This is a genomic window from Pseudoclavibacter caeni (assembly GCF_008831125.1).
In the GTDB taxonomy this organism is placed as follows: Bacteria; Actinomycetota; Actinomycetes; order Actinomycetales; family Microbacteriaceae; genus Pseudoclavibacter_A; species Pseudoclavibacter_A caeni.
The window spans coordinates 1-111658 of record NZ_WBKA01000001.1 but is presented as its reverse complement, the minus strand read 5'-3'; the positions used below and the strand labels follow the sequence as shown (position 1 = coordinate 111658).

Here is a 111658-nt window from a genome sequence, read left to right as displayed (position 1 = left end):
ACGTCTGCCACGGTCCAGCATGTCCGCCACGGGCACAGACGCGGAACGCCCCGGCGCTCGCGGAGATCCGCGGACGCCGGGGCGTTCTCTGTGTCAAGGGCTGGGTGCCGGGCCTGGGTGTCAGGTCTGACCCGCCGGGGCTGTGCAGAGACCCGGCGGGTGTCTCACCCCTCTGGCGACCTGGCGGTCGGCCCGGGAGGCCTTGCTGTCGGGGTAGCGGGATTTGAACCCACGACCTCTTCGTCCCGAACGAAGCGCGCTACCAAACTGCGCTATACCCCGATGTCACCGAGCCCCGACCTCGCGGCCGTGGCGGCAACTGCTCCAGTGTAGCCCCTCTCGCGGAGGCGCGGCAACCTCGCCGTCCCGGGGGCGCCGGGGCGACCCCACGGTGTCGGCACCCGTTCGACCGGCCTCGCCTCGCCCCGGCGATCCGTCCGCCCGGCGGGCCCCGGGTGGATGCGGCTCAGCGTGCCGCGTCCTGCCGCGGCACCAGCGTGAGCAGTGTCACCTCCGGGCGGCAGGCGAAGCGGATCGGCGCGTAGATCGAGGTGCCCACGCCGGCGCTCACGTTGAGTGGCATCCGCCGGTCGCGCCAGCGCCACACGTGCAGCCCACGGGCGAGCGCGGGTGGCAGGTCGCAGTTCGCGGTGAGCGCGCCGACGCCGGGCACGCGCACCTGACCGCCGTGCGTGTGCCCGGCCAGCACGAGGTTGGCGCCCATCGACGCGAAGCCGTCGAGCACGCGACGGTACGGGGCGTGGGTGACACCGAGCACGAGGTCGACGTCGGCGGGCAGCGAGGTGAGGTTGCGGCGCAGCGTGCGCGGGGCGTCCTCGCGCAGATGCGCGTCGCCGGTGCCGACCAGGCCGATGCGCAGCCCGTGGACGGTGACCACCGCCGACCGGTTGTCGAGGCGGTGCCAGCCTGCCTCCACGAGCCGGTAGGTGAGCGCCGCCGTGTCGATGTCCGGCCGCTCCCGCTCGACCCGGCTGGTGTGCAGCAGATACGCCAGCGGGTTCTTCGGCAGCGGGGTGAAGTAGTCGTTCGAGCCGTACACGAAGCCGCCGGGCAGCGCGAGCAGCGGGCCGAGCGCCTCGAGGATCGCCGGCAGCGCGTCGACGTGGCCGAAGTTGTCGCCGGTGTCGATCACGAGATCCGGGTGCAGCCGGGCGAGCCCGCGCACCCAGGCGACCCGGTCGTGCTGCCAGGGCGCCAGGTGCAGATCCGACAGGTGCAGCACGCGCAGGGATGCGGCTCCCGCGGGAAGCACGGGCACCGTCACCTCGCGCACGGTGTACGCACGGCGTTCGACGAGCGAGCCGTACGCGAGCAGCGCGCCGCCGGCGGCCGCGGCACCGGCGAGAACGCGTCCGGCGGCGCGTGCCGGGGAGGCGGACGAGAGCATCAGCGTCCCGTCGTGGAGGTCTTGGTCTTCGACGAGGATGAGCCAGACGAGCGGCGCTGGGAGTTCGCCGAGGCCGACGGAGAGGCCGAACTCGTCGAGGGCGTCGGTGACGGGGTCGCGGTCGGCGTCTGCCCGTTGCTGAGGTACACGGTGATCAGCGCGTTCGCGCCGGCCATCGTGTTCGCGGGCGGATCGGTCTCGGCGACCGTGCCGGCCGCGGCGGTCGAGGCGCGCTGCTCCGGCGAGATCGCGACCTGGAAGCCGGCCTGCTCGAGCGTGCCGCGCGCGGCTTCGGGGTCCTGGCCGGTCACGTCCGGCACGGGCAGCGTGCGCGCCGTGGCCGAGGTGTCGTTCGGGTCGGGGAAGCTCGCCGCGCCGGGATAGGAGGTGTGGATGTCGGTCTGGATGTCCTTGAACAGCGCGTAGCGGACGTTCCACCCGGCGGTGCCCTTGATGGAGTAGTAGCGCAGGTCGGACTTCGCCAGCCCCGTGCCGTTGCCGACCCAGGTGGCCTGGGCCGTCGACGTCGTGTAGCCCACCAGCCAGGTCTGATGGTAGTTGTCGGTGGAGCCGGTCTTGCCGGCGATGGCCGAGCCGTCGCCGGTGGCGGCCTTCGCGGCGGTGCCGTCTCTGCCGAACACCCCGGTCAGGGCGCTCGTCGCGGTCCGGGCGACCTGGGCTGTCGTCGCCTGCGAGCACTGCGAGGCGGTCACCGGGCGCTCGCTGCCGTTGCTGCCGTCGACGACGCGCAGGATCGCCTGGGGCGTGCAGTACGTGCCGTCGTTGGCGATGCCTGCGTACGCGGAGGCCATCTGGATCGGCGAGACGTTGTTCGTGCCGATCACGCTCGCGGGCTGGTGATCGAGTTCCTCACCGTTGGCCTGGGTGGTGATGCCGAACGACACCGCGGTGTCACGGATGTCGCACAGGTCGAGCTGCTCGGCCATCGCCGCGAAGCCCGAGTTGATCGAGTGCTTGGTCGCGTAGCGCACGTCGAAGGAGGAGGGGAAGCTCTCGGCGTTCTCGAGCGACCAGGTGCCTGCCCAGCCGCCGGACTTGCAGCGGTCCGGGAAGTTCTTCTGGTAGTACGTGCCGGCCGGGGCGTAGACGCGCTCGTCGAGCGTGTGCCCCTGCTTCAGCCAGTCGATGAGGGTGAAGGCCTTGTAGGTCGAGCCGCCGGGGAAGCCGGAGGAGCCGCCCTCGTCGTAGTTCGTGTTGTAGTTCACCGCCGTGCGGCTCAGATCCGTCCCATCGCCGTTCGTCTGCGAGTAGGTGCGGTTCTGCGCCATGGCGAGGACGCGGCCGGTGCCCACCTGGACCACGGTCGACGCCGCGCCGATCTTGTCCGATCGGTTGATGTGCTTGTCGATGTCGGCCTGCACCTCGTCCTGCAGGCTGAGGTCGATGCTCGTGTAGATCTGCAGGCCGCCGCGACGCAGCAGGGCGGTGCGGTCGTCGGCGGTGTCGCCGAACGTGCTGTCGTTGCGGATGAGGTTGACGACGTAGTCGCAGAAGTACGCCGCGTTGTGCTCGGCGACCTCGCAGCCGCGCGGCTGCTGGGTGATGTGCGGGGTGATCGGCGTGGCGATCGCCTCGTCTGCCGCAGCCTGGTCGATGTAGCCGCGGTCGACCATGCGCTGCAGCACCAGGTCCCGTCGGGCCTTCGCACGGTCGAGGTTGTCGGCCACGTCGACGCGGTAGCTGTTCGGCGACGGGAACACGCTGACCAGCTGGGCCGCCTCCGGCAGGGTCAGGTCCTTCGCATCCTTGCCGTAGTAGTACTGCGCGGCGGCGCCGATGCCGTAGACATTGCCGCCGAAGGAGGCGTAGTTGAGGTAGCTGGTGAGGATCTGCTCCTTCGTGTAGTTGTGCTCGAGCCCGATGGCGTAGCGCATCTCGAGCAGCTTGCGCGAGGCGGTCTCCTCGCGGGCGCTGTCGATGGCGTCCTCGTCGTCCTTCCACTCGGCACTCTCGATGCGCAGGTTGCGCACGAGCTGCATGGTGATCGTCGAGGCGCCCGACTGCGTCGAGCCGCTGCTCTGGTTCTGCAGCACCGCGCGCATCACCGCGGCGAAGTCGACGCCGCCGTGCTCGTAGAAGCGAGGGTCCTCGATCGAGACCACGGCGTTCTTGACCACATCGGGGATCTCCTCGGCGGTGAGCGGCACCCGGTTCTTCTCGTAGAAGGTGGCGAAGGCCACGTCCTTTCCGTCAAGTTTGCCGTACAGTGTCGAGGGGCTCTGCATCTCCACGTTGGCCAGCGAGGCGGGCAGCGTCTTGGCGATGTTGACCATGTCCGCGCCATAGACGCTGATGATGGCGGCGACCGGGGTCAGCAGCCCCACGGTGGCGAGTCCGAGTGCGGTCGAGGCGGCGATGAAGCGCAGGATGGAGCGCCCCAGATGCCGTCCGGGTGCGGTCAGATGAGAGGACATAGGGTAGATGCTACGCGATGTGGCTGTGAGGCAGCCCCGCGCGTTCACGATCGGAGGAGAGATGACCCGCTGGCAGTACCTGACCGCACCGCTCATCATCCACAACACCCAGCAGATCCTCGACAACTTCGGCGCTGACGGCTGGGAGCTCGTGCAGGTCGTGCCGGGCCCCACCGGCGGGCTCGTCGCCTACTTCAAGCGCCCCGTCGAGGGGTGAGCCGGCGGACACCCGGTCGCGTCCGCATCCATACAGCCAGGAGGTTCTCATGACCGTCACCACCCGTCTCCAACAGCTCGGCGTCACCCTGCCACCCGTCGCGGCCCCCGTCGCCGCGTACGTACCCGCACGCCGCAGCGGCGACCTCGTGCACACCTCAGGGCAGCTGCCGTTCGTCGACGGCGCCCTGCCCGCCACGGGCAAGGTCGGCGAGGGCGCGGGGCTGGTCTCGCCGGAGGAGGCGAAGCGCCTCGCCCGCATCGCGGGCCTCAACGCCCTGGCCGCGGCCGCGGACGCCGCCGGCGGCGTCGACCGGATCGTCCGCGTGGTCAAGGTGGTCGGCTTCGTCGCCTCGGATCCCTCGTTCACCGGTCAGCCCGGCGTCGTCAACGGGGTGAGCGAGCTGCTCGGCAAGGTGTTCGGCGACGACGGAGCGCACGCGCGCAGCGCGGTCGGCGTGGCCGTCCTGCCGCTCGACGCCCCGGTCGAGGTGGAGATCACCGTCGAGGTCGCCGCCTGAGCGAACCGATCCCCTGAGCATCCGGTCGTCCAGGGGTCTCGGCCACCGCGCCGGTGACGTCCCGCCGCCTCGTGCGCGACGTCACCGTGCACAGGGCGGCGCGAGCACCCGCGCCGTCCACAGCCTCCGCACCGACCGGGCGTCGTGACGCGCCGTCCGCTGCACTGGAGGGCATGAGCGACGCGGAGAGACGGCACGGCACGGCGGGGGCCGGGGGCGTCCTGGGGCTGCTGGGGCCGCTGCGCACCCTCGTCGAGCTGCCCGACGTGACGGATGTGCTCGTCACCGGGCCCGGCCGGGTGTGGATCGATCGCGGCCGCGGCATGGAGCGGGTGCCGCTGGGGCTGGGCGGCCCGGATCGCCTGCGGGCGCTCGCCACGGCGCTCATCGCGGCCGGCGGCCGGCATCTGGACGACGCCACTCCCTTCGCCGACGTGCGGCTGGGGTCGCTGCGCGTGCACGCGGTGCTGCCGCCGATCGCGGTGGGCGACGTGCAGCTGTCCATCCGCGTGCCCCGGGCCGGGCTCCACGGCCTCGACGCGCTCGCCGCCGCCGGCATGATCGATCCCACCCAGCGGGCGCTGCTCGAACGGCTCGTCGCCGACTCCGCCAGCCTGCTCATCAGCGGCGGCACCGCCGCGGGCAAGACCACCCTGTTGCGCGCGCTGCTCGAGCGCGTCCCCGCCGACGAGCGCATCGTCTGCGTCGAGGACGTCGCCGAGCTGGCGGTGCGTCATCCGCACGTCGTGCAGCTGGAGGCGCGTCAAGCGAATGCCGACGGCCGCGGCGAGGTCGGCCTCGAGGCGCTGCTGCGCCAGTCGCTGCGGATGCGCCCGGACCGCATCGTCGTCGGGGAGTGCCGCGGACCGGAGCTGATGCTCCTGCTGGCCGCGCTGAACACCGGGCACCGCGGCGGCGCCGGCACGCTCCACGCGAACTCGATCGAGGACGTCCCCGCCCGGCTCGAGGCGATGGCGCTGCTGGCCGGCGTGGGGGAGCGCGCGCTCGCCCGCCAGGCGGCGAGCGCCTTCGATGCGCTGCTGCACGTCACCCGGCACGGCGGACGCCGCCGACTCGAGGCGGTCGGCCGGCTGGAGGTCGGCGTCGACGGGCGGCTGCACGCGCGGCGACTGGGGGCGGGGAGCCGGCCGTGAACGACGAGCCCGCCCGCCTGCGTGAGGCGGCCGGTCTGCTGGTCGCGTTGTCGGGGCTGCTGGGGGCCGGGGTCCCGGTGCCCAGGGCGATCGAGCTGCTGGTCGACGAGGGCGAGGACGCGGGGCGGCGTCTGCTCGCACCGGTCCGCGACGCGGCGCACCGACAGGGGGTCGCGGCGGCGCTGACCGATGAGCTCGCCCGGCTGGAGCGGGAGCCGCGCCGGTTCGGCGCGGAGCGCGCCGCGGGGTTCGGCGCGCTGGTCGCGGCCTGGCGGCGGGTCGCCGCGATCTGGGGTGTGGCTGAGGCGAGCGGCGCCCCACTCGTGGACGCGCTGCGCCGGCTGGCCGCCGGGCTCGAGGGGATGGCGCGGGCGGTGGAGGAGGAGCACGGCGTCGCCGCGGGCCCCCGCTCGACCGCTCGGCTGCTGCAGTGGCTGCCGGTTGCCGGTGTCGCGCTCGGCGCGCTCGTGGGCGCCGACGTGCTCGGCGTGCTGTTCACGACGCCGTTCGGCTGGGGGTGCCTCGTCGCGGGCGGGGCGCTCGCCGCCGCCGGGGCGCGGTGGCAGCGGCGGATGCTGCGGGCGCTGCGTCCGCCCGATGCCTCCGACGGTCTGCTGCTGCTCGCCGTCGAGCTGGGGGTGCGGGCCGGGCGGGACGCCGACGGCGCGGTGGCCCTCGCCGTGCGGATGCTGCATCGGGCGGGGCTGCGCGAGGATCGTGCGGTCGAACGGGCCAGGCTCGACCGGCTGCTGCGGCTGTGGCGGCGCAGCGGCGTCCCGCTGGTCGGTCTACTCGACGGCGAGCGGCGTCGGCTGGAACGGGAGCGATCGACGCGGCTGCGGCAGATCGCGGCGAGCCTCGAGACCAGGCTGCTGCTGCCGCTCGGGGTGTGCGCGCTGCCCGCCTTCATCATCCTGAGCGTGTTGCCCATGATCGCCGCCGTCCTGGGCGACACCCTCGCGGTGCTCGGCTGATCCGCCCCGGGCTCATGGGGCTCGAGCCGGCGAGCGCCGGGTGGACCGCCGTGCACCCCCCGAGACCTCTCGTACGGTGCGCCGACATCGCCCGAGCCTCGGCACGCCGCCCGAGCCCGGGGCGCCGGCCATGGGCGCCGGGGCGGACTCTGCACAGGCGGCGGGGACGACCGACGCCCTGCACAGCGGTCCATGCGGGATGGAGCGGGCCATCCTCCGTCTCACACGATGGAGGCGTGACCGGCCCGGACCGCCGGGCCGGAGAGTGCCGCATCGCGGCGGAGAGGAGCGACGATCATGAGGGCGAGAGAACAGAAGCCGGTGATCGAGGCAGGGAGCACCAGGAGCGCGGGGGTCACCCGTGCTCGATGGCGATCGGGGGCGCTGCGGCTGACGGCGTGGACGGCGGGCCGCCTGCGCGCGGCGGGTCTGGAGCGCGGAGCGGCGACGGCGGAGTACGCGATCGCGATGCTCGGCGCGGTCGGCTTCGCCGGCGTGCTCGTGCTGATCCTGCGCGGGGATGAGGTGCGGCAGATCCTCACGGATCTGGTCCGCGGCGCGCTCACCTCGGCGCCATGAGCCGGGCGGTCGCCGGGCATGCTCGGCAGGCGGGCTCCGTGACCGCGGAGCTGGCGGTCGTGCTGCCGGTGCTCGTGCTCGTGCTCGCCGTGGTGGTGGGCACGGGCGCGATCGCCGCCTCGGTGCCGGTGGTGGCCGAGGCGGCGGCCGCCGCCGCGCGCAGTCTCGGCCGTGGCGAGGGCGAGACGCGGGCGGGGGCCATCGCCCGGCAGGTGCTGCCCGGCGCGGAGATCGGCTTCGAGCGATCCGGCGATCTGCGGTGTGCCCGGGTGTCGGCGCCCGCACGACTGCTGGGGGTGCCGGTGGCCCGGATCGACGAGCGGGTGTGCGTGCCGGGAGACGGACGATGACCGCGCGGCGACCGGGGCGCCCGCCCGGGGAGACGACCATGTCCGCCGGTGTGTCGGCTTCCGGTCGGGCGTCGGGCGCCGGGCAGCGGGGCAGCGTCCCCGTCGCCGTGGCCTTGCTGGTCGCCGCCGCGCTGCTCGCCGTCACCATCGCGGCGGTGGTGCCGCTGCAACGACGGCACGGCCTGGCTCGGGCGGTGGCGGGCGTGGCCGCGCTGCAGGCCTCGCACGCCCAGCGCGGGCTGGTGGCCGACGATCCCTGCGGCCGGGCGCAGCAGGTGGCCGCCGCGCATGGTGCCACGGTCATGGCGTGCGACGAGACGGATCGCGGCATGCTGGTGACGGTCCGGATCGACACCCCGTTCGGCGGGGCGGAGTCGACCGCGCACGCCGGGCGACCCGATACCGGCGGCGAGCGATCCGCGGCGGGGGATCCGCCGGGCGACCTGATGGCGACGTCCGGGGCGTGCGGCAGGCGCTGGCGGGCGAGCGGCGGGGCGGACTGACGTGTGGCGGGCGTGCAACCGGAGCCCCTGCGGCCGAGCGGCGGACGAACCGGGCCGCTTTGGCCGTCCTCCGGGCGCTCCCCTATATTGGGGAGGCGACAGGCACCGTCCGGGCCGGTCGCCGGGATGCGTCCGCCGGGCACCGATCGTCGTCGCTCCGACTCGTGGCGGCGGCGCGCGAGCCGACCGTCGGAATGCGACACCGCGCACGGCGCGGACTCAAGGGAGTGCAAGTGGCACACACGAAGAGACTGGTCATCGTCGAGTCCCCGGCGAAGGCGAAGACCATCGGCCGATACCTGGGCGACGGATACACGGTGCTCGCCTCGGTGGGGCACATCCGCGACCTCATCGAGCCGAAGAACTTGCCGCCGGAGCTCAAGAAGGGGTCGCTCGGGAAGTTCTCGGTCGACGTCGACAACGGGTTCGAACCGTACTACGAGGTGAGCGCCTCGAAGCGCAAGACCGTGGCCGAGTTGAAGCGGGCGCTCAAGGACGCCGACGAGCTGTACCTCGCCACTGATGAGGATCGCGAGGGAGAGGCGATCGCCTGGCACCTGCTGCAGGTGCTCAAGCCGAAGGTCCCGGTGCACCGCATGGTGTTCCACGAGATCACCAAGGAGGCCATCGACCGGGCGAAGGAGAACACCCGCGAGCTCGACACGGCCCTGGTCGACGCGCAGGAGACCCGGCGCATCCTCGACCGGCTCTACGGCTACGAGATCTCCCCGGTGCTGTGGCGCAAGGTCGGCCCCGGCCTGTCCGCCGGCCGCGTCCAGTCCGCGGCGACGCGGCTCGTGGTCGAGCGTGAGCGCGAGCGGATGGCCTTCCATCCCGCCGAGTACTGGGACGTCACCGTGCAGGCGGCCACGGACGACGCCGAGTCGTTCGAGGCGCGTCTGGTCTCGTACGGCGGCGTGCGCACCGCCACCGGGCGCGACTTCGACGACCAGGGGCAGCTGAAGTCCGCCGCCCACGTGCTCACCGAGGCGGAGGCGACCGGGCTCGCCGACGCGCTCGAGAACGCGCGACTCGAGGTCGCGTCCGTCGAGGCGAAGCCCTACCGGCGGCGTCCGGCGGCGCCGTTCACCACCTCGACGCTGCAGCAGGAGGCCGCGCGCAAGCTGCGCTTCTCCGCCCGCCAGACGATGAGTCTCGCCCAGGGGCTGTACGAGAACGGCTACATCACCTACATGCGAACCGACTCCCCGGTGCTCTCCCACCAGGCGGTCGAGGCGGCGCGCACGCAGGCCCGCGCCCTGTACGGCGAGCAGTCGGTGCCGGAGCGGCCCAGGGTGTACACCGGCAAGGCCAAGAACGCGCAGGAGGCGCACGAGGCGATCCGCCCTGCGGGCGATCACTTCCGGCTGCCCAGGGAGCTCGCCGGCACCCTGCGCGGCGATGAGCTGCGCCTGTACGAGCTGATCTGGAAGCGCACCGTCGCCTCGCAGATGGCCGACGCCACCGGCTCCACCGCGACCGCGCAGCTGCGCTACGACGGCCGGGGGCTCCAGGCGGGCTTCACCGCGTCCGGCACGGTCATCACGTTCCGCGGGTTCCTCGACGCATACGAGGAGGGGCAGGACGCCTCCCGTCACGCCGACGGGGAGCGCGGCCGCGAGCGGCGCCTGCCCGCACTCGTCGCGGGGCAGTGGACGGGGGTGACCGAGGCGTCCCCGAAACGGCACGAGACGCTGCCGCCGCCGCGCTACACCGAGGCGAGCCTGGTGAAGACCCTCGAGGAGCTGGGGATCGGCCGCCCCTCGACGTACGCCGCGATCATCTCCACGATCGTCGACCGGGGGTACGTCACCCGCAAGGGCCAGACCCTCGTGCCCACCTGGGTGGCGTTCTCCGTGATCCGCCTGCTCGAGCAGCACTTCGGGTCGCTGGTCGACTATGACTTCACCGCCGAGATGGAGAGCGACCTCGACCGCATCGCCGCCGGCGAGGAGGACCGTCGGCACTGGCTGCACCAGTTCTACTTCGGTGAGGGCGACCATCCGGGGCTGCGGTCGGTGATCGACGACCTCGGCGAGATCGACGCGCGAGCCATCAACACGACGCCCATCACCGATGACATCGCCCTGCGCATGGGGCGGTTCGGGCCGTATCTCGAGCAGACGGTCGAGGGCGCCGACCAGCCGCGCCGGGTCAGCCTGCCCGAGGGCATGGAGCCCGACGAGCTGACGCCCCAGACGGCCCGCGAGATCCTCGACCGACCCAGCGGCGATCGCGAGCTCGGGGTGAACCCGGTCACCGGGCACGCGGTCGTGGTCCGCTCCGGGCGGTTCGGCCCCTACGTGACCGAGACCCTGCCGGAGGGAGAGGAGTGGCCGAAGGGCGAGAAGGCCCCGACCGCCTCGCTGTTCCGCAGCATGGATCCCGCGACGGTGGGACTGCCCGACGCGCTGCGGCTGCTCGCGTTGCCCCGCACGATCGGCGAGCTCGACGGCGAGCCCGTCCAGGCGCTCAACGGCCGCTATGGACCGTACCTGAAGCACGGCAAGGAGACCCGGTCGCTGCCTGACGAGGAGGCGATCTTCACCACAACGCTTGACCAGGCGAAGGAGATCCTCGCCCAGCCGAAGTACGGCGGCCGTCGCACGGCGAAGCCGCCGCTGGTGGCCTTCGACCGCCCGGATCCGGTCAGCGGCGGCGCGGTGGTGGTCAAGGACGGGCGCTTCGGCCCCTACGTGACCGACGGCGAGGTCAACGCGACCGTGCCGAAGGCCGAGGATGCGGAGCACCTCACCTTCGAGCGCGCCGTCGAGCTGCTCGCGATCAAACGAGAGAAGGGCCCGGCGAAGCGGCGCACCGCGAAGAAGGCCACGGCCAAGAAGACGACGGCCAAGAAGGCCACGGCCAAGAAGGCGACGGCCAAGAAGGCGACGGCCAAGAAGGCCACGGCCAAGAAGGCCACGGCGGGGTCGACCGCGAGGAAGACCGCGGGGTCGGCCGCGAAGAAGGCGCCGGCGAAGCAGTCCGCTGCGGGGTCGACCGGGGCCGGCGAGGACGCGTGAGCGGGCTCTTCGTCACTGTCGAGGGCATTGACGGGACTGGCAAGTCGACCCAGGTGCGTCGGCTCGCCGCGGCACTCCGCGCCGAGGGACGGGAGGTCGTCGAGACACTCGAGCCCGGGGGCACGGCGCTCGGCCGCGCGCTGCGCGAGCTGCTGCTGCATACGGACGGCCCCGTCGACGCGCGCGCCGAGGCGCTGCTGTACGCGGCCGATCGTGCCCAGCACGTCGCCCGGGTCATCGACCCGGCGCTCGCCGCGGGGGCGGTGGTGCTCTGCGACCGTTACCTCGACTCGTCCATCGCCTATCAGGGCGCCGGGCGCAGCCTCTCCGCCGACGAGATCCGCGGGCTGTCGCTGTGGGCCACCGGGGGACGGCTGCCTGACCTGACCGTGCTGCTCGACCTGCCCGTCGCCGAGGCAGGCGTGCGGCGCGCACGCAAGGGCGAGGCCCCGGACCGGCTCGAGCGGGAGGACGGCGCGTTCCACGAGCGCGTGCGGCGGGCGTTCCTCGATCTCGCCGACGCCGAGCCGGAGCGATTCCTCGTGGTCGACGCGCGCCAGAGCGCCGATCGCATCGCGGCACGGGCCCTCGACCGCGTCCACGCTCTCCACCCCGCGTCAGACGCGGCGCACGGCGTCAGCGGCGGCCGCTAGGCTGCTGCCATGACGACCGATCTCCACGCCGCCGCGCCTGCCGCGTCCCACGCGGCCGAGCCCGAGCTGCCGTCGACCAGCCGGCTGCGCGCCTTGGTCGGCCAGCCGGAGGTCGTGGCCGGGCTCGCGCGCACCATCGCCCACGCCGACGACCCACGCGTCATGACGCACGCCTGGCTGTTCACGGGCCCGGCCGGCTCGGGGCGCTCCGTCGCCGCCCGGGCGTTCGCCGCGGAGCTGCAGGCCGCGGGCGCGGCCGACCCCGACCGGCAGCGCGCGCTCGTCGACGCTGACACGCATCCCGACGTCCAGGTGCTCGCGACCGAGGCGATGACTCTCGCGGTGGCCGACGTGCGCCGCATGGTGCGCGAGGCACAGCTGTCGCCCTCGGTCGGCCGCTGGCGCATCCAGATCATCGAGGACGCCGACCGGATGACCGAGTACACCTCGAACGCCCTGCTGAAGTCGCTGGAGGAGCCGCCCGAGCGCACGGTCTGGATGCTCTGCGCACCGGCCGCCTCCGACCTGCTGCCGACGATCCGCTCCCGGGTGCGCGTCGTCCGCCTCGGCACCCCCGCGCCGGAGGCGATCGCCGAGCTGCTGCAGCGGGAGAGCGGGGTGGACGCGGCGCTCGCCTTCCAGTGCGCCCGGGCGGCACAGTGCCACATCGGCATGGCCCGCCGGCTGGCCACGAACGCCGAGGCCAGGCAGCGACGGCACGACTCGCTCACCGCGCTGCTGGGCGTGCGCTCGCTGGCCGGCGCGATGGGGGTCTCCCGTGACCTGCTCGCGATCGCCCGCGCCGACGCCGACGCCCTCGTCGGCGACGAGGAACGACAGGAGCGCACCCGGCTGCTGCGTCAGATGGGCCTCGGCCCGGACGACACGGTGCCGCCCCGCCTGCGCTCCCAGCTGCGGGAGGCCGAGGACCGGTGGAAGCGGCGGGCGAAGCGCGCTCTCGTCGACGGCGTCGACCGGGTGCTCACCGACGCCCAGAGTCTGCTGCGCGACGCGCTCGTTACCGTGCTCGACCCCGGTCGCGACCTCGTCAACGCGGATCTCGCCGCCGATCTCGCGGCCTTCCGTGCCCGGTACACGAGCGTGCAGCTGCTGCGGATGATCGACGCCGCCGACGAGGCGCGCGCGCAGCTCGCCCGCAACGTGTCGCCCGCGCTCGTGCTTGACGCCTTCCTCGCCGCGCTCGTGCCGGGGGTGCTGGCGTGACCGCCGGGAGGCGGATCGCCCGGGTGCTCGCGATCCTCTCCGCGGCCGTGCTCGTGCTGACCGGCTGTGCGACGACGGACGACGGGCCGCTCGTCGACGACGCCGTCGCCGAGGAGCTGCGCCCGTTCTACGAGCAGACGCTCGATTGGGCGGCCTGCGGCGACGACGCGCAGTGCGCCGATCTCACCGTGCCGCTCGACTGGGACGACCCGCAGGGCGAGACGATCACGGTGGCGGTCACCCGACACCGCGCCGCGCACGGCACCGGCCGGGCGCTCGTGATGAACCCGGGCGGCCCCGGCGCCCCCGCGCTAGACTACGTGCGAGACGCGCAGTACCGCGACTACTTCTTCGGCGACGCGCTGCAGGACGCGTTTGACCTGGTGAGCATCGACCCCCGCGGGGTGCACGGCGAGTCCTCGGCCGTGCGCTGCTACGACGCGCAGCAGATGGACCACTACCTGTACGATCTGCCCCAGCACGCCCGCGGCACCGCCGAGTACCGGGCCGAGGCCGACGCCGACGCGAAGGCCTTCGGCGCGGCGTGCCAGTCGAACACGGGCGCGCTGTTGGAGCACGTCGACACTGTCAGCGTGGCGCGTGACCTCGACGCCCTGCGCGCCGTGCTCGGCCAGTCGACGCTCGACTACCTCGGGTATTCGTACGGCACCCGCATCGGGGCCGTCTTCGCCGACCTGTTCCCGCAGCGGGTCGGCTCGTTCGTCCTCGACGGCGCGGTCGATCCGTCGCTGTCAGCGGAGGACATGGCCGTGGAGCAGACCGAGGGATTCGCGCAGGCCGCGCGGTCGTACCTCGACTCCTGCGTCGCCCAGCGCGCCTGCCCGTTCACCGGCACGACCGACGAGGCCGAGCAGCAGCTCGCCGACCTCGTGGCCGGTCTCGACGCGCATCCGCTCACGGCGTCCGACGGACGCCGCCTCGGCTCCGCCACGATGCTCACGGCGATCTCGGCGGCGCTGTACGCGCGCACCCAGTGGTCCACGCTGTCCCAGGCGCTCACCGACGTGCGCGACGGGGATCCGACCGGCGCGATGGCGCTCGCCGACTCGTACTACGCACGGGATGCGGACGGCACGTACGAGGACAACAGCACGGAGGTGCTCACCGCCGTCAACTGCATCGATCTGCCGACCGACCAGACCGAGGTCGGGGTGCAGCGGCTCGATGAGCGGCTGCGCGAGGCCGGCGGGGTGTTCGGCGAGCTCTCCGCCGACGGCACGCCGATGTGCGACCAGTGGCCGGTGGCCGCGACGGGCAGTCCCCATCGCATCAGCGCGACGGGGTCCGGGCCGATCATGGTCATCGGCACGACGGGCGATCCAGCGACGCCGTACGCCTGGGCCCAGTCGCTGGCCGACCAGCTCGACGAGGGCTTCCTCGTCACGAACGTCGGCGAGGGACACACCGCCTACCGGGCGACGGCCTCGACCTGCGTCACGGACGCGGTGGAGCGCTTCCTCGTCGACGGGACGCGCCCCGAGGAGGGCCTGCGCTGCTCCTGACGCCGACCGGTGACGACGGGCCATGCCGTGCCGCGTGGATGTGCGTGGGGCGTCGGGGTCTGGTAGGATACTGGACTGTGCCGCAGACACTCGGCCACCTTAGCTCAGTCGGTAGAGCACTTCACTCGTAATGAAGGGGTCGCGAGTTCGATTCTCGCAGGTGGCTCTCCTGATCGCCCCCGCCGTTCTCGGCGGGGGCGATTCCCGTCTCCAGCCACTGCACCGGACAGCTGATCAATCAGTGCCACGGCCCCGCGCTCACGCCCACGAGGATGCCACAGAGGCGTGGCCGGAATCGATGAGCACCCCGAGACCGGCCATGCGGTCGGCGGGATCCCGGTCGATCCGTGTCCCGCTGCCGTCACCGGTCCGACCGGAGCACCGGCTGTACGACGAGCTGTGCGCCCGGCCGACGGAGAGGAGATGGGGAAAGGCCTGCGGACATGAGGAACCGGCCCGGCTCATGTCCCCCGAGATGAGCCGGGCCGGTGTGGGCGCGCTGGAGCCTCCCCCGAAGCCCTAGCGCGGTCTGTGGGTGCGCGTCAGGCCGGACTGGCCTCTTGAGCGGGCTCCGCGGCCGCGGCCTGAGCCCTGGCCTGCTGGGCCTCCTCCTTCTCGCGCAGGTAGGTGTGCACCGCGATCTGCACCTGGGTGAGCACCGCGGTGTCCTCGATCGTGGGCGGAACGATGAGTTTCTCGCCGTTGACCAGCTGGCGCAGGTTCTTGCGCAGGATCTTGCCGGAGCGGGTCTTGGGCAGGCCGTGCACGACCACGACGTCCTTGAACGACGCGACCGCGCCGAGCTCCCCGCGCACCTTCTGGATGAGTTCCTTGCGCAGCACTGGCTCCGGGGTGTCCACGCCGTGCTTGAGCACGACGAACCCGAACGGCTTCTCGCCCTTGAGGGCGTCGGCCGCGCCGATGACGGCGGCCTCGGCGACGGCCTGGTGAGCGGCCAGGATGCCTTCCATCTGTCCGGTGCTCAGCCGGTGGCCGGCGACGTTGATGACGTCGTCCGTGCGGCCCATTACATAGACGTAGCCCTCACGGTCGATGTAGCCCGAGTCGCCGGTGAGGTAGTAGCCGGGGAACGGCTTGAGATAGCAGCGGAAGTAGCGCTTGTGCTTCCGCCACAGTGTGGTGAGCGTGCCCGGCGGCATCGGCTGCTTGATGACGATGTTGCCCTCGCCGAGCGTCGGCACGGGGTTGCCCTCATCGTCGAGGATCTGCACGTTGAATCCCGGGGTGGGCAGGCCGCCCGAGCCGGCGCGCGACTCGACTGACTGCAGGCCGATGAAGTTGCCGGTGATCGCCCAGCCGGTCTCCGTCTGCCACCAGTGGTCGACGACCTTCGGGTGGACGTTGGCCACGGCCCAGTGGTACGTGTCCGGATCCGTGCGCTCGCCGGCCAGGAACAGCGCCTGCAGCGACGAGATGTCGAACTTCTTGATCAGCTCGCCCTGCGGGTCCTCCTTGCGGACGGCGCGGATGGCGGTCGGCGCGGTGAAGAACGAGCGCACCTTGTACTTCTCGATGATGCGCCAGAACTGGGCGGCGTCCGGGGTGCCCACGGGCTTGCCCTCGTAGACGAGGGTGGCGGCGCCGGCGATGAGCGGGCCGTAGATGATGTAGCTGTGGCCGACGACCCAGCCGACGTCGGAGGCCGTCCACATGACCTGGCCGGCCTCGATGTTGTACAGGTTCCTCATCGACCACGACAGCGCGACCGCATAGCCGCCGGTGTCGCGCACGACGCCCTTCGGAGCGCCGGTGGTGCCCGAGGTGTACAGGATGTACAGCGGATGCGTCGCGACGACGGGGACGGGATCGTGCGGCGCGGCCTGGGTCATCTCCTGATCCCAGTCGTACCAGTCGACGTCGACGATGTCGGCGACCCACTCAGTGCCGTCCTTCGCACCGCCGGGGATCTCGGGGCGGTCTTTGACGATGACGGCGTCGACGAACGCGTCGGAGAGGGCGAGCGCCTCGGCGACGATGGGCAGGTACTCGACGATGCGGTTGGGCTCGATGCCGCCGTCGGCGGTGACGATGACCTTCGGTTTCGCGTCGTTGATGCGTGACGCGAGCTCCTTGGCGGCGAACCCGCCGAACACCACGGAGTGCACGGCGCCGAGTCGGGCGCAGGCGAGGGATGCGATGAGTGCCTCGGGGATCATCGGCATGTAGATGACGACCCGGTCGCCCAGGCCGACGCCGTGGGAGGCGAGCACACCGGCGAAGCGGGCGACCTCGTCACGCAGCTCGTTGAACGTGTACACACGCGATTTGTTCGTCACCGCGGATTCATAGATGAGGGCCTGGCGGTCGCCCCGGCCGGCCTCGATGTGCCGGTCCAGCGCGTTGTACGACATGTTCAGTGTGCCGTTGGGGAACCACTGGTATTCGGGTGCGTTGGACGAGTCCAGGGCCTGGGTGGGCTCGGACACCCAGTCGATGCCCTTCGCTGCGTCGAGCCAGAAGGTCTCCGGATCCTCGATGCTCTGTCGGTACGCGCGGCCATAGGCGCCCTCGCGCACCTGCTCTCGCGTGATGTTCATCGTGTGCCTCCTCATTGAGTGCTGCACTGCGAGGATGACGACACGACGGCTCTGTCGCGCTGCGTCCTCGGAGCGTGGGACTCACTATACCGACGGTGTATACACAGCTGCAACCCTGACGGCGCGCGGGGTTCGCGGATCGACCGTCTCCAGTTCGCCTGTGGCGGGGGATCGGGGTCGTCGGGGGTGAGGAGAGGGCATCGAACCGTCAGCCACGGCGTGTCGGGGCGGTCCTCTCGGCGTGTCGCACCGGCTGGAGGACGCGTCGGGGCGTCGAGAGGCGCTTCTCCGACGAGTGTGTCGGTGATGTATACATCGGACGACGTTTGTGTATACACTGAAGGCGCAATCGATCACCGCCGACCGAGAGGGGAGCGCATGCGCGCCGGAGACCGGGCCTATGTGACCCTTCGGGAGGAGATCACCAACGGAGATCTGCCGGCGGGCACGGTGCTCGGCGAGGTCGAGCAGGCCACCCGTCTCGGGGTGTCCCGCACCCCGGTCAGAGAGGCCATCCGCCGGCTGATCGGCGAGGGGCTGGCCGTCCGCCGCGAGCGCGGCGTCGAGGTCACCGAGGTCTCGCTCGACAACATCCGCGAGCTGTACGACGTCCGCGTCGCGCTGGAGTGCCAGGCCGCCCGACTGGCCGCGCGCAACCGGGATCCCGAGGTGTTCGAGACCCTCGAGGCGGCGTTCGACGACGTCAGCGGGCTGCTCGACGACCGCGACGGACTCCGGCGGGACTACTACGCGCTCGTCGCCCGGTTCGACGACGCGATCGACGACGCCGTCGACAACCCCTACCTGGTGGCGGCGATGCGCACGGTGCGCACGCATCTGGCCCGAATCCGCCACATGGCCCGGTCGGATCGCTCGCGGCTGCTCGACGCCGCGCGCGAGCACGCGCTCATCGTGCACGCGATCATCGAGGGCAACGGCGAGCTCGCCGCGCACGCCACGCACGTGCACCTGTACAACAGTCTGTCCCATCGGCTGGCGAAGGCCGTCAGCCTCGAGGGTCACACCGCTGACGCCGTCAGCCCAGATGAAGGAGATGCTCGTGAAACAGCATGACGTCCGTGTGTACCGCAGCGAGGAGAACCTGCCTCGCACGCAGCAGCTGGCCTGGAAGATTGCCGAGGTCGCCGCAGACCCCGTCGAGGTGACCCCGGAGGTCACCGACCAGGTCATCAACCGGGTCATCGACAACGCCTCGGTCGCCGCCGCGTCGCTCATGCGCGGTCCGATCATCGCCGCGCGCTCGCAGGCGAAGGCGCATCCGATCACCGATGGCGGCGGCTCGACCGTCTTCGGCCTGCCCGTGCCGCAGCGCTTCTCGCCGGAGTGGGCCACCTGGGCCAACGGCGTGGCCGTGCGTGAGCTCGACTACCACGACACGTTCCTCGCCGCCGAGTACTCGCACCCCGGCGACAACATCCCGGCGATGATCGCCGTGGCGCAGCACATGTCGGGCCGCGGATCCCAGCCGGTCACCGGGCACGACGTCGTGCGCGGCATCGCCACCGGCTATGAGATTCAGGTCGACCTGACCAAGGCCATCGACCTGCACTCGCACAAGATCGACCACATCGCGCACCTCGGCCCGTCGATCGCGGCCGGGCTCGGCACGCTGCTGCACCTCGACCCGGAGGTCATCTTCCAGGCGATCGGTCAGGCGCTGCACACCACCACCCAGACGCGCCAGTCTCGCAAGGGGCAGATCTCGACCTGGAAGTCGCACGCCCCGGCGTTCGCCGGCAAGCAGGCGGTCGAGGCCGTCGACCGCGCGATGCGCGGCCAGACGAGCCCGGAGCCGATCTGGGAGGGCGAGGATGGCGTGATCGCGTGGCTGCTCGACGGCCCTGACGCGCACTACTCGGTGCCGCTGCCCGAGCCCGGCGAGGCGAAGCGGGGCATCCTCGACACCTACACCAAGGAGCACTCGGCAGAGTACCAGGCGCAGGCGTGGATCGATCTGGCGCGCCGGCTGCACAACGAGCACCCGGAGCTGGCCGATCCGAAGAACGTCAAGTCGATCGTGCTGCACACCTCGAACCACACGCACGTCGTGATCGGCTCGGGCGCGAACGACCCGCAGAAGTACGATCCGACGGCGACGCGCGAGACGCTGGACCACTCGGTGCCGTACATCTTCGCCGTCGCCCTGCAGGATGGTGGCTGGGATCACGTCGCTTCCTACACGCCGGAGCGCGCGGGCCGGCCCGACACCGTCGAGCTATGGCACAAGATCACCACCACGGAGGATCCCGAGTGGACCCGCCGCTACCATTCGCTCGACCCGAAGGAGAAGGCGTTCGGCGGTCGCGCCGAGATCGAGCTGACGGACGGCTCGCACATCTCCGCGGAGATCGCCGTCGCCGACGCTCACCCGCTGGGCGCCCGCCCGTTCGCCCGCGCGAACTACATCGCCAAGTTCAAGACGCTCGCCGAGCCGGTGCTCGAGGCCGAGGAGATTGAGCGGTTCCTCGACGTCGCCCAGCGTCTCGACACGCTGAAACCCGAGGAGCTCGGGCAGCTCACCATCGTGGCGAAGCCCGGCCTGCTCGAGAGTGTCGCCGATCCGAAGGGAATCTTCTGATGCTGTACTCCAAGACCACACCCGAGGCCAAACGCCGCGCCTTCCGCGAGGGGCTGACCAGCGGCCGGCTGCTGCGCTTCCCCGGCGCGTTCAACGCCCTGAGCGCGAAGCTCATCCAGAAGAAGGGCTTCGAAGGCGTCTACGCCTCCGGCGGCGTGCTCGCCAACGACCTGGGGCTGCCTGACATCGGACTGACCACGCTCACAGAGGTGGCCGGTCGCGTGCACACCTACGCGCGGGCCACCGACCTGCCCGTGCTCGTCGACGCCGACACCGGCTTCGGCGAGGCGATGAACGTCGCACGCACCGTGCAGGAGCTCGAGGACGCCGGCGTGGCCGGCATCCACATCGAGGATCAGGTCAACCCGAAGCGCTGCGGCCACCTCGACGGCAAGCAGGTCGTCGACCAGGCCACCGCGGTCAACCGCATCAAGGCGGCCGTCGACGCGCGCCGGGACGACAACCTCGTCATCCTCGCCCGCACCGACATCCGCGGCTCCGAGGGGCTGCAGGCGGCGATCGACCGGGCCAAGGCACTCATCGACGCCGGCGCCGACGGCATCTTCCCAGAGGCGCTGCGCGACCTGGGCGAGTTCGAGGCCTTCCGCAAGGCCGTCGACGCCCCGCTGCTGGCGAACATGACCGAGTTCGGCAAGAGCGAGCTGTTCACCAACCAGCAGCTGGAGGATCTCGGGTTCAACCTGGTGATCTACCCGGTGTCGCTGCAGCGGCTCGCTCTGGGCGCCGCCGAGCGCGGGCTCGACACGATCATCGCCGAGGGCAGCCTGCGCTCGCAGGTCGAGAGCATGCAGACCCGCGCGGATCTGTACGACCTCGTCGACTACGCCGCCTACAACGAGTTCGACACGTCGGTGTTCAACTTCGACGTCGAGCGCGACAACTACCACTGATTCCAGCATTCGAAGGAGAGACGCCAATGAGCGAGATCTACAAGGGCCTGGCCGGGGTGCCGGTCGACTACACCGCCATCTCGAAAGTGAACCCGGAGACCAACTCGCTGCTGTACCGGGGCTACCCGGTGCAGGAGCTCGCGGCGACGCAGCCGTTCGAGTCGGTCGCCTATCTGCTGTGGCACGGCGAGCTGCCCACCGAGGAGCAGCTCGGTGAGTTCGAGTCGACCGAGCGCTCGCTGCGCGGCCTCGACGCCAACGTCAAGGCCGTCATCGACTCGCTGCCGACCGACTGCCACCCGATGGACGTGGTGCGCACCGCCGTCAGCGTGATCGGCGCGAACGACCCGAAGACCGCGGACGAGTCGCCCGAGGCCGAGCTGGAGAAGGCGATCAACCTGTTCGCCAAGCTTCCGTCGATCGTCGCATACGACCAGCGCCGTCGCCGTGGCGAGGAGTTCGTGACCCCGGATCCGGAGCTCGACTATTCGGCGAACTTCCTGTGGCAGACCTTCGGTCGCAAGCCCGACGACTTCGAGGTCGACGCGTTCCGCGTGTCGCTCATCCTCTACGCGGAGCACTCGTTCAACGCGTCGACGTTCACCGCGCGGGTGATCACCTCGACGCTGAGCGACCTGTACTCGGCGGTCACCGGTGCGATCGGCGCTCTCAAGGGCCCGCTGCACGGTGGCGCGAACGAGGCGGTGCTGCACGAGTTCGAGGAGATCGGCTACGACGGCGACGTCGAGCAGAAGGCGTATGACTGGCTGCAGGCCGCGTTCGCCGAGAAGAAGAAGATCATGGGCTTCGGTCACCGCGTGTACAAGAAGGGCGACTCGCGCGTCCCGACGATGCAGAAGGCGACCTACGAGCTCATCGAGCGCTACGACCGTCCCGAGATCAAGCGTCTGTACGAGGCGCTCGCGAAGGAGATGGACGAGGCGAAGGGCATCAAGCCGAACCTGGACTACCCGGCTGGGCCGGCGTACTACCTGCTCGGCTTCGACATCCCGACGTTCACGCCCATCTTCGTCGCCGCTCGCGTGACGGGCTGGACGGCGCACATCATCGAGCAGCGCGCGAACAACGCGCTCATCCGGCCGCTGTCGCTGTACAACGGCGTCGACGAGCGCCACGTGCCCGGCTTCGAGGGCTGAGTCACTCGCGGACCGGCCGGCGGTATCGTGAGGCATCCGCAGGCCGGCTCGGCTGACGGAACGGGGCGGGACACACATCCATGCGGATGTGGTGTTCCGCCCCGTTCGCGTGCTCACCTCGTCGCGCCGTCAGCCGGTGGGCGAGACGAGACGGGTCAGCGGACGCCGCCGCGGGCTGGGCGGTCGAAGCGCACGCCGCCGGGCCTCGAGTCGAGCGCGAGCAGCACGATTACGATGATGCCGCCGACGATCGGGATGAGGGTGAGGAAGTAGAACCCGCCCGAGCGGTCGGTGTCGTGCAGCCGTCGCCAGACGAGCCCCAGCGAGGGCAGGAACGTGACCAGGGCATACAGCGCGAGCAGGGTGTAGCCGAGACCGGCGAGCGGCCCGGTCGTCTGCGTGGTGCTGTACGCGCTGTAGGCAGAGGCGCCGGTCGTCGTGGTGCCCAGATCGATGAGGAACTGCAGCACGACGCTGACGCCGACGTTCAGCAGCGCGACCCACCAGAACTCGCTGCGGCTCGCCCGGCCGGAGAAGTTCACGTAGTTGAGCAGCCAGCGGGTGATCGCCTGGGGGAAGGTCGCGCCGTACAGGGGCAGCGTCAGATCGTTCGGGTCGGTCGTGCCACGGGACGGCCCACCCTGCTGCCCGTACTGGGGCTGCCCGTACTGGGGCTGCCCGTCGGGCTGGCCCTGATGGCCGGGGTTCGGCGGCGGGGTGGTCATGGTGTCCTCCGGTTCGGGTTGACGCTCTGGTGGAGAGGGGACGACGTGGCTCCCCGCGGCTCGTCAGCGGTCGGCCGGGGCGGCGCGATGCGCGAGCACGGACGCGTTCCGATCTCGTCAGGCGTCCATCGGCTGCACGGCCCTGAGACGGCCGGTGACGGCGGCGATGCTGAGGCTCTGCCCGGGCGTGACCCCCGGGGAGAGAACCCCACGATCAGTGCCCCCCGTGGGTTTCGATCCCACTACCCGCGGATTAAAAGTCCGCTGCTCTTCCGATTGAGCTAGAGGGGCTCGGCGTGCTCGTCGCGCCGAGACCCATTCTGCCACACCATACTCGTGCCGTCGCCGATCTCCGGGGTGCGGCGGCGGCACATGAAAACATGTACGTGTCGTACCATTCCAGTGACGCCTCTTTCCGGCGTCGACGCGGCGCTGCGTCGACCAGCGCGACGATCCACCGTCCGGAGAGGCCTCATGACGACCGACACCCCCGCGTTCCGAACCCGTCTGGCGGCGCTGCTGCCCGGCCCGAAGGATCTTCGGGACGCCCGCCGCGCGCCACTGACCGATCTGCTGGCCGGGGTCACCGTCGCCGTCGTCGCGCTGCCGTTGGCCCTCGCCTTCGGCGTCGCCTCCGGGCTGGGGGCGGCGGCCGGGCTGACGACCGCGGTGATCGCCGGCATCGTCGCCGCGGTCTTCGGCGGCAGCAATCTGCAGGTCAGCGGGCCCACCGGCGCGATGACGGTCGTGCTGCTGCCCATCATCGCCCAGCATGGTGCGGGCGGTGTGCTCATGGTCGGGGTGATGGCCGGGTTGGTGCTGGTCGTGGTCGCCTTCACCGGAGCCGGCAGATACGTGCAGATGCTGCCGGCCTCGCTGCTCGAGGGCTTCACCGCCGGCATAGCGGTGGTGATCGCGCTGCAGCAGGTGCCCAGCCTGCTGGGGGTCGAGGTGCCCGTTCACGAGCAGGTGCTGGCCACCGCCTGGGATGCGCTGATGCGATGGATCGCAAGTCCCACCTGGATCGAGCCGGCGATGGCGCTGGGCACCGCGGTCGCCATCCTGACGCTGAACCGCCTGCGCCGCGGCCTGCCCTGGCCGCTGCTGCTGGTCGTCGTGCTCACCGCGCTCAGCTGGATGCTCGGGCTGCAGACGGCCCGCATCGGCGCGCTGCCCGCCGGGCTGCCCGCCCCGTCGGGCGACTTCCTCGACTGGGGCGTGCTGGGGTCGCTGGTGCCCAGCGCCGTCGCCGTGGCGGCGCTCGGCGCGCTGGAGAGCCTGCTCAGCGCCAGCGTGGCCGACGGCATGACCGTGGGCGAGCAGCATGACCCTGACCGGGAGCTGTTCGGCCAGGGGCTCGCCAACATCGTCGTGCCGTTCTTCGGCGGCGTGCCCGCGACCGCCGCCATCGCCCGCACCGCGGTCAACGTCCGCGCCGGTGCACGCTCGCGCACCGCCGCCGTCACGCATTCGCTCGTGCTACTGGTCGTGGTGCTGGTCGCTGGGGCGGTGGTCGGCGAGATCCCGCTGGCCGTGCTCGCGGGAGTGCTGCTGGCCACCTGCGTGGGCATGGTGTCGATGCCCACCGTGCGCGCCACGGTCCGCGCCACCCGCGGGGACGCCTGGGTCTTCCTCGCCACGTTCGTCACCACGGTCGCGATCGACGTCATCACCGCGGTGATAGTGGGGTTCGCCCTGGCCTCGCTGCTGACGCTCAAGGCCGTCTCGGACAGCGCGCAGGTGCGCCGCCAGCATCTCGATGACGACGGCGTGGCCCGTGAGCTCCCGACCGCCAGCGCGGCGGACTTCGAGCGCGAGCGCGAGCTGCAGCGGGAGCGTATCGTGCCCTATCGGCTGGAGGGCCCGCTCTTCTTCGGGGTCGCCCGGCGGTTCCTGGTCGATCTGACCGCGATCGACCAGACGCGGGTGGTCATCCTGCGCATGGGACATCTGAGCGCCGTGGACGCCACCGGTGCGCAGGCGATCGGCGAGGCCGTCGCCGAGCTGCGCGAGCGGGGCATCGTGGTGATGCTCTCGGCGGTGCGTCCGGGGCATGAGCGGGCGCTCCGCCAGGTGCCCGGCCTGCGGCGTCTCTGGGACGACGGACGGGTGTTCGACACCACGCCCGAGGCGATCGCGGCGGCGCAGCGGCTCGTGCGCGAGGAGGCTGAGCCCGGCGCCTGATCGAGGGCATGCCAGCGTCGGGGCGGGCCGATACCGACCTCGATTCCCTTAGCCTCGTTAATGACCTAGGATGAGGGCTCATGCCCCCCACCTCTCGTCATTCCGGCGGTCCCCGCCCATCCGCCGTGCTCCCCGCGGGGCCGGCGGCCAGCCCGACCGCGCCCCAGGACAGCCCGGCCGGAGCGCCGGGGGATGCATCCACCGACCTCGCAGACCGGCTGCGTCTCGCCGTGGCCAGACTGAACCGACGGCTGCGGCAGGAGGGAACGGACGCGGTGACCCCCGCGCAGCTGACCGCGCTGCTGCTGCTCGACCGCTGCGGCGAGCTGCCCCTCGCCGGGCTCGCCGAGCGGGCCATGGTGAGCTCGCCGTCCATGAACCGCACTCTCGCCCAGCTCGCCGAGCGGGGGCTGGTCGACCGGCACCCGTGTGTGGCGGATGGGCGAGTGGTGCTCACCACCGTCACCCCGGCGGGGCGGACGGAGGCGATGCGTGCCAGACGGCGGCGGGATGCGTGGCTCGCCGGGCGTCTCGCCGAGCTCGGTGCTGACCGGCGGGCGGAGGTGGAGCGCGCCGTCACCCTGCTGGAGGCGCTCGCCCCGACGCCGGGAGAGAGCGTCGGGCGAGGGAGCGAGGCCCGGGGATGAGCGCCGTCTTCCGCTCGCTCGCCGTCCGCAACTACCGGTACTGGTTCGCCGGCGCGCTGGTGTCGAACATCGGTGCGTGGATGCAGCGCACCGCCCAGGACTGGATCGTGCTCACCGAGCTGACCGACCATGACGCCGCGGCGGTGGGCGTCGTCACCGCGCTGCAGCTCGGCCCGCAGCTCGTGCTCACCCCGGTCGCCGGCATGGTCAACGACCGATTCGATCGGCGCCGTGTGCTCCTCGTCACCCAGGCGCTCATGGGGGTGCTCGCCTTCCTGCTCGGAGCGTTCGTGCTGCTCGGGCATCCGACGCTGTGGCATCTGTACGGGTTCGCGCTCGCGTTGGGCATCGTCAGCGCGTTCGACACCCCGGTGCGCCAGACGTTCGTGAGCGATCTTGTGCCGCGCGATCTGGTGGGCAACGCGGTGGCGCTCAACTCGACGTCGTTCAACCTCTCCCGACTGGCCGGCCCGGCCATCGCCGGCCTCCTGGTCGCCGCCGTGGGCTCGGGGTGGGTGTTCCTCATCAACGGGGTGACCTTCGTCGCGGTGATCGCCGCGGTGCTCGCGATCCGGCCGGACGAGCTGATCGGCTCCGGTGCGCCCAGGGCCCGCACGACCCGGAGGGTCGGCTTCCTCGACGGGCTGCGGTATCTGCGCGACCGCTCCGACCTGCGGCTGGTCATGGTCATGGTCTTCATCATCTCCACCCTCGGCTTGAACTTCCCGGTGGTGCTCTCGGCGATGGTCACGCTCACCTTCCACCAGCAGGCCGAGGTCTACGGGGTGATGTCATCGGTGATGGGTGTGGGATCCCTCACCGGCGCCCTGCTCAGCGCGGCGCGGTCGCGTCCCCGGCTGCGCACGATCGTCGGCGGGGCGCTGGGATTCGGCCTCGCGTCGATCGGGGCTGCGGTCGCTCCCGGGCTCGGCACGTTCGCCATCGCGCTCGTCGTGCAGGGCATGTTCGTCCTGACGATCCTCGCCAGCGCGAACGGCTTCGTGCAGCTCGGCTGCGCCCCGGCCGTGCGCGGCCGGGTGATGGCCGTCTACATGGCCGTGCTCATGGGCGGCACGCCGATCGGGGCGCCCTTCGCCGGTTGGGTGGCCAACACGTTCGGTCCCCGCTGGGCCATGGGCGTGTCGGCGATCGCCGGGCTCAGCGCCGTCGGCGTGGCGGCCTGGTGGCTGTTCCTCACCCGGGGCGGGCGTCTCCACCGGGATCCCGAGGGCGGACTGCGGCATCCGCTCGTGCTCGACCTGCCGGACGAGCCGGGCGCCACCCCGGAGCCGATCACCCAGCCCATCGCGACGATGACGACGGAGATCGCGGTCATCGACACTGATGCCCTGCGCGGGCGGCGCCGGGGCGACCCCAGGTGACGTCCCGCCGGAGGGATGCGGGGTGTGTGCCTGCCCAGACGGCCGCAGACGGCGCTCGCGGCCGCGCGCACGGTCATCCCTCTCCCAGCGTTCGCCGCGGGCGGAAGGTCGCGGCCGCAGGGATCGATACACTGATCCGGTGCGTGAACATCATCGGCCGGTCCTGTTCGGCGAGGGGCAGTTCGAGCGCCTCGTCGGCGCCCCGGACCCCGCCGTCACGCACCGCATCGCCCACGAGACGGCGCGCACGCTGCTCTCACGCGCCCGAGGCGAGGCGGATGAGAACGTCCTCAAGCGGCTCACGCACTACACCGACGAGCACGGGCTCGAGACGATCGCCGAGCTCTGGGCGGCGTCGGCTTCGGACACCCTGCCGGGCGTGCTGTGGCGGGTGTGGGTGCTGCGCGCGCTCGTCATGTCACGCACCATGGAGATGACGGCGCTGTACGACCTCGGCGTGCGCAGGCTACCCACAGCCGATCCGATCGTGACCGGGCTCGGCGTGCCGGCCGGGGTGCTCGAGGTGCAGGACTTCACCGAGCGGGTGCTGCGGGGTGTGTTCAGCGGCGACATGCACCTCGCGCTCATGCGAGCCGCGGCGTTCTGCATGGTGGTGGCGTCCGGGTGCCTCGAGCACGCGGACGCGGTCGATGCGACGTATCCCGAGGTCGCCCGTCGACTGGCCGAGCAGGCCGGCAGGCTGACGGACATGGCCAGGGTGCTCCGTCGCGGGGCTGCGCTGTGGCAGCGAGATGCGCTAGAGTGACAACGCTCTCCGCGTGAGGGCCGGCCAGGTCGTGTAACCCCGGGCTCCAACTTCTGCCGCTTCGAGCGGCCTTCCGCCGAGAGGCGTTCGCGGCCTGGCCGTTTCTTCTCCCCCTGCTCGACGTCTCGGCAGCCGATCAGCCGAAGCGGCCCGAGATGTAGTCCTCGGTCTCCTTCTTCGTCGGATTCGAGAACATCTTCCGGGTGTCGTCGTACTCGATGAGCCGGCCGGGCTTGCCGGTGCCGGCGATGTTGAAGAAGGCCGTCCTGTCGGAGACACGTGAGGCCTGCTGCATGTTGTGGGTGACGATCACGATCGTGTAGTCGCTCTTGAGCTCCTCGATGAGGTCCTCGATCGCGAGCGTCGAGATGGGGTCGAGCGCGGAGCAGGGCTCGTCCATGAGCAGCACGTCGGGGCGCACCGCGGTCGCACGGGCGATGCACAGGCGCTGCTGCTGGCCGCCGGAGAGCCCGGATCCCGGTGCGTCGAGGCGGTCCTTGACCTCGTTCCAGAGGTTCGCGCCGCGCAGATTCTGCTCGACGATGTCGTCGGCCTCCGACTTGGAGATCCGGCGGTTGTTGAGCCGGATGCCCGCCAGCACGTTCTCTCGGATCGACATGGTGGGGAAGGGGTTGGCGCGCTGGAAGACCATGCCGACCTGGCGACGCACGAGCACGGGGTCGACCTCGGGAGCGTACAGGTCGTCGCCGTCGAGCAGCACCTGCCCCTCGACGTGTGCGCCCGGGATCACCTCGTGCATGCGGTTGAGCGTGCGCAGCACGGTCGACTTGCCGCAGCCGGACGGCCCGATGAACGCGGTGACCGAGCGGGGCTCGATGTCGATGCTGACGTCGGCGACCGCGCGGAAGTCGCCGTAGAAGATGTTGAGATCCCGAGTCTCGATGCGCTTGGCCATGTGGTTCCCCTGTGTGTTCGTGCCGCTCGTGGGCGGTGTGGTGTGGACGGGTCGGTGCGGTGGGGCCGCGGTGGTGCGGGTCAGGCTGCTGTGCCGGGTGCCGCGGATGTGTCGCTCATCGCATCCCCTTCGGGCGCAGCGCGCGCGAGGCGATGCGGGCGATGAGGTTGAAAATGACGACGAGGATGACGAGCAGCAGAGCCGCACCCCAAGCGGCGGCGTTCGAGGCGGCGATGTCGGAGCTGGGGAACTTGTAGCCCGTGTACGCCATCACCGGCAGGGTCTGCATGGGCCCGTCGAACGGATTCGCGTTGAAGTTGTCGGTGAAGCTCGCGGCCATGAAGATCGGGGCGGTCTCGCCGATCACCCGGGCGATGGCGAGCATCACGCCGGTGATGATGCCGGCGATCGCGGTCGGCAGCACCACGCGGGTGATCGTCACGAACTTGCTCGTCCCGAGGGCGAGGGACGCCTCGCGCAGGTCGGCGGGGACGAGCCGCAGCATCTCCTCGCTCGATCGCACGACCGTGGGGATCATCAGCACGCACAGGGCGATGGCGGCGGAGAACCCGCTGAAGGCCTTCGGGCCGACGATGAGACTGAACAGCGAGAACGCGAACAGGCCGGCGACGATCGAGGGGATGCCCGTCATCACATCGACCAGGAAGGTCACGGTGCGGGCCATCCACTGGTTCGGGCGAGAGTACTCGACCAGATAGATCGCGGTGAGGATACCGATCGGCACCGAGATCACCGTCGCGATGCCGGTGATGATGAGCGTGCCCACCGTCGCCTGCAGCGACCCGGTGACCGTCTCGACCATGAAGGTCTTGGGATCGTACGCCGAGTGCGTCGCCTGGCTGATGAACGTCCAGTTCAGCTGGCCGATCCCGTTGACGATCACGGTCCACAGCGTCGAGATCAGCGGGATGATCGCCAGGGCGAAGGCGATGGTCACGAGCGTGCGCACGATGCGGTCCACCGCACGCCGGCGTCCCTCGACGACGCCGGAGGCGATGCCGATGGCGATCAGCTGGATGACGGTGGCGAACACGATCCAGCCGATGACGCTGAAGCCGGCGCCGGCGGCCGCGCCGAGTCCGAGGATGGCCGCGGAGACGGCCGCGCTGGCGAGCCAGAGCCACAGCTCGTTGCGGCGGGGCAGCTGTCCGGCGACGAGCGACCGGACGGTCGGGGCGGTGGTGGTCTGCGACATCAGGCGGTCTCCTCGACGGTGGTGCGGCGACGCCGCCGGGCGGCGATGCGGCGGGACAGCTCTCCGGTGGCGATGAGCCGGGCGATGATGTTCACCGCCAGAGACACCGCGAAGAGCAGCAGGCCCGTGCCGATGAGGGCCCGGCGCTGCAGGTCATCGGCGATCGGGAAGTTCAGGGCGATGTTCGCGGCGATCGTCTGCGAGTTCTCGCCGTCGGTGAGGATGCGCAGCGAGTAGACGAGGTTCGGGCTGATGATCATCGCCACGGCCATCGTCTCGCCGAGTGCGCGGCCGAGGCCGAGCAGGATCGCGCTGATCATGCCGCTGCGGGCGTGAGGAAAGACCGCCAGACGGATCATCTCCCATTTGGTCGCGCCCAGGGCGAGCGCCGCCTGCTCCTGCAGCGGCGGGGTCTGCAGGAAGATCTCGCGGGTGATCGAGGTGATGATCGGGATCACCATGACCGCCAGCACCACGGCGCCGGCCAGCATCGTCGAGCCCGTCGAGGTGACGGCGCCGGAGAAGAGCGGGAACCAGCCCATGTGCGCGTTGAGCCAGTCGGACATGGGGATGAGCAGTGGGCGGATGACGATGATGCCCCACAGGCCGAACACGATCGAGGGCACTGCGGCGAGCAGGTCGACGAGGTAGCCGAGCGAGCCGGCGAGCCGGCGGGGCGCGTAGTGCGAGATGAACAGCGCGATGCCGATCGAGATCGGGGTGGCGATGATCAGCGCCAGGAACGCTGACCACAGCGTGCCCCAGACGAGCGGGCCGACGTAGCTCCAGAAGCTGTCGTAGCCCTGGGTGACGCCCTGGGCGAGACTGGTGGCTTGCCAGTCGGCGGTGATCGCCGGGATGGCCTGGATGATGAGGAAGAGGGCGACGCCGGCGAGGATGACCATGATCATCCCCGCCGCGCCGGTGGAGAGCCCGAGGAAGACCCGGTCAGAGGTTCGGGCCCCTCCTGAGGTGAGCGTCGTGTCGTGGACCGTGGTGGCCCGTCGACGTGCGGCGCCGGTCTGCCGGCTGGCGGCCCCGTGCCGGTCGGGGCCGTTCGATGATGTGCTGGTGTTCACGAGAGCCTTCACGGATCACGAGCCGGGGTCGCCAGCTCGACAGAGGGACGGGGTTACTTGATGGCCGAGATCGCGTCGGCGAGCTTCGACTGGTACTCGTCGGGCAGCGGTGACGACTTCGCGTTGGCCGCAGCGGCCTGCTGGCCCTCGGAGCCGGTGATGAACGACAGGTACCCCTTGGTCAGCTCGGCTTTGGCGGAGTCCTTGAACACGCTGCAGGTGATCGCGTAGCTGAGCAGCGGGATCGGGTAGGTGTCCTGCGAGGTGAGCTTGGTGTAGTCGATCTTCACCGTCATGTCGTTCGCGACGCCGGAGCGGGGAGTCAGCTCCGCGCCGGTGCCGAACGCCTTGGTCACCGCGTCCTGCGAGAACGCCACGCTGCCGCCGTCGACGCTGATCGAGGCGGAGCTCAGGTCGCCGATGGCGCTGTGATCGGCATAACCGATCGTGCCGTCGCCGGCCTTGACCGTGTTCACCACGCCGGAGCCGCCCTGCTGGGCGCTCGCGTTCTCCGTGGAGATCTCCGTGGGCCACTTCGTGCCGGGCTTGTACGTCCAGACGGAGGGCGCCACCTGGCTGAGGTAGTTCGTGAAGTTGGCGGTGGTGCCCGAGCCATCCGACCGGTTGACCGTCGTGATCGCCTTCGAGGGCAGGGTCGCGTCGGGGTTCAGCGCCTTGATCGCGGGGTCGTCCCACTGGGTGATCTGCTTGGCGAAGATCTTCGCGATCGTCTCGCCGTCGAGCTTCAGATCGTCGACGCCGTCGAGCTTGTAGATGATCGAGACGCCGTCGAGATAGACCGGCAGGTTGATGGGATCGCCGCCGTCGCCGCAGGCGGCCTTCGCGGCCGTGTACTGCTCGTCGGTGAGCGCGGCGTCCGACCCCGCGAAGTCGTAGCTGCCGTTGGTGAAGTTCGTCACGCCGCCGCCCGAGCCCTGGGACTTGTCGTAGTTGATGGTGACGCCGGAGTTCGTCGCGGTGAACGCGGAGGTCCACGCGGCCTGGGCGTTCGCTTGGGCGCTCGAGCCGCCGGCGGTGATCGTGCCGCTCAGCGAGCTGGTCGAGGAATCGGAATCGGAGCCGGCCGAGGAGCACGCGCTCAGCGCGATGGCGGCGATGCCGAGCAGGCTGGCGGCCTGGATGAGGCGGGTCTTCTTCACTGGTGAACCCTTTCAGGTGTGGTGCGAGTCGTCGGCCGCAGTCGCTCCGCGGCCGGTCGATTCACAACGTAGGCAGCGAGGATGACCGGGAGCCCACGTGATGTTGAACACGAGGTGAACGGGGAGGGAGGTCGGCTCCCGGCGTGCGGGCGGACGCCGCCACCGTCTCCGTGCGGCCTGCTCCGGGGGCGACGCCTCCGGCGCCGGCGCGGCGAACCGCTCGACGCCGGCCGCGTCGTGGGTCGGCGTCGAGCCCGTGGGCGGGGTGCGGCGCTATGCGGCGTCCTCGTCGAACGGGGTGTAGGTCGCCGTGGTGACGAGCTCCAGAGGGCGCTCCGGGTCGTCCGTGCGGGCGATCTGCACGATGACGGTCTGCGCCGGGGCCAGCGTCGCCTGTGCGACGAGCCTGGCCCGGGCCTCCTCGTCGAGCACGCTGCCGATCGCGGAGAGCACCGCGGGCAGCACCGGCCGGTGGGAGCACACGAGCGTGCTGCGGCCCTCGCGGGCCAGACCGGCGATGAACCGCTCCGTCGCGGCCGGATCCGCCGCATACGCGCTCTCGGTGAGCGTCTCGGCGGTCACGGGGGCGAGGTCGTGGACGGACGCGTAGGGGGCGATGGTCTGCACGCAGCGGGCCCAGGGGCTCGTCACGACCCGGTCGAACGTGCCCCAGCAGGCCAGCAGCGGCGCCAGATGGGCCGCCTGCCGCCCGCCGTGCTCGGTCAGCGGCCGTGTGGTCTCACCCTTGCCCCAGTCGGCGCGGGAGACCGCCTTCGCGTGTCGCAGCACGGCGAGCGTGAACGTGGGCCGGTCGAGGGCGGGCAGCATCGCCTGCAGCCGGTCGAGCAGCTCGTGGTCGAACGCGTAGCTGAGCAGGCGGCGGGCCTCCGGGAACGGCAGCCACAGCAGCTCGTCGACCTCGTGGTTCGGCGCGAAGCGCTTCAGGCTGGCCTTCACCTGGCCGTCGTCGACGTGGGCTGTCCAGTAGTGAACGACCTTCGGCCGGCTGCCGACCTTGTAGTGCACCTCGCCGAGGTAGGGGCCCAGCGCGGTGCGCAGCCGGGTCTCCTCGCCCAGCTCGCGGATCGCGGTCTCGGGCACGGACTCACCGGGATCCAGCTTGCCCTTCGGGAACGAGTAGTCGTCATGCGCCGCGCGGTGGATCACGAGGATGTAGGGCTCCCCGGCGATCCGCCGCCAGCACAGCACCCCTGCGGCGACGATCATTTGCGCTTCGCCCGCGCCTGCTGCTTGCGCTGCTCGGCGATGTGCTGCAGCTCCTCCTGCACGTCGAGCAGCGGACGCCCCTCGGCGTCGCGATGGTGCCGGGTCCACACGCCGTCCTGACCCAGGTGCCAGGAGGAGGTCGTGTCGGCCAGGCCCATCTCGAGCAGCTCGGTCAGCTCGCTGATCTGAGCGGGGTCGGTGATGCGCACGAGCGCCTCGACCCTGCGGTCGAGGTTGCGGTGCATCATGTCGGCGCTGCCGATGTAGACGGTCGGGTCTCCGTCGTTGGCGAACCAGAATACACGCGAGTGCTCAAGGAACCGGCCCAGCACGCTGCGCACGGTGATGTGCTCGCTCAGCCCGGGCTCACCGGGGCGCAGGGCGCAGATGCCGCGCACCCACACCTCGACCTCGACGCCGGCGCGGCTCGCCCGGTACAGCGAGTCGATGACCTGCTCGTCGACCAAGGCGTTGACCTTGATGCGGATGCGTGCCGGCCGGCCCGCCTGCGCGTGGGCGATCTCGCGGTCGACGAGCTCGATCAGCCCGCTGCGGATCGTCTTCGGCGCGACGAGGAGCCGCTGGTACTCCGACTCGGCCGAGTAGCCGGAGAGGTGGTTGAACAGCCGGCCGAGGTCGTCGCCGACGTCGGTGCTCGCGGTGAGCAGGCCGAGATCCTCGTACAGGCGCGCGGTCTTGGGGTTGTAGTTGCCGGTGCCGACGTGGCAGTAGCGCACCAGCCGGCCCTCCTCCTCGCGCACGGCGAGCGAGAGCTTGCAGTGGGTCTTCAGCCCGACCAGGCCGTAGACCACGTGCACGCCCGCGCGCTCGAGCTTGCGGGCCCACGAGATGTTGTTCGCCTCGTCGAAGCGCGCCTTGATCTCGACGAGGGCGAGCACCTGCTTGCCGGCGTCGGCGGCGTCGATGAGCGCCTGCACGATCGGGCTGTCACCCGAGGTGCGGTACAGCGTCTGCTTGATGGCGAGCACCTGGGGGTCGGCGGCCGCGTGCTCTAGGAACGCCTGCACGCTCGTCGCGAACGACTCGTACGGGTGGTGCAGCAGGATGTCCTGCTTGCGGATCGCCCCGAAGAACTCGGCGTGCTGGTCGGGCTCAATGTCCTGCAGGTACCGGTTCGTCACGGGCACCGCGACCGGGTAGTGCAGCTCGGGACGCTTGATGCCGGCGATGGCGAACATCCCGGTGAGGTCGAGCGGCTCGGGCAGCTTGTAGACGTCCTCGTCCTGGACGCCGAGCTCGCTGATGAGCAGCTCCAGCACGGCCGGGTTGATGTCGCTGGCGACCTCGAGGCGCACCGGCGGGCCGAAGCGGCGGCGCAGCAGCTCCTTCTCGAGCGCCTGCAGCAGGTTCTCGGCCTCGTCCTCGTCGACCTCGAGATCCTCGTTGCGGGTGACGCGGAAGGTGTGCGACTCGACGACCTCCATGCCGGGGAACAGCTCGTCGAGGTGGGCGGCGATGAGCTCCTCGAGCGGGACGAAGTGCGTCTGCTCCTCGCCCGTGTCGCCCACGCGGATGAACCGGGGCAGCGACTGGGGCACCTTGACCCGGGCGAACTCGCGCTTGTCCGTGGCCGGGTTGCGCACGATCACGGCGAGGTTCAGCGACAGCCCCGAGATGTAGGGGAACGGGTGGGCCGAGTCGACCGCCAGCGGCGTGAGGATCGGGAAGACCTTCTCGTCGAAGTAGCGGCGCAGGCGCTCCCGCGTCGCGGCGTCGAGGTCGGCGAAGTGCGTGATGCCGATGCCCACGCGCTCGAGATCCGGCAGCACCTTGTCGTGCAGGATCGCCGCCTGGCGCTCCTGCAGGCGGTGCGCCTCCGCGGAGATGGCGCTGAGCAGTTCGAGCGGCGCGTACCCGCTGACCGCGGGCACGGCGATGCCGAGGGCCACCCGGCGCTTTAGGCCGGCGACGCGCACCATGAAGAACTCGTCGAGGTTGCTGGAGAAGATGCCCAGGAAGGAGGCTCGTTCCAGCAGGTACAGGTCGGGGTCGTCGGCGAGCTCCAGCACGCGCTCGTTGAAGCGCAGCCAGGACAGCTCGCGATCGAGGTATCGGTCCGCGGGGAGGATGGCGTCATCCTCCGGCGTGCTCGTGCTCGTCGTGCTCGGGCGCTCCTCGGCCTGTTCCTCGCCGTTCCCCTGGGGTCCCCTGCGCGATCTGCTCGTCCGTGTGTTCTGCTGTGACGATTCGCTCATTCTCTGATTATCTCACCTGCGTGTGAACGTCTCGTGAATCCGCGCCGGAGCGTCACCGGGAGCGCGCGGCGGCGTCCGCGGGATGCGCGCCGCGGGGCGGCCGGGCGTCGGGATCGTGCCGTGGCGTCCGTCGTCACCGCGTGGCGCGGGCGTCCACAAGAGACGTCCGGGCCGCCCGCGGGGTCACTCCGCGCCCGGCTCGACCGGGTTGAACCGGTAGCCGACGTTGCGCACGGTGCCGATCAGCGAGTCGAGGTCGCCGAGCTTCGCGCGCAGGCGCCGCACGTGCACGTCGACGGTGCGGGTGCCGCCGAAGTAGTCGTAGCCCCACACCTCGCTGAGCAGCTGCTCGCGGGTGAACACGCGGCCCGGGCGGCCGGCGAGGAAGCGCAGCAGCTCGAACTCCTTGTAGGTGAGGTCGAGCGGCTTGCCATTGATCTTGGCCGAGTAGCTCGCCTCATCGATGACGAGCCCCGCGGCACGGATCACCGAGGGACGCTCGTCGAGGGCCTCGTCGACGTGGCGGCGGCACAGCCGGATGCGCGCGTCGGTCTCGGCCGGCCCGGCGTCGGCGAGGATGAAGTCGGACATGCCCCAGTCGACGCTCAGCGCGGCGAGCCCGCCCTCGGTGACGACGAGCAGGATCGGCACGACCAGGTGCGAGGCGGCCGCCAGCGAGCAGAACTGCCGCGCCCCGGCGAGGTCGCCGCGGGCGTCGAACAGCACGACGTCAGCGTCAAGACAGGCCATGATGCTGTCCTGAGAGGGCTCGACCGTCGTGATCTGATGGCTGAGCAGTCCCAGCGCGGGCAGCACGCCGTCATCGGTGGTGGTGAGTACGACGAGCTTGGACACGCACGACCCTTCCCTCGCGAAAGTTAGCCCCATCATAGACGGGCGGGCGCCGCACACCGGTAGACTGTCGGCATGGACGGAATCGTTGCTCTCGAGATCTTCTTCGTCGGCCTGCTGACCCTCGCCACTGCGGCCATCGCCTTCGTCGGCGTCACCGTGCTCGTCAAGCTGTTCAAGGGACAGCGCTGACGTGTTCGACATCCCGGAGGGGCTTCCCGCCGAGGTGAACCCCCTGTGCTGGCTGCTGGGCGTCTGGGAGGGCACCGGCGTGGTCAGCTACGGCTCGGACGACGACCATGTCGAGTTCGAGTTCGGGCAGCGGGTGAGCTTCACCGATGAGGGGCTGCCGCACCTGCACTACAACGCGTACTACTGGCTTCTCGACGACGAGCGCACCCCGCTGACGACCGAGACGGGGTACTGGCGCCTCGCCGCCGAGCCACGGCCCGAGGACCACGGCCCGGCGCTGCTGCCGGGGAGCGCCCTCGCCGCCGCCGGCGGCGCCGCCGCCCCGCGCACGATCGAGGACGTCGACCGGCTGCGCGGCGAGCAGGGCTTCCCGCTCGAGGTGAGCATCGTGCACCCGGACGGCATCAGCGAGCTCTACCTCGGCGCCGTGAACGGCCCGCGCATCCAGCTCGGCACCGACGCCGTGCTGCGCCCCGCCGACGCCCGGCTGTACACCGCCGCCGAGCGCATGTACGGCCTCGTCGAGGGTCAGCTCATGTGGGCGTGGGACGTCGCCGCGCTGGGGCACCCCCTCGCCTCGATGGCCTCCGCGGTGCTCGTGCGCCGCGGGGCTGACGACCCGGTCGCCGGCGCGGAGTCCACGGGCCGATGACCCTCGAGCCACGCCAGCTCGGCGATCCGCTCGGTGAGCAGCGTCGGCTCGCGGCCGGGCGCGCCGTGCTCACGATCCCCACCCGCGACGTCGTGCGGGTGACCGGGCCGGATCGGCTGCGCTTCCTGGACGCCCTGCTCTCCCGGCGGGTGGAGACCGTCGGTGACGGCGGCGAGGCGCTGCTGCTCGACGCAGCCGGCCACATCGTCCTCGCCCTGGGCGTGCTCGTGCGCGAGGACGCGGTGCTGCTGCTGCCCGACCGCGGCCGTGCCGTGCAGGCGGTCGACTGGGTCGGCCGCATGCGCTTCATGCTGCGCGTCGAGGCGCGGGACGAGACGGACCAGTGGGACCAGATCGGCTGGTTCGCCCCCTGGTCGCAGGACGGCGCGGAGCCACCCGCCTGGGTCGCGGGGATCACCCGCCTGGCCGCGGCCGTCTGGGTCGATCCGTGGGCCGTCGCCCGGCCCGACGGCTGGCAGTACTCCGCGGCGACGGTGGGCGACCGCGCGGCGTGGACCTGGCGCATCGCCCTCACCCCGGTTGCCGAGCGCACCGCGGTGCGCGACGTGCTCCGCGAGGCGGGCGTGGGCCGCGCGGGCGGCGACGCCTGGCAGGCGCTGCGGATCGCCGCGGTCCGGCCGCGGCAGGCCGACGACGTCGACGAGCGGACGATCCCGCACGAGCTCGACTGGCTGCGCACCGCGGTGCAGCTGGACCGCGGCTGCTATCCCGGGCAGGAGACTGTCGCCAAGGTGCACAATCTCGGGCATCCGCCGCGCCGGCTCGTGCTGCTGCAGCTGGAGACCGCTGACGTGTGGGTCGAGCATGGCGACCCCGTCCTCCTCAACGGCGCCGAGGTCGGCCGGGTGACCGCCGGCGGCGTGCACTGGGAGATGGGCGGGGTCGCGCTCGCCGTTGTGCGCCGCACCGTCCCCGCTGGCGCATCCATCGAAGTGCGCCACGGCGACGAGACGCTGCAGGCGGCCCAGGAGATCGTCGTTCCCGCGGAGGCCGGCGGCCTCGCCGCCGACCGCGTGCGCGAGCTGCGCCGGGCCCGGCGCGCGGCCCGGTAGACTGGTGGCATGACTGAAGACACTCGCACCCTGGTGCTGCTGCGCCATGGCAACAGCGAATGGAACCGACGGAACCTGTTCTGCGGCTGGGTCGACGCCGACCTCTCCGAGCAGGGTGTCGCCGAGGGCCGGCACGCCGGCGAGTTGCTGGCCGAGGCCGGCGTGCTGCCGGATGTCGTGCACACCTCCGTGCTGCGGCGCGCGATCCGGACGGCGAATCTCGCCCTGGACGCGTGCGATCGGCACTGGATCGCCGTGCGCCGCTCCTGGCGGCTCAACGAGCGGCACTACGGCGCGCTGCAGGGCAAGAACAAGACCGAGATCCGCGAGAAGTACGGCGAGGAGCAGTTCATGACCTGGCGGCGCTCCTACGACGTGCCGCCGCCCGCGATCGCCGATGACGACGAGTGGTCGCAGGCCGCCGACCCGCGCTACGGGCTGCTCGAGTCCGTGCCGCGCACCGAGTGCCTCAAAGACGTGCTCGGCCGCCTGCTGCCGTACTGGCAGGATGCGATCGTGCCGGATCTCGCCGCCGGGCGCACCGTGCTCGTCACCGCGCACGGCAACTCGCTGCGCGCGCTGGTCAAGCACCTCGATCGCATCCCGGACGACGAGATCTCGAGCCTGAACATTCCGACGGGCATCCCGCTCGTCTACCGGCTCGACGCCGAGCTGCGCCCGGTCGTGCCGGGCGGGGAGTACCTGGATCCGGAGGCCGCCGCCGCGGGCGCCGCCGCGGTCGCCGCCCAGGGCCGTCAGGGCTGAGGCCGTCGCACACGACCGCGGGCCGCGGGTGATCGTCGATCACCCGGCCCGCGTCGTCAGTCCTCGGCGTCCTCGCCGGTCTCCCAGTCGCCCGTGGCCAGGTAGGTGACCGTCTTCGCGATGTTCACCGCGTGGTCCGCGAACCGCTCGTGGTAGCGGCTGGCGAGCGTGACGTCGACGGTGTCGAGGGCCTCGTTGTGCCAGTCGTCGGAGAGCACGGTGTCGAACACGTGCTTGTGCAGGGCGTCGACCTGGTCGTCGGTGGCGCGGATGTCCTCGGCGATCGCGAGATCCTGCGTGCGCAGCAGCTCGGTCACCCTCCGCGCCACCGCGACGTCGAGCGCGCCCATGCGGGCGAAGGTCTCGCGCAGGTCGCCGGGCACGACCCGGTCGGGGAAGCGATACCGGGCGAGCTGGGCGATGTGCGCGGCGAGGTCGCCCATCCGTTCCACCGACGAGCTGATCCGCAGCGTGCTCACGACCGTCCGCAGGTCGCGGGCGACGGGCTGCTGCTTGGCGAGGATCGTGATCGCGAGCTCGGTGAGGTCGCTGGCGAGCTCGTCGATGCGGTCGTCGCCGCCGATCACCTCCTCGGCGAGGTGGATGTCGGACTCGTTGAACGCGATGACCGCGCGGTCCACGGCCTCGGCGACGAGGGTCGAGATCTCGACCAGACGGTCCTGGACCTCTCTGAGCTCCTGCTGGAAGACGATGCGCACGGATCTCCTCTGGTTGCGGTGCTGGCAGTCAGCCCGATCCTTGCGGCGCCGGGTGAACAACGGGTGACCAGCGGCTGAACGCCGATGGGCGGGCAGTTTACCATGGGGCCAGTGCCCGGAGCGCACTGGTCGGCCACGCTACGCTGGAGGGCATGGGACTCTGGGCGGTGATCCTCGGCGTGCTCGTCGGCGTGGTGATCGGCGGGGTCGGCGGGTTCCTCCTCTTCCGCTCGTGGCGACGCGGCCAGACGAGCCGCACTCTGGTGGCGCAGACCCTGCCCGACGGCGTCGTGCAGTCGCTGGCGGCGCTGCCGTTCCCCGCGTTCGTGGTCAACGCGTCCAACGAGGTGCTGCTGACCACACCCACGCTCGACGCGCTGCGCCTGGTCGACGGTCGGCGGGTGCTGCTGCCGGAGATCACGGCCGACATCGACGAGGCCCGGAGCACGGCCAGCCCGCTCACCGAGCGGCTCGTGCTGCACCGGGGACGTGGCGAGCGCGCCGACCGGCACGTCACCGTGCACGTCTCCGTGCTCGGCAACCGCTACATCCTCGTCGTCGTGGAGGACCGCACCCGCGCGGTGCTCGCCGAGACGATGCGACGGGACTTCACCGCCAACGTCAGTCACGAGCTCAAGACCCCGATCTCGGCCGTGCTGCTGCTCGCCGAGGCGATCCACGACAGCGCGGACGATCCGGAGGCGGTGCGGCACTTCGCCGACCGGCTCGGCGAGGAGGCGGACCGGCTGCGCAGGATGGTCGGCGGCATCCTCGCGCTCAGCCGCATCGAGAGCGAGCTGGACGAGCCTGAGACGTTCGCGCCCGTGGACCTGCGAAGCATCGTCGACGGTGCGGTCTCGGCCACCGGGGTCGCCGCCGAGGGCCGGAACATCAGCGTGACCGTGCGCACACAGGGCGACCTCGTCGTCCGCGGCGACGCCGACGCGCTGGAGTCGGCGGTGACGAACCTGCTGTCGAACGCGATCGAGCACTCGCCGCACGGCGCCGACGTCGGGGTGCAGGCGACCGGCGACGCCGACGGGGTGACCGTCATCGTCTCGGACCAGGGAGAGGGCATCCCCAAGGCGAAGCAGGAGCGTGTGTTCGAGCGCTTCTACCGGGTGGACCCGGCCCGCTCGCGCGAGTCCGGCACGGGCGGCACCGGGCTCGGCCTCAGCATCGTCAAGCACGTGGCGTTGCGCCACGGCGGCAGCGTGAGCCTGTGGTCGAAGGTCGGGGTCGGCTCGAGCTTCACCCTGCGGCTGCCGCGCGAGCAGGCGGCCGACGTGCTGGCCAGCGAGCCGGATGCCGATCGATCGCGTGCCGTGGTGGTGCGCTGAACGGCATGCTCATGACGGAGGGCCCGGCGGGCGGAGACAGATCGAATGGAGGAGACGGCGTGACGCATCTGCTGCTGGTGGAGGACGCCGAGGCGATCAGCGAGCCTCTGGCGTTCCTGCTGCGACGCGAGGGGTACGAGGTGACGGTCGTCGAGGACGGGGTGAAGGCCCTGGCCTCCTTCGACGCCCGGCGGCCGGACCTGGTGCTGCTGGACCTCATGCTCCCCGGGCTGAGCGGCATGGAGGTCTGTCGGCAGCTGCGGTCCGGCTCGGACGTGCCCATCATCATGCTCACGGCGAAGGACACCGAGCTCGACACCGTGCTCGGGCTCGAGGCCGGCGCCGACGACTACGTGACCAAGCCCTACTCGTCGCAGGAGCTGCTCGCCCGCATCCGCGCGGTGCTGCGCCGGGTCGGCGGGGAGGGCGACGAGACCGCGGAGACGGTGCTGCACGCCGGCGGGGTGACGATCGACCTCGACTCGCACGTGGTGCGGGTCGACGGGCGGGAGACCTATCTGCCGCTGAAGGAGTTCGAGCTGCTGACGTACCTGGCCGAGAACGTCGGGCGGGTGCTCACCCGCGGGCAGCTGATCGACCAGGTGTGGGGGCCGGACTACTTCGGCGACACGAAGACCCTCGACGTGCACGTGAAGCGGATCCGCTCGAAGATCGAGGCCGATCCGCGGCACCCGGCCCGGCTGGTGACCGTGCGGGGGCTCGGCTACAAGCTCGAGGACGTCTGAGCCGAGGATGCGGCGGAGGTCCCGCAGGGGAGGGTCGTCTCGTCGGGGCGGGTCGCGTCGGTCGGGCTCGACCGACGGTCAGGCCGCGGGGGTCGCCGAGGTGCGCGCGAGGGTCGAGGCGTCGGGCTCGGCGGTCGCGCCGAACTCCTCGCTCTCGGCGCTGGCGCTGGCCGAGGCCGGGGCGCTCGGGACGAGCGTCGAGTACTCCGCCAGGTCGCCGCCGATGATGGGGATCGTCTTGTCGGACTCGGACTGCCCGGCGGCGGTGGCCGTCGCGGTCAGGGTCGCGCCGGGCTGCGCGCCGAGGTCGGCGAGCACGGTGTCGGTCTGCTCGAGATCGATCGGCGTGTGTGCGTCGACCGTCCAGTGCAGCGGATCCTGACCCTCGATGGTCAGGGTGACGTCGCGCGCGGTGTCGCTCGTGGTGGAGACCTGACCGATCAGCCGACCCCGCTCGCCCTGGTCGTCGGCGACGAGGGCGATGTTGTCGAGCTTGACGTCGCCGACGCTGATCACGATGCCGTCGGAGGCGTTGTAGCTGCGCTCCGTGGCCACCGGGGTGACGAAGGCGCAGCCTGATGTGCCGGCTGCGACGCTGGCGACGATGACGGCGGCCAGGGATGCTCTGCGAATGCTCACGTTTCCTCCGCGGTAATGCCACGCCGCTGCACGCGGCGGGAGTTCTGGACGTACCCGCACAGTCTATCGCGATTCTGTGCATCACTCGTCACGGTGGATGGGCTATGGTTGAATCGATCCCCTCTGTGCTATCCTTGCCCTCTACGGAGGGCGATTCACACATGCGTTTTGAAGTCGGCGAGGTCGTCGTGTACCCCCACCATGGTGCCGCGAAGATCACCGAGGTGAAGAACCGGACGGTTCGTGGCGAGGAGAAGCTCTACCTCACTCTCGAGGTGAAGCAGGGCGATCTGAAGATCCAGGTGCCCGCGGAGAACGTCGAGGAGGTCGGCGTCCGCGACGTGATCGACGAGAAGGGCCTCGAGAAGGTGTTCGCGGTGCTGCGCGAGCCGTTCACCGAGGAGCCCACGAACTGGTCCCGGCGGTACAAGGCGAACGTCGAGAAGCTCGCCTCGGGTGATGTCATCAAGGTCAGCGAGGTCGTGCGCGATCTGTGGCGCCGTGACCAGGATCGCGGCCTGTCCGCGGGCGAGAAGCGGATGCTCGTCAAGGCCCGCCAGATCCTCGTCTCCGAGCTCGCGCTTGCCGAGAAGACCGACGAGGAGCACGCCGGCCAGCGGCTCGACGAGGTGCTGGCCTCCTGAGCGCGCCGGCCGCACCCGCGTCACGCGCCGACTGGCCGGAGATCCGCACCGGCATCGCCGCTGACGTCCACGCGTTCGCCGTCGACGATCCGGGGCCGCTGCGCCTGGCCGATCTCGACTGGGCGGGCGCGCCCCGACTCTCGGGGCACAGCGACGGCGACGCCGCGCTGCACGCGATCTGCGACGCCCTGCTCTCCGCCGCCGGCCTCGGCGACATGGGGGAGCACTTCGGTGTCGACCGCCCCGAGCACGCCGGCCGCCGCAGCGCCGACTTCCTCGCCGCGACGCTGCGGATGGTGCGCGACGCCGGCTGGAGCGTGATGCACGTGGCCGTGCAGGTCGTCACCAGGCGTCCCCGCATCGCCCCGCGCCGTCGCGAGGCCGAGGCGCGCCTGACCGAGCTCGTCGGCGCGCCCGTGTCGTTCGCCGCGACCACCACCGACGGGCTGGGCGCGCTCGGCGAGGGGGACGGTCTGCTCGCGCAGGCCGTGGCCACGCTCGTCCGCCCCGGCGACCCGGCCCGGCCCGCGTAGACTGTCTCGCGTGACGATCCGGCTCCACGACACCAGAACCCAGACGCTGCAGGACCTGCGACCCGTGCATCCGGGGCGCGTCGGCCTGTACGTGTGCGGCCCGACGGTGCAGTCCGCCCCGCACATCGGGCACCTGCGCTCGGCGCTCGTGTACGACATCATGCGCCGCTGGCTCACCGCCTCCGGGTACCGGGTGACGCTCATCCGCAATGTCACCGACATCGACGACAAGATCCTCGCCGGCGCGGCCGGCACCGCGGAGCCGTGGTGGGCGCTCGCCTACCGTGTCGAGCGGGAGTTCGCCCACGCCTACGACCGGCTGGGGGTGCAGCCGCCGACCTACGAGCCGCGCGCGACGGCGAACATCCAGCGGATGATCGACCTGATCTCCCGGCTCGTCGAACGCGGCCACGCCTACCCGGCCGCCGACGGCAGCGGCGACGTCTACTTCGACACCGCGTCCTGGCCCGCCTACGGTGAGCTGACCCACCAGCGGCTGGAGGACATGGCCGACGCGGCCGACGCGGACCCGCGCGGCAAACGCGACCCCCGCGACTTCGCCCTGTGGAAGGGCCGCAAGCCCGACGAGCCCGAGGACGCCTCGTGGACGTCGCCCTGGGGGCGCGGGCGGCCCGGCTGGCACATCGAGTGCTCGGCCATGTCGACCGCCTACCTCGGCGAGACCTTCGACATCCACGGCGGCGGGCGCGACCTGCGCTTTCCGCACCACGAGAACGAGCTGGCCCAGTCCGCCGCGGCGGGCTACGGGTTCGCGCGCATCTGGGTGCACAACGGCCTGGTGTCGGTCGGCGACCAGAAGATGAGCAAGTCATTCGGCAACTCCGTGTTCGCCGCCGACCTGCTCGACCGCGCCCCCGCGCAGGCGGTGCGCTATCTGCTCGGCTCGGCGCAGTACCGGTCGACGCTCGAGTACTCCCCGGCCGGGCTCGACGAGGCCCGGCACACGGTGGAGCGCATCGACGCGTTCCTCGCCCGCGCCGCGTCCGAGGGCGCCGTGCCGACGCCCGCGACGGTCACCCGCGACGACGTCCCGGCGGAGTTCGCCCGGGCGATGGACGACGACCTCAACGTGCCGCGTGCGCTCGCCGTGGTGCACGAGCGGGTGCGGCAGGGCAACGCGGCGCTCGCAGCGGGCGATCGGGACGCCGCGGTCGCCGCGGCGGACGCGGTGGGCGCGATGCTGCGCGTGCTCGGCCTGCACCCGGACGCGTTCGCGCGGCAGGGGCGCGCGGACGACGCGGCGACGCAGGCGCTCGACCGGCTCGTCGCCGAGCGGCTGGACAGCCGGGCCCACGCCCGCGCGGCACGGGACTTCACCACCGCCGACCGCATCCGCGACGAGCTCGCGGCGGCCGGGGTGCGGATCGACGACACCCCGGACGGGGCGAGATGGAGCGTGGACGATGACTGAGGGACGTCGACCCGGCGCGGGGCGCCGGAAGCGGAAGGCACCGGCGGCGGGATCCGGCGGCCAGGGACGGCGCCGGCTGGAGGGGCGCGGGCCGACCCCGCGCGCCGAGGATCGGCCGCATCACCCCGCCGCGCGGGCGCGGGAGCGCGCCGAGCGGCAGGCGGCCGCGGCACCCCGGCCGCGACACCAGCAGACCGAGCCGGCCTCGCGCGGCGAGCGGCGCCCGACCGTGCACAAGCGGCGCGGCACCGAGGTGATCGGCGGCCGCAACGCGGTCGTCGAGGCGCTCGCCGCGCGGGTGCCCGCAACCACGCTGTACGTGGCCGAGCGGGTCGAGGCCGACGACCGCGTGCGTGACGCGCTCTCGCGGGCCGCGGGCCGCGGCATCCCCGTGCAGACCGTGACTCGGGCCGAGCTCGACACCCTCGTCGGCGAGGGCGCGGTGCATCAGGGCATCGCCCTGCAGATCCCGCCCTACCGATACGCGACCCTGCAGCAGATCGTCGCCGGGGCCCGGGAGCACCGCGGCCGGTCCGCGGCCGCCCCGCTCGTCGTGGCGCTCGACGGGATCACCGACCCGCGCAACCTCGGGGCGATCATCCGCTCGGCGGCCGCGTTCGGCGCCGACGGCGTGATCATCCCCGAGCGGCGCAGCGCCGGGGTGACCGCGGCGGTGTGGAAGACCTCCGCCGGCGCCGCGCTGCGCACCCGGGTCGCGATGGTGCCGAACCTCACCCGGGCGCTGCGCGAGCTGAAGCAGGAGGGGCTGTTCGTCATCGGCCTCGACGGCGGCGGCCGCGTGTCGCTGCCCGGGCTGGAGCTCGCCACCGAGCCGCTCGTGATCGTCGTCGGCTCCGAGGGGAAGGGGCTCTCGCGGCTCGTCGGCGAGACCTGCGACGAGATCGTGTCCATCCCGATCGTCAACGGGGTGGAGAGCCTCAACGCCGGGGTGGCGGCGGCGGTTGCCCTCTACGAGGTGGCGCGCGACCGGGGCGCCGCGGGCTGAACCGGGCGCGTCACGCGCGCGGCGCGTCGAGCAGCGCGCCGTCGGCGGCGGCGAACACCCAGGCCTCGGCCGGGTCGACGTCGACGCCGGTGCGGTCGCCGGGCTGGTACCGCACCCCGGGCACCGTCTGTCGGCACTCCGTGCGGTCGCGGTCGGCCAGCCGCAGCACGAGCTCCTGAGCACCAGGCCCCTCGGTCGAGACCGTCCGCGTGTGCTCGACGGTGGCGGGGAGCGCGCCCTCGGGGCGCACCCGCGCGCGCGTGTCGGCCACCGCGAGCAGCACGTCCGCATGCGCGACCCCGGGGACAGGGCGGCGGCGCGCGCCCAGGGCGATCGCGCCGTCCTCGACGGTCGCGCTCCAGACGACGAGTGGCCGCGGCGAGACGGCCCGGGCGACGGCCAGATCGGCCGGGGCGCGGCGCAGCTCGGCCAGCGGCGCGGACTGCCGGAGGCGCCCGCCGGCGAGCACGGCGACGGGCGCGTCGATCCCCTCGGTCTCGGCCAGCCGACTGGTCGCCGAGACCACGGTGATGCCGAGGCCGGCGGCGATGTCGTGGATGCGGGCGAGCAGGTCGAGGCGCTCCTCGGGGGCGAGGCCGGTGAACGGCTCATCCATCAGCAGCAGGTCGGGGATGCGGGCCAGCGCCCGGGCGACCGCGACCCGCTGGCGCTCGTGCCCGGTCAGCGCGCCGGGCTGCCGGTCGACGAGCGCGTCGAGGCGCAGCGCCCGGGTGATCGGGGCGATGCGGCGGCGGCGCTCCGCGGCGGGGACGCCGGCCACACGCAGGGCGAAGGTGATGTTCTCACCCACGGTCATCTGCGGGTACAGGGCGTAGTTCTGGAAGATCATGGCGACGTTGCGGTGCTTGGGGGGCAGCCGGGTGACGTCCCGGCCGTCGATGCGCACGACGCCCGACTGCGTCTCCTCCAGCCCGGCGATCATCCGCAGCAGCGTCGACTTGCCCGCGTTCGCCGGGCCCAGCAGAGTGAGGAACGCGCCGCGGGGCACGGCGAGGCTCACATCCTGCAGCACAGGGCGTGCTGCACCGGGGTAGGTGCAGCACGCGTGATCCAGCTCGAGACAGGGCATATCCTCAATTATGCGCGACGGTGCCGGCGTGCCGTGCGCTGCGCCGCCGTGCCGAGTCAGGCGGCCGGTCCGGCGCGGGCACAGGCCCGACACAGGCAGGGGCGGCACCATGGCGCACGGCCCGCGCCGTGGCTGGCGGCCGCGCCGGGCGGACGGTACCGTTGCAGTGACAACCATCGGCGTCCTCGGGGCGCCCGGACGACAGGGAGACCATGGCTGGCAGCACCACCTCGTCGAAGGGGCCGGGCTCGCGCCCGACGAAGAGCGAGCGTCGCGAGGCGGCGCGGGAGAAGGCACGGGCCTTCCGCGAGGAGCGGGAGCGGCGGGCCCGCCGGAAGCGGCTGCTGATCCAGCTGTCGGTCATCCTCGTCGCCGTGCTCGTGGTCGTCGGCGTCTTCGTCGTGATCCAGCAGGTCAACCGGTCGAAGGGGCCGGGCGCGGTGCCCGCGAACATGGCCAGTGACGGCCTCGTGGTGACCAAGGGGCTGGAGCCGGTGCGCACGGACGCCCGCGCCGCCGGCAGCGACCCCGAGCCGTACGAGTCCGTCGACGGGCGCCTCGTGGTGACCGTCTACGCGGACTTCATGTGCCCGGCCTGCGGGAGCTTCGAGCAGACGTACGGGCAGTACCTCAGCACGCAGGCGCAGGCGGGCAACATCGATCTCGAGATCCACCCGGTCGGCCTGCTTGACAGGTACTCGTCCGGATCGAAGTACTCCACGCGCGCCGCGGCGGCCGCCGCGTCCGTCGCGAACTACGCGCCCGATCACTTCATGGACTTCTTCACCACGCTCTTCCAGGACGGGGTGCAGCCCTCCGAGAACACGACGGGGCTCACCGACGACCAGCTGGTCGAGTACGCGCGGCAGGCCGTCGGCGACGACCAGCCCGAGGTGCAGGACCAGGTCGAGAAGTCGATCCGGAACGGCGAGTTCCAGAAGTGGGTGGCACAGGCGACGCAGGCGGCGAACCTCTCCGCCACGCCGACCGTGAAGCTCGACGGCGAGGAGTGGGACATGAGCGGTGATCTGACGGAGGTCATCGACGAGCGGCTGCGGGCCAGCGGCATCGATCCGGACGCGGCGGCGGACGCCGAGACCTCGGGCGAGTCCGACACGACGCAGCAGTGACCGGATGCCGCCGGCCGCTCGCGGCGTCCGGCGGCATCCACTGCCCGGCTCGGCGGGCGACCCGGTAGGATGTCTCCGGTCGCCCGTCAGCCGGGCGGCATGCCGACTTAGCTCATCCGGTAGAGCACCTGTCTTGTAAACAGGAGGTGGCGGGTTCGAGACCCGCAGTCGGCTCGAGAGCTGCGCTCACTCCTCCGGGTCGAACGTGAGCGCCACCGAGTTCATGCAGTAGCGCAGCCCCGTCGGCGTCTGCGGGGCGTCCGGGAAGACGTGGCCGAGATGCGAGCCGCAGCGGGCGCAGCGCACCTCGACGCGGCGCATCCCCAGCGAGTCGTCCTCGTGCAGGGTGACCGCGTCAGTGTCGCGGGGGTTGAAGAAGCTGGGCCACCCGCAGCCGGAGTCGAACCTCGCCGTCGAGCGGAACAGCTCGGCCCCGCACGCCCGGCAGCGATAGACGCCTGTGCGGTGCTCGTCGAGCAGCGCGCCGCTCCACGGGCGCTCGGTCGCGGCCTCGCGCAGCACCGCGTAGGCCTCCGGCGGCAGCCGGCGGCGCCAGCCCGCCTCGTCGGCGGGCAGCGGGACGTCAGGGTCGGCGTGATCGCTCATGGCAGGCTCCTCTCGGCGTGCATCCGGCGCGCTCATCCGGTAGCGTAGACTGCCTGTCATGCGCTCGGGGGACGGACTCACGCAGCTGCAGCGGGATGTGCTGCACTGCGAGCGGGAGCTGCAGGGTGTGCGCACGGGCCGCACCGCGCGTATCCGCGCCCGTCTGGGGATCAGCCCGGTGCGCTACGAGCAGGTGCTGCGCTCGCTGATCGGCGTGCCCGCGGCGATGGCCGAGGCGCCCGACGTCATGCACCGGCTCGAACGCCGGCTGCAGGCCCGCCATGCGCGGCAGGACGGCACTTCGGACCGAGAGGGATGACAGATGGCTGAGGAGTACCCGAGGGACGAGTTCGACGACCTCCCGGCGTCGCGACGTGTCGGCGCCCACCGCGCGGCGCAGCGCGGAGGCCGGTCCGTGCGGATCGTCTTGGGGGCCGTCCTCGTCACCGCGGTGATCATCGCCGCCGTGTACGGGCTGCTGCAGATCAGCCGCTCCGGCAGCGTGTTCGACGACTACACCGCCGCGCCCGCGGCGAGCGACTCAGCGTCGGCCACCCCGGGGGAGACGACCTCGAGCGAGCCGGAGGCCAGCGAGTCGGCCGAGACCTCGGCCGCGCCGGAACCCTCCTCGGCCTCGCCGTCGCCGAGCGCCACGGTGAACGCGAAGTCGCTGCAGGTGACCGTGTACAACGGCTGCACCGGCAGCAGCTGCCGGTCGGGCACGGCGGCCCAGGTGGCCAGCGACCTGACCTCCAGCGGGTGGACAGTCGCCGGCACGGCGAACGCGCCCAGCTCGCTGCGGCCGGGGCAGAACTCCGTGGTCTACTACACGAACAGTCGCTATCAGGACGCCGCGCAGCAGCTGGCCCAGGAACTTGGCATCGCCTCGGTGCGCGCCGGCTCCGGGCTGAGCACGCCGCTGACCGTGGTGCTCGGCAACTCGTTCGGCCGCTGATCGAGGGCGCCGACGTGCTCGCCGGCCGTCTCCGCGCGGTCCTGCTCTGCGACGCGCACCCGCGCGGCGAGCGGCCGGGCGGGGCTCCGTGTGGCGGCATCCGCGCACAGGGCTTGCACTCTCCAGGGGCGAGTGCTAATCATGTATTGGCACTCGTGAACGCGGAGTGCTAACGAAGATACTTCCGAGAAGTCCAGAAGGGACGAGTTCGCATGGCTAAGATCATCGCCTTTGAAGAGGAGGCCCGCCGCGGCCTGGAGCGCGGCCTCAACATCCTCGCCGACACCGTGAAAGTGACCCTCGGCCCGCGCGGTCGCAACGTCGTGCTCGAGAAGAAGTGGGGCGCCCCGACGATCACCAACGACGGCGTGTCCATTGCCAAGGAGATCGAGCTCGACGACCCGTACGAGAAGATCGGCGCGGAGCTTGTCAAGGAGGTCGCCAAGAAGACTGATGACGTCGCCGGCGACGGCACCACGACCGCGACCGTGCTCGCCCAGTCGCTGGTGAAGGAGGGCCTGCGCAACGTGGCCGCCGGGGCCGACCCGGTCAGCCTGCGCCGCGGCATCGACAAGGCGACCGAGGCCGTCGTCAAGCAGCTGCTCGCCAGCTCCAAGGAGGTCGAGACCGAGGAGGAGACCGCGGCCACCGCGTCGATCTCCGCCGGCGACCCCGAGATCGGCAGGATCATCGCCAAGGCGATTCACACCGTCTCGAAGGAGGGCGTGGTCACCGTCGAGGAGTCGAACACCTTCGGCATCGACCTCGAGATCACCGAGGGCCTGCGCTTCGACAAGGGCGTGCTCTCGCAGTACTTCATCACCGATCCGGAGCGTCAGGAGGCCGTGCTCGACGACCCCTACATCCTGATCGTCAACGGCAAGATCTCGGCCATCAACGACCTGGTGCCAGTGCTGAACCGCGTGCGTGAGGCCGGCAAGGAGCTGCTCATCATCGCCGAGGATGTCGAGGGCGAGGCGCTGGCCACCCTGGTCGTCAACAAGATCCGCGGCATCTTCAAGTCGGTCGCCGTCAAGGCCCCCGGCTTCGGTGACCGCCGCAAGGCCATGCTGCAGGACATCGCGATCCTGACCGGCGGCCAGGTCATCGCCGAGGAGCTCGGCCTGAAGCTCGAGAATACCGACCTGAGCATGCTCGGCCGGGCCCGCAAGGTCGTCGTCACCAAGGATGAGACCACCATCGTCGACGGCGCCGGCGACAAGGCGCAGATCGAGGGGCGGGCTAACCAGATCCGCGCCGAGATCGAGAAGACCGACTCCGACTACGACCGCGAGAAGCTGCAGGAGCGGCTGGCGAAGATCTCCGGCGGCGTGGCCGTCATCAAGGTCGGCGCCGCCACGGAGCCGGAGCTCAAGGAGCGCAAGGCCCGCATCGAGGACGCCGTCCGCAACGCGAAGGCCGCCCAGGAGGAGGGCATCGTCGCCGGCGGCGGCGTGGCCCTGATCCAGGCCTCGCACGTGATCGACACCCTCGACCTCACCGGCGACGAGGCGACCGGTGCGCAGATCGTGCGCAAGGGCGTCACCGCGCCGCTGAAGCAGATCGCGTTGAACGCCGGGCTCGAGCCGGGCGTCGTCGCCGAGAAGGTGTCGACCCTGGCTCCGGGCGAGGGGCTGAACGCGGCCACCGGCGAGTACGTGAACCTGCTGGACGCCGGCATCGCCGACCCGGTCAAGGTCACCCGCTCCGCGCTGCAGAACGCGGCGTCCATCGCCGGGCTGTTCCTGACCACCGAGGCCGTCGTGGCCGAGAAGCCGGAGCCGAAGCCGGCCGCCCCGGCCGCCGACCCGAACGCGGGCATGGACTTCTGATCCACGCCTGACGCTCGCACGTCACGCTGACGCGAGGGCCCCGACACGAGTGATCGTGTCGGGGCCCTCGCGTCTCCCGGTGGAGGTGGCGGCTGATGCCCGTGGCCGGGCTGGCGTGGATGGGCCCGACCGTGGGCCGGCGGGCGTGCCGGCCGGGAGGCTGACGCGCGTGTTCCGCGGCGTGGCCGGCCGGCGCGTCCGCCGACGGGCCGCGGGTCAGTGTGCCGCGGCCGACGCGCTCTCCGGCGTCGGCAGCACGACGGTGAACGTGGCCCCGCCCCCGTAGGTGTCGCCGATGTGGATCTCGCCGTGGTGCTCCTCGACGATCGCCCTGACGATCGCGAGGCCGAGGCCGGTGCCGCCGGTCGAGCGCGCCCGCGACGACTCGCCGCGCCAGAACCGCTCGAAGACGCGCTCCCGCGCCTCGGGCGGGATGCCCTCGCCGTGATCGATGCACTGGAGGGTGATGGCGCGCGCGTGCCGTCGGACACGCAACTCGACCGGGCCGTCGGAGAAGCGCAGGGCGTTGGCCAGCAGGTTCACGATGACCTGGCGCAGCTGGTCGCGGTGACCGTGCACCATGATCGGCTCCGGCGCGTCGACCGTCACAGCCCGCTCGGGCGACCGCGCCCGGGCGTCATGGGCGCACTCCGCGGCGATGGCGCACAGGTCGAAGGTCTCCGCCGCGCCATGGCTGACCGTGCCCACGCGGACGAGGGTGAGCAGATCCTCCACCAGACTGGACAGCCGGGTCGCCTCGTGCTCGATCCGGTGGAACGCGGTGTGCACCGCCTCCTCGTCGGTGAGCGCGCCGATGCGGTACAGCTCCGCGTATCCGCGGACGGTGACCAGCGGCGTGCGCATCTCGTGGCTCGCGTCGCTGACGAACTCCCGCATCCGCGCGGCCGTCTCGGCCTGGGCGGAGACCGCCTGGTTGATGCCGGCCGCCATGAGGTTGATCGCGGAGTACAGCCGGTTGATCTCCGTGGAGCGGTGCCCGACCGGCAGCCGCACCCGGTAGTTCCCGGCGGCGATCTGCGCGGCCGCGCGCTCGGCGCGGGCGAGCGGCCGCAGGGCGAGCCGCGCCACGAACCAGATCAGCAGGCCGGAGGCGATCCAGACCAGCAGGGCGATCGATGTCAGGATGAAGTCGTACTGGGAGAGCACGGACAGGGCGCTCTCCTCGGTGAAGGTCGGGCTGACCCGGGCGAGCAGGGCGGTGTGGATGAACTCGTGCACGCCGAGCACCAGCGCGGCCATCGACAGGAACATGACCGTCAGGACGAGCCCGGTGATGTGCTCCTGCAGCGACAGGGAGCGGAACAGGCGCCTCACCGCCGCCTCCCCTCGCGCGCCGCCCGCTCGAGCTCCTCACGGGTGCCCGGCGAGGCGGCCTGCTCGGCATCCAGCACATATCCGAAGCCGCGCCTGGTGCGGATTGTGTGCGGGCCGGTCAGCGGTGACAGCTTGCGGCGCAGCGACGAGATATACGTCTCGACGATGCTCGCGTCGCCGGAGAACCAAGGCGGCCACACCGCGCTCATGATCTGCTGCTTGGAGACGACGCGGTTCGCGTTCTCCATCAGATAGCCCAGCAGCTGGTACTCCGTCGGGCTCAGCTCGAGCGGCTGGCCGAGGACGCTGATCCGGCATCGGTCCTCGTCGAGCTCCATCCGGCCCACGCGCAGCGTGATCGCCGCGGCCTGGGCGGCGGCGGGGCCGGCCGCCGTGGGCGCGGACGCCGGGGACGCGGACGGCTCCGACGCCAGCGCGGCCCGTCGCATCACGGCCTGGATCCGGGCGATGAGCTCGTCCATGCTGAACGGCTTGGTCACATAGTCGTCGGCGAGCTCGAGGCCGCGCACCTTGTCGCGGGTCTGGTCCTTCGCGGTGAGGAAGATGATCGGCACGCGGCTGCCCGCCTCGCGCAACCGCCGGGCGACGGCGACGCCGTCGAGGCCGGGCATCATGATGTCGAGCAGGATCAGCGCGGGCGCGTCGCGGGCGACCTCCGCCAGCGCGTGGTCGCCGTCCGCGGCGAAGCGGGGTGTGAAGCCCGCGAAGCGGAGGGCCACGGAGAGCAGCTCGCGGATGCTCGGCTCGTCGTCGACGATGAGGACGCCCGGGCGGGCGTCGCTCGCGGTCATGCGTGCGCCTCCGGGGCGAGGTCCTCCGCGTCGACGATCCGGTAGCCGTACCCCTGCTCGCTCAGGAAGCGCTGCCGGGAGAGGGCGTAGTCCTGGTCGACCGTGTCGCCGACGACCACGGTGTAGAACAGCGATGTGCGGCCGTCGGCGTTGGGGCGCAGGATGCGGCCGAGCCGCTGCGCCTCCTCCTGTCGCGACCCGAACGCGCCGGAGACCTGGATGGCGACCCGGGCGTCCGGCAGGTCGACCGAAAAGTTGGCGACCTTCGAGACGATGAGCGCGCGCTGCTCGCCGGCACGGAACGCGGCGAACAGCCGCTCCCGCTCGGCGGTCGTGGTGCGGCCGGTGATCAGCGGCAGGCCGGTGCGGGCGGCGATGGCCTGCAGCTGGTCGAGGTACTGGCCGATCACCAGCGTCTGGTCGTCCGCGTGCCGGGCGAGCAGCAGGCTCACCGCGTCGAGCTTCGCCCGGGCCAGCGCGGTGGCATGGTAGCGGTCGGCGTCGGCGAGCATCGCGTAGCGGTCGCGCTCGGCGTCGGCCATCCGCACGCGCACCTCGATGCACTCGGCGGGCGAGATGTACCCCTGCGCCTCGATGTCGCGCCAGGGTGCCTCGTACCGCTTGGGGCCGATGAGCGAGAACACGTCGGACTCGCGACCGTCCTCGCGCACGAGGGTCGCGGTCAGGCCGAGCCGGCGGCGGGCCTGCAGCTCGGCGGTGAGCTTGAACACCGGGGCCGGCAGCAGGTGCACCTCGTCGTAGATGATGAGGCCCCAGTTCTGCGCGTCGAGCAGTCCCAGATGCGTGTAGTGCCCCCCACGGCGCGCGGTGAGCATCTGGTAGGTCGCGATCGTGACCGGCAGCACGCGCTTCTCCTCGCCCGAGTACTCGCCGATCTCCTCGGCGGTGAGCGTGGTGCGGCGCACGAGCTCGTCGCGCCACTGGTGGGCCGCGAGCGTGTTCGTCACCAGGATGAGCGTCTTGCGGCCGAGGTCGACCATCGTCGCCGCGCCGACGACCGTCTTGCCGGCGCCGCAGGGCAGCACGACGACGCCGGAGCCGCCGGCGCGAAACGCGTCGACCGCCGCGCGCTGGTACGGGCGCAGCCGCCAGGCGGACGCGTCCCCGGCGTCCGCGCCCGCCCCGGTGGAGTTCGTCCCCGCGGTGTCCGTGTCGGTCAGGGCCACGTCGATCGGGTCACCCTCGGTGTAGCCGGCGTGATCCTCGGCGGGCCAGCCGATGCGCAGCAGCTGCTGCTTGAGCTCGCCGCGGGCCCATTCCTGCACGAGCCAGGCCGTGTCGTCGACCCGTTCGGTGAGCAGGGCCGCCACGCGCTTGTGCCGGGTGGCCTCGGTGAGCAGGCGGGGCTCGTCGGAGACGAGCAGCAGCCGGCCCTGCGTGTCCCGGCGCACGTCGAGTCGGCCGTAGCGGCTCATCGCGTCGCGGATCGTGCGCAGCACGGTGTCGGGCACGGCGAACTTCGCGTGGCGCTGCAGGGCGTCGATGATCGCGTCGGCGGTCTGCCCGGCGGCCGCGGCGTTCCACAGCCCCATCCGGGTGATGCGGTAGGTGTGCACGTGCTCCGGCGCGCTCTCCAGCTCGGCGAAGCCGGCGATCGCCTGGCGGGCCTCGTCAGCCTGCGGGTGGTCGAGCTCGAGCAGGATGCTGCGGTCGCTCTGCACGATCAGCGGGCCCATCCCGGGTCTCCTCTCCTGTCGTTGCCGGGGCTGCGGCACGGTCTTCGCGCGGGGCTCATGATGCGTCCCCAGGGATCGGCTCCACCCGCACCACCGCGGCGAGCGGCAGACTGCGCTCGAGGTCGGCGCCCGGGGTGCGCCCGCGCAGGCGCCCCGCGCCGAGCCCGATGATCTCGAGCTCGAACGTGCGGGTCACGCCCCGCGCCGTCACGGTGACGGCCACCGGGGTCTGCTCGCGCTGCGAGGCCTCCAGCAGCATCCGCACCCGGGCGTCCGGTGACGCATGGTACTCGGCCACGAGCTCGAGCGCCTGGGCCACCCTGGTGTCGCGGGCGCCGGCGGCGTCGGGCCGGGTGGTCGCGGCTTGCGCGGTCGCGGCCGGGGCGGCGCCGTCGGGGCGTCCCGGGGTGTCCGCCGGATGTGCGCGCTCGAGCTCGCGCAGCAGGTAGTCGAGCGGCTGGCTCGGCCCGCCGCGCAGCAGGCGGTCCAGGAGCGCGCGCAGGGACGCGGGTGTCTCTCCGGCCCGCAGTGCGCGTTGCAGCGTGTCGCGGTCGATGCGGTAGGTGTGGGTCTCGACGAGGCGGACGGGATCGGCGAGGCGACGCAGCCGGGCGGCCTCGCGCGGTGGGAGGAGCCCCGGCACGAGCAGCTCGAGATGGCTGTAGGCGTAGGCGTAGTCGGTCGGCGCGGGCCAGCCGGCGGCGAGCTCGGCGAGCGCCCGGTCGTCGTCGGAGAGCCAGGCCCGGCCGAGCGCGGTCGGCTCGTCGGCCGAGTCGACGACGCCGAGCCGGGCCCAGTCGCGGGCGAGTGTCTGCAGCGCGTCGTCGAGCCAGGCGCGGGCGAGCGGCCAGTGTGCGTGCGCGCGTCGGGCGATCGTCGCGACGCCGTCGGTGACGACATCCGGTTGCAGCCGGTCGGGCACCGTGCCGCGGGCGAGTGCGCGCCAGGCCGGCAGTGGGGCCAGGTCGAGCCAGGTGGACGCCGCGGGGGTCGGGCGCAGGGCGTGGTCCGCGTCCTCGGCGAGCAGGCCGGCGTCGACGGCGATGCCGGCGAGCTCGGCGAGCTCGGTCGGGTCGAGGTCGAGCGTCTCGGCGGTGCGGGTGAGTGCAGCGAGGGCGGCGTGGCCCTCGGCGGTGAGCGGCAGTGGGGCGTCCCGCGCGTCGAGCACGAGCGTCTGCACGGCCACGACGGCCTGCCACGGGGGGACGGCCGCGGCGTCGACCGGCGCGATGGCGGGCTCGGCACGCGCGGCCAGGGCGTCGATGACCTCGGACACGCCGGGCAGCGGGGCCCCGGCGGCATCGGCGAGCAGCAGCGCGGTCGCCTCGGGAGCGGGGACGCCGGGGGTGCGCAGGGCGGCCAGCGCGGCGGCGTCGAGCTCGCCGAGCCGGCGGGCGACGGCGTCGTCGTGGGCGAGGCGCTGGACGAGGTCGTGCAGCCCGTTGAAGTGCACGTGGGGCAGGTGGGAGACGCGGACGACCCGGGCGAGCGCCTCCGGCGGGAGCCGGACGACGGCCTCGGCGTGGGCGATGAGGGTCATCTGGGCGCGCCGTTCACGATCTCGGCCCCGCATCCCCGGTCTGGGTCGCGCGGCGGCGGCGGATGACGGCGAGGGTGAAGGCGATGACGAGCAGCATCCCCGCGGGCAGCCCGAACAGCGGGATCGTCTGCACGATGCGGGCGAGGACGCCGGTGAACGGGACGCCGGTCAGCGCGGTGACGACCGTCACGAGCGCGCAGACGGCGGAGAGGCCGACCACGGCCACCGCCATGGCGCCGAGCACGTTCTCGGCCCGCGAACGATCTGGTGTGGCTGTGGTCATCATCCTTATAGAATAGTTGCAGAGCGCCGCCGGTGCGATGACGCCTGTGCCGCACGGCGGTGCGATCCCCCGCGGCCGTCCCAGAACCGGCCGAGAGAACACGTGAGAGAAGAAGTGTGATGCCGACCGGAAGAGTGAAGTTCTTCGACGAGGAGAAGGGGTTCGGGTTCATCACCGCCGATGACGGGCAGGAGGTCTTCCTGCACGCCTCGGCGCTGCCCGCGGGCGTGTCCACGCTGCGCGCCGGCACCCGGCTCGAGTTCGGGGTGGCCGAGGGTCGCCGCGGCGCCCAGGCGCTGTCGGTGCGGGTGCTCGATGCCCCGCCGAGCCTGGCCCGCCGGCGGCGCCGGCCGGCCGAGGACATGGCGGTCGTGGTGGAGGACCTGATCAAGCTGCTCGACGGGATCGGCGGCGGACTCAAGCACGGCCGCTATCCGTCGGACGGCCATGCGCGCAAGGTGGCGGCGATGCTGCGGAAGGTGGCGGACGAACTTGATGTCTGAGGAGCCCGGACGGGCGGACGCGGCGGACGCGGCGGGCGATCCCGCCGACTTCATCGCCAGCGAGGCGGTGGCCCGGGCGGCGCTCGCGGAGATCGCCCCGGATCGGCAGATCGGCCGGCTGCTGCGCGCCGATCCCGAGGCCGACCCGCAGGTTTGGACGCTGCGGTTCGCCTCGGACGTGCCGGGGTACCCCCACTGGGAGTGGGCCGCGGTGATGGGACGCCCGGACGCGACCGCCGCGCCGACGGTGCTGGAGGTCGGGCTCATGCCCGGCGAGGGCGCGCTGGTGCCTCCGAAATGGATTCCCTGGTCGGAGCGTTTCGCGGAGTACCGCGCGGCGCACGAGCGGGGCGACGAGGATCGGGACGACGACGCGGTCGATGAGCCGGAGGCGGGGTCGGATGCCGCTGGGCCGGAGGCGGATGCCGAGCCGGACTCCGCGGGGACGGACGGGCGCGCGCCCGGTGGGGACGCGTCGGATGCGCCCGAGCCGGGGGGCGACGCCGCCGCGTCGGCGACGTCGCGCTGACCCGCGGACGCGGTCGCTGCCACGCGGTCTCCCGCGGCGGGCCTGGCGGCCGGCCCGCCAGGCGGTCAGTCCACCTGGCTGGCCAGCCCGTCAGGCGGCCGGCCCGCCAGGCGGTCAGTCCGTCAGGCGGTCGAGCACGTAATCGATCGACCGGAGCAGCTGGCGGACGTCCTCCGGTGGCACCGCCACGAACGTGCCGATGCGCAGCTGATTGCGGCCGAGCTTGCGGTAGCCGTTGACGTCGACGATGCCGTTCGCGCGCAGCGCGTCCGTGACGGCCGCGGCGGGGATGCGCTCGTCGAGGTCGACGGTCGCCACGACCTGCGAGCGCAGGGCGGGGTCGCTCACGAACGGGGCCAGCCGCGGGTCGCGCTCGGCCCAGTCGTAGACCAGATCCGAGGTCTCGCGGGTCCGCGCGTCCGCCCAGGGCAGCCCACCGTTGCCGAGCAGCCAGTGCACCTGCTGGTCGAGCAGGAAGAGTGTGGCGATGGCCGGGGTGTTGATCGTCTGGTGCTTGCGCGAGTTGCGGATCGCCCCGTCGAGCGAGAGCGCCTGGGGGATGAATCGGTCGGTCGCCGCGATCCGCTCGGCGCGCTCGATGGCCGCCGGGCTCATCAGCGCGACCCACAGGCCGCCCTCGGAGCCCATGTTCTTCTGGGGCGAGAAGTAGTAGACATCGAGCTGCGACGGGTCGACGTCGGTGCCGCCGGCGGCGCTGGTGCCGTCCACCACGCTCAGCGCGCCATCGGCGGGCACACGGGTGACGGGCAGCTGCACGCCGGTCGAGGTCTCGTTGTGCGGCCAGCCGTACAGGTCCACGCCCTCGGTCGGCACGCACGCGGCGCCGTGCCCGATCTCCGCCTCGCGCAGGTCGGGGGCGGCGAGCCACGGGGCGCTCGCGGCGCGGGCGAACTTGCGGCTGAACTCGCCGATCACGACGTGCTGGCTGCGGTGCTCGACGAGCGCCGCGGCGGCGGTGTCCCAGAACACGCTCGCCCCGCCCAGACCGAGCACGACCTCGTATCCCTCGGGCAGGCGGTACAGCTCGGCGAGCCCGGCCTGCAGGTCGGCGACCAGGTCGCGCACGGGGGCCGCGCGGTGCGACGTGCCCAGCAGCGTCCGGCCGGTCGCCGCCAGCGCGTCCAGCTGGGCGTCGCGGATGCGGCTCGGCCCGGAGCCGAACCGGCCGTCGGCGGGCAGCAGGGACTTCGGGATCTCGATGGAGGCCATGCCGCCAATGCTACGCGACCGGCTGCGGGACCGCTGGCGATGCACCGCCGCCCGCCATGCCGTGAAGATTAGGATAGACTAACTTCGCCCGCCCGGATCACAGTGGCGGCTGGAGGAGGACTTCGCGGTGACGGATCTGATCGACACCACTGAGATGTACCTGCGCACGATCCTGGAGCTCGAGGAGGAGGGCACCGTGCCGCTGCGCGCCCGGATCTCCGAGCGACTCGGTCACTCGGGGCCCACGGTCTCGCAGACCGTCTCGCGCATGGAGCGTGACGGGCTTGTCATCGTCAGCGGTGACCGGCACCTGGAGCTCACCCCGGAGGGGCGGGCGAAGGCGGTGCGGGTGATGCGCAAGCACCGGCTCGCCGAGCGGCTGCTCGCCGACGTGATCAAGCTCGACTGGGAGCTCGTGCACGAGGAGGCCTGCCGCTGGGAGCATGTGATGAGCGAGGACGTCGAGCGGCGCATCGTCCCGCTGATCTCACGCACAGACGAGAGCCCGTACGGCAACCCCATCCCGGGGCTCGACGAGCTGGGGCTCCCCGAGAACGGCGGGTTCCGTGACGGGGTGGTGGACGTCCACCGCCTCGCCCGTACCGAGGCGGCCCCGCTCGTGCGCCGGGTGCGCCGCATGGGCGAGCCCGTGCAGCTCGACCCCGAGCTGCTGCGCCAGTTCCGAGAGGTCGGCATCGTGCCCGGCGCGGAGGTCGCGCTCCAGGCGGTCGGCGACTACACGCGGGTCAAGGTGGAGGGACGCGACGAGGGCCTCGAGCTCGCCCCGGAGATCGCCGCGCACATCTTCGTCGACGACCACTGATCCGCGACGATCACCGATCCGCATCGAGCGGCGCCGAGCCGCCGTCGCGGGTCCCGATGCGGGTCGGGATTGTGGGGTGCGTCGTCCCGGCGGGTAGACTCGAGTGCTGTGGCCCGTGCCGGGTCGCGTCCGCCGGAGAGAGGAACCATCTCGCCCATGGCTGCTGAGACCACGCGCCCCGTGCCCGAACGACCGCGCACGCGACGCGAGATGCGTCGCATCTGGGCGGAGGAGGATGCCCGTCGCACCGAGCGGGAGCAGGCCGGGGACGGGGCCGTCGCCTCGTCCGGTGACGCCTCCGACGGCGCCGATCGCGCGAACGCCTCGTTGGAGACGCTGCGGGTGGCCGCGGTGCCCGGAGGTCGTCTCGTCCGTGACACGATGCGCCCCACGACGGAGCTGCCCGGCGGGCGTCCCCGTCGTCCGCGCCGGCGCCTGCGGGGGCTGCGCTCGGCGCTGGTGCTCGGCATCGCCGGAGGCATCGGGCTCACCGCCGCGATGCCCGCCTACGCCGTCTCTCCCGCCGTGGCCGCGACGAACGACATGACCCGCATGTCCCCCGAGGCGCTGGCCTATCAGGAGGCGGCGCTCGTCGACTCCGGCACGCTGCAGTCCGGTGCGCTGCTGGCCTCCTCGGCCAGCGCCGTCGTGCTCGATGGTGACGATCTCCTGACCGCCGAGGAGCGTGTCACGGCGCGACTCTCCTCCGACACGGCGTCGGCGCGGTGCACGGTCGGGGGTGGCTCCCTCGACGGCGTCCAGACGGTGATCCCGCTGCCCGCGGGGACGTACACCGTCACCTCCCGGATCACTCAGCGGTGGGGGCGGATGCACAATGGGGTCGACATGGCCGCTCCGCTCGGCACGACGATCGTCGCCGCGCTCTCCGGCACGGTGGTGAAGGTGGACAACACGTATGGCACGCCGTTCATCGGCATCCGTTCGTATCTGCCGGACGGCACGCAGGTCGACCATCTGTACATCCACATGCCGCTCTCCAGCGCGCTGGTGAAGGTGGGTGACACCGTCGAGGCCGGCCAGCCGATCGCGGGGGTGGGCAACGAGGGGCGTTCCACCGGGCCGCACCTGCACTTCGAGGTCCACCTGAACGGCGGCTCCGGCGACGTGTGGCCGGGCGGCAGCGGACAGATCATCGACGGGCTCGACTGGCTGGAGGGCCGTGGTGCGGCCTCGGTCACCGGCTGCTGACCGTCGTCCGACGCCGCGCCGCGGGGCCGATGGTCCGGCAGCCGACGATGATGCGGTAGACTGCTGCACCATGGTGACCAGAACCCTCCGCTCCACATTCACAGGATCGTTCGCCGCGCTCGCCGTCGCCGGTGGGCTGGTCTTCGCCACCGCGGTCCCGTCTCAGGCCGCCGAGGTGCAGGTCGCCGCCGATGCCGGGGTGAGCGTGCAGACGATCGCCAACGAGCGCCAGGCCCTGGCCGCACAGGCGGCCCAGACCGCCGAGGCGCGCGAGGCCCTCGAGGGCATGGCGTCCAGCGCTGACCTGTCCGCGGAGACGCCCAAGACGCGGGTCCAGCTGACGGTGCCCGACACGTCGGCCCCGACGACCGTGCGCACCGCCGGTTCCGCGACGGCTGCCGCGCCCGCCCCGTCGGGCACCGCCCGCGCTCAGGTCGTCGTCGGCTCGAACGTGGTGGAGACGGCCCGACAGTTCCTCGGCGTGCCGTACGTCTGGGGTGGCACGACGCCGGCCGGCTTCGACTGCTCAGGCCTCGTGCAGTACGTCTACGGGCTGCACGGCGTGAGCCTGCCGCGCACCGACGCGGCGCAGAAGGCGGCTGGCACGGTGATCGACCCGGATCAGGCGCAGCCCGGTGACCTCGTCTGGCACCCGGGGCACATCGGCATCTACGCGGGCAATGGCATGGTGATCCATGCGCCGCGTCCGGGCAAGAGTGTCGAGATCATCCCGCTGCAGTACTTCGGCGCGGTCACGTTCGTGCGGATCTGAGCCGAGCGACCGGGAGGGCTCTCCCGGCCCACGCCGCCGTAGCTCAGTGGATAGAGCGGCAGTTTCCTAAACTGCGCGTCGCGGGTTCGATTCCCGCCGGTGGCACGAGTGCGGACGAGACCCGGCGGCATCCCGGACGCCCTGACCCCCGTGCGGCGACCGGCGTGTGCGGCGCACGACAGATGGCACCGGACGTATGGTGAGTCACGAGGGTCGAGGAATCGGAGGAGTGCGTGTCGGGAGAACAGGACCGGCGCAGTGCCGCGTGGGCGGGCTGGCGTGATCGCCTCGCCGCGGTCGGCACCATCCCCGCGCCGGGTCCCGTCGCCCCGGTCGTGCTCGATCTCAGCACGGCGCACCCGGGCGGGATCGCCCGGCTGTTCAGCGGACGGGTGACACGGCTGTCCACGCTGATCCGTGACGACCGGGCGTTCGCCCGCGCCGTCCGGGCGGCGCGCCGCATCGAGCGCAAGGGTGCGGAGCTGGCGGAGGATCGCGGCATCGACGCCGTTCACCTGCTCGCCGGCGAGATGTTGTGGCACGGCTCCCGCGGCCGCAGCGGCAGTCAGCCGCTCATCGTCCAGCCGGCGGCGATCCAGGTGGTCGGCGGGGACTTCGAGCTGCTCATCACCGGGCGGTCGACGGTCAACCCGGAGGTGGTGGCCCTGCTCGAGCGCCGCTTCGACGCCGAGATCGACGTCGACGGGATCGTCGCCGCGGTGCACGACGACGAGGGATTCCACCCGGACGAGGCGCTGACCCGGCTGGATCGAGAGTTCCACTTCGTCGAGGGCATCGAGTTCCAGAACCGGCTGGTGCTGGCCACGTCGAGCACCGCCGCGGCCGAGCTCTCCGCACGGGCGGTCACCCGCATCCACCCGGTGCTCGACGCGATCGCGGGCGTGTCCGGGGCGGCCGAGGCGCTCGTCGAGCGCGCCCGGCTGGTGACGGTCAACTCCGCCGACGAGCGCTCGCCGCTGTCGGACACGCTCGTACTCGACGCGAGCGCCGAGCAGGAGCGCATCGTGGCGCAGGCGAGCACGGGGTCGTCGTTCGTCGTCCGCACCGTCCCCGGCGCCGGGGTGACCCAGGCCGTCGCGAACACGATCGCCGCACTCGTGCCCGCCGGGCGCCGCGTCGCCGTGGTCGCTCCGGCGCGGGCGACGCTGGACGCCGTGGCCGACCGGCTCGCCTCCCGCGGGCTGCCCGGGCTCGCGGTCACCCCGCAGCGCCTCCGTCACGACCTCATCGCGGCGATCTCCCGCAACGAGCACGCCTCCCGCCCCCGGGACCGCGAGGAGCGGGCCGGGGCGTACGCGCGGCTGCGCGACACCCTGCTCGATTACCGGCGCAGCCTCGTGCAGGTGCGCCAGCCCTACGGCGTCTCGGTCGAGCAGGCGCTCAGCGAGCTCGCCCGGCTCGCGCTGCTGCCGGATCCCCCACACACCCGGGTGCGGCTGCACTCGAGCGTGCTCGAGTCGCTCGCGGTCGACCGGACCTCGGCGGCCGCGCTGCTGCGCCAGGCGGCCGACTTCGGCCAGTTCGACTTCGGCCCCGACGACTCCCCGTGGTACGGGGCGACCTTCTCCACGCCGCAGGACGCCGAGTCGGTCTACCTGCTCGCGAAGCGGCTGGCCGACCGCGACCTCGCACAGACGGTGATGCGGGCCCGCGAGGTGTTCGACGAGGCCGGGCTGCGCCGGCCCGAGACCCTCGCGCAGATCGCGGAGGGCATCGGGCTGCTGCTGCGCGTGCGGCAGACTCTGGACCGGTTCCAGCCGGTGGTCTACGACCGCTCGCTCGAGGAGCTCATCCTCGCCACCGCGTCGCGGCGGGACCAGGACATGCCGGTGGGTTCCCGGCGTCGGCTGCGGCAGCTCGCCCGCGAGTACCTGCGCCCCGGCGCGCACGTGGCCGACCTGCACGAGGCACTCGTGCAGGTGCAGGAGGAGCGGACGATGTGGTCGCGACTGGTGGCCGCGCACCGTCCGCCGAACGTGCCGGCGGGGCTCGGCGATGTCAACGTCATGGTCACCGCGCTCACGGCCGATCTGGACGAGCTCGCCCGGCCGCTCGACGTGGCGCGCATCGGTGACCTGCGCACGATGCCCCTCGACCGGCTGCAGGCGGTGCTCGACGGGCTGGCCCGCGGCGAGTCGGCTCTGCGGCACCTGCACGAGCGGGCCCAGCTGCTCGACGCCCTCGACCGAGAGGGGCTCTCCGAGCTCGTGGAGGACTTCGCCCGGCGGCACGTCACCGCCGAGCGGGCCGCCGACGAGCTGGAACTGGCCTGGTGGCAGTCGGTGCTCGAGCTGCTGCTCGAGCGAGACGGCTCGCTGCTGAACGCGAACACGCAGGTGCTCGCCCGGCTGGAGCGGGACTTCATCGCCGCCGACCGCGAAATCGCCGACGACCACGCGGCCGAGCTCGCCGCGGTGCTCGCCGACCGCTGGCGCGAGGCGATCGGGCTGCACCGCGACGAGGCGCAGGAGCTGCGCGAGCGCATCCTCGCCGACCGCGTGGACCCGACGACGCTCATGCAGCGCCTGCCCGTGGTGGGCCGGGCAATCGCCCCGGTCTGGCTGTTCTCGCCGTACCAGTACGGCACGGACGTGCCCGAGCGCGCGCACTTCGACACGGTCATCCTGCTCGACGCGGCGGGCATCGCGCTCTCCGAGGCGGTGCTGCCCATCGCGCAGGCCGAGCAGGTCATCGCGTTCGGCGATCCCGTCCTCGGCCTGCCCACGCGGTTCAGCCTCGACCCGAACATCGGCGACGTGGTGCCGATCGATGACGAGCCATCGGCGTTCGACGCCCTGCGCGAGCTGCTGCCCGAGTTCACCCTCGACTTCAGCTACCGGGCGGGCGGGCGCGCGCTGGCGTCCCTCGTCGACCGGCGCTGGTACGACCGGCAGATCCGCGCGCTGCCGAGCGCCGCGGAATTCGCGGGGGAGTCCGCCGTCGACGTCGTCTCGGTCGAGGCGCCGGGGCGCGGCGTGCCGGACCCCGACACCGGCAGCGTGGAGGCGCTGCCCGCCGAGGTGGAGCGTGTGGTCGACCTCGTGTTCGCCGAGGCGGTGTGGCATCCGGACGAGAGCCTCATGGTGATCACCCCGAGCGAGACGATGGCGCACCGGGTGCGTCAGGCGGTCCGCCAGGCGCTGCCCAGCCGGCAGGCACTCGCGGCGTTCTTCGACCCGGGGCGGCCGGAGCCGTTCGTCGTGCTGACCATCCCGCAGGCGACGGCGCGCAGCCGGGATCGCGTCATCCTCGCGCTCGGTCACGGCCGCACCCCGCACGGGCGGATGCTCTCCTCGTTCGGGGTGCTCACCCCGGACGCACGCGGGATGCGGTGGCTGGGGATCGCACTGACCCGCGCCCGCCGCCACCTCACCCTGGTCTCGGCGCTGCATCCGCGAGCCGGGGAGCTCGAGCGGATGACGGGCGCGCCCCGCGTGCTGTTCGACCTGCTCGCCGGCGAGCGCGAGCAGGCGCCCGAGCGCCGGTTCTTCTCGGCGCAGGCGCTGCTCGTCGATCTCGGTCGCCGACTGCACCGGCAGGGGCTCACGGTCAACGACCACTTCGACGACGAGCTGGGCCTCGTCGTCAGCGACGGGGTCACCCAGATGGTCATCGAGACCGACGCCGACTACGGCCAGGGGACGCTGCGCGAGGCGTTGCGGCTGCATCCCTCGCTGCTCACCCGGCTCGGCTGGCGGTTCCGCCGGGTGTACTCGTTCGAGCTGTTCGCCGATCCGCAGCGGATCGCCGACGAGATCGTCGCGGAGTTCGCCCGGCATCGCGCCGAGGTGGAGCGGCTGCGCGCCGAGCGTGAGCGGCGTGGGCGCGCATGACGGCGGGCGACGGGCGCATCCGCCGCATCGGCTCGCGTCGGGTCGTGCTCGGCGCCGTGCCGAGTCCCGAGGATGCGGCGCGGCGCCGAGCGCTCAGCGCGCGCGACCGCACCCTGGAGGGTGACGAGCACACGGCGGCGCAGGTCGACCGTGTCGACGCGTGGGACGACCGGGAGCGGATCCGGGACGAGGAGCGCTGGCTGCGCGAGCAGCGGCCACCGCACTGGGGGTGACCGGGTCCACGGGCGCGCGTCGCAGGTCTGGCCCGGGTCAGGGCGATCCGGTCAGGCGGAGTGCGCGCCCTTCGAAGTGGCCCCGCCCTGCTGCTCGGCGAGCGCGGCCTGGATCTCCTTGAGCACGTCGAGCTCGGTGCGGGTGTCGGCCGCAGCCTCGGGGGCGTTCGCGGCCTTGTGCTTCGCCTGCACGTCGCGCAGCTTGTTGAACGGCAGCACGATGAAGAAGTACAGGGCGATCGCCACGAGCAGGAAGTTCACGATGGCGGTGAGCACCGCGCCGAGTGAGAAGTCCGCGCCGTTGATCGTGAAGTTGCCGACCGCATCGAAGTCGGGCTTGCCGAAGATCGCCGCGACGAGCGGCATGATGAGCTTCTCGACGAGCGCGTTGACCAGTGCGGTGAACGCGGAGCCGATGACCACGCCGACGGCGAGGTCGATCGCGTTGCCCTTGGCGATGAAGTCTCGGAAGCCTGCGAGGATCTGTTTCATGTGTGAGCCACTCCTGTGGTCGAGGGCGCGCAGGAGAGAGCGGGGGCTACGCCTGCGCGCTCCGGTGCCGAGGCTGGTCATCGCCCCGATTCGGCATTGATTATACCGTCAACCACTTCAGGGCACAGGAGATGTCCAGTGCCCGGGTGCACATGGCGGCGTCCCGCGCTCAGCCTCGGCCCAGTCGCAGCACCCGGCGCTCGGTGACCGCCCAGTCGGCCGGGCGATCGTGCGGCTCCCCGGGCAGGTCGGCGCGCACCTCGTCGTCGAAGACGACCGCGATGACGGGCGCGGTCACCGCGGGGTCGGCGAGCGCACGGTCGTAGTACCCGCCGCCCTGACCGAGGCGGGTGCCGTCGGGGGCGACGGCGAGGGCGGGGACGACGATCGCGTCCACGTCGCGCAGCGCGGCCCGATGCGCGGTCGGGCCGATCGCCTCGGGCACGCCCAGCGCGGAGGGGCGCTCGGTCGCGTGGGCGGCGTCCACCCAGCCGAGGCGGTGATCGGGCAGCACCCGGGGCAGCAGCGCGCGGTGGCCGTCCGCGAGCCAGGCGTGCAGGATCGGGCGGACGTCCGGCTCGTTGCGGGAGGGCAGGAAGGCGGCGATCGTGCGGGCTCCCAGTCGGTCGAGCAGGCGGCGCAGGCCGTCGCCGTGATCGGTCGGGCCGGCCTCGGCGCGGAGGCGTCTGGCTCGGCGGATCACACGGCGCAGCTCCTGCTTGGGATCGGGGTCGGAGACGGGTGGCATGTGTCCAGCGTAGGCCGGTGTGGACACCGGAGTGGGGGCGGTCCGACGCGGCCGCTCGGGGGGCGGGGATGCGGTGGCGCCGGGTGGGCATGCGGCAGCGCCGGCGGACGGGCCGCGGGCCCGCGGGTGATGACATGCGACCGGCGTGGGCCGGAGCCCCTCAGCCGGCGGACAGCCCGTGCCGGGGCGGTGCTCAGGGACGGCCCGATAGACTGTGAGCATGAGTGCTCTGAGCGACCAGACTGGAACGGCGCGCGCGCGGAAGGCCGTGGTGCCGGTGGCGGGGTTGGGGACGCGGTTCCTGCCGGCGACGAAGGCGGTGCCGAAGGAGTTGCTGCCGGTGGTGGATCGGCCGGCGATTCAGTATGTGGTCGAGGAGGCGGCGCGTGCTGGTGTGGGTGACGTGCTGCTGGTGACGGGTCGGGGGAAGTCGGCGATCGAGGATCATTTCGACGCGGCCCCGTATCTGGAGTCGCGGCTGGCCGCGGATGGGAAGGATGCGCTGCTGGCGAGCGTGCGGGCCGCGTCGGACATCGCGCGGGTGTCGGCGGTGCGGCAGGGGGTGCCGCGCGGGCTTGGGCATGCGGTGCTGTGTGGTCGGGATCATGTGGGGGATGAGCCGTTCGCGGTGCTTCTGGGTGATGATCTGATCGATGCGTCCTCGCCGCTGTTGGAGCGGATGCTGGATGTGCAGGCGGCGCATGGGGCGAGCGTGGTGGCGTTGATGGAGGTGCCGGAGGAGCGCACGCATCTGTACGGGGTCGCGGTGGCGGAGCCGACGGGTGAGGCGGATGTGGTGCGGGTGACGGGTCTGGTGGAGAAGCCGGAGCCGGGGACGGCGCCGAGCAATCTGGCGGTGATCGGCCGGTATGCGCTGCGGCCGGGGGTGTTCGATGTGTTGGAGCGGACGGCGCCGGGTCGTGGTGGGGAGATCCAGCTGACGGATGCGTTGGAGGAGATGGCCGGGGACGCGTCGATCGCGGGCCCGGTGCTGGGGGTCGTGTTCCGGGGGCGCAGGTTCGACACGGGTGACAAGCTCGAGTATCTGAAGACCGTGGTGACCCTGGCCGGCGAGCGGGCGGATCTTGGCCCCGCGTTCCGCGCCTGGCTCGTCGACCACGTGAAGGGACTGTGACCGGCGCCCTCGACCTCGCCTGGGGCGATGTGCGCGTGCGGCCCGTGCGCCGTCGCGACCGTCGGGCGCTCGAGGAGCTGCTGCGCGTCGACCGGGACTGGCTCGAGCCGTGGGAGGCGACGCTGCCGGGCACGGGGCCGGGGATGCCGGACACCCGCCGCATGGTGCGCGGGATGCTCGCCGCGGCGCGGGCAGGCCAGGCCTGGTCGTTCGTCATCGAGCATCGCGGTGCGGTGGCGGGGCAGATCACCGCGTCGCAGTTCGAATGGGGGGCCGTGTGTGGCTGCTCCATCGGCTACTGGATCACCCGGCGGCTGGCCGGCCGGGGCATCGTCCCGCTGGCGACCGCGCTGCTCGTCGACGCCTTGGTGCGCGACTGGGGCGTGCACCGGGTGGAGATCTGCACGCTGCCCGAGAACGCCTCCTCGCAGCGGGTGGCGCGCAAGCTCGGGTTCCGACCCGAGGGCGTGCGGCGCGGGTACATCCACATCGGCGATCGGTGGCGCGACCACCTGGTGTTCGCCCTGCTGGCGGAGGAGGTGCCGCAGGACGGGCTGGTGGGGCATATCCTGCGGGCACGCCACACCGAGGGGAATCCGATCGCCCCTGCGGGCGGGAACGTAGATTAGACGCATGAGCGGACTTCTCGGGCAGATCGGCGGGGCGCTGCTGGTGCTCTGCATCGTCGGTCTCTGGCTCGCCGTGCTCGTCCCCGGGTGGATCGAGCGGCGCAATGCGCGCACCGCGGCCCGGGACGCGATGCGCGTGCAGCGCGCCGCGAACGTGCTCGCCCGCGGCCAGGAGCTGCCGAAGGAGTATGACGAGGAGGTGAGCGCCCGCCGTGCGGCGGTGCTCGCCAGGGAGGCGCGACGGATGGAACGCGAACGAGAGCGTGCGGAGCGGATCGCCGCGCAGGCGCGGACCGAGCAGGAGCGCGAGCGGCTGCGCCGGGCCGTGCCCGTGGTCGTCGTCGCGGCTCGGCGGGGACGCCGGCTCGGCGGGGGCCTCGTGCTGGTGGGACTCGCCCTCCTCATCACCGGAGGCATCGTCGCCGCCGGACACGGCTGGGGATTGTCCCTGATCATCCTCGGCGCGCTGGGGCTGCTGGGCGGCGCGTTCGTCCGCCGGCGGGCCACGGTGACGCTGCGCCGGCATCTGCGGGCGGATGCCCGGGCGGATGCCCGGCCGGCCGACGCGGCTCCCGTGTACGATGTCGACGCGGATCTGCCGCAGGATGACGACGGCCAGAGGGCTGCAGGGGGCGAGGCCTGGACGCCGCACCCGTTGCCGAAGCCGCTGAACGTGACCCGGGCCGAGGCGCTGCGCGCCGCGCTCGCCGAGGCGGAGCGGCTGGGCGTCGACGCCGACGCGGACGCGATGCCCGGGCTGCGTCCGGCCCGTCCGGACGATCGGCCGGCCCGCGCCCCCGAGACGCCGGCCGCGCAGGTCGACGCGGAGATTCACGCCTCGCTCGGCGAGGACGAGGAGTACGCGTGGCTCGACGGCCGTGCGGGCGTCGACACCGGGTTCGACGCCGACCGGCTCGACGACATCCTCAAGCGGCGCCGGAACGTCGGCTGAGGCCGCGCTCGCGCAGTGATCTTTTGAGTCACTCAAAAGAGCGCTAGACTGCTGGGCATGAGCACCCTGACCCAGCCCCGTGCCGCCTGGCGCGACCGCCTGCGCGCCGCCGGGCTGCGGGTCACGGCCGGCCGGCTCGCCGCGCTCGACTATCTCGACGACCACCCCCACAGCACGGCCGCGGAGGTGCTCGAGGGCGTCGCGCCCGCGCTGCCGAGCCTGTCGGCCCAGAGCGTGCACAACATCGTCCACGACCTGACCGCCGTCGGCCTGCTGCGGCGCGTGGACCTGCCCGACTCCGACGCCGCCCGGTACGAGACGCGCACGCACGACAACCACCATCACGTGCAGTGCGTGGTGTGCGGGCGCATCGAGGACGTCGACTGCGTCGTCGGGCACGCCCCCTGCCTCACCCCCTCGCAGACGCACGGCATGCGCATCCTGGAGGCAGCGGTCACCTTCCGCGGCATCTGCCCGGAGTGCGAGGCTCGCACCCGCGACGCGGCGCAGGAGGGCTGAGCCTCCCGCATCCGGCTCGCGGCCGGCGGCAGCTAGTCGTGCTGCTCGGTGCGGCCGAGCTCGTCGGCGAGGTTCTCCGGCGCGAGATCGGCCGCCTCGAACGCCTCGGTGCGGGGCAGGGAGAGGCGCAGGTCGGTGCCGAGGCACAGCTCGACGGTGCCGTGCGCCATCTGGAAGTCGAGCACGTGCCCGCCCCGGGTGCGCTCGTCGTCGATGAAGTGCACGTGACAGCCGGGCACCGAGATGCCCTGCTCGTAGACGGGTGTGCGGAACCCGCCGACGACGCCCGAGACACGCTCGAAGGTGAGCGTCGGCTCGTTGTCGGTGGCGTCGACCATGCGCGGATACGGCTTCGGCTGCCGCTGCACGGTGCGGGTCTTCACCCAGTCGAACTCGCCGGTGATCCGCAGCGCGTACAGGTAGTTGGGTGAGACGGTCAGTGAGTCGATCAGCCGCGACACCGCCGACCGCGGGGAGTGCGCCGGCACGTCGGCGGTGATGTTCGTCACGAAGTTCGTCACCACCGCGAACGGGGTGCGGGCGTCGAGGTCGGCGGGGCGCACGGTGCCGTCGACGCGCATCTGCCAGCAGTGGCCGTCGATGATGATCATCTCACCGTCGAGGCCGTCGAAGGTGCCGAGGCCGAAGCTGCCCTTGCCGAGCAGCTCGGCGATCGTCATCTCCCCGTCGTAGATGCCGTCGAGCAGTGCGCTCATCAGCGATGTCTGGAACACCTCGTGGCGGACGAGGTGGTCGGCGCGCGGGCGTCGTGCGCCCTCTGGTGTGGGCTGGTTCGTGTTGGTGGTGTCGGTCATGACAGCACTCCCTCTCTCAGATCGCCGGCGAGGCTCGCGAGGTTGTCGCGGTAGTCCACCGGCACGTCGATGATGGTCGGGCCCGGTTCGGCGAGACCCGCGCGCACCTCGGCGACGAGCTCCTCGAGTGTCGTCGCCCGTCGGCCGTGCGCGCCGAACGACTCGGCGTACGCGGCGAAGTCGGGGTGGCCGAGCTGGATGCCGGCCGTGCGCCCGTAGCGCTTCATCTGCTGGAACGCGACCATGTCGTACGTGCCGTCGTCGAAGATCACGTGCGTGAACGTCGACCCGAGCCGCACGGCGGTGTCGAGCTCCATCGCCGAGAACAGGAACCCGCCGTCGCCGGAGACGGAGAGCACCGGCTCGCCGGGGCGCACGAGCGTCGTCGCGATCGCCCAGGGCAGGGCCACGCCGAGCGTCTGCTGCCCGTTGGAGAACAGCAGCCGGCGCGGCCGGTATGCGCGGAAGTACCGGGCCATGTAGATGTAGTGCGACCCGACGTCGGAGATCACCGTCGCGTCGTCGCCGACGAGCTCGCGCAGCGTCAGCGTCACCGCGACCGGGTCGAGCCCGAACGCGTCGTCGTGGTCGGGCGTGGGCGCGGCCGTCTCGGCGAGCCGGTCGCGCTGCCGGGCGACCACCGCGTCCGCCTCGCCGCGCAGGCGCAGCCCCGCGACCCGCTCGGCCAGGGCGGTGATCGTTGTGGGGATATCGCCGCGCAGCTCCAGCGTCGGCGCGTAGTGCGCGTCAAAGTCGGGCGCGATCTCGTCGAGATGGATGATCCGCCGGGACGCGTCGTGGTTCCACAGCGCCGCGTCGTACTCGACCGGGTCATAGCCGATCGTGAGGACGACGTCCGCCTGAGCGAGGACGACGTCGCCGGGCTGGTTGCGGAACAGGCCGACCCGGCCGAGGTAATGGTCCTCGAGATCCCGCGGCACGAGCCCGGCCGCCTGGAACGTCTCCACGACCGGCAGCCCGGTGCGGGCGAGCAGACCGTGCAGTGCCTCGGCGCCCTCCGTGCACGCCGAGCGCACCCCGGCGAGGATGACCGGGAACCGGGCCTCGCGCAGCATCCGCGCCGCCGCGTCCACCGCCTGGTCGGGCGCCGCCCCGAGCCGGGGCACCTCGCGCACCGGCGGCAGCGGCACCGCGGTCGGCTCGGCCATCACATCGGACGGCAGCACGAGGCTCGCGGCCCCGCGGGGCATCACCTCGGCGGCGCGCAGCGCGTTGACGATCGCCTCGGGCACGTTGTCGGCGGCGTCGACCTCGCCGGCCGTCTTCGACACGGTCGACAGCAGACCTGCTGCGTCCATCGACTGGTGGGTGTGCTTGAGACGGTCGGCGCGCGGCACGGCCCCGCACAGGGCGACCATGGGGTCGCCCTCGGTGGTCGCGGTGACCAGGCCGGTGGCGAGGTTGCTCGTGCCAGGACCGGAGGTCACCAGCGCGACGCCGGGGCGCCCGGTGAGCCGGCCGACGCACGCGGCCATGAACGCCGCGTTCTGCTCGTGGCGGCAGACGATCGTCTGGACGGGGGAGTCCTCGAGCGCGTCGAAGACCTGGTCGACCTTGGCGCCGGGCACGCCGAAGACCCAGCGGACGCCGGCGGCCTCGAGGGCCTCGACGACGCGCTGGGCGCTGCGCACGGGTGCGCTGCTGCTGGTCATGGTGGGGGATGCTCCTTGTTGTCGGTGGTGGTCGGGCGGCGGTGCCGCCGAGCTTGGGGGATGCGGCCGGGCCGGGGATGACGCCTCGGCCCGGCCAGCCGAGGTCAGCGCTGCGGGGTCGCCGCGGTCGGCCGCAGATGCTGCGGGCGGGTGAGCCGTTCGAGGGCGATGAGCACGGACTCGTACGGCTCGCCGGAGTCGTGCTCCAGGCCGAGCTCGCAGGTGCGGTTGCCGGAGAGGAAGAGATCCGCCCCGCAGGAGCGCACCTCCTCCATCTCCTCGATCGTGGCGTGCTCGGTGAGCTCGGGGTGGAGGAAGCCGCGGTCGCCGGCCGTCGCGCAGCAGGTGTGCACGACAGGCAGCACCACGTCGTCCGCGACCTCGCCGGCGAGCCGCTGCAGGTCGTCGGCGATGCCGAGGCTGTTCATCGAGCAGGTCGGGTGGATGACGGCGCGGCGCTCGCGATCGTGGGTGGGCAGGTCCGGCACGACCGTGTCGAGCACCCAGGTGATCGCGTCGACGATCGTCAGCTTCGCGTGCATCGCCCGGTGCTCCTCGTCGAGGTGGTCGACGATCTCGCGGGTGACGCCGAGCGTGCAGCTCGACGCGTCGACGACGATCGGCAGCCGGCCGCCGTCCGACCAGCGGTACATGTCCTCGCACACCTTCGCCGCCATCCGGCGGTTGCCGGCATCGAGGCCCTTCGACTGCCAGATCGTGCCGCAGCAGTCGCCGTCGATGTCGTCCGGGATCCACAGCGGGTGGCCGCTGCGCTCGGCGAGGCGGACGAGCGCATGGGTCGCGTTCGTCTGGTCGGGGGCCTTGCGACTCGGGCCGAAGATGCGGTTGATGCAGGCGGCGAAGAACACGGCCTCGGCGCCGTCGCGAGATGTCTCGGGCACCCGCTTCGCCGCCTGCGGCATCTCGGGCAGCCAGCCGGGCATGAGGTCCTTGCTGATGATCGCGCGCATCGCGTCCGTGATCGCGGTGAGCCCGGTGTCGCCGATCACGCGGCGGGCGACGCCGGCGGTGCCGATCAGGCCGCGGGCGCCCTTCGAGATCGGCCCCCAGTGCTTCGCCACCTGGTCGCCGACCCGCTGGGCCGCGGGCGAGTACGCGTCGCGGCGGATGCGCTTCATCGCGTGGCCGGTGTCGATGTCGACCGGGCAGGCCACCGCGCAGGAGGAGTCGCCGGCGCACATGTTCACTGCGGCGTACTCGTACTCGTCGACGAGCTCGCCCTCGACCTGCCCGCTCCAGCCCTGGCGGGCCATCTCACGCTGCAGGGCGATGCGCTGCCGCGGCGTGGTCGTGACGTGCCGCGACGGGCACACCGGCTCGCAGAACCCGCACTCGATGCAGGGGTCGAGGTCGTGCGAGACGGTGGGCATCGTCTTGAGATCCTTGAAGGTGACCTCGGGGTCGGTGTTGAGGAACACGCCGGGGCCGAGGATGCCCTGCGGGTCGAGGGCGCGCTTGACCCGCCACATCATGGCGACGGCGGTCTCGCCCCATTCGCGGGTGATGTACGGGGCCATGTTGCGGCCGGTGCCGTGCTCGCCCTTGAGCGAGCCGTCGTACTTGTCGCAGATGAGCGCGACCAGATCCTCCATGAACGCCCGGTAGGTGGCGACCTGATCGGGCTGCGAGGCGTCCAGGTACAGGTAGAAGTGCATGTTGCCGGCTGAGGCGTGGCCGTTGACGGCGCCTGCGAAGCCGTGGCGCACGAGCATCGCCTCGAGATCCTCGCACGCGTCGGCGAGGTCGGCGGGCGGCACGCACACGTCCTCGGTGATGAGCGTGGTGCCGGCGGGACGGGCCGCGCCGACCATGGCGAGCAGACCGGAGCGCACGCGCCAGTAGCCGCCGGAGACGGCCGCGTCGTGGGTGAAGGCGCCCTCGACGATCTCGTCGCCGATCTGGTCCATGACCCGCTGCTCGAACGCGGCGAGCTCGTCGGGGTCGTCGCTGCGCAGCTCAGTGAGGATGGCGGCGTCCTCCGCGTCGTCGGCGAGCGTGCGCATCCACGCGGGTGCGCCCTCGACTTCGCAGGCCGAGCGGATGCTGGCGGCGTCGAGCAGCTCGACGGCCTGGGCGCCGGCGTCGTTGAGGCCCGGCACCGCCGCCGCGGCCGCGCGCAGGCTCGGGAATCGGAAGAAGGCAGCGGTGTGCCGGCGTCCGAAGGGCACCGTGTTCCAGACGGTGTCGGCGATGAACCCGAGCGTGCCCTCGCTGCCGACGACCAGGCGCTTGAGGATCTCCACCGGGGTCTCACCGTCGAGGAACGCGTCGAGGTGGTATCCGGAGGTGTTCTTGATCGAGAACTTGCGACGCAGTCGGGCGACGAGCTCGTCGTCGGCGGCGATGTCGGCGCGGATGCGCATCAACTCGTCGACGAGCTCGGGCTCGGCGGCGCGCAGCCGCTCGTCGGCGTCCGGTGCGCTGGTGTCGACGACGGTGCCGCTGGCCAGGACGATCGTGACCTGATCGATGGTGTGGTACGCGTTGTTCTTCACGCCGCAGGTCATGCCGCTTGCGTTGTTGGCGAGCACGCCGCCGATGCAGGCGGCGCCCGAGCTGGCGGGATCGGGGCCGAGCTTGCGGCCGTGGCGGGCCAGACGCAGGTTCGCCCGGGCGGTGATCTCGCCCGGACGGCACCGGAAGCGCCGTCCGTCGTCGAGCACCTCCCAGCCACGCCAGAACTCGCGCACGTCGACGAGCACGTCGTCGGACTGCGCCTGCCCGTTGAGACTCGTGCCCGCGGCGCGGAAGGTGAGTCCGTGGCCGGTGCGGCGGGCCCAGGCGAGCAGCCGGCGCACCTCGTCGACGTCATGCGGGCGCACCACGACCTGGGGGATGAGTCGGTAGGGGCTCGCGTCCGTCGCGTAGCGGACGATGTCGAGCGGGTGGTCGAGCACCCGGTCGTCGCCGAGCAGGGTCTTCAGCTCGGTGACGACGGGGGCGTGCTCTCGAGTGAGCACGTCGGCGTCGACGGCGTCGTGCTCGGGATGCTGAGCGGGGCGGGCCAGCGCCCGCTTCACGCTGATCGCGGTCATCGGTCTTCCTTTCACCGGGTCGACGGCGGCGCCGTCGGCACGACGCGGCGCCGCGAGCGGGCCCGTGGGAGCCGATCGGTGCGACCGGCCGTCCGGTGCCGGGACGCCGTGGCAGCGGCATCCCGGCGGTGGCGCGAACCTGTGGCCCGACCACGTCGGACGGCGCGGACGCGGAGGCGGGGTGGACGCCCGGTGTCGTCGGGTGCCGGATGGCCGCACCGTGGCTGTTCCGCCGGATGACGGGACGGCTGTCGGGCGGTCGGATGCTCCGACGACGATCCGCGCGGTGCACCCCGCCTCACTGGGGCGACCACGTCGTATACGACATAGATACTAGATCGGGTGCGCGGGATGCGCCAGTCGGGAGGGAGTGTGGTGCGGGATGCGAATCGGCGCGGCGTGGCGTCAGTCCCGGGGCACTGGAGGATGGGAGAGGCTTGGAACCTTGTGCTGCGGATCTCGAGCCGCTGTCATGGAGCCAGGGGAGACAGAAGCCCGGGATCTGTCGTGAAGACAGATCCCGGGCGTTTGTGGAGCTAAGGGGAATCGAACCCCTGACCTCTTCATTGCGAACGAAGCGCTCTACCAACTGAGCTATAGCCCCGTGGCCTTGACGGCACCAGAGGATGCTACCACGTCTTGGTGGCGCGCGCATCCGGTGTCGTCGTGGCGCGCGTCAGTCCGTGGTCTCGACGAAGCGGTAGGTCGCCGTCGGGGCGCCGTCGTCGGGGCCGGTGTTCTCGAGCTGGCCGACTTGACGGTAGACGACCTGGCCGTCACCGTACGCGCGGATGATCTCCTGCCCGTCATCCGGGCCGAGCGGCAGCAGCTGGCCGTTGAGCGGCCCGCCGACGAACCGGCCGATCGTGGCATGGTCCTGGGGCTGGGTGGTCATGTCTCCTCCTTGTCTGGGCCGGCACGTCGGTGACGTTCGGCGGACGGGCACGCGCATCCGCGGATGCGCGTGGAACGCCGTCACATGATCGCGCGGGGCGACCGCGCTGGACTGCGGATTCAGGGCGAGCCCGTCACCTTGAGTGTAATCGTCGCGGGACCGACGAGGGGCACGTGCAGTCGTGTGCAGGGCGTGCGGGCGGTTGTGGAGAGCAGGCTCTCTTCACAGGGGCTGGACAAGAGGGCTGGAGCAGACGGAGCGTTCGGTCGGGACTGGACGGGGGCATTCGGCCGGAGGCAGACGGGGACATGGTCGTTCCGGCACATCGTCTGGCATCAGGTCATGTCGAGATCGCGATGCTGCTCGTCCCTGTCGCCGACTCGCCCACGGACTGCAGGAGAACGGACTGCAGGAGAGCAGTCGTCGGCGCACGGCAGGCGACGGTCCTCATCAGACTGAGCGACCGAAGACCACCGAACAGGCGTCCACTCACGACAGGTATCGGTTGACGGTGACCATCGCCGCGCGGTCGCCCGGCAGCGGGGCCGACGTCTCGCAGGCGCGCAGCCGGCGGTCGAGGTCGTCGCGGTCGAGGTCGACGCCGATCAGGACGAGCCGGGTGTCGTCGATCGACGGTCGGCCGCGCCGGGCGTGCTGCCTGGCGAACGTGACATGCGCGCCGACGCTGTGCACCTCGAGCGCGTGCCGGGAGGCGCCGGGCCCGCGGGACACGACCATCCGCACGTACCCCTTGAGTCGGTAGAGGCCCTGGGGATGCTCGTGCAGCAGCGCCAGGAAACGGGTCGGGCTGAGCGGGGTGTCGGTCTGGAACGACACGCTGCCGTACAGGTCGTGCAGGTGACCGGCCCCCGGGCCACACTGGTCGTGGTCGTGGTCGTGGTCGTGGTCGTGGTCGTGGTCGTGGTCGTGGTCGTGGTCGTGGTCGTGGTCGTGGTCGTGGTCGACCGCGCCGGCTGCGCTCGCGACGTCTGCCGTGTCGGTCGAGCTCGCTGCCGCTGCCACATCCCCCGGACCGGTCGCGGTCATGCCCGCGGCCCCCGCCCCCTCGTCGAGCGCGTCGAACAGCGTCGGCCCGGCGGCGCGCGGCCTGGGCGGGGCCGCGTCGAACAGCAGATCCGGGTCGAGGCGTCCGTGCTCGGTGCGCACGACCGGGGCGCCGCCGGACGTGTCCCGCAGGCGTCGGACGAGCGCATCCGCCGCGTCGGAGGCGACCAGATCCACCTTGTTCAGCACGATGAGATCGGCCACGAGGCCGTCCTGGGCGAGGCGGGGATGCCGCTGGAGCGTCCGCAGGTGCTCGACCGCGTCGATGACGAGCACCACGCCCGCGAACCGGGCGCGGGGCACGCGCGTGTGGCTCACCCGCCGGGCCAGGTTCGCCGGGTCGGCGACGCCGCTGGCCTCGATCACGATCGCGTCGAGGGCGAGCGCCGGGTCGGCCAGTCGGGCGATCATGTCGTCCACACCGCCGGCGCCCGTGACACAGCACAGGCACCCGCCGCCGAGCGTGATCGAGGTGTCGACCGAGGCGTCCACCAGCCAGCCGTCGATCGGGATGTCGCCGAAGTCGTTGACGATCACGCCGATGCGCCGGCCGTCGCGCGCGTGCAGCAGGCTGTTGAGCACCGTCGTCTTGCCGCTGCCGAGGAAGCCGGCCAGCACGATCACGGGCAGCGTGTCGCGGGCGGGCATGGCAGCATTCTAGACGTCGTCGAGCACGCGCAGGTACAGGCGCAGCGCCTCGATCAGCCGCCGCGCACTCTCGGGGGTGAGGTCGATCGCGGGGCCCTCCTCCGTGGCGCAGGTGAGGTAGGTCTCGCCGTCGGTCTCGAGCAGCCCCACCCAGCACGACAGGGCGCTGGGGACGCTGTGCGGCAGCCCGTCGACCAGATCGACGGCCCGCACCACGAGTGGCACGGGCACCATGGCGCTCAGATGCGCGGGGACGTCCGCGTCGGAGGCGTCGCCGAGCACGCACCAGGGCGGGCAGGCGCGGGGGTCGCGGGGCAGGTCTCGGGGATTCGTGCTGGTGTCCATGCCACCAGTGGAGCAGCGGGCGCCGACATGGAGGTGACGCGGATGACCCGGATGCGACGGGCGGTGGAGAAGCGGCGGGACCGAACCGGTCTGTGCCGCGTCGGCGGCGGGACGAGCTGGGGAGTCCGCCATCAGCCGTGATCGCTCGTCCACCGCGCCTGCCGCTGCTGAGCTGTTGAGACGCATGCGGATCGGTGAGGGGTGTGCGGTCATCGTGCACGGGCTCCTGCGCACCTGTCGTCCGAGGGGCATCAGACGATGCCGCGACCGGTGGGAGGGCTTACGCTGGAGGGGTGAGCGAGAACAGCAGCACGGACACCCGCACCGACGAGCAGCCGGCCGACGCGACGCCGGCCACGGCCGACGAGCTGACGCCCGAGGAGGCGGAGGAGCTCGAGGCGCTCGACGCGGAGCAGGCGGTCGCCCGGCGTGCCGCGATCGGCACCGGCCCCGGTTGGGTGGCCATCGCGGCGCTGCTGGACGCCGTGTCGATCCTGCTGTTCGCGTTCATCGGGGTGCGGGCGCACGCCACCGATCCGAGCGTGCGGCACCTGTTCGAGGTGGCCATGCCGTTCCTGCTCGCCGCAGTCGTGGGCTGGGGCGTCGTCCGCGCCTGGCGCCGGCCGCTGGCGGTCTCCGGCTCCGGGGTGATCGTCTGGCTCGTCACGATCGTCGGCGGCGTGCTGCTGCGCGCGGTCACCCTGCACGGCTTCGCCTTCGGATTCCTCGTGGTCACGTCGATCACGCTGGCACTGTTCATGCTCGGCTGGCGGGGGATCGTCGGCGCGATCGCCCGCCGCATCGACGCGTAGGGCGTCGGTCCACCCCGCCGACCCCGACCCCGAGCCTCAGTCCTGCGCCCGCACGAGGTCGGTCACGATGGGCCGGTGATCGCTCGCCCCGTCGCGCTGGCCGTCGATCGGCCAGAGCCCCGAGACCCGCCACCCGGAGGTGTACACCCGGTCGATCGGCGCGCTCAGCCAGGCGGGCAGTGCGCTCGGCCACGTGCCCCCGGTCGTCGAGCCGGCAGCGTCGGCGCCCGGGGCGGTGCACGAGCCGAGCGTCCGCCCGATGTTGCCGTCGGTGCCGTTGAAGTCGCCGACGATGATCGCCTCGCCCCGGTCGCACCAGGCGGCGAGCCACGCCAGGTGCTCCCGCCACGTGCTCGCCTGCTCCGCGTCGAACCCCGGCTGCTGGGCGTGGGCGACGACGATCGTGGGGCCCCCTGACCGCGAGGTGATCGCGATGCCCGGCCGCACCGTCTGCGAGGTGTCGGCGACCACCCGGTAGCCGCCAAGCGACGGGCTCACCAGCACGCTCGACGGCCAGGCGGCGTCCGACCCCGACGTCGGCAGCGCCGTCATCCGGATGCCCCGCGCGGCCAGGTCGTCGGCGAGCTCGTGCGCCTCGCTCAGCGTCGTCTCGGGCAGGGCGATGACCTGCGGCGACACCGTGGCGGCGACGTCGGCGACGTCGCCGAGCGACTCCTCCTGCCCGGCGACGTTCCAGGCGAGCACGCGCAGCGCGCCGTCGTCGGCCGGCGGCACAGCGTCGGCGGCGTACGCCCGGGGCGGGTCGGCCAGCCGCGGCAGCCCCCAGGGCAGCGCCACGAGCACGACGACGGCGACCATCGCGATGGTCGTCCGCACGGCGTGGCGGGTGACGAGCGCGGAGGCGAGCAGCAGCACGCCGATCGCGCCGAGCACGGCGAGGGTCGGCTCCGGCCACGCGATGAACTGCGCGAACCCGATCCGCTGACCGAGCGACGCCGGCAGCCAGGTGATCGTGACGAGCACGGCCAGACAGACGAGCGTCCACAGCGCTGTCAGGATGCGCCGCATCCACGCTCCTCTCCGCCGTCCCCGTGCCACGGTGTCCGGCCATCCCCCTACAATCGATGGCGGAGCCCCGGGCGTGCCCATCATGTCACGTCCGCCGGCGGACGCGTCCGGAGACGGGCGGTCGCCGGCTGGGGCCGTCAGTCTTCCCGCGTCTGCAAGGAGTGCATCACCGATGTCCGAGTTCCCCGTCATGGTCGCTTTCGATCTGGACGACACCCTGGCCCCGTCCAAGTCCCGCGTGCCAGAGTCGATGGCGCGGGTGCTGCGCCGGCTGCTCGACCGTACGCAGGTGTGCGTGATCTCCGGCGGCCGCATCGAGCAGTTCCGCCGGCAGGTGATCGACGCGCTCGTGGCCGCCGGCGCCACGGACGCGGAGCTCGACCACCTGCACCTGATGCCCACCTGCGGCACGCGATACCACCGACATGACGACGGTGCCTGGCACGAGGTGTACGCGCAGGACCTCACCGCGGACGAGAAGGCCCACGCCGAGCGCGCCCTCACCGAGGAGGCGCAGCGTCTCGGCTACTGGGAGGCCGACACCTGGGGCGACATCATCGAGGACCGCGGCTCGCAGGTCACCTTCTCCGCGCTCGGCCAGCAGGCGCCCGTCGCGGCGAAGGAGGCGTGGGACCCGACCGGTGAGAAGAAGGACACGCTCCGCCGCGCCGTGCAGAAGCGGCTGCCCGATCTCGAGGTGCGCGCCGGCGGCACCACCTCGATCGACATCACCCGGCAGGGCATCGACAAGGCGTACGGCATCCGCCAGCTCTCCGAGCAGACGGGCATCCCGCTCGACCGCATGCTCTTCTTCGGCGACAAGATGCACCCGGACGGCAACGACTACCCCGTCAAGGCGATCGGCGTGCCCTCGGTCGAGGTGACCGGGTGGCCGGACACCGAGCGTCGTCTGGAGGCGCTGCTCGCCGCGTAGCGGGCGCAGGGCGCCATGCGGGCCCCGCCCGGATGCGCTCCTGGACGGGGCCCGCGGCGTGTCGCGAGGGCCCGACCACGGCGTGTCGTGAGGTGGTGTCGGCCGTGATCCGCGTGTTCATGCGGGACGACGCACATCGGGGTAATTACAGTCATGTGACACAACATCTAGTGGTGGTGCGAGACGAGAGCACTAGATGTAGTATCGACCAGCGGGCTGCAGCGAGCGGCCCGCCCCTGTGAGGCCACCCCGCACACGCGGGCGCGGTCGTGAGCGAAGGAGACGGAAGATGTCAGTGACGGTCTACAGCAAGCCTGCCTGCGTCCAGTGCAACGCGACCTACCGCGCGCTCGACCGGCGCGGCATCGACTACACCGTCGTCGACCTCACCACCGACCCCGACGCGCTCGCCCGGGTGAAGGAGCTCGGCTACATGCAGGCGCCCGTCGTCGTCACCGACGGCGGCCACTGGTCCGGGTTCCGTCCCGACCGGATCGACGCGCTCGCGGCCGAGGTCTCCACCACGGTCCTGGCCTGACGGGGCCGGCACAGGTGGACGTCACACAGCCGGGATCGGGCGGCATGGACACGCAGCTGGACTATCACGCGCTCAACGCGATGCTGAACCTGTATGACGAGCAGGGGCACATCCAGTTCGACAAGGATCGTGAGGCGGCCAGGCAGTACTTCCTGCAGCATGTCAACCAGAACACGGTCTTCTTCCACGACCTCGAGGAGAAGATCGAGTACCTGGTCGAGAACGAGTATTACGAGCGGGAGTTCCTCGAGCAGTACCCATGGCAGTTCGTCAAGGATCTCTTCAAGCGCGCGTACGCGTACAAGTTCCGCTTCCCGACCTTCCTCGGCGCGTTCAAGTACTACACCAGCTACACGCTCAAGACCTTCGATGGCAAGCGGTACCTGGAGCGGTTCGAGGACCGCGTCGTGGCGGTGGCCCTGTTCCTGGCCGCCGGCGACCAGGAGCTCGCCACCCGGCTCGTCGATGAGATCATCTCCGGCCGGTTCCAGCCGGCGACGCCGACGTTCCTCAACGCCGGCAAGAAGCAGCGCGGCGAGCTCGTCTCCTGCTTCCTGCTGCGCATCGAGGACAACATGGAGTCGATCGGACGCTCCATCAACTCCGCCCTGCAGCTGTCGAAGCGTGGCGGCGGCGTGGCATTCCTGCTGTCGAACATCCGCGAGGCGGGCGCGCCGATCAAGCACATCGAGAACCAGTCGTCCGGCGTCATCCCGATCATGAAGCTGCTGGAGGACTCCTTCAGCTACGCGAACCAGCTGGGCGCCCGGCAGGGCGCCGGCGCCGTGTACTTGAACGCCCACCACCCGGACATCTACCGGTTCCTCGACACGAAGCGCGAGAACGCCGACGAGAAGATCCGCATCAAGACCCTCTCGCTCGGCGTGGTCATCCCGGACATCACCTTCGAGCTGGCGAAGCGCAACGAGGACATGTACCTGTTCAGCCCGTACGACGTCGAGCGGGTGACGGGCAAGCCCTTCGGCGACCAGTCGGTGACCGAGCACTACTACGAGTGGGTCGATGACGAGCGCATCCGCAAGCACAAGATCAACGCCCGGGAGTTCTTCACCACGCTCGCCGAGATCCAGTTCGAGTCCGGCTACCCCTACATCCTGTTCGAGGACACGGCCAACCGGGCGAACCCGATCGCCGGGCGCATCAACATGTCGAACCTCTGCAGCGAGATCCTGCAGGTCAACGAGCCCAGCGGGTACGACGAGGACCTCTCGTACGCGAAGGTGGGCAAGGACATCTCCTGCAACCTCGGGTCGATGAACATCGCGAAGGCGATGGACGGCGGCGATCTCGGTGCGACCGTCGAGACCGCGGTGCGCGGCCTGACCGCCGTCAGCGCGCACAGTCACATCCACTCCGTGCCCTCGATCGAGGCCGGCAACGACCGCAGCCACGCGATCGGCCTGGGGCAGATGAACCTGCACGGCTACCTCGCCCGCGAGCACATCTTCTACGGCTCCGACGAGGGCGTCGACTTCACGAACATCTACTTCTACACGGTGCTCTACCATGCGCTGCGCACGTCGAACCGCATCGCCGTCGAGCGCGGCGAGACCTTCGACGGGTTCGAGAACTCGAAATACGCCTCAGGGGAGTTCTTCGACAAGTACATCGAGCGGGAGTGGGCGCCGGCGACCTCCCGGGTGCGCGAGCTGTTCGCGCAGGCCGGCATCGCCATCCCCACGCAGGACGACTGGCGCGAGCTGCGCGCCAGCGTGATGGAGCACGGCATCTACAACCAGAACCTGCAGGCCGTGCCGCCCACCGGGTCGATCAGCTACATCAACAACTCGACTGCCTCCATCCACCCGATCGCCTCCCGGATCGAGATCCGCAAGGAGGGCAAGATCGGCCGGGTCTACTATCCGGCGCCGTACATGACCAACGACAACCTGGAGTACTACCAGGACGCGTACGAGATCGGGTACGAGAAGATCGTCGACACGTACGCGGCGGCGACGCAGCACGTCGACCAGGGACTGTCATGCACGCTGTTCTTCACTGACGAGGCGACGACGCGCGACCTGAACCGTGCTCAGATTTACGCCTGGCGGAAGGGCCTGAAGACCCTGTACTACGTGCGGTTGCGGCAGCAGGCGCTCGAGGGCACCGAGGTGCAGGGCTGCGTCAGCTGCATGCTGTAGCCCCGCGTCCCGGGCCCGAACACCAGAGAACGAGGAATCCGAAGTGAGCGCACCGAAGCTGAAGCTCGTCGACCGGGTCGACGCGATCAACTGGAACCGCATCGAGGACGAGAAGGACCTCGAGGTCTGGCAGCGGCTGACTGGCAATTTCTGGCTGCCGGAGAAGGTGCCGCTGTCGAACGACATCCCCTCGTGGGCGACGCTCACCGACGCTGAGAAACTGCTGACCATGCGGGTGTTCACCGGGCTCACCCTGCTCGACACGATCCAGGGCACGGTCGGCGCGGTGTCGCTGATCCCCGACTCGATCACCCCGCACGAGGAGGCCGTGTACACGAACATCGCGTTCATGGAGAGCGTGCACGCGAAATCGTACTCCTCGATCTTCTCGACCCTGTGCAACACGCACGAGATCGACGACGCCTTCCGCTGGTCGGTGGACAACCAGAACCTACAGAAGAAGGCCGCGATCGTGCTCGAGTACTACCGGGGAGACGAGCCGCTCAAACGCAAGGTCGCCTCGACGCTGCTGGAGAGCTTCCTGTTCTACTCGGGCTTCTACTGGCCGATGTATCTCTCCAGCCACGCGAAGCTGACGAACACCGCTGACCTCATCCGGCTCATCATCCGCGACGAGGCCGTGCACGGCTACTACATCGGCTACAAGTTCCAGAAGGGGCTCGAGCGCGAGACCGAGGCGCGGCAGGCCGAGATCAAGGACTACACGTTCGCGCTGCTGTACGACCTGTATGACAACGAGGTCGAGTACACCCAGGACCTCTACGACGAGGCGGGGCTCACCGAGGACGTCAAACGGTTCCTGCACTACAACGCGAACAAGGCGCTGATGAACCTGGGCTACGAGGCGATGTTCCCGTCGAGCGTGACCAACGTCAACCCGGCGATCCTCGCGGCGTTGAGCCCCAACGCCGACGAGAACCACGACTTCTTCTCCGGCTCCGGCTCGTCGTACGTGATCGGCAAGGCCGTCAACACCGAGGACGACGACTGGGACTTCTAGCGACGAGGTTCTGAGTACCGGCCCGCTGGGGCCGAAGGGAGGCCCGGATCCGCGGATTGCTGCGGATCCGGGCCTTTTGCGTGCCGACTTCCAATGGACAGAGGAGGCCGGAGATGAACAGCAGAACCCGTTCGAAGTGGCACGGGGGTGGCACGCGCGCACCTTCCAGACAAGCGCGGGGAGGCACGCTCGCCGGATTCTGGGTGCGGTGTGCCGTCGAGGCCGTGCCACAGCGTGCCACAACTGCGGTCCTGAAACCCCCTCGATCCGCATGGTTCTGCGGATGTAGCGGGATGGAAGGATCGAATGGCACGGAGTGGCACGGCGGTCCGCGTGAGTCCATTCGAGACCACCGGAGGCCACGATGAGCACGCTGAAGAAGACGCAGCAGAGCAGTCAGAAGCGCGAGGCCTGGGGGAGTCTGAGAAGACTCCCGTCCGGCCGCTGGCAGGCCCGTTATCCGGGTCCCGACGGTGAGATGCACACGGCGCGGACTGATGATGACAAGTCTCTGACATTCCAGACGAAGACGGATGCCCGAACGTGGCTCGCCGGGGTCCACATGAAGATCGCACTGGGGGAGTGGGAGCCGCCGTCGGTGATCGCATCCCGGCGTCAAGCCGCGGCTGCGGAGGAGAAAGCCCGGGGTGTCGGATTCACCGAGTACGCCGAACGCTGGGTCAAGATGATCCGATCGCGGCCGAATCGCAGCGGTCGGATGCGGGCGGTCGGCACGGTTCGGTCGTACAAGAGCAAGGTTGCCGGGTATCTCGTGCCGGAGTTCGGGGATACGCCGATACGTGAGATCGACGCCGATCGCATCCGGGAGATGACCGATCGGCTCGACAAGATCCCTTCGCCGTTGAACCCGAAGTCGAAGTTCAACGGGATCACGCGGCCGGTTCTGATCGTTCTCATGATGATTCTGCGGCAAGCAGCCCGAGACGGCATCGTCCCCGCAGCACCCAACGTGTCGATTCCTGGGCAGAAGGCGGTGCGACGCGCTGAGGGCCAGGACGGGGGCGAAGATGTGGCGAGCCTTGAACAGGTCGAAGCGTTGTACGCGGCGACGCCACAACGCTGGGCGATCATGGTGCTGCTCGCTGCGTGGTGTCAGCTCCGCCGCGGCGAGTGCCTGGGTCTGCAACGGCGTGATATCGAATGGCACGAGGATGGGAGCGCCACTCTGCACGTGCGTCGGCAGCTCAACGCGAACACTGGTGACTACTCGAATCTCAAGAGCGACGCTGGCAGGCGGTCTCTGAGTGTCCCGAAATTCATGCGCGACAGGCTCGAAGCCCACCTACGGGACAGCGTGGCGCCTGAGGCAAAGGCGCCGGTGGTGCCGACGAGCGTGCGCGGCAGTGTGCCGTTGTCGAACACCCGATGGGGCTACATCTGGGGCGATGCTCGGGACGCGGTGAGGGGGCTGCCACTCGGCTTCCGGTTCCACGATCTGCGGCACACTGGCCTGACGTTGTTTGCCCAGGAGGGCGCGACGCTCGCCGAGCTGATGCGTCGTGGCGGGCATGCGGATATCCGCATCGTTCTGCGCTATCAGCACGCCACAATGAGTCGGGACCGCGAGCTGGCCGATCGGATGAGTGATCGTCTGCTGGAGCGCATGGCAAAGGCCAGGTCATCTCAAGATGGCTCAGAGAGCCCGGCAGTGGACGGCGATGGACACCTATGAGGCGACAACGACATGACGCCCTGAAAGGAGACCCCCGATGTCCAGTCGCAAGCACTCTGTTTCTCCGGATACTCGATTGATCTCGCTTGCCGTCGCAGCCGAACGTTTCGGGGTGTCCGTGAAGACGATCCGTCGTCGTATCTCGGACGGGACTGTGCGCGGGTACCGTGTCGGCCGACTCATCCGAGTTGACCCGACCGAGCTCCACGAGCGGTTACTTGTGGAGATTCCGTCTGCAAGGTGAGACGACTAGTCCAGAGAGGTGACGCTGTATCTTGCTGGAGCAGTCAGAACCTGCGAGTCCGGTGACGATCCTGCCAAATGCCTCCTTGCGGTGACGTTGGAGACTGCTGGGCGGACGTTGCGTGGCGCCGTGCATGAACCGCTGTGCGGTACTCGTCCGTCTGCCGTTCATTGGCGTTGTCCATGGGCTTCGGTACGGGATCCCCGGTGGTGATTTCGTATCGGTGCCGGTAGAGGGCGAGCGTCATTGCGCTGGTCAGCCAACGCTCGCGGGCCTGTGGTTCGGCGGGGATGGGCCCGAGGGCCCGCAGCCAAGGCTGCTGTTCACTGATGGCTTGGTGGAGCAGGCGTCGGGCTGCGGCGGTGATGAGTCGTTCGCGCTGGGTGAGGGCGGTGGCCATGTCCGGGGTGTGCGGGCCAGCCGGGGTGCGGATGAGCTCCGCGATGCGTCGCGTTCTCGCGTCAGGGCCTGGCAGTCTTCTCGTTGCTTGGTCGATGCGTTCTGCGAGCGCCTCGGCCACTTCGTTGCTGGTGTCAGGTGCAGGCAGGGCCGGGACGAGTGCGGCGAGTGCTCGGCCCGGGTCGTGTCCGGCGGTGCGGTGTCGGGTGAGGGCGTGGGCGAGCTTCGGGTAGTGGGGGCTGGCGAGCAGGCCGTTGCGCAGCGACTCCGGCAGCGGCGCGTTCTCGATCAGGCTGAGCACGCGGTCGGCTTCTGCTTCGTGGGCGAGCAGGTCGTATTCGTTGAGCAGTGTGGTCAGCGATGCATGTCGGTCGCCTTCCCGCTGCAGCGTCTCAGTGGCTGAGAGTGCCGTGTCGGTGCGTGCGAGCACCCGCGCGAACTGCTCGGTGGCAGAGCGCGACTGCGGTGGTTCGACGTGCTCCTCGATCGTGTCGGGGTCGGGTTGGATGAAGTAGGCGTGGTTGGCGGTGCGGCCGCGGGTCATGGCGACGTAGGTCTGTTCGCGGCTGGCGCGGTCGGGGTCGATGAGCACGTGGGCGGTGTCGACGGAGGTTCCTTGGGCGCGGTGGATGGTGGTGGCGTAGCCGAGTTCGACGTCGGCTGCGACGTAGCGGGCGGGCAGCTCGACCATGTTCCCGTGGGGTTGGCCGTCGCCGTCGGCTCGGCGCACGGTGAGTGCTCCGTCGTCGTGGTGTCGGGTGATCGTCCACCGGTCGCCGTTTTTGACCCACGTGTGCCCGTCTGAGAGGTGCCGGTGGTTGCGCCGGGTGACGATGAGGTCGCCGACCCCGGCGGTCGTGCCGTCGTGCAGCGCCACCCCGGCCGGGGCGACGGTCCCGGTGGCGACCAGTTCGGTGCGGGCGCGTTGGTTCAGCGCAGTGACGGTTTCCATGTCGGCGGCGATCATGAGGCTGGTCAGCTCTGCGGCCCTGTCAGCGGCCCAAGCCTGGTGGATGGTGTCGATCATGGTGTCGAGGTCGCCGTCGTGGATGCGTCCGTGCTGCTGGTAGGTGTCGATGGCGGTTGTGTCGCCGTGGCGCAGGTGCAGGCTGGCGGTCTTCTCCCAGTCGGCGGTGATGCGGTGGACGTCGGTGAGTTCGGCGACATCGCCGATCTGGCGGGTGAGCATGCCGAAGGCGCCGCCGGCTTCGATCGAGGAGAGCTGGGCCGGGTCGCCGACGAGCAGCACCTTCGCACCAACAGCGGCGGCGTGGGTGGTGATGCGGTCGAGGGTGAGGGTGCCGGCCAGGGTGGCTTCGTCGATGATGACGAGCTGGCCGGCCCGCAGGTCCCATCGCCCGTGGTCGTGCTCGTAGAGGAATTTGGCGGTGTTCTCGGCGGGGACCTTGAGGCTGTCGGCGAGCACGTCGGCTGCCGCCGCAGACGGGGCGAGCCCGATGACCGAGTCGCGGCCGTGGGCGGTCATCCATGTCCGCCGCAGGGCGCGCAGTGTGGTTGTCTTGCCGGCCCCTGCCGGTCCGACGAGCAGATCCAAGGTCAGCGCCGAGCCGGCGATCTGCCGGACGGCGGCAGCCTGATCCGCAGACAGTCGCACCCCGAGGACGGGCCGGTCCACGTGGTGGGCGATGAGCCGGCCGGGCACAACCGGTGCATCCCTGCGCCGGGCGAGACTGGTGAGCCGGTGTTCGGCGTCGAGGATGGCGTGGCTGGTGTATTGGATGCGGTCGGGGGTCTGGAACCGGTTCGTGCCGTCTTCGGCCCGGTACCAGTCTGGCACGGCCCGGTCATAGGCGGGCGTCAGCCTCAGCGACCCGGCCTCCGCAGAGGAGAGCACCCGGCCGAGCACCGCCGTGCGGTCCTCGGTCGTGGCGAACTGCCAGCCCATCATCTGGCGCATGGTCTCGGCGTGCAGGTTCCACCGCGACCAGGTCGCCCGGCGGTCGGCGACGGCCATCACCACCGTCGTCGCCAGATCCGCAACCTGCTGCTCTGACACGTCCGTCGCGTGCAACCTGGCGTGCACGGCCGCTCCGGGGAGCACGTCCCGCGCCCATCCGGTTGCGTCGGTGCCGAGCAGCCGGGTTGCACGCTCCCGCCACCGCGCGGTGAGCTCGGCGAGGGAGTGGTGCTCCTTTTCGGGGCGGGTCTGCAGTGTGGCCTGCTGGCGCAGCCGTGCGATCACGCGCGGCGAGGGAGTGCGCCCGTGCTCGGCGACGTAATCGGCGATGAGCCGCTCGGTGGCCGCCGCGATCCCATCCCCGTCCGCGCCGCCGGTCGTGCGCTGGGAGAACGCGGCGATCAGCTCGGTGGGCACCCCCTCGATCTCCCAGCCGGTGTTTCGGTCCCGACCCCGATCCACCGGCACCCACTTCGTGCCCAGCATGCGGGCCGTGTGGTCGGTGACGAACGCCGTGTAGGACGCGGAGAGAGCCACGGTGGCCCGGTGCAGCACCCGGGAGTCCAGGCTCCGCCACACCCCGTCGACGCCTTGGGCCTTGTTGGAGACGACGACATGAGTGTGCAAGTGCGGATCCCCGGCACGGGAGTCGTAGTGGTCGAACGCGGCCGCGATCACCCCGGCCACCGGCATCGAGGCCACCCCGCCGCGCCCCACCCGGGTGGAGGCAACGCGCTCCTCGAGTAGGGCGATGGTGTCGCGGAGGGACGCATGATGCGCGGCGGCGAGCAGTTGTTGTGTGCGCCCGTCAGCGACCGCCCACAGCACGCTGAGCGACTTCGGCGGCGAGAATGTCAGATCGAAGCCCGCAACGGCCGTCCGCCCACGCCGGGCAACCTCTTCCAAGCGGATGCGTTCGACCATCCGTGCACGCTCGTCGTCCGCAAGCTCCGGATCGAGGCGTGCAATGCGTGCTGCAATCCGCTCCCGCGGCGGCCGCAACCGGGGGAATGCACGCCCCAGCGGCGCAGCGGTCAGCGGGTGCAATCCCGCGCCCAACAGTCGCGCGAGCTGCTCCTCTTCAACCCGGTCGCCATCCCGCAACTTGGATCCCGTCGAACTCCCGGGGACACCTGGGTCGCCGTCGACGGAACGGGCGGGCGCATCAGCGACCACAGTCTGCGAAGTCGAGCCGTCCGGCCCGCCCATCGCGAGAGCGTGTGTGCCTTCAGCGTGGGCTCTGGCAGGGGAGAACCCAGCTGACAGCCGGCCCGTACCCAGCGCTACGAGCCCCGACCCGAGCCACATCCCCGGCGGCGTCCCGCTCTCTTGGTAGTAGCGAGTCAGCGGTGTCCCTGCTGCATGGTCCCCGTCGCCGGCCGCGACCGACTTCAGCAGGTACTCGTAGCCGCGCCCCGACGACATCACACGGATCGACATCACCATCCCGGGCCCCTCCCAAGACCCCGGACAAGGCGAGGTCTCAGGCTTCAGGTGCGCCCCGCGCGCCTGCCCGCACCCCTGGTGCCAACAGTGTGTGTAGGACGGCGCCGGTGTTCTGCTCCGTGTGGATGGGGCGTTAGCCGAACAATGATGTGCAGAATGGCCGGCCGGCATCGAAGCCGGGTGGCAGCAGCCATGAGCCGCTCGCGACCGCGTGTGCGTATGTCAGCAAACGGTCCCGGGTGCCGGTGCTCTCGACCGAGTTCGGGCTGTCGCCCTGCATGCGCAGCATGGTGCTGGTAAAGGTGTCGAGGTTGCGCATGAAGCAGGTGAAGAGCAGCCCCTGGTCGTCGGCGTCGTCGAGCACTGCGCCCCGGGATGCGCCGGCCCGAGCTGTCGAGGTCCGGCCGGTCGCGCCGTTCTGATACGAGTATCCGCGCCGCAGCATGAGCAGACTGCCAGTGAAGGCCGGGTGGGCGGCACGCATGTGCGAGCCATTGGGGATGAGGTAGTCGCCCCGCTGCGAGCGTGCGAGCATGTCCCCTTGGTCGGTGATCTGTCCGCCGGAGAGGGGAGCTCCCGAAACGCGTTGGCGGCCGATGATCGCATCGCGTCGGGCGGCCGAGAGTGCGCGGAATCGGGTGACGTCGAGGCGGAACTGGCGTACGACACAGAGCGTGCCGCCGGCCGCAGGGCCGTCCGGCAGCCAGACGTTCTCGGTGAGCTCGGTGTCGCCGTGGGGCACGATCACGCCGTCGTGATAGCCGAGCGGGTTACGGGCGATGCCGGCCTCGCCTGCTGCGCGGTAGCCGGCCTGTGACCGCAGCGGCCGCACGCCGTCGAGGTCGCCGAGCAGTGCGGCGGTCGCGCCGGCAACGACGGCGGCGTCGGCAGCGTAAGCGAGCACGAGTAGGTCGCCGCCGAGGTGGGCGTAGTCGAGCCGGTCGTCACCGTCGAAGCGGGGCAGGGCGTCGGCGCCCGGCAGGTCGGCGCCGATCGTGCGCACGGCGTCGGGGCCGAGTCCGATGGTCAGGGTGAGGTCGCCGGGGCCGTCGGGCACTGTGTCGGTCGGGTCGAAGCGGCGGCCGTTGATCGTCGTCGGGGCGCCTGCGGTGATCGTGAGAATGCGCTGTCCGAGGGTGTCGAGCAGTGTGCGCAGCCAGTCGCGTGCGTCGCCGGCGTTGCCGTCGTGCAGCGGATCGAGCCGCCAGACGCTTGTGAGCCCGCGGGCCTGGGGGCGGGCGGGCAGGTCGATGCCCGCCTGGTGCGTTCCGGTGGCTGGCACGGGGGCTCCCCGCAGGAAGCCGGCGTCGGCCGTCGCCAGATCGTCTGGGCCAGCGCCGGCAGACTCCGGTGCGGACGCGCGCCCGATGCCGAGCCCCGCACCCGCTCCGAGCCCCGCGCCGACGGCCAGCCCTCCGCCCCCGAAGAGCAGCTGCCGGCGCGTGAGCCCGTGGTGTGCGACAGGGGTCTCAGATCGGTCGCCGTCGGCAGTGCGGGCACCTTCGACCAGATGACGGGTTCTCATTTCGCTCACCATAACGACCTCTGTCGGGAGTCTCATCGGAGAGAAGCCTCAACTCGCTTCCAATGCCTCAATGGTGAAGGCCATGGGGATATCTGGGCGGTTTCTGTGAAGTGCCCCCCTACTGTGCCGTTCATTCGGTGATTTTGCTGTTTGGAAGGAGAATGTTGTGTTCGATCTGGTCGCTGGTTTGCCGTGGCATGTCCTGGTCGTGCATGCGGTCGTGGTCGTTGGTCCGTTGGCCGCGTGTGCCGCTGTCGTCTATGCGGTGTGGGGCCGATCGCGCTCCTGGCTGCGGTGGCCGCTGGCGGTTGCGGCGGTGGTCGTCTTCGTCTCGGCGATCGTCGCGAACAGCAGTGGCGAAGCCCTGCAGCGGCGCGTCGAGGCTTCGGTGCGTTCCGGGGCGACGTCGTCAGCTGAGTTCGCCCTCGTCAGCGACCATGTGGATGTCGGCAGTGTGGCAGCCGTCGTGTGCGCCGGTTTCGCGCTCGGTGTGCTCGTCTGCGTGTTCTGGCTGCTGCCCCCACGGCGGAGTCCTGTCCTCGCCGGCGTCGCGCACGGTCTCTTCCCGGCCGCGGTGAAGGTCGCCATGGTGCTCGTCAGTCTTGTCGTGATCGGTGCCGTCGTGTGGGCGGGGCATTCTGGGGCGGCGGCCGCGTGGACGGGTCGTCTCGGGTGATGCGGGCGCGGCCGACTGGACGTGCCGTCAGCCGTCGCTGACCCGGACGGACGAGACTCGGGGTATTCGCAGCAGGAAGCTCGTGCCGTCCGGTGAGGTCGATTCGACGCTGATCGACCCCCCGCAGTGGTCGGCGATGTCTCGGACGAGCGCGAGGCCGAGACCGAAGCCACGTCGGTGCCCGGTCTCGGTGGTGTGCGCGAAACGCTCGAACACGGTCTCGGCGGTGACCCCCCGGAGCCCCGGCCCGCGATCCGAGACGTGAAGCTCGACCATCCCGTCCGGTGAGACGCTGACGGCGACGGTCACCTCTGCATTGCTCGGCGAATGCTGGATGGCGTTGTCGACGAGCGCGATCACGGCCCGCCGGAGGGAGACGGGGGCGATGGCGACCAGCGGGTCGCCGTCCACCGTGAAGACGAGAGCGACGTTCCCCTGCTCGGCGATCGGCTCGAGCGAGCGCACGGCTTCACCCACGACCTCTGCAACGTGGGTCGGGCGGCCGTCCCATCCCGCGCCCTCGGCGGAGATGAGCAGGTCGTCGAGGACGTCCGTGAGCGACTGCGCGTCCGCTCGCAGGCGGGCTGCGACGTCGTCGACGGGTTCGCCGCGGGCGAGGCGTCGCTGCAGGATCTGGACGCGTGAGCTCAGCACGGTGAGCGGTGTGCGCAGCTCGTGACTCGCGTCGGCCACGAAATGCCGTTGCAGGCTGAGCGCCCGGGCGATCGGCACGACGGCCCGTCGGGCGGCGAGCCAGCCGACGAGGCCGGTGAGAAGCACGCCGACGGCGCCGAGCACAATGATGAGCAGCACCGCCTGGTCGCGGTCGATGATCCAGTCGCCGTCGGGCCGGTGCATGCCGTGCCCGAGCGAGCCCAGATGCTCGGCCTGCTCATGACGGGAGCGGAGCGAGATGGTGACAGAGAGGGCGATGACGCCGAGGATGGTGAGCGCGGACGCTGCCAGGGTCACCTGCCACCCCACTGCCCGGGCGGTCCGGCGCACTCGGCTCTCATCGTCGACCGGGGGCGTTCTCATCGGAGAGCCTGTGCATGCGAGCGAACGGTCGCCGAGACATTCATGCGTCCGTCCCGAGCCGATAGCCGTGCGAGCGCACGGTCTCGATGACGGCCTTCGAGGTTTTCCTGCGGATATACGAGACATAGGTGTCTACGGTGCCGGGACGGTCGTTCGGGCTGAACACGGCGCTGAGGATCTCCTGCCGCGAATAGACGTGGTGCGGGCTGTCGCTGAGCAGGCGCAGCAGCTCGTTCTCGGTCGTGGTGAGTGTGGCCCGGTGCCCGTCGGGGAGGTAGACGGTCGCGTTGCCCGGCGTGTACAGGGCCTGACCGATGTACCGGCGTGCCCCCTCGGCCTGGAAGCCGCGGCGCAGCGCGCGCAGCCTGGCAAGCAGCTCGTCGAAGTCGAACGGCTTCACCAGATAGTCGTTGGCACCGCCGTCGAGACCGGTCACGCGGTCGTGGATGGTGCCGAGAGCGGTGAGCATGAGCACAGGGGTGCGGATGCGGGCCTGCCGGATGCATCCAATCAGTGAGACACCGTCCATGCCGGGGAGGCGTCGGTCGACGACCATGAGGTCGGACGGTTGGGAGAGGATCGCCCGCAGCGCCTGCTCCGCTGTCGGGAACACGCTCACGTCATAGGTCTCGGAGAGGACCTCTTCGAGCATGCCGGCGAGCTCGGCGTCGTCTTCGACGACCACGAGGGCTGGCAGGCTGCTTCTTCGCCCTGACGGTAGCGGGCGTCCCGAGACCGGCATGCGCGAACTCGTCCTCTCGATGATGTCTGCCTGCATGTGCGGACACCCCCTGCCTCTCGTCATGTGAATCGGCGCTCCGGCCGTCCGGCGCGGTGTCGGGTGAGTCCGATGCGCCCATTCTGCGTGCTCCCTTCTCATCTTCCTCTCAGAAACCTACGGGTGCGGCGAGGCGGGCTTGTCCGATGCTGTCAGGATTCTGAGATCTGCTGTGAGCTGCCTCAGACCGACGGATTCTGGGGATTGTCTGGGAGCGCCCGTCCGCACACTGATCGCTGTTCCGGGACATCCGGGCGACAGGCTGCGGAGAGGACATCAGGATGGGCATTCGGGAGAACGGCGAGAGACATGCGCGAGCGGCGACCGCGTGGCTGGTGGCGGGCGGGGCTCTCACGGCCACGGTCGCGAGTCTGGCCATCGGGGCCGGCATCGCGTCGAGCTCCGATTCGACGGCGTCGTCCGAGGTCTCGGACTCGTCAGGATCCGATGGCGGCGCGACCGGCGGTGACACGGATGACGGGGTGCGATCGGCGCCGGGCGTGACCCCGCAGCAGGACGACGGCTCGTCGGAGTCGTCGGACGGCTCGGGCTCGTCGGACGGTGACGGTTCCTCGTCCGGCTCGGTTCCGACTCCGCCCGGCGACGGCTCGTCGACGGGACGATCCGGCTCGTTCGGATCGGGATCGGGACGCGTGCAGACGGAATCGAGGGGATCATGAGCGCGGGAGTGACGGGCATCCGCGAGACCCGCTGGCGGGAGTGGACCGTCGACGTCACCGTGCTGACCACGGCGGACATCCCCGAGGTGCACGAGACTGCCGTCGCGCTGGTCCGGCGCCAGATGGACGAGGTCGCGCGGGCCTGCGACCGTTTCGATCCCGGCTCCGAGCTGTCGCGGCTCAACCTCGAGCACTCGAGGTCGAGGCGGGTCTCGCCGCTGCTGGCAGACTTCGTCCGGGCCGCCCTCGAAGGCGCCGCACGCACGCAGGGCGCGCTCGATCCGACACTCGGCGCCGATCTCACCGGACTGGGGCTCACCGCCCGAACCGGTCGACGGTCACGGGTCGTCGCGCTGCGTCCCCGAGACCGGGTGCACGACTGGAGAGACGTGCGACTGGCGGACGGGTTCATCGAGATGCCGGCCGAGCTGCAGCTCGACCTCGGGGCGACTGCCAAGGCGCAGGCGGCCGACTGGAGCGCTGAGAGGATCGCCGAGCGGCTCGGCGTCGGCGCGCTCGTCAATCTCGGCGGCGATCTGGCCACCGTCGGCCGAGCGCCGGCAGACGGGTGGCAGGTGCGGGTGCGGGACGTCGACGGCGACCCGGCGGACCTGATCGCCCTGCGCGGCCGGATGGGCCTGGCCACTTCGAGCAGTCTGCACCGGCGGTGGATCGACTCGGGTGAGGCCATGCACCACATCCTCGATCCGGCCACGGGCCTGCCATCCGCCGATCCCCCGCGAACGGTGAGCGTGGCTGCGCCGACCTGTCTCGAGGCCAATGTCTGGGCCACGGCGATGCTCGCCCGTCCGGACGATGTCGACACGCTGGTGCGCACCGCGCGACATCCTGTCCGCGTCGTCGATCACGACGGTCGCGTGCGTCGTTTCGCAGGGTGGCCCGCACCGCGAGCGGAGGTGGCGGCATGAGTTCGGAGGACTTCTGGGCGGCGGGGAGGGGCTTCGGCGTCGTCGCGCTCGTCATGCTCACGCTCAGTGTCGTGCTCGGCGTCGTCGCGCGCTCCGGGCGCCCCGTGCTCGGCATGGAGCGCTTCGCCTGGCAGCGCATCCACCGGGACGCGGCGCTGACCGCGACCGGGCTCGTCACCATCCACGTGACGTCGCTGCTCTTCGACTCGTACGCCCGGCTGCGGCTCATCGACCTCGTGATGCCGATGATCGGCGCCTACAAGCCCTTCTGGCAGGGATTGGGCACTCTCGCGGTGGACATCCTCATCGCGGTCGTGCTCACCGCGCTGACCCGCGGATGGATCGGTCAGCGTGCCTTTCACGTCGTGCACTGGGCGACGTATGCGCTGTGGCCCATCAGCGTGCTGCACGGCCTCGGTAACGGCACCGACGCGGGAGAAGGGTGGTTCATCGGGCTCACGATCGCCTGCTGCGTCGCGGTCGTCGCGGTCGTCGCCTGGCGGGTCGGTGGTCGGTTCGAGGAGACCGCGTCACGTCGGCGTCAGGCGATGCCGGCTGGTGACCCGCGCCGTCTGGTGCGAGAGAGGAGCCGAGGATGAGCACACGGGAAGCAGACACTGCGACACTGGGACCGATTGGGCGGAGACCTCTCGCGATGACGATCGCCGATCAGGCCGGCCCTCTGCTGGCGGGGCGGGGATCCGATCTCGCACAGCATCGGCGGCTCTACGGCGACATGCCCGCACACGACGGCACCGCACTCGCCCGGCTGCTCGATGAGTCTGGGCTTACCGGGCGAGGCGGGGGAGGCTTTCCGACCGGCACGAAGCTGCGCACCGTCCTCGCCCAGCGCCGCAGACCGGTCGTCATCGCCAACGGAAGCGAGGGCGAGCCGCTGAGCGCGAAGGATTGCACGCTGCTCACCGTCAACCCGCACCTCGTCATCGACGGCGTGCTCGCGGTCGCGCAGGCGACCCATGCCGCCGAGGTGGTCATTGTCGTCCACGACGCGCAGGCTGGCATCCTGCGACGAGCGCTGGGCGGGCGGCCGGATGCGGCACGGATCACGGTGACGTCGGCTGGCGACCGGTTCATCTCCGGTGAGGCATCGGCCGTCGCCTCGAGAGTTGAAGGAGGAGACGGACTGCCGTTCGATCGGACACGCCCGATCGCGCAGGAGGGACCCGGCCGGCGACCGCTGTTCGTCGGCAATGTGGAGACCTTCGCCGACATCGCCCTGATCGCGCGCTTCGGCGCCGGCTGGTTCCGGCGGCTCGGCGGCGGCGAGCCTGGCACCAGACTCGTGACGGTTACCGGTGACGTGGGCCACCGCTGCGTCGCCGAGGTGCCTGTGGGGGAGCCCGTTGGCCGCATCATCGAGACGGCTGGCGGCGCACCGCGTGGGTCTGTCGCCCTCGTAGGCGGATTCAGTGGCGGATGGATCGGCGAGACCGACTGGGACGTGGCGCATGACGATTCGGCCCTGTCCGCATACGGCGCACGAGTCGGGGCGGGCATCGTCCACGTCATCGGCCCCGCTCGATGCCCTCTGCGATTCGGCGGCAGCGTGCTCGCCTTCCTCGCCGCGCAGTCGGCGGGGCAGTGCGGGCCATGTCTGTTCGGGCTGCCCGCCCTGTCCGCCGCGTTCGACCGTGTCGTCCACGGCGTCGCAGGGCCGCACGTCCAGCAGCGCGTCGGAGATCTCGCCGCGGCCGTCGACCATCGCGGCATGTGCCACCACCCCGACGGGGCGGCGGCCTTCGCCCGAGCGACGCTGGCCGCTTTCCCCGATGAGATCATCCGCCACCGAAATGGAAGGTGCCACAGACCATGACCCGCAACCAGGCCGCCCTCACCCTGCACATCGACTGGTCCAAGTGCGACGGCCGAGGGCTCTGCGCCGAACTGCTGCACGAACGTATCCGACGCGACGAATGGGGCTACCCGGTCGTCCGGGGCGGCAACGACGACCCGGTGCCGGCACCGTTGACGTCAGCGGCGGTCAAGGCCGTGCGCGCGTGCCCGCTCGCCGCCCTGCACCTGGTGCGGATGACTCGAGACGGAGCTCCACACGGCAGACGGGCGTGACACGCGATGCGGACGGTCTCGCAGCACGCGCTGGTCCACGTCTGACCTTGTGAAGGGGCTGTCACCTCGGCGACGGCGAGCCTCTCCTGCGTTGTCGGACGAGTCGTGCGTCCATACGCTGATTGGTCAGCGGATGCCGCCTGCGTCGGAGCCTGCATGTGGGTCGCCGCTATCCGTTCAGAGAGGTCGAGGGGCACACATGAGCGAGGTCGAAGAACTCGAGACGGACACGCCGCACGCCCATGAGGGCGAGCAGCACGAGGGCACCGTCGATCAGAAGCTCAACTGGCTGCGAGCCGGCGTGCTCGGCGCCAACGACGGCATCGTGTCGACCGCAGGTGTCGTGATCGGCGTCGCGGGAGCGACCGACAGCCCGCTGCAGATCGTGACCGCCGGCGTCGCGGCGCTTGTCGCGGGCGCGTTCTCGATGGCCGGCGGCGAGTACGTCTCGGTGAGCACGCAGCGTGACACCGAGCGCGCCCTCGTCGCCAAGGAGCGCTGGGAGCTCGAGACGATGCCGGAAGCGGAGCTGAAGGAGCTCACCGACATCTACATCGGCAAGGGGGTCTCGCCGCAGGTCGCCGCTCTCGTCGCCCGCGACCTGACCGGGCACGACGCCCTGCGCGCGCACTCGGAGGCCGAGCTCGGTATCGATCCGGACGAGCTCACGAGCCCTTGGGCGGCTGCGTTCTCGTCGCTCGTGTCGTTCACGGTGGGTGCGCTCATCCCGCTACTGGCGATCCTGTTGCCGGTGTCGTGGGCGATCTGGGCGTGCGCGGGCTCGGTGGCCGTCGGGCTGGCCGCGGCCGGATGGATCAGCGCCCGGCTCGGCGGTGCCCCCGTGCTGCCCGCGGTCGTGCGCAACGCGGGCATGGGCGTGCTCACAATGCTCGTCACGTACGGGATCGGCGCCCTGTTCGGCACTGCCGTCGGCGCCTGAGCAGCGTGCGGTGTCGTCTCACCTGCGCAGGATCTTCTCGATGTCCTTGCCCTGGGCCAGCTCATCGACGAGCTTGTCGAGGTAGCGGATCTGCTGGGTGAGTGGATCCTCGATGTCTTCGACCCGTATGCCGCAGATGACACCAGTGATCTTCGATGCATTCGGGTTGAGCGATGCCTGGGCGAAGAAGTCCTGGAAAGTCGTGCCCGCGTCGAGCAGTTCGTGCACATGCACCGAGTCGAAGCTGGTCAGCCATGAGATGACCCGATCGAGCTCGGCGACGGTGCGGCCCTTTCTCTCGACCTTCTGTACATACAAGGGATACACAGACGAGACGCTCAGCTGAAAAACACGTTGCATCCTGTCCGAGCTCATGAGGCTGTCACCGCCTGCCGTGAATCCGCCATGGAGTTGGAGCAGGGAGAGGACCGGGCGATCCGGGCGACGAGCTCGCCGAGCTCTGCAAGCGCGTCGGGCTGGATCGTGTAGTGGGCCCATCTGCCTCGTTGTTCGCGGGTGACGAGGCCCGCCTCGGCGAGCAGCTTCATGTGGTGTGAGACGGTCGGCTGGGTGACTCCGAGGGGCTCGGTGAGGTCACAGATGCAGGCCGTGCCGCCGGGGTGTGCCGCAACGAGCTGTAGCAGCTGCAGCCGGGTGGGATCGGAGAGCGCCTTGAGGCGGCCGGCGAGGGCGCGACTGGCCCCCGGATCGGGCACGGGCTGGCCCGTCGGCACGCAGCAGTCATCCCGTTCATCCGTGGTCGGTGGGCGGAGCGCAGGGCTGGGGAGCGTTGCCTTCATGTCTGCCAGTCTGCCACTCGCATTGGCAGCTGGCTATACAATCGGCGACGGTGGCGTATTGATGAATGTCTATCCGGAGGGAAGTGTGGACGATGGGGGTCTCGGATGAGCGGGGCGCCGGGCGGAGGCTTCGTCGGATCACCGCTCTCGTGGTGGTGTTGAACTTCGGCTATTTCTGGGTCGAGGTCGCCGTGGCGCTGGCGATCGGCTCGGTGGCGCTGCTCGCCGACTCGGTCGACTTCCTTGAGGACACAGCGGTCAACCTGCTCATCCTCATCGCCTTCGGATGGCCGCTGCGCCGCCGGGCGGTGCTCGGCCGCATCCTGGCGCTCATCATCCTCGCCCCAGCGGTCGCCGCGATCTGGACGGCGGTGGCGAAGTTCGCGGATCCGACGCCCCCGGACCCGCTCTCGCTCGTGTTCACCTCTGGTGGGGCGATCGTGGTCAACGGTGTGTGCGCGCTGCTGCTCGCCTCGTTGCGCAATCGCGGCGGCTCCCTGTCGAAGGCGGCGTTCCTGGCCGCGCGCAACGACGTGTTCGCCAACGCCGCGATGATCCTCATGGGGCTCGTCACCGCGGCGACCCGCAGCGGCTGGCCCGACATCGTGCTCGGCCTGTTCATCGTCGCGCTCAACGCGACGGCGGCCCGTGAGGTCTGGCGGGCGGCCGGCGAGGAACGCCTCGCCGCGCAGGCGCTCGACCGCACATCGCATTGACAGACTTCTATGTCACGGTCCATGATGTTCATAGACAATCGTCTATTGGAATTCTATTGGAATGAGGGTGCGATGGCTGAGTCTGATCAACTCCAGGCGCAGGTGCGGGATCGATACGCCCAGGCGGCCAGGGCTGTCCAAGTGGGCGGACGGCGGATGCTGCTGGAGACCGGTGACTGCTGTGCGGGCGGCTGCTCGTGCTGTGCACCGTCTTCCGAGTCAGGCGCCGAGGTGGACGAACGGTTCGGCGTCGGCCTGTACCAGTCGGACACAGTGTCTGACGTGCCGGCCGATGCGCTGGCGGCGAGCCTCGGCTGCGGCAACCCCACGGCGGTGGCGGATCTGCACCCGGGCGAGCGGGTGCTCGACCTGGGCTCGGGCGGCGGCATCGACGTCCTGCTCTCGGCACGTCGAGTGGGGCCTTCGGGGTTCGCCTACGGCGTGGACATGACCGACGAGATGCTGGCGCTGGCCCGCGCCAATGCGGTGAAGGCCGGAGCCCGCAACGTCGAGTTCCGCAAGGGCACGATCGAGGACGTGCCGCTGCCCGACGCCTCCGTGGACGTGGTGATCTCCAACTGCGTCATCAACCTGTCGGTCGACAAACCTCGGGTGCTGGCCGAGATGTTCCGCGTGCTCGCTCCCGGCGGACGGGTGGGCGTCGCCGACGTCGTGGCCGAAGACGACGTGACGCCGGCCCAGCGCGCCGAGCGCGGCTCCTACGTGGGGTGCATCGCCGGGGCTCTCTCCCGCAGCGAATACCTGGACGGCCTCGCACACGCTGGCTTCGTTGATGCCAGTGTCGCGTTCACCCACGAGGTCGCCCCCGGCATGCATGCCGCCATCGTCACGGCCGCCAAGCCGACGGCAGGGGCAGCGGAGACAGGCGCGGGACGGTGACGGTCGCGACTCGGGCGCGGCCGCGGGCCGTCGCGCGACTCGGGACGGCCGACCGGCTGCTGCCGGTGTGGATTCTCGCCGCGATGGCCGGCGGCGTCGCTCTCGGGCGCGTCTGGCCGGGCCTGGCCGGCGTGATCGATTCGGTGCGCCTGGGGTCGACGAGTCTGCCGATCGCGCTGGGGCTGCTGCTCATGATGTATCCGCCACTGGCGAAGGTGCGCTACGGGGAACTCGGCCGGGTCGCCAACGACCGAAGGCTGCTGGTCGCCTCGCTCGTGCTCAACTGGGTCGTGGGCCCGCTGCTCATGTTCACGCTCGCGTGGCTGCTGCTGCCCGACCTGCCCGAGTACCGCACCGGTGTCATCATCGTCGGCCTGGCCCGCTGCATCGCGATGGTGCTGATCTGGAACGACCTCGCCTGCGGCGACCGGGAGGCCGCTGCCGTGCTCGTCGCGCTCAACGCGCTCTTCCAGATTCTCGCGTTCGCCGGGCTCGGCTGGTTCTATCTGCAGATCCTGCCCGCGTGGCTGGGCCTGCCAGCCACGTCAGCGGACTTCTCGTTCCCGCAGATCGCCGAGTCCGTGCTCCTCTTCCTCGGTGTGCCGCTGCTGGCGGGGTGGGCGAGCCGTCGCATCGGGGAGCGCACGAAAGGCCGCGACTGGTATGAGCATCGGTTCCTGCCCAAGGTGGGGCCGCTAGCCACGTGGGGGCTGCTCTTCACCGTCGTCGTGCTCTTCGCCCTGCAGGGCGACACGATCACCCGTCAGCCGTGGGATGTGGCCCGCATCGCCCTGCCGCTGCTCGCCTATTTCGCGGTCATGTTCGCTGCCGGGTTCATCCTCGGCCGCGCGCTGCACCTCGGCTACGAGCAGACGACGACCCTCGCGTTCACCGGGGCCGGCAACAACTTCGAGCTCGCCATCGCCGTCTGCGTGGGCACCTTCGGGGTCGCCTCCGAGCAGGCGCTGGCCGGCACCGTCGGCCCGCTCGTCGAGGTGCCCGCCCTGCTCGCACTCGTCTATGCGGCGCTCTGGCTGCGCGGCAGACTCTTCCGCGAGCCTCGCCTCGACCCCGCATCCCACGACTGAATTCTCCCCACCACCGACGGAGTCCACCCCAGGACGGAACGGAATCCCTGCATGCATCTGCTCGTCATCGGCGGCTCGGACGCCGGCATCATGGCCGGCCTGCGCGCCCGCGAACTCGACCCGGACGCCGACGTGACCCTCGTCGTCGCCGACGAGTATCCGAACTACTCGATCTGCGGTATTCCATACCACATCGCGGGGGATGTGGCCGACTGGCACGATCTCGCCCATCGCGCCCGCGCCGACCTCGAGGCCGCCGGGCTGCGTTTGCGTCTGGGCACGCGTGCGACCCGCATCGATCCTGCGGGCCACGCGGTCGAGGTGACCACTTCGTCCGGGGGCAGCGAGACCATCGGCTACGACCGACTGGTCGTCGCCACGGGTGCTCGGCCGGCCACCGCGGGCATCGGAGGGCTCACGGGTTCCGAGGCACTCGGCCCTTCCGACGGCGTGCACCAGCTGCACACGATCGACGACATGCATGCGGTGCAGCGCGACCTCGCCGAGCGCCAGCCGCGGACGGCTGCGATCATCGGTGCCGGGTACATCGGCCTCGAGATGGGCGAGGCGCTCACCCGGCGCGGGCTCGGCGTCACCCTGCTGCAGCGCGGCCCCGAAGTGCTGCCTACGCTTGACGCCGACCTCGGCCGGCTCGTCCACGGCGAGCTCGAAAGACACGGGGTGACCGTGCGCACCGGTGTCGCCGTGCACGCCGTCGAGCGGAACGGTGATGCTCTGGCCATCGCGGGCACCGGCGTGGACGGGCTGCAGTGGGTCGAGGCAGACATGGTCGTCGTGGTTGTCGGCGTGCGCCCGAACGCCGGCCTGCTCGCCGGGGCGGGCGCGAGCATGGGGGCCGCGGGCGCCATCGATGTGGACGACCACATGCGCACCGGGCTGCCTGACGTGTTCGCGGCGGGCGACGGCGTCACGACCAGGCATCGCCTGCTCGGCGACACGTGGCTGCCCCTTGGCACCACCGCTCACAAGCAGGGGAGGATCGCCGGCGAGAACGCGGTCGGCGGCGACGCGGTCTTCGCGGGCGTGGTGGGCACCCAGGTCGTGAAGGTCTTCGACCTCGTCGCCGCCCGCACCGGTCTGCGGGAGGCAGAGGCGGCTCGTGCCGGTCTCACGGCCCGCTCCGTGACCGCCGCGCCCGACGACCACAAGGCCTATTACCCGGGTTCGCATCCGATCTCGATCCGGCTCACCGGTGAGGCGTCCACGGGCCGGCTGCTCGGCGGCCAGCTCATCGGCGCCTACGGAACCGAGGTCGCCAAGCGCACCGACGTGCTCGCGACCGCGATCTTCACCGGGCTCACCCTGCCCCAGCTCTCGGATCTCGACCTCGCCTACACGCCGCCGCTCGCCGCACCGTGGGACGCCATCCAGTCCGTCGCACAGCTGTGGTGCTATGCGAGTTCGTCGGGGTCGGCGCCGACGCGCTGACCGGTGTCGAGGGCGGCGATGGCCTCGAAGTCCTCGCCGGTGAGCTGGAAGTCGAACACGTCGATGTTCTGGCGGATCCGGGCTTCGTGGACGGACTTGGGGATGACGATCAGCCCGTTCTCGATGTGCCAGCGGATCATGACCTGTGCCGGGGACTTGCCGTACTTGGCGCCGATCCGCTGCAGCTCTGGGGCGGTGAGCAGGGTGTTGGGCTTGGAGCTGTCGCCCCAGCCCGAGTTCGAGGTGCCGCCGAGTGGGCTCCAGGACTCGGTCGCGATGCCCCGGGATGTGTCGAAGGCCCGCGTCAGGTACTGGGGGAAGTGCGGGTGCAGTTCGATCTGGTTGACGGCAGGGACGATGCTGCCCTCGTCGAGGATCTGCTGGAGGTGGTGGGGCTTGTTGTTGCAGACGCCGATGGCCTTCGCTCGGCCCTCGCCGGCGATGTGCTCGAGGGCCTTCCAGGTGTCGACGAGCTTGCCCGCGCTGGGGACGGGCCAGTGGATGAGATAGAGGTCGACGTAATCGGTGCCGAGTCGCTTCAGGCTCGCGTCGAAGGCGCGCAGGGTGGCGTCGTAGCCCTGGTCGGCGTTCCACAGCTTCGTGGTGAGGAAGATGTCCTCGCGGGGCACGCTGGAGTTCTTGATGCCGCGGCCGACGCCCTCCTCGTTGCCGTAGATCCTGGCGGTGTCGATGTGCCGGTAGCCGGCGTCTGCGAGGGCGAAGCGTACGGCGGCCTCCGCCTCGTCGACGGGGGCCTGCCACACGCCCAGTCCGAGCTGCGGCATCTTCACGCCATTGTTCAGTGTGATATCGGGCACGTCTGCTCGTGTTGCCATAGTGCTGTCGTCTCCTTCGTTCTCAGTGCGATCTCTTCGCCTTTCCGTAACCTTCGTCACCCGGCGTCTCGGCCGGCTGACCCGCGTTCCGCCCTAGGGTGGCATTCGAGCACGTCGCCGTGCCGGGTTCTCGTCGACAGTGCACCAAGGATCCGGTCCAGACGGGACCATGGCGCCGATCGTCGCCTTCCTCATTCGTGTGCACCCTGGCGCCGCAGGACGAGGACGAGCAGCACGCATGCGATGACCTGGGCGATGATGACGAGGGTGGTCAGGAGTGCGACGTTCTCGTAGAGGGCGCCCGCTGTCAGACCGCTGGCGAGAGTTGCCACCCCTTGGAACACGGCGAGTCGTCCGAAGGCTGCTCCCCGATGTGTGGGGGCGACGAGGTCTGCCACGAAGGCCTTGATGGTGGAGTCCTGTATCCCGGTCGCCATACCCCAGAGACCGACCCCGATGAGCACGAGCGGCAGGTCGTCGGCCAGGCATGACGCCGGCACGAACGCGGTGAGCACCGGCACGATGATCAGCGTGCTGACTCCGTGCCGGTCGTACATCCGGCCGGTGGCCGGGGCGGCGACCGCGGCGACGAGCATTGCGAGCCCGTAGACCAGGGACACCGCAGGCGACGGCACGAGGTCTGCGTCCTCGAGGTGGAAGGTGATGACGCCGAACCCGATCAAGCCGAACGTCGTGAGGGCGGCGAACGTGGCGAACAAGACGAAGGTGGCGCGAGTCTTCTCCGTCGGCACTGCATCCGTCGCGCGGGGCGGGGTCTCTGCTGGGAGCCTCGGTCTGAGTACGGCTGTGTCTGGAACCTGCATGCGCATCCGGAGAAGCGTGATCATCGCTGCGGCGGCCGGGATGACGAGCCAGAGGAAGGCTGGCCAGTACGAGCCCTCGATGGCGGCGACCGCGGCGACGAGCAGCGGGCCGAGGAAGGCGCCGAGCTGATCCAGGGTCTTGTGAACGCCGAAGCCGGTGCCGTGCCCGACGGCTGCCGTGGCGTCGGCGAGCAGCACGGTCTTTGCGGGGCTTCTGATCGCTTTCCCTGTGCGTTCGGCGATGAGGAGCACGCTCGCGAGCGTGAGTCCGGCGCTGCCGGCGAACGGGGCGACGGCGAGCAGAGGAACGCTGAGAGCAGTAAGTGCGTAGCCGATGATCGTGAACCGCCAGTAGCGTTCCGTCCTGTCCGCCCATGGCCCGGTGAGCAGGCGGAGCAGGAGTGCGGCGGCGTCGGCGCCCCCGGTGACCAAGCCGACGACGAGTGCCGAGGCGCCCAACTGGGCCAGAAGAGCACCGTTGACGGACCTCGCACCGTCGGCGACCATGTCGGTGGCCAGGCTCACCAAGCCGAGTCCGAAGATCATCCGCCATGGGGAGAGACCGACTCGAGGTGTCTTCAAAGCCTGCACGACCGGGAACCTCCAGACTGACGCAGATAACGCACTCGCACAGGAGGGCAGCGGGGACATGACGCACCCTGCACGATTCGTTCTACTCTGCGGCCTCCGGCCCCTGCCAGCGAGGTGAGGCTGGCTTCGTTCGGTGGTGCCGTGCCTTCGTAGCGCGGCGCTCTGCCCGCACGGTGTCGGCTCCGGTCGCACGCCGGATTCGGATCCAGTACCCGAATCGGCGGGCACGCACAGAGCGGTGTTATTCTCTGCGTATGCATGCAGATACGCGGAGATGCACGTTCGGTGTCGACAGTCAGTATGTGGACCTCGCAGCGGAGGTGTTCTCGCTGCTGGCCGACGCCACCAGGCTGCGCATCATCCTGCTGCTGTCCAGAGGCGAGCGGTCGGTCGGGGATCTTGCGGAGTCGTTGCAGCGTTCTCCGGCCTCGGTGTCTCAGCATCTCGCGAAGCTGCGGTGGGGGCGCGTCGTCGAGACGCGGCAGGCGGGCACTCGTGTCTACTACCGGCTGGTCGACGAGCATGCGAAGGCGCTTGTCACGCAGGCCGTGTTCCAGGCCCAGCACGTGCTGGGCGGTGTTCCGGAGCACCACCGGGCCGGTGACGGCAGGATCACCGCCGAGTCGGGCGCGGGGGTCGAGCAGGATCGAGCGGCTGTGGGCAGGCAGGAGACCGCGGGGGAGCGGCCCGGGGAGCAGCAGGCATGAGCGTAGCGGCGGCCGATCCTGACGTGGTTGGGCAGGCTCGGCCGGGGCCGTTCGCGTCGTGGTGGCGCCGTGTCGATCCCGCCGATCTCGCGAGGATCGGGTTTGTCGGGGCGTGCGCGCTGGCCGTCGTCGTGCTCGCGGCGGTGGGCTCGCCTGCCTGGCTGCGCGTGGTGGTGGGCGTGGCGGGGCTTGTGGTCGGCTGCTGGTCGATCGCGGCAGAGGCGGCTTTGGACGTGTGGCATCGCCGGATGAGCATGGAGCTCTCCATGCTGCTCGCGATCGCCGCCGCGGCGGCGATCGGGGAGTGGGTCACCGCGCTCGTGATCACGGCGTTCGTGATCGCCGCCGAGATGCTCGAGGATCTCTCGATGGACCGGGGCCGCACGGCGCTCTCGGATCTGCTCGCCTTCCTGCCCCAGACGGTTCTCGTGATCCGGGATGGTCTGCCGGTCGAGACGCCCCTGGAGGAGGTGCGGGTCGCAGACCGTGTCCTCATCCGCCCGGGGGGACGCGTGCCGGTCGATGGCACGGTGCGCGAGGGGGCGAGCGACCTCGACGTGTCGCGCATCACTGGAGAGCCGGTGCCGGTGGCGGTCACGGCCGGCGACACCGTCGCGGCTGGCTCGATCAGTCTGACGGGCGGGCTCGAGCTGACCGTCGAGCGCACCGGCAGCAACTCTTCCTATGGCCGGATCGTCGCCGCGGTGCGGGCCGCGCAGCAGTCGGAGGCGCCGGTGCAGAGGCTCGCCGATCGTCTGGCGGGCTGGCTGGTGCTCGTGGCCCTGGCCGCGGCCGCGCTCACCTGGGTGGTCACGGGCGACGTGCGAGCCACGATCTCCGTCGTGATCGTCGCCGGGGCCTGCGGCGTGGCGGCGGGCACACCGCTCGCCCTGCTCGCCGCGATCGCCCGGGCGGCCCGGGCCGGCGCCTATGTTGAAGGACGCGGCCCATCTGGAACGGCTCGCACACGTCGACACAGTCCTCTTCGACAAGACCGGCACGCTGACGGTCGGGGCGCCGTCCGTACAGCGGATCCTTCCCGAACCGGGCTGGACCCATGACGATCTGCTCGCCATGGCTGCGGCGGCGGAGCGCGACTCGGAGCACCCGTTCGGGCAGGCGATCGCCCGCACTGCCCGCCGGCGTGGGGTGCGCGTGCCAGAGCTGGACGCCCCGCCGGGCTACGTGCCCGGGCGTGGCGTCACCGCGAGGGTCGGGGGTCGTGACGTGCGTGTGGGCACAGCGTGGCACGCGGGGGTCACCGGCAGTGAGGCGTCGAAGGGCGGGGACGAATCGACCGGCAGGGCGGACGAGGCGACCGGAGAGGTGGCGGCGAGGCGGGCACTGCCGGAGACCCCGGTCCATGTCGCCGTCGACGGCCGGCTGGCGGGAACCATCCTGCTGAGCGATCGTGTGCGACCGTCTGTTCCGGACTGCGGGAGACGACTGGAGGCGATGGGGCTCCGCACCGTCATGCTCACGGGGGACGTTGAGGCCGTCGCGCGTGACGTCGCAGCCCGCGTGGGCATCGACGACGTCCGCGCCGGCCTGCTGCCCACCGAGAAGCAGGCCGTGATCTCGCGCGAGCGCGCCGCGGGACGGACCGTCGCCATGGTCGGCGACGGCGTCAACGACGCCTCCTCGCTCGCCGCGGCCGACGTCGGCATCTCGGTTGCCACGGGCACCGACATCGCACGGGAGAGTTCCGACATCGTCCTCGTCGGCAGCGACCTCGCCGGTCTCGCCTCGGTCGTGACCACGGCGCGGCGCGCACGGGGCATCATCCTGTTCAACTTCATCGGGACGCTCGTCGTCGACGCCTTCGGCGTCGCGCTCGCCTCCGTCGGCCTGCTCGGCCCGCTCGCCGCCGCGATCTTGCACGTCGGCAGCGAGTCGGCGTTCATCCTGAACTCAGCCCGCCTCATCCCGGGCAGGCAGCCCCGCCGCACGGACTGAGGCAGTACCTTCGGAGCGTCATGCGGAATCGTAACCCGATATCGGTGTACGATACCTGCATGAGCGGAGAGTTCGTGCGCGCGGCCATCCTGCTGCACGTGCTGCATCATGCGGCCGAGCAGGCCGTCTACGGGCAGTGGATGATCGACGAGTTGGCCCGGCACGGCTATCGGGTGTCGCCGGGCACGATGTACCCGACCCTGCACCGGATGGAGCGGGACGGGCTGCTCGCCGGCGAGGACGTCGTCGTCGACGGTCGGCGGCGCAGGTTGTACTGCATCACACCGAAGGGCGAGGCGGCGCTGGACGAGGGACGTCGCGCAGTGCGCGAGCTCGCCGGCGAGGTGCTGCCGTCGACGGCCGATGGGGCGGTGACCTCGACTGTGGACGGCCGGGCATCGGGCGGCCGGTCGTCGGAGCACCGGGCATGATCTGGCTCTCCACCGCACTCGCGGTCGTCGCCCTCGTGAGTGTGGCCGTCGTCGTGCTCTCGGTGCTCGGGGTGCCCGAGCGTCTGTCTCCTGTTGTCGCCGTGCTGCGTGCGACCGCACAACTTGCAGCGTTGGGGCTGGTGCTGCAGGGCATCATCAACGATGTTCGGTGGATCGTTGTCGCGCTCATCGTGATGAACGCGGTCGCGGTATGGACGACAGCTCAGCGAGTGGATCTGCATGGCACTCGCGAATGGGCAGCTGCCGTAGGCGCGGTGCCGGCAGGTGCGCTGGCTGCTGCCGGGGTGGTGTTTGCGACCGGTGCGCTGCCGATGACGCCCGAGTATTTGTTGGCCTTCGGAGGCATCATGACGGGAAACTCAATGACGATTGCCTCACTGGCCGGCCGTGGCTTTTTCGACCGGGTGGGGGAGGGGTGGGATGAGATCGAGGGGTGGCTTGCGCTTGGCGCGCGTCCGGCACATGCTGCCAAACGGTTCGTGCGCCTTGCAGCCGGCCGTGCTCTGATGCCGTCGGTCGACCAAGCACGAACCGCCGGACTCGTGACGTTGCCGGGAGCATTCGTGGGGGCCGTCTTCGGCGGAGCCTCTCCAGTCGAAGCGGCACGCTTCCAGCTTGTCGTCTCGTCCGGCGTCATGGCGGCAGGGGCCGTGAGCGCGTTCGTCTTGCTGCAGATCCTGGCCCACATTGCTGTTCGACCACGTTTGGAGGCCGTGACGCAAGAGATCGACAAGTCGCCTCGGCAGCAGAATCTTATTCGAGAAGATATTTTCAAGGAATCTGGGAAAGGGGCTGTAACGGAGGCCCCGCAGGGGGGAGGAGATGTTGTCAAGAGGATGGATTGAGCAAGGCGTAGGAGAGTTTCCGAGTAATGTGGCTCTTCGCAGTTGAAGGTGTAGGCGAGGGGCGCCGGCCGGTTCGCAGATAGAGGTCGAGGTCTTCCAGAATGGAAGTTCCTACACTGCCCATTCGCCGGAAGACCTCGACATGCACCACCCTACGTTCGCGATCCCTGACCTGACCACGTTCTGCCGCCTCGACGAGCTCGGCCTTCAAGTCGTTGGGCAGCTGCTCGAGCCTGATCGGGCTGTGTTGGAGTGTCGTGTCCTCGACGACGACCCGTGGTGCCGAAAGTGCGGCGCGGAGGGCGTGCCGCGGGACACTGTGACGCGTCCGCTGGCGCAT

The 111658-nt window shown here is 71.1% G+C and carries 103 protein-coding genes, 6 tRNA genes and 1 pseudogene; 69 read left to right on the top strand and 41 right to left on the bottom strand.

Annotated features, from left to right (window positions below; genetic code table 11):
• Window positions 1-208: 208 nt before the first annotated feature.
• The 3 genes from F8O02_RS00545 to F8O02_RS00535 form a co-directional block, all read right to left on the bottom strand.
• A tRNA-Pro gene (locus tag F8O02_RS00545) sits at window positions 209-282 on the bottom strand.
• 184 nt (window positions 283-466) lie between these two features.
• Window positions 467-1408, bottom strand: a complete 942-nt coding sequence (locus F8O02_RS00540; protein WP_158035246.1) for a metallophosphoesterase — start codon at window positions 1406-1408, stop codon at window positions 467-469.
• On the bottom strand, window positions 1408-3843 hold the full coding sequence (locus F8O02_RS00535) for a penicillin-binding protein (protein WP_179416257.1): 2436 nt from the start codon (window positions 3841-3843) through the stop codon (window positions 1408-1410). Before F8O02_RS00535 ends, F8O02_RS00540 begins: the two co-directional genes overlap by 1 nt.
• Window positions 3844-3904: 61 nt before the next feature.
• Here F8O02_RS00535 and F8O02_RS00530 point away from each other — a divergent pair, with 61 nt between their 5' ends.
• The 12 genes from F8O02_RS00530 (at window position 3905) to F8O02_RS00475 (ending at window position 14729) form a co-directional block, all read left to right on the top strand.
• Entirely contained in the window at window positions 3905-4060 is a 156-nt protein-coding gene (locus F8O02_RS00530; RefSeq protein WP_158035244.1) for a DUF4177 domain-containing protein, read from the top strand.
• 49 nt (window positions 4061-4109) lie between these two features.
• Entirely contained in the window at window positions 4110-4580 is a 471-nt protein-coding gene (locus tag F8O02_RS00525; protein WP_158035243.1) for a RidA family protein, read from the top strand.
• A gap of 173 nt (window positions 4581-4753) precedes the next feature.
• Window positions 4754-5734, top strand: coding sequence for a TadA family conjugal transfer-associated ATPase (locus F8O02_RS00520; RefSeq protein ID WP_158035242.1), 981 nt, complete (start codon window positions 4754-4756; stop codon window positions 5732-5734).
• Window positions 5731-6708, top strand: a complete 978-nt coding sequence (locus tag F8O02_RS00515) for a type II secretion system F family protein (protein ID WP_158035241.1) — start codon at window positions 5731-5733, stop codon at window positions 6706-6708. The genes F8O02_RS00520 and F8O02_RS00515 overlap by 4 nt, the downstream gene beginning before the upstream one ends.
• A 384-nt stretch (window positions 6709-7092) precedes the next feature.
• Window positions 7093-7287: a DUF4244 domain-containing protein gene (locus F8O02_RS00510; protein WP_225734066.1), complete on the top strand. Its 195-nt coding sequence runs from the start codon at window positions 7093-7095 to the stop codon at window positions 7285-7287.
• Between the two features lie 38 nt (window positions 7288-7325).
• A complete protein-coding gene (locus tag F8O02_RS00505) occupies window positions 7326-7637 on the top strand; it encodes a TadE family type IV pilus minor pilin (protein WP_158035239.1) in 312 nt (103 codons plus the stop codon).
• Window positions 7638-7675: 38 nt separating this feature from the next.
• A complete protein-coding gene (locus F8O02_RS00500; protein ID WP_158035238.1) occupies window positions 7676-8140 on the top strand; it encodes a hypothetical protein in 465 nt (154 codons plus the stop codon).
• Between the two features lie 233 nt (window positions 8141-8373).
• On the top strand, window positions 8374-11163 hold the full coding sequence (topA, locus tag F8O02_RS00495) for a type I DNA topoisomerase (RefSeq protein ID WP_158035237.1): 2790 nt from the start codon (window positions 8374-8376) through the stop codon (window positions 11161-11163).
• Entirely contained in the window at window positions 11160-11816 is a 657-nt protein-coding gene (tmk, locus tag F8O02_RS00490) for a dTMP kinase (protein WP_158035236.1), read from the top strand. Before topA ends, tmk begins: the two co-directional genes overlap by 4 nt.
• Before the next feature lie 9 nt (window positions 11817-11825).
• Window positions 11826-13040, top strand: a complete 1215-nt coding sequence (locus F8O02_RS00485; RefSeq protein ID WP_158035235.1) for a DNA polymerase III subunit delta' — start codon at window positions 11826-11828, stop codon at window positions 13038-13040.
• The gene (locus F8O02_RS00480; RefSeq protein ID WP_158035234.1) at window positions 13037-14563 is read left to right on the top strand and encodes an alpha/beta hydrolase; all 1527 of its coding nucleotides are present in this window, start codon (window positions 13037-13039) and stop codon (window positions 14561-14563) included. Before F8O02_RS00485 ends, F8O02_RS00480 begins: the two co-directional genes overlap by 4 nt.
• A gap of 93 nt (window positions 14564-14656) precedes the next feature.
• Window positions 14657-14729, top strand: a tRNA-Thr gene (locus F8O02_RS00475).
• 376 nt (window positions 14730-15105) lie between these two features.
• Here the strand turns inward: F8O02_RS00475 and F8O02_RS00470 are convergent.
• Window positions 15106-17121, bottom strand: a complete 2016-nt coding sequence (locus F8O02_RS00470) for an acetate--CoA ligase (protein ID WP_158035233.1) — start codon at window positions 17119-17121, stop codon at window positions 15106-15108.
• Between the two features lie 378 nt (window positions 17122-17499).
• On the opposite strand from F8O02_RS00470, the gene F8O02_RS00465 reads away from it, so the two are divergent.
• From F8O02_RS00465 to F8O02_RS00450, 4 genes are read left to right on the top strand one after another with little or no spacing between them, the layout of a single operon-like run.
• Window positions 17500-18195 carry a GntR family transcriptional regulator gene (locus tag F8O02_RS00465; protein ID WP_158035232.1) on the top strand — a complete coding sequence of 232 codons (696 nt, stop codon included), beginning with the start codon at window positions 17500-17502 and terminating at the stop codon, window positions 18193-18195.
• Window positions 18182-19720 (top strand): MmgE/PrpD family protein, encoded by a 1539-nt coding sequence (locus F8O02_RS00460; RefSeq protein ID WP_404821163.1) that lies wholly within the window; start codon window positions 18182-18184, stop codon window positions 19718-19720. Before F8O02_RS00465 ends, F8O02_RS00460 begins: the two co-directional genes overlap by 14 nt.
• Window positions 19720-20631, top strand: a complete 912-nt coding sequence (gene prpB, locus F8O02_RS00455; RefSeq protein WP_158035230.1) for a methylisocitrate lyase — start codon at window positions 19720-19722, stop codon at window positions 20629-20631. The genes F8O02_RS00460 and prpB overlap by 1 nt, the downstream gene beginning before the upstream one ends.
• A gap of 26 nt (window positions 20632-20657) precedes the next feature.
• Window positions 20658-21788, top strand: a complete 1131-nt coding sequence (locus tag F8O02_RS00450) for a bifunctional 2-methylcitrate synthase/citrate synthase (protein ID WP_158035229.1) — start codon at window positions 20658-20660, stop codon at window positions 21786-21788.
• A 155-nt stretch (window positions 21789-21943) separates the two neighbouring features.
• Here F8O02_RS00450 and F8O02_RS00445 read toward each other — a convergent pair whose 3' ends face one another.
• Window positions 21944-22513 carry a DUF805 domain-containing protein gene (locus F8O02_RS00445; protein WP_158035228.1) on the bottom strand — a complete coding sequence of 190 codons (570 nt, stop codon included), beginning with the start codon at window positions 22511-22513 and terminating at the stop codon, window positions 21944-21946.
• 218 nt (window positions 22514-22731) lie between these two features.
• Window positions 22732-22804: transfer RNA gene (locus tag F8O02_RS00440), tRNA-Lys, on the bottom strand.
• A 183-nt stretch (window positions 22805-22987) separates the two neighbouring features.
• On the opposite strand from F8O02_RS00440, the gene F8O02_RS00435 reads away from it, so the two are divergent.
• From F8O02_RS00435 to F8O02_RS00420, 4 genes are all read left to right on the top strand, one after another.
• A complete protein-coding gene (locus tag F8O02_RS00435) occupies window positions 22988-24697 on the top strand; it encodes a SulP family inorganic anion transporter (protein WP_158035227.1) in 1710 nt (569 codons plus the stop codon).
• A gap of 80 nt (window positions 24698-24777) precedes the next feature.
• The gene (locus F8O02_RS00430; protein ID WP_158035226.1) at window positions 24778-25344 is read left to right on the top strand and encodes a MarR family winged helix-turn-helix transcriptional regulator; all 567 of its coding nucleotides are present in this window, start codon (window positions 24778-24780) and stop codon (window positions 25342-25344) included.
• The gene (locus F8O02_RS00425) at window positions 25341-26726 is read left to right on the top strand and encodes an MFS transporter (RefSeq protein WP_158035225.1); all 1386 of its coding nucleotides are present in this window, start codon (window positions 25341-25343) and stop codon (window positions 26724-26726) included. The genes F8O02_RS00430 and F8O02_RS00425 overlap by 4 nt, the downstream gene beginning before the upstream one ends.
• A 139-nt stretch (window positions 26727-26865) precedes the next feature.
• A complete protein-coding gene (locus F8O02_RS00420) occupies window positions 26866-27492 on the top strand; it encodes a DNA-directed RNA polymerase subunit beta (RefSeq protein WP_158035224.1) in 627 nt (208 codons plus the stop codon).
• A gap of 136 nt (window positions 27493-27628) precedes the next feature.
• Here F8O02_RS00420 and pstB read toward each other — a convergent pair whose 3' ends face one another.
• The 7 genes from pstB to F8O02_RS00385 form a co-directional block, all read right to left on the bottom strand.
• Window positions 27629-28408: a phosphate ABC transporter ATP-binding protein PstB gene (pstB, locus tag F8O02_RS00415; RefSeq protein WP_158035223.1), complete on the bottom strand. Its 780-nt coding sequence runs from the start codon at window positions 28406-28408 to the stop codon at window positions 27629-27631.
• A gap of 115 nt (window positions 28409-28523) precedes the next feature.
• Window positions 28524-29624, bottom strand: a complete 1101-nt coding sequence (gene pstA / locus F8O02_RS00410) for a phosphate ABC transporter permease PstA (protein ID WP_158035222.1) — start codon at window positions 29622-29624, stop codon at window positions 28524-28526.
• On the bottom strand, window positions 29624-30703 hold the full coding sequence (gene pstC, locus F8O02_RS00405) for a phosphate ABC transporter permease subunit PstC (protein ID WP_225734038.1): 1080 nt from the start codon (window positions 30701-30703) through the stop codon (window positions 29624-29626). The genes pstA and pstC overlap by 1 nt, the downstream gene beginning before the upstream one ends.
• Window positions 30704-30756: 53 nt before the next feature.
• Window positions 30757-31863 carry a phosphate ABC transporter substrate-binding protein PstS gene (gene pstS, locus F8O02_RS00400; RefSeq protein WP_158035221.1) on the bottom strand — a complete coding sequence of 369 codons (1107 nt, stop codon included), beginning with the start codon at window positions 31861-31863 and terminating at the stop codon, window positions 30757-30759.
• Between the two features lie 273 nt (window positions 31864-32136).
• Window positions 32137-33090 (bottom strand): NUDIX hydrolase, encoded by a 954-nt coding sequence (locus F8O02_RS00395; RefSeq protein ID WP_158035220.1) that lies wholly within the window; start codon window positions 33088-33090, stop codon window positions 32137-32139.
• Window positions 33087-35306 carry an RNA degradosome polyphosphate kinase gene (locus F8O02_RS00390; RefSeq protein ID WP_158035219.1) on the bottom strand — a complete coding sequence of 740 codons (2220 nt, stop codon included), beginning with the start codon at window positions 35304-35306 and terminating at the stop codon, window positions 33087-33089. The genes F8O02_RS00395 and F8O02_RS00390 overlap by 4 nt, the downstream gene beginning before the upstream one ends.
• A gap of 183 nt (window positions 35307-35489) precedes the next feature.
• Entirely contained in the window at window positions 35490-36161 is a 672-nt protein-coding gene (locus F8O02_RS00385) for a winged helix-turn-helix transcriptional regulator (protein WP_225734037.1), read from the bottom strand.
• Between the two features lie 190 nt (window positions 36162-36351).
• Between F8O02_RS00385 and F8O02_RS00380 the strand changes: the two genes are divergently transcribed.
• Genes F8O02_RS00380 through F8O02_RS00370 form a run of 3 tightly spaced genes read left to right on the top strand, consistent with a single transcriptional unit; the run spans window position 36352 to window position 38840 of the window.
• Entirely contained in the window at window positions 36352-37002 is a 651-nt protein-coding gene (locus F8O02_RS00380) for an FABP family protein (RefSeq protein ID WP_158035218.1), read from the top strand.
• Entirely contained in the window at window positions 36999-38075 is a 1077-nt protein-coding gene (ygfZ, locus tag F8O02_RS00375; protein ID WP_158035217.1) for a CAF17-like 4Fe-4S cluster assembly/insertion protein YgfZ, read from the top strand. Before F8O02_RS00380 ends, ygfZ begins: the two co-directional genes overlap by 4 nt.
• Before the next feature lie 9 nt (window positions 38076-38084).
• Window positions 38085-38840: a phosphoglyceromutase gene (locus tag F8O02_RS00370; RefSeq protein ID WP_158035216.1), complete on the top strand. Its 756-nt coding sequence runs from the start codon at window positions 38085-38087 to the stop codon at window positions 38838-38840.
• Between the two features lie 56 nt (window positions 38841-38896).
• Here F8O02_RS00370 and phoU read toward each other — a convergent pair whose 3' ends face one another.
• Window positions 38897-39559: a phosphate signaling complex protein PhoU gene (gene phoU / locus F8O02_RS00365; protein WP_158035215.1), complete on the bottom strand. Its 663-nt coding sequence runs from the start codon at window positions 39557-39559 to the stop codon at window positions 38897-38899.
• Window positions 39560-39711: 152 nt separating this feature from the next.
• Between phoU and F8O02_RS00360 the strand changes: the two genes are divergently transcribed.
• Together F8O02_RS00360 and F8O02_RS00355 are read left to right on the top strand one after the other, a co-directional pair.
• On the top strand, window positions 39712-40899 hold the full coding sequence (locus F8O02_RS00360; protein ID WP_158035214.1) for a sensor histidine kinase: 1188 nt from the start codon (window positions 39712-39714) through the stop codon (window positions 40897-40899).
• Window positions 40900-40958: 59 nt separating this feature from the next.
• The gene (locus F8O02_RS00355; RefSeq protein WP_225734036.1) at window positions 40959-41645 is read left to right on the top strand and encodes a response regulator transcription factor; all 687 of its coding nucleotides are present in this window, start codon (window positions 40959-40961) and stop codon (window positions 41643-41645) included.
• 78 nt (window positions 41646-41723) lie between these two features.
• Here the strand turns inward: F8O02_RS00355 and F8O02_RS00350 are convergent, their stop codons facing one another.
• Window positions 41724-42284 carry a hypothetical protein gene (locus F8O02_RS00350; RefSeq protein ID WP_158035213.1) on the bottom strand — a complete coding sequence of 187 codons (561 nt, stop codon included), beginning with the start codon at window positions 42282-42284 and terminating at the stop codon, window positions 41724-41726.
• A 161-nt stretch (window positions 42285-42445) separates the two neighbouring features.
• Between F8O02_RS00350 and F8O02_RS00345 the strand changes: the two genes are divergently transcribed.
• Genes F8O02_RS00345 through rlmB form a run of 4 tightly spaced genes read left to right on the top strand, consistent with a single transcriptional unit; the run spans window position 42446 to window position 45899 of the window.
• Window positions 42446-42928: a CarD family transcriptional regulator gene (locus tag F8O02_RS00345; RefSeq protein WP_158035212.1), complete on the top strand. Its 483-nt coding sequence runs from the start codon at window positions 42446-42448 to the stop codon at window positions 42926-42928.
• The gene (ispF, locus tag F8O02_RS00340) at window positions 42925-43461 is read left to right on the top strand and encodes a 2-C-methyl-D-erythritol 2,4-cyclodiphosphate synthase (protein ID WP_158035211.1); all 537 of its coding nucleotides are present in this window, start codon (window positions 42925-42927) and stop codon (window positions 43459-43461) included. Before F8O02_RS00345 ends, ispF begins: the two co-directional genes overlap by 4 nt.
• A 10-nt stretch (window positions 43462-43471) precedes the next feature.
• Window positions 43472-44893, top strand: a complete 1422-nt coding sequence (cysS, locus tag F8O02_RS00335; protein ID WP_158035210.1) for a cysteine--tRNA ligase — start codon at window positions 43472-43474, stop codon at window positions 44891-44893.
• The gene (rlmB, locus tag F8O02_RS00330) at window positions 44886-45899 is read left to right on the top strand and encodes a 23S rRNA (guanosine(2251)-2'-O)-methyltransferase RlmB (protein WP_158035209.1); all 1014 of its coding nucleotides are present in this window, start codon (window positions 44886-44888) and stop codon (window positions 45897-45899) included. The genes cysS and rlmB overlap by 8 nt, the downstream gene beginning before the upstream one ends.
• Window positions 45900-45909: 10 nt before the next feature.
• On the opposite strand, the gene F8O02_RS00325 is transcribed toward rlmB, so the two are convergent.
• Window positions 45910-46989: an ABC transporter ATP-binding protein gene (locus F8O02_RS00325; RefSeq protein ID WP_179416258.1), complete on the bottom strand. Its 1080-nt coding sequence runs from the start codon at window positions 46987-46989 to the stop codon at window positions 45910-45912.
• A gap of 212 nt (window positions 46990-47201) precedes the next feature.
• On the opposite strand from F8O02_RS00325, the gene F8O02_RS00320 reads away from it, so the two are divergent.
• Window positions 47202-48119 (top strand): DsbA family protein, encoded by a 918-nt coding sequence (locus F8O02_RS00320; RefSeq protein WP_158035207.1) that lies wholly within the window; start codon window positions 47202-47204, stop codon window positions 48117-48119.
• A 101-nt stretch (window positions 48120-48220) separates the two neighbouring features.
• Window positions 48221-48293: transfer RNA gene (locus F8O02_RS00315), tRNA-Thr, on the top strand.
• Window positions 48294-48305: 12 nt separating this feature from the next.
• On the opposite strand, the gene msrB is transcribed toward F8O02_RS00315, so the two are convergent.
• Window positions 48306-48725, bottom strand: coding sequence for a peptide-methionine (R)-S-oxide reductase MsrB (msrB, locus tag F8O02_RS00310; protein ID WP_179416259.1), 420 nt, complete (start codon window positions 48723-48725; stop codon window positions 48306-48308).
• A gap of 58 nt (window positions 48726-48783) precedes the next feature.
• On the opposite strand from msrB, the gene F8O02_RS00305 reads away from it, so the two are divergent.
• The 3 genes from F8O02_RS00305 to groL all read left to right on the top strand — a co-directional run bounded on the left by F8O02_RS00305 (window position 48784) and on the right by groL (window position 51512).
• Window positions 48784-49044: a DUF3263 domain-containing protein gene (locus F8O02_RS00305; protein WP_158035205.1), complete on the top strand. Its 261-nt coding sequence runs from the start codon at window positions 48784-48786 to the stop codon at window positions 49042-49044.
• A 3-nt stretch (window positions 49045-49047) separates the two neighbouring features.
• Window positions 49048-49680 carry a LytR C-terminal domain-containing protein gene (locus tag F8O02_RS00300; protein ID WP_158035204.1) on the top strand — a complete coding sequence of 211 codons (633 nt, stop codon included), beginning with the start codon at window positions 49048-49050 and terminating at the stop codon, window positions 49678-49680.
• A gap of 212 nt (window positions 49681-49892) precedes the next feature.
• Window positions 49893-51512: a chaperonin GroEL gene (gene groL / locus F8O02_RS00295; protein WP_158035203.1), complete on the top strand. Its 1620-nt coding sequence runs from the start codon at window positions 49893-49895 to the stop codon at window positions 51510-51512.
• A 216-nt stretch (window positions 51513-51728) separates the two neighbouring features.
• On the opposite strand, the gene F8O02_RS00290 is transcribed toward groL, so the two are convergent.
• From F8O02_RS00290 to F8O02_RS00270, 5 genes are read right to left on the bottom strand one after another with little or no spacing between them, the layout of a single operon-like run.
• On the bottom strand, window positions 51729-52847 hold the full coding sequence (locus F8O02_RS00290; protein WP_158035202.1) for a sensor histidine kinase: 1119 nt from the start codon (window positions 52845-52847) through the stop codon (window positions 51729-51731).
• Window positions 52844-53659: a response regulator transcription factor gene (locus F8O02_RS00285; RefSeq protein WP_158035201.1), complete on the bottom strand. Its 816-nt coding sequence runs from the start codon at window positions 53657-53659 to the stop codon at window positions 52844-52846. The genes F8O02_RS00290 and F8O02_RS00285 overlap by 4 nt, the downstream gene beginning before the upstream one ends.
• Window positions 53656-55356 carry a DNA repair helicase XPB gene (locus F8O02_RS00280; protein ID WP_158035200.1) on the bottom strand — a complete coding sequence of 567 codons (1701 nt, stop codon included), beginning with the start codon at window positions 55354-55356 and terminating at the stop codon, window positions 53656-53658. The genes F8O02_RS00285 and F8O02_RS00280 overlap by 4 nt, the downstream gene beginning before the upstream one ends.
• Before the next feature lie 55 nt (window positions 55357-55411).
• Complete coding sequence (locus F8O02_RS00275) at window positions 55412-56896, bottom strand: helicase-associated domain-containing protein (protein ID WP_158035199.1); 1485 nt, start codon at window positions 56894-56896, stop codon at window positions 55412-55414.
• Between the two features lie 13 nt (window positions 56897-56909).
• A complete protein-coding gene (locus tag F8O02_RS00270) occupies window positions 56910-57182 on the bottom strand; it encodes a hypothetical protein (protein ID WP_158035198.1) in 273 nt (90 codons plus the stop codon).
• Window positions 57183-57298: 116 nt separating this feature from the next.
• On the opposite strand from F8O02_RS00270, the gene F8O02_RS00265 reads away from it, so the two are divergent.
• A complete protein-coding gene (locus F8O02_RS00265) occupies window positions 57299-57682 on the top strand; it encodes a cold-shock protein (protein ID WP_158035197.1) in 384 nt (127 codons plus the stop codon).
• Window positions 57675-58211: a DUF3027 domain-containing protein gene (locus tag F8O02_RS00260; RefSeq protein ID WP_179416260.1), complete on the top strand. Its 537-nt coding sequence runs from the start codon at window positions 57675-57677 to the stop codon at window positions 58209-58211. The genes F8O02_RS00265 and F8O02_RS00260 overlap by 8 nt, the downstream gene beginning before the upstream one ends.
• A 114-nt stretch (window positions 58212-58325) precedes the next feature.
• Here the strand turns inward: F8O02_RS00260 and serC are convergent, their stop codons facing one another.
• Complete coding sequence (gene serC, locus F8O02_RS00255) at window positions 58326-59441, bottom strand: phosphoserine transaminase (RefSeq protein ID WP_158035195.1); 1116 nt, start codon at window positions 59439-59441, stop codon at window positions 58326-58328.
• Window positions 59442-59568: 127 nt separating this feature from the next.
• Between serC and F8O02_RS00250 the strand changes: the two genes are divergently transcribed.
• The 6 genes from F8O02_RS00250 (at window position 59569) to F8O02_RS00225 (ending at window position 66332) form a co-directional block, all read left to right on the top strand.
• Window positions 59569-60264 (top strand): metal-dependent transcriptional regulator, encoded by a 696-nt coding sequence (locus tag F8O02_RS00250; RefSeq protein WP_158035194.1) that lies wholly within the window; start codon window positions 59569-59571, stop codon window positions 60262-60264.
• Between the two features lie 156 nt (window positions 60265-60420).
• Window positions 60421-61473, top strand: coding sequence for a M23 family metallopeptidase (locus tag F8O02_RS00245; RefSeq protein ID WP_158035193.1), 1053 nt, complete (start codon window positions 60421-60423; stop codon window positions 61471-61473).
• A 70-nt stretch (window positions 61474-61543) separates the two neighbouring features.
• Complete coding sequence (locus F8O02_RS00240; RefSeq protein WP_218859530.1) at window positions 61544-62245, top strand: C40 family peptidase; 702 nt, start codon at window positions 61544-61546, stop codon at window positions 62243-62245.
• 32 nt (window positions 62246-62277) lie between these two features.
• Window positions 62278-62350 (top strand) — tRNA-Arg (locus F8O02_RS00235).
• A gap of 128 nt (window positions 62351-62478) precedes the next feature.
• Window positions 62479-66099: an ATP-binding protein gene (locus tag F8O02_RS00230; protein ID WP_158035192.1), complete on the top strand. Its 3621-nt coding sequence runs from the start codon at window positions 62479-62481 to the stop codon at window positions 66097-66099.
• Window positions 66096-66332, top strand: a complete 237-nt coding sequence (locus F8O02_RS00225; RefSeq protein ID WP_158035191.1) for a hypothetical protein — start codon at window positions 66096-66098, stop codon at window positions 66330-66332. The genes F8O02_RS00230 and F8O02_RS00225 overlap by 4 nt, the downstream gene beginning before the upstream one ends.
• 51 nt (window positions 66333-66383) lie before the next feature.
• Here F8O02_RS00225 and mscL read toward each other — a convergent pair whose 3' ends face one another.
• The gene (mscL, locus tag F8O02_RS00220; protein ID WP_218859532.1) at window positions 66384-66824 is read right to left on the bottom strand and encodes a large conductance mechanosensitive channel protein MscL; all 441 of its coding nucleotides are present in this window, start codon (window positions 66822-66824) and stop codon (window positions 66384-66386) included.
• A 169-nt stretch (window positions 66825-66993) separates the two neighbouring features.
• Window positions 66994-67572, bottom strand: coding sequence for a 5-formyltetrahydrofolate cyclo-ligase (locus tag F8O02_RS00215; RefSeq protein WP_179416261.1), 579 nt, complete (start codon window positions 67570-67572; stop codon window positions 66994-66996).
• Between the two features lie 220 nt (window positions 67573-67792).
• On the opposite strand from F8O02_RS00215, the gene F8O02_RS00210 reads away from it, so the two are divergent.
• From F8O02_RS00210 to F8O02_RS00195, 4 genes are read left to right on the top strand one after another with little or no spacing between them, the layout of a single operon-like run.
• The gene (locus F8O02_RS00210) at window positions 67793-68707 is read left to right on the top strand and encodes a UTP--glucose-1-phosphate uridylyltransferase (protein ID WP_158035189.1); all 915 of its coding nucleotides are present in this window, start codon (window positions 67793-67795) and stop codon (window positions 68705-68707) included.
• Complete coding sequence (locus tag F8O02_RS00205; RefSeq protein ID WP_158035188.1) at window positions 68704-69336, top strand: GNAT family N-acetyltransferase; 633 nt, start codon at window positions 68704-68706, stop codon at window positions 69334-69336. The genes F8O02_RS00210 and F8O02_RS00205 overlap by 4 nt, the downstream gene beginning before the upstream one ends.
• 4 nt (window positions 69337-69340) lie before the next feature.
• Complete coding sequence (locus tag F8O02_RS00200; protein WP_158035187.1) at window positions 69341-70288, top strand: hypothetical protein; 948 nt, start codon at window positions 69341-69343, stop codon at window positions 70286-70288.
• A gap of 57 nt (window positions 70289-70345) precedes the next feature.
• Window positions 70346-70807, top strand: a complete 462-nt coding sequence (locus F8O02_RS00195; RefSeq protein WP_158035186.1) for a Fur family transcriptional regulator — start codon at window positions 70346-70348, stop codon at window positions 70805-70807.
• A 32-nt stretch (window positions 70808-70839) separates the two neighbouring features.
• On the opposite strand, the gene budA is transcribed toward F8O02_RS00195, so the two are convergent.
• From budA to F8O02_RS00160, 7 genes are all read right to left on the bottom strand, one after another.
• Entirely contained in the window at window positions 70840-71622 is a 783-nt protein-coding gene (gene budA, locus F8O02_RS00190; RefSeq protein ID WP_158035185.1) for an acetolactate decarboxylase, read from the bottom strand.
• Window positions 71619-73295: an acetolactate synthase AlsS gene (alsS, locus tag F8O02_RS00185; protein WP_158035184.1), complete on the bottom strand. Its 1677-nt coding sequence runs from the start codon at window positions 73293-73295 to the stop codon at window positions 71619-71621. Before alsS ends, budA begins: the two co-directional genes overlap by 4 nt.
• A gap of 104 nt (window positions 73296-73399) precedes the next feature.
• Entirely contained in the window at window positions 73400-76351 is a 2952-nt protein-coding gene (locus tag F8O02_RS00180) for an FAD-binding and (Fe-S)-binding domain-containing protein (protein ID WP_158035183.1), read from the bottom strand.
• Window positions 76352-76882: 531 nt separating this feature from the next.
• Window positions 76883-76955: transfer RNA gene (locus F8O02_RS00175), tRNA-Ala, on the bottom strand.
• 72 nt (window positions 76956-77027) lie between these two features.
• Window positions 77028-77246, bottom strand: coding sequence for a response regulator (locus F8O02_RS00170; protein WP_158035182.1), 219 nt, complete (start codon window positions 77244-77246; stop codon window positions 77028-77030).
• A gap of 489 nt (window positions 77247-77735) precedes the next feature.
• The gene (locus tag F8O02_RS00165; protein WP_158035181.1) at window positions 77736-78959 is read right to left on the bottom strand and encodes a CobW family GTP-binding protein; all 1224 of its coding nucleotides are present in this window, start codon (window positions 78957-78959) and stop codon (window positions 77736-77738) included.
• A 9-nt stretch (window positions 78960-78968) separates the two neighbouring features.
• Window positions 78969-79304: a DUF6907 domain-containing protein gene (locus F8O02_RS00160; RefSeq protein ID WP_158035180.1), complete on the bottom strand. Its 336-nt coding sequence runs from the start codon at window positions 79302-79304 to the stop codon at window positions 78969-78971.
• A 293-nt stretch (window positions 79305-79597) separates the two neighbouring features.
• Between F8O02_RS00160 and F8O02_RS00155 the strand changes: the two genes are divergently transcribed.
• Complete coding sequence (locus tag F8O02_RS00155) at window positions 79598-80116, top strand: DUF3054 domain-containing protein (RefSeq protein ID WP_225734035.1); 519 nt, start codon at window positions 79598-79600, stop codon at window positions 80114-80116.
• Window positions 80117-80152: 36 nt separating this feature from the next.
• Here the strand turns inward: F8O02_RS00155 and F8O02_RS00150 are convergent, their stop codons facing one another.
• A complete protein-coding gene (locus F8O02_RS00150) occupies window positions 80153-81145 on the bottom strand; it encodes an endonuclease/exonuclease/phosphatase family protein (protein WP_158035179.1) in 993 nt (330 codons plus the stop codon).
• A gap of 172 nt (window positions 81146-81317) precedes the next feature.
• Between F8O02_RS00150 and F8O02_RS00145 the strand changes: the two genes are divergently transcribed.
• The 6 genes from F8O02_RS00145 to F8O02_RS00120 all read left to right on the top strand — a co-directional run bounded on the left by F8O02_RS00145 (window position 81318) and on the right by F8O02_RS00120 (window position 87737).
• Complete coding sequence (locus F8O02_RS00145; RefSeq protein WP_158035178.1) at window positions 81318-82079, top strand: HAD-IIB family hydrolase; 762 nt, start codon at window positions 81318-81320, stop codon at window positions 82077-82079.
• 289 nt (window positions 82080-82368) lie between these two features.
• On the top strand, window positions 82369-82617 hold the full coding sequence (nrdH, locus tag F8O02_RS00140; RefSeq protein ID WP_158035177.1) for a glutaredoxin-like protein NrdH: 249 nt from the start codon (window positions 82369-82371) through the stop codon (window positions 82615-82617).
• Between the two features lie 44 nt (window positions 82618-82661).
• A complete protein-coding gene (gene nrdE, locus F8O02_RS00135) occupies window positions 82662-84779 on the top strand; it encodes a class 1b ribonucleoside-diphosphate reductase subunit alpha (RefSeq protein ID WP_158035176.1) in 2118 nt (705 codons plus the stop codon).
• A gap of 43 nt (window positions 84780-84822) precedes the next feature.
• The gene (gene nrdF / locus F8O02_RS00130) at window positions 84823-85800 is read left to right on the top strand and encodes a class 1b ribonucleoside-diphosphate reductase subunit beta (RefSeq protein ID WP_158035175.1); all 978 of its coding nucleotides are present in this window, start codon (window positions 84823-84825) and stop codon (window positions 85798-85800) included.
• Between the two features lie 364 nt (window positions 85801-86164).
• Window positions 86165-87493: a tyrosine-type recombinase/integrase gene (locus F8O02_RS00125; RefSeq protein ID WP_158035174.1), complete on the top strand. Its 1329-nt coding sequence runs from the start codon at window positions 86165-86167 to the stop codon at window positions 87491-87493.
• A 37-nt stretch (window positions 87494-87530) separates the two neighbouring features.
• Window positions 87531-87737 (top strand): excisionase family DNA-binding protein, encoded by a 207-nt coding sequence (locus tag F8O02_RS00120; protein WP_158035173.1) that lies wholly within the window; start codon window positions 87531-87533, stop codon window positions 87735-87737.
• A gap of 43 nt (window positions 87738-87780) precedes the next feature.
• On the opposite strand, the gene mobF is transcribed toward F8O02_RS00120, so the two are convergent.
• Window positions 87781-91500, bottom strand: coding sequence for a MobF family relaxase (mobF, locus tag F8O02_RS00115; RefSeq protein ID WP_404821161.1), 3720 nt, complete (start codon window positions 91498-91500; stop codon window positions 87781-87783).
• A 133-nt stretch (window positions 91501-91633) separates the two neighbouring features.
• Window positions 91634-92782, bottom strand: a complete 1149-nt coding sequence (locus F8O02_RS00110; protein WP_179416262.1) for a Dyp-type peroxidase — start codon at window positions 92780-92782, stop codon at window positions 91634-91636.
• Between the two features lie 409 nt (window positions 92783-93191).
• Here F8O02_RS00110 and F8O02_RS00105 point away from each other — a divergent pair, with 409 nt between their 5' ends.
• Window positions 93192-93701 (top strand): hypothetical protein, encoded by a 510-nt coding sequence (locus F8O02_RS00105; protein ID WP_158035171.1) that lies wholly within the window; start codon window positions 93192-93194, stop codon window positions 93699-93701.
• Window positions 93702-93728: 27 nt separating this feature from the next.
• On the opposite strand, the gene F8O02_RS00100 is transcribed toward F8O02_RS00105, so the two are convergent.
• Window positions 93729-94739 (bottom strand): sensor histidine kinase, encoded by a 1011-nt coding sequence (locus F8O02_RS00100; protein ID WP_158035170.1) that lies wholly within the window; start codon window positions 94737-94739, stop codon window positions 93729-93731.
• Between the two features lie 40 nt (window positions 94740-94779).
• On the bottom strand, window positions 94780-95424 hold the full coding sequence (locus F8O02_RS00095; protein ID WP_225734034.1) for a response regulator transcription factor: 645 nt from the start codon (window positions 95422-95424) through the stop codon (window positions 94780-94782).
• Window positions 95425-96193: 769 nt separating this feature from the next.
• On the opposite strand from F8O02_RS00095, the gene F8O02_RS00090 reads away from it, so the two are divergent.
• From F8O02_RS00090 to F8O02_RS00070, 5 genes are all read left to right on the top strand, one after another.
• Window positions 96194-97126, top strand: coding sequence for an FAD:protein FMN transferase (locus F8O02_RS00090; RefSeq protein WP_158035168.1), 933 nt, complete (start codon window positions 96194-96196; stop codon window positions 97124-97126).
• Window positions 97123-97725, top strand: coding sequence for a ferric reductase-like transmembrane domain-containing protein (locus F8O02_RS00085; protein WP_158035167.1), 603 nt, complete (start codon window positions 97123-97125; stop codon window positions 97723-97725). Before F8O02_RS00090 ends, F8O02_RS00085 begins: the two co-directional genes overlap by 4 nt.
• Window positions 97726-97781: 56 nt before the next feature.
• Window positions 97782-98960, top strand: coding sequence for an NADH-ubiquinone oxidoreductase-F iron-sulfur binding region domain-containing protein (locus tag F8O02_RS00080; RefSeq protein WP_179416263.1), 1179 nt, complete (start codon window positions 97782-97784; stop codon window positions 98958-98960).
• Window positions 98957-99214, top strand: coding sequence for a ferredoxin (locus F8O02_RS00075; protein WP_158035165.1), 258 nt, complete (start codon window positions 98957-98959; stop codon window positions 99212-99214). The genes F8O02_RS00080 and F8O02_RS00075 overlap by 4 nt, the downstream gene beginning before the upstream one ends.
• Before the next feature lie 199 nt (window positions 99215-99413).
• Window positions 99414-100154 carry a VIT1/CCC1 transporter family protein gene (locus F8O02_RS00070; protein ID WP_158035164.1) on the top strand — a complete coding sequence of 247 codons (741 nt, stop codon included), beginning with the start codon at window positions 99414-99416 and terminating at the stop codon, window positions 100152-100154.
• A gap of 18 nt (window positions 100155-100172) precedes the next feature.
• Here the strand turns inward: F8O02_RS00070 and F8O02_RS00065 are convergent, their stop codons facing one another.
• The gene (locus F8O02_RS00065) at window positions 100173-100514 is read right to left on the bottom strand and encodes a DUF2200 domain-containing protein (protein ID WP_158035163.1); all 342 of its coding nucleotides are present in this window, start codon (window positions 100512-100514) and stop codon (window positions 100173-100175) included.
• An 11-nt stretch (window positions 100515-100525) separates the two neighbouring features.
• Complete coding sequence (locus tag F8O02_RS00060) at window positions 100526-100954, bottom strand: ArsR/SmtB family transcription factor (protein WP_158035162.1); 429 nt, start codon at window positions 100952-100954, stop codon at window positions 100526-100528.
• Between the two features lie 92 nt (window positions 100955-101046).
• Here F8O02_RS00060 and F8O02_RS00055 point away from each other — a divergent pair, with 92 nt between their 5' ends.
• Genes F8O02_RS00055 through F8O02_RS00040 form a run of 4 tightly spaced genes read left to right on the top strand, consistent with a single transcriptional unit; the run spans window position 101047 to window position 105107 of the window.
• Entirely contained in the window at window positions 101047-101670 is a 624-nt protein-coding gene (locus F8O02_RS00055; protein ID WP_158035161.1) for a cation transporter, read from the top strand.
• A gap of 24 nt (window positions 101671-101694) precedes the next feature.
• Complete coding sequence (arsM, locus tag F8O02_RS00050) at window positions 101695-102570, top strand: arsenite methyltransferase (RefSeq protein WP_404821165.1); 876 nt, start codon at window positions 101695-101697, stop codon at window positions 102568-102570.
• Window positions 102567-103658: an ACR3 family arsenite efflux transporter gene (gene arsB, locus F8O02_RS00045; protein WP_225734033.1), complete on the top strand. Its 1092-nt coding sequence runs from the start codon at window positions 102567-102569 to the stop codon at window positions 103656-103658. Before arsM ends, arsB begins: the two co-directional genes overlap by 4 nt.
• Before the next feature lie 51 nt (window positions 103659-103709).
• Window positions 103710-105107 (top strand): FAD-dependent oxidoreductase, encoded by a 1398-nt coding sequence (locus tag F8O02_RS00040; protein WP_158035160.1) that lies wholly within the window; start codon window positions 103710-103712, stop codon window positions 105105-105107.
• Here the strand turns inward: F8O02_RS00040 and F8O02_RS00035 are convergent.
• Together F8O02_RS00035 and F8O02_RS00030 are read right to left on the bottom strand one after the other, a co-directional pair.
• Entirely contained in the window at window positions 105071-105943 is an 873-nt protein-coding gene (locus F8O02_RS00035) for an aldo/keto reductase (RefSeq protein WP_158035159.1), read from the bottom strand. The two genes, F8O02_RS00040 and F8O02_RS00035, sit on opposite strands and share 37 nt — an antisense overlap.
• 191 nt (window positions 105944-106134) lie before the next feature.
• Window positions 106135-107313 carry an MFS transporter gene (locus tag F8O02_RS00030; protein ID WP_218859534.1) on the bottom strand — a complete coding sequence of 393 codons (1179 nt, stop codon included), beginning with the start codon at window positions 107311-107313 and terminating at the stop codon, window positions 106135-106137.
• Between the two features lie 347 nt (window positions 107314-107660).
• Here F8O02_RS00030 and F8O02_RS00025 point away from each other — a divergent pair, with 347 nt between their 5' ends.
• The 6 genes and pseudogenes from F8O02_RS00025 to F8O02_RS00005 all read left to right on the top strand — a co-directional run.
• Entirely contained in the window at window positions 107661-108065 is a 405-nt protein-coding gene (locus F8O02_RS00025; RefSeq protein WP_318655759.1) for an ArsR/SmtB family transcription factor, read from the top strand.
• On the top strand, window positions 108062-109126 hold the full coding sequence (locus F8O02_RS09065; protein WP_218859536.1) for a P-type ATPase: 1065 nt from the start codon (window positions 108062-108064) through the stop codon (window positions 109124-109126). The genes F8O02_RS00025 and F8O02_RS09065 overlap by 4 nt, the downstream gene beginning before the upstream one ends.
• A complete protein-coding gene (locus F8O02_RS09060; protein WP_225734064.1) occupies window positions 109017-110021 on the top strand; it encodes a heavy metal translocating P-type ATPase in 1005 nt (334 codons plus the stop codon). The genes F8O02_RS09065 and F8O02_RS09060 overlap by 110 nt, the downstream gene beginning before the upstream one ends.
• A gap of 59 nt (window positions 110022-110080) precedes the next feature.
• Window positions 110081-110452 (top strand): PadR family transcriptional regulator, encoded by a 372-nt coding sequence (locus F8O02_RS00015; RefSeq protein ID WP_158035157.1) that lies wholly within the window; start codon window positions 110081-110083, stop codon window positions 110450-110452.
• A complete protein-coding gene (locus F8O02_RS00010) occupies window positions 110449-111318 on the top strand; it encodes an ABC transporter permease (protein WP_158035156.1) in 870 nt (289 codons plus the stop codon). The genes F8O02_RS00015 and F8O02_RS00010 overlap by 4 nt, the downstream gene beginning before the upstream one ends.
• Window positions 111319-111460: 142 nt before the next feature.
• Window positions 111461-111658: pseudogene (locus F8O02_RS00005) on the top strand (ISL3 family transposase); the annotation flags it as partial.

What these genes read in the sequence shown, in the direction of transcription:
- F8O02_RS00215 (WP_179416261.1), bottom strand. Translation starts at nt 67,572, where the DNA reads ATGCCACCCGTCTCCGACCCCGATCCCAAGCAGGAGCTGCGCCGTGTG.
- groL (WP_158035203.1), top strand. Translation starts at nt 49,893, where the DNA reads ATGGCTAAGATCATCGCCTTTGAAGAGGAGGCCCGCCGCGGCCTGGAG.
- F8O02_RS00320 (WP_158035207.1), top strand. Translation starts at nt 47,202, where the DNA reads ATGGCTGGCAGCACCACCTCGTCGAAGGGGCCGGGCTCGCGCCCGACG.
- F8O02_RS00445 (WP_158035228.1), bottom strand. Translation starts at nt 22,513, where the DNA reads ATGACCACCCCGCCGCCGAACCCCGGCCATCAGGGCCAGCCCGACGGG.
- F8O02_RS00055 (WP_158035161.1), top strand. Translation starts at nt 101,047, where the DNA reads ATGGGGGTCTCGGATGAGCGGGGCGCCGGGCGGAGGCTTCGTCGGATC.
- F8O02_RS00435 (WP_158035227.1), top strand. Translation starts at nt 22,988, where the DNA reads ATGACGACCGACACCCCCGCGTTCCGAACCCGTCTGGCGGCGCTGCTG.
- F8O02_RS00280 (WP_158035200.1), bottom strand. Translation starts at nt 55,356, where the DNA reads ATGGGCCCGCTGATCGTGCAGAGCGACCGCAGCATCCTGCTCGAGCTC.
- F8O02_RS00525 (WP_158035243.1), top strand. Translation starts at nt 4,110, where the DNA reads ATGACCGTCACCACCCGTCTCCAACAGCTCGGCGTCACCCTGCCACCC.
- F8O02_RS00300 (WP_158035204.1), top strand. Translation starts at nt 49,048, where the DNA reads ATGGCTGAGGAGTACCCGAGGGACGAGTTCGACGACCTCCCGGCGTCG.
- F8O02_RS00015 (WP_158035157.1), top strand. Translation starts at nt 110,081, where the DNA reads ATGAGCGGAGAGTTCGTGCGCGCGGCCATCCTGCTGCACGTGCTGCAT.
- F8O02_RS00245 (WP_158035193.1), top strand. Translation starts at nt 60,421, where the DNA reads ATGGCTGCTGAGACCACGCGCCCCGTGCCCGAACGACCGCGCACGCGA.
- nrdH (WP_158035177.1), top strand. Translation starts at nt 82,369, where the DNA reads ATGTCAGTGACGGTCTACAGCAAGCCTGCCTGCGTCCAGTGCAACGCG.
- F8O02_RS00040 (WP_158035160.1), top strand. Translation starts at nt 103,710, where the DNA reads ATGCATCTGCTCGTCATCGGCGGCTCGGACGCCGGCATCATGGCCGGC.
- F8O02_RS00180 (WP_158035183.1), bottom strand. Translation starts at nt 76,351, where the DNA reads ATGACCGCGATCAGCGTGAAGCGGGCGCTGGCCCGCCCCGCTCAGCAT.
- F8O02_RS00030 (WP_218859534.1), bottom strand. Translation starts at nt 107,313, where the DNA reads ATGATCTTCGGACTCGGCTTGGTGAGCCTGGCCACCGACATGGTCGCC.
- F8O02_RS00360 (WP_158035214.1), top strand. Translation starts at nt 39,712, where the DNA reads ATGGGACTCTGGGCGGTGATCCTCGGCGTGCTCGTCGGCGTGGTGATC.
- F8O02_RS00090 (WP_158035168.1), top strand. Translation starts at nt 96,194, where the DNA reads ATGAGCGCGGGAGTGACGGGCATCCGCGAGACCCGCTGGCGGGAGTGG.
- F8O02_RS00225 (WP_158035191.1), top strand. Translation starts at nt 66,096, where the DNA reads ATGACGGCGGGCGACGGGCGCATCCGCCGCATCGGCTCGCGTCGGGTC.
- F8O02_RS00425 (WP_158035225.1), top strand. Translation starts at nt 25,341, where the DNA reads ATGAGCGCCGTCTTCCGCTCGCTCGCCGTCCGCAACTACCGGTACTGG.
- F8O02_RS00345 (WP_158035212.1), top strand. Translation starts at nt 42,446, where the DNA reads ATGCGTTTTGAAGTCGGCGAGGTCGTCGTGTACCCCCACCATGGTGCC.
- pstB (WP_158035223.1), bottom strand. Translation starts at nt 28,408, where the DNA reads ATGGCCAAGCGCATCGAGACTCGGGATCTCAACATCTTCTACGGCGAC.
- F8O02_RS00530 (WP_158035244.1), top strand. Translation starts at nt 3,905, where the DNA reads ATGACCCGCTGGCAGTACCTGACCGCACCGCTCATCATCCACAACACC.
- F8O02_RS00200 (WP_158035187.1), top strand. Translation starts at nt 69,341, where the DNA reads ATGAGCGGACTTCTCGGGCAGATCGGCGGGGCGCTGCTGGTGCTCTGC.
- F8O02_RS00520 (WP_158035242.1), top strand. Translation starts at nt 4,754, where the DNA reads ATGAGCGACGCGGAGAGACGGCACGGCACGGCGGGGGCCGGGGGCGTC.
- F8O02_RS00195 (WP_158035186.1), top strand. Translation starts at nt 70,346, where the DNA reads ATGAGCACCCTGACCCAGCCCCGTGCCGCCTGGCGCGACCGCCTGCGC.
- F8O02_RS00305 (WP_158035205.1), top strand. Translation starts at nt 48,784, where the DNA reads ATGCGCTCGGGGGACGGACTCACGCAGCTGCAGCGGGATGTGCTGCAC.
- F8O02_RS00270 (WP_158035198.1), bottom strand. Translation starts at nt 57,182, where the DNA reads ATGATGACCACAGCCACACCAGATCGTTCGCGGGCCGAGAACGTGCTC.
- F8O02_RS00145 (WP_158035178.1), top strand. Translation starts at nt 81,318, where the DNA reads ATGTCCGAGTTCCCCGTCATGGTCGCTTTCGATCTGGACGACACCCTG.
- F8O02_RS00120 (WP_158035173.1), top strand. Translation starts at nt 87,531, where the DNA reads ATGTCCAGTCGCAAGCACTCTGTTTCTCCGGATACTCGATTGATCTCG.
- arsM (WP_404821165.1), top strand. Translation starts at nt 101,695, where the DNA reads ATGTTCATAGACAATCGTCTATTGGAATTCTATTGGAATGAGGGTGCG.
- F8O02_RS00470 (WP_158035233.1), bottom strand. Translation starts at nt 17,121, where the DNA reads ATGAACATCACGCGAGAGCAGGTGCGCGAGGGCGCCTATGGCCGCGCG.
- F8O02_RS00485 (WP_158035235.1), top strand. Translation starts at nt 11,826, where the DNA reads ATGACGACCGATCTCCACGCCGCCGCGCCTGCCGCGTCCCACGCGGCC.
- F8O02_RS00160 (WP_158035180.1), bottom strand. Translation starts at nt 79,304, where the DNA reads ATGGACACCAGCACGAATCCCCGAGACCTGCCCCGCGACCCCCGCGCC.
- F8O02_RS00500 (WP_158035238.1), top strand. Translation starts at nt 7,676, where the DNA reads ATGTCCGCCGGTGTGTCGGCTTCCGGTCGGGCGTCGGGCGCCGGGCAG.
- F8O02_RS00060 (WP_158035162.1), bottom strand. Translation starts at nt 100,954, where the DNA reads ATGAAGGCAACGCTCCCCAGCCCTGCGCTCCGCCCACCGACCACGGAT.
- F8O02_RS00150 (WP_158035179.1), bottom strand. Translation starts at nt 81,145, where the DNA reads ATGCGGCGCATCCTGACAGCGCTGTGGACGCTCGTCTGTCTGGCCGTG.
- budA (WP_158035185.1), bottom strand. Translation starts at nt 71,622, where the DNA reads ATGACCGACACCACCAACACGAACCAGCCCACACCAGAGGGCGCACGA.
- F8O02_RS00240 (WP_218859530.1), top strand. Translation starts at nt 61,544, where the DNA reads ATGGTGACCAGAACCCTCCGCTCCACATTCACAGGATCGTTCGCCGCG.
- F8O02_RS00065 (WP_158035163.1), bottom strand. Translation starts at nt 100,514, where the DNA reads ATGCAACGTGTTTTTCAGCTGAGCGTCTCGTCTGTGTATCCCTTGTAT.
- alsS (WP_158035184.1), bottom strand. Translation starts at nt 73,295, where the DNA reads ATGACCAGCAGCAGCGCACCCGTGCGCAGCGCCCAGCGCGTCGTCGAG.
- nrdE (WP_158035176.1), top strand. Translation starts at nt 82,662, where the DNA reads ATGGACACGCAGCTGGACTATCACGCGCTCAACGCGATGCTGAACCTG.
- F8O02_RS00450 (WP_158035229.1), top strand. Translation starts at nt 20,658, where the DNA reads ATGAGCGAGATCTACAAGGGCCTGGCCGGGGTGCCGGTCGACTACACC.
- F8O02_RS00540 (WP_158035246.1), bottom strand. Translation starts at nt 1,408, where the DNA reads ATGCTCTCGTCCGCCTCCCCGGCACGCGCCGCCGGACGCGTTCTCGCC.
- F8O02_RS00085 (WP_158035167.1), top strand. Translation starts at nt 97,123, where the DNA reads ATGAGTTCGGAGGACTTCTGGGCGGCGGGGAGGGGCTTCGGCGTCGTC.
- pstA (WP_158035222.1), bottom strand. Translation starts at nt 29,624, where the DNA reads ATGTCGCAGACCACCACCGCCCCGACCGTCCGGTCGCTCGTCGCCGGA.
- F8O02_RS00275 (WP_158035199.1), bottom strand. Translation starts at nt 56,896, where the DNA reads ATGACCCTCATCGCCCACGCCGAGGCCGTCGTCCGGCTCCCGCCGGAG.
- F8O02_RS00100 (WP_158035170.1), bottom strand. Translation starts at nt 94,739, where the DNA reads ATGAGAACGCCCCCGGTCGACGATGAGAGCCGAGTGCGCCGGACCGCC.
- F8O02_RS09065 (WP_218859536.1), top strand. Translation starts at nt 108,062, where the DNA reads ATGAGCGTAGCGGCGGCCGATCCTGACGTGGTTGGGCAGGCTCGGCCG.
- F8O02_RS00370 (WP_158035216.1), top strand. Translation starts at nt 38,085, where the DNA reads ATGACTGAAGACACTCGCACCCTGGTGCTGCTGCGCCATGGCAACAGC.
- ygfZ (WP_158035217.1), top strand. Translation starts at nt 36,999, where the DNA reads ATGACCCTCGAGCCACGCCAGCTCGGCGATCCGCTCGGTGAGCAGCGT.
- F8O02_RS00395 (WP_158035220.1), bottom strand. Translation starts at nt 33,090, where the DNA reads ATGATCGTCGCCGCAGGGGTGCTGTGCTGGCGGCGGATCGCCGGGGAG.
- F8O02_RS00430 (WP_158035226.1), top strand. Translation starts at nt 24,778, where the DNA reads ATGCCCCCCACCTCTCGTCATTCCGGCGGTCCCCGCCCATCCGCCGTG.
- mscL (WP_218859532.1), bottom strand. Translation starts at nt 66,824, where the DNA reads ATGAAACAGATCCTCGCAGGCTTCCGAGACTTCATCGCCAAGGGCAAC.
- F8O02_RS00170 (WP_158035182.1), bottom strand. Translation starts at nt 77,246, where the DNA reads ATGACCACCCAGCCCCAGGACCATGCCACGATCGGCCGGTTCGTCGGC.
- rlmB (WP_158035209.1), top strand. Translation starts at nt 44,886, where the DNA reads ATGACTGAGGGACGTCGACCCGGCGCGGGGCGCCGGAAGCGGAAGGCA.
- F8O02_RS00080 (WP_179416263.1), top strand. Translation starts at nt 97,782, where the DNA reads ATGACGATCGCCGATCAGGCCGGCCCTCTGCTGGCGGGGCGGGGATCC.
- F8O02_RS00075 (WP_158035165.1), top strand. Translation starts at nt 98,957, where the DNA reads ATGACCCGCAACCAGGCCGCCCTCACCCTGCACATCGACTGGTCCAAG.
- F8O02_RS00465 (WP_158035232.1), top strand. Translation starts at nt 17,500, where the DNA reads ATGCGCGCCGGAGACCGGGCCTATGTGACCCTTCGGGAGGAGATCACC.
- F8O02_RS00260 (WP_179416260.1), top strand. Translation starts at nt 57,675, where the DNA reads ATGTCTGAGGAGCCCGGACGGGCGGACGCGGCGGACGCGGCGGGCGAT.
- F8O02_RS00125 (WP_158035174.1), top strand. Translation starts at nt 86,165, where the DNA reads ATGAGCACGCTGAAGAAGACGCAGCAGAGCAGTCAGAAGCGCGAGGCC.
- F8O02_RS00265 (WP_158035197.1), top strand. Translation starts at nt 57,299, where the DNA reads ATGCCGACCGGAAGAGTGAAGTTCTTCGACGAGGAGAAGGGGTTCGGG.
- F8O02_RS00325 (WP_179416258.1), bottom strand. Translation starts at nt 46,989, where the DNA reads ATGCCCTGTCTCGAGCTGGATCACGCGTGCTGCACCTACCCCGGTGCA.
- F8O02_RS00210 (WP_158035189.1), top strand. Translation starts at nt 67,793, where the DNA reads ATGAGTGCTCTGAGCGACCAGACTGGAACGGCGCGCGCGCGGAAGGCC.
- F8O02_RS00070 (WP_158035164.1), top strand. Translation starts at nt 99,414, where the DNA reads ATGAGCGAGGTCGAAGAACTCGAGACGGACACGCCGCACGCCCATGAG.
- msrB (WP_179416259.1), bottom strand. Translation starts at nt 48,725, where the DNA reads ATGAGCGATCACGCCGACCCTGACGTCCCGCTGCCCGCCGACGAGGCG.
- F8O02_RS00165 (WP_158035181.1), bottom strand. Translation starts at nt 78,959, where the DNA reads ATGCCCGCCCGCGACACGCTGCCCGTGATCGTGCTGGCCGGCTTCCTC.
- F8O02_RS00285 (WP_158035201.1), bottom strand. Translation starts at nt 53,659, where the DNA reads ATGACCGCGAGCGACGCCCGCCCGGGCGTCCTCATCGTCGACGACGAG.
- prpB (WP_158035230.1), top strand. Translation starts at nt 19,720, where the DNA reads ATGCTGTACTCCAAGACCACACCCGAGGCCAAACGCCGCGCCTTCCGC.
- mobF (WP_404821161.1), bottom strand. Translation starts at nt 91,500, where the DNA reads ATGGTGATGTCGATCCGTGTGATGTCGTCGGGGCGCGGCTACGAGTAC.
- F8O02_RS00390 (WP_158035219.1), bottom strand. Translation starts at nt 35,306, where the DNA reads ATGAGCGAATCGTCACAGCAGAACACACGGACGAGCAGATCGCGCAGG.
- serC (WP_158035195.1), bottom strand. Translation starts at nt 59,441, where the DNA reads ATGGCCTCCATCGAGATCCCGAAGTCCCTGCTGCCCGCCGACGGCCGG.
- F8O02_RS00035 (WP_158035159.1), bottom strand. Translation starts at nt 105,943, where the DNA reads ATGGCAACACGAGCAGACGTGCCCGATATCACACTGAACAATGGCGTG.
- F8O02_RS00535 (WP_179416257.1), bottom strand. Translation starts at nt 3,843, where the DNA reads ATGTCCTCTCATCTGACCGCACCCGGACGGCATCTGGGGCGCTCCATC.
- F8O02_RS00010 (WP_158035156.1), top strand. Translation starts at nt 110,449, where the DNA reads ATGATCTGGCTCTCCACCGCACTCGCGGTCGTCGCCCTCGTGAGTGTG.